The organism is Agromyces sp. Y782 (assembly GCF_059445405.1).
The window spans coordinates 910,070-1,020,273 of record NZ_JCAIUG010000001.1 but is presented as its reverse complement, the minus strand read 5'-3'; the positions used below and the strand labels follow the sequence as shown (position 1 = coordinate 1,020,273).

General features: G+C 67.4%; 112 protein-coding genes and 2 pseudogenes (2 of these 114 running past the window's edge). 56 read left to right on the top strand and 58 right to left on the bottom strand.

Annotated elements, in window-relative coordinates; all coding sequences use genetic code 11:
* Both nrdE and nrdF read left to right on the top strand, forming a co-directional pair.
* Window positions 1-1,331 carry the 3' portion of a class 1b ribonucleoside-diphosphate reductase subunit alpha gene (gene nrdE / locus AC1C2S_RS04750; RefSeq protein WP_495353190.1) on the top strand. 775 nt of this gene lie to the left of the window's left edge, so only the last 1,331 of its 2,106 coding nucleotides appear in the window; the start codon falls outside the window, past its left edge; its stop codon occupies window positions 1,329-1,331.
* A gap of 86 nt (window positions 1,332-1,417) precedes the next feature.
* Window positions 1,418-2,440 (top strand): class 1b ribonucleoside-diphosphate reductase subunit beta, encoded by a 1,023-nt coding sequence (gene nrdF, locus AC1C2S_RS04745; protein WP_495351390.1) that lies wholly within the window; start codon window positions 1,418-1,420, stop codon window positions 2,438-2,440.
* A 281-nt stretch (window positions 2,441-2,721) separates the two neighbouring features.
* Here nrdF and AC1C2S_RS04740 read toward each other — a convergent pair whose 3' ends face one another.
* Window positions 2,722-3,306 (bottom strand): TetR/AcrR family transcriptional regulator, encoded by a 585-nt coding sequence (locus AC1C2S_RS04740; protein ID WP_495351389.1) that lies wholly within the window; start codon window positions 3,304-3,306, stop codon window positions 2,722-2,724.
* A gap of 73 nt (window positions 3,307-3,379) precedes the next feature.
* On the opposite strand from AC1C2S_RS04740, the gene AC1C2S_RS04735 reads away from it, so the two are divergent.
* Window positions 3,380-3,790: a nitroreductase/quinone reductase family protein gene (locus tag AC1C2S_RS04735; protein ID WP_495351388.1), complete on the top strand. Its 411-nt coding sequence runs from the start codon at window positions 3,380-3,382 to the stop codon at window positions 3,788-3,790.
* Between the two features lie 16 nt (window positions 3,791-3,806).
* Window positions 3,807-4,766 (top strand): aldo/keto reductase, encoded by a 960-nt coding sequence (locus AC1C2S_RS04730; RefSeq protein WP_495351387.1) that lies wholly within the window; start codon window positions 3,807-3,809, stop codon window positions 4,764-4,766.
* A 57-nt stretch (window positions 4,767-4,823) separates the two neighbouring features.
* On the opposite strand, the gene AC1C2S_RS04725 is transcribed toward AC1C2S_RS04730, so the two are convergent.
* From AC1C2S_RS04725 to AC1C2S_RS04650, 16 genes and pseudogenes are all read right to left on the bottom strand, one after another.
* On the bottom strand, window positions 4,824-5,654 hold the full coding sequence (locus tag AC1C2S_RS04725; protein WP_495351386.1) for an inositol monophosphatase family protein: 831 nt from the start codon (window positions 5,652-5,654) through the stop codon (window positions 4,824-4,826).
* Window positions 5,648-6,895 (bottom strand): alpha-D-ribose 1-methylphosphonate 5-triphosphate diphosphatase, encoded by a 1,248-nt coding sequence (locus AC1C2S_RS04720; protein WP_495351385.1) that lies wholly within the window; start codon window positions 6,893-6,895, stop codon window positions 5,648-5,650. The genes AC1C2S_RS04725 and AC1C2S_RS04720 overlap by 7 nt, the downstream gene beginning before the upstream one ends.
* On the bottom strand, window positions 6,892-7,662 hold the full coding sequence (locus tag AC1C2S_RS04715; protein WP_495351384.1) for an ATP-binding cassette domain-containing protein: 771 nt from the start codon (window positions 7,660-7,662) through the stop codon (window positions 6,892-6,894). The genes AC1C2S_RS04720 and AC1C2S_RS04715 overlap by 4 nt, the downstream gene beginning before the upstream one ends.
* An 8-nt stretch (window positions 7,663-7,670) precedes the next feature.
* On the bottom strand, window positions 7,671-9,494 hold the full coding sequence (locus AC1C2S_RS04710) for an alpha-D-ribose 1-methylphosphonate 5-phosphate C-P-lyase PhnJ (RefSeq protein ID WP_495351383.1): 1,824 nt from the start codon (window positions 9,492-9,494) through the stop codon (window positions 7,671-7,673).
* Window positions 9,494-10,651 carry a carbon-phosphorus lyase complex subunit PhnI gene (locus tag AC1C2S_RS04705; RefSeq protein ID WP_495351382.1) on the bottom strand — a complete coding sequence of 386 codons (1,158 nt, stop codon included), beginning with the start codon at window positions 10,649-10,651 and terminating at the stop codon, window positions 9,494-9,496. The genes AC1C2S_RS04710 and AC1C2S_RS04705 overlap by 1 nt, the downstream gene beginning before the upstream one ends.
* Complete coding sequence (gene phnH / locus AC1C2S_RS04700) at window positions 10,651-11,340, bottom strand: phosphonate C-P lyase system protein PhnH (protein ID WP_495351381.1); 690 nt, start codon at window positions 11,338-11,340, stop codon at window positions 10,651-10,653. The genes AC1C2S_RS04705 and phnH overlap by 1 nt, the downstream gene beginning before the upstream one ends.
* A complete protein-coding gene (locus tag AC1C2S_RS04695; protein WP_495351380.1) occupies window positions 11,337-11,771 on the bottom strand; it encodes a phosphonate C-P lyase system protein PhnG in 435 nt (144 codons plus the stop codon). The genes phnH and AC1C2S_RS04695 overlap by 4 nt, the downstream gene beginning before the upstream one ends.
* Window positions 11,772-11,811: 40 nt before the next feature.
* Window positions 11,812-13,548, bottom strand: a complete 1,737-nt coding sequence (gene phnE, locus AC1C2S_RS04690; RefSeq protein ID WP_495351379.1) for a phosphonate ABC transporter, permease protein PhnE — start codon at window positions 13,546-13,548, stop codon at window positions 11,812-11,814.
* A gap of 2 nt (window positions 13,549-13,550) precedes the next feature.
* On the bottom strand, window positions 13,551-14,384 hold the full coding sequence (gene phnC, locus AC1C2S_RS04685; RefSeq protein WP_495351378.1) for a phosphonate ABC transporter ATP-binding protein: 834 nt from the start codon (window positions 14,382-14,384) through the stop codon (window positions 13,551-13,553).
* A 44-nt stretch (window positions 14,385-14,428) separates the two neighbouring features.
* Window positions 14,429-15,385, bottom strand: a complete 957-nt coding sequence (locus AC1C2S_RS04680) for a phosphate/phosphite/phosphonate ABC transporter substrate-binding protein (RefSeq protein WP_495351377.1) — start codon at window positions 15,383-15,385, stop codon at window positions 14,429-14,431.
* Window positions 15,385-16,242 (bottom strand): MurR/RpiR family transcriptional regulator, encoded by an 858-nt coding sequence (locus tag AC1C2S_RS04675; protein WP_495351376.1) that lies wholly within the window; start codon window positions 16,240-16,242, stop codon window positions 15,385-15,387. Before AC1C2S_RS04675 ends, AC1C2S_RS04680 begins: the two co-directional genes overlap by 1 nt.
* Before the next feature lie 87 nt (window positions 16,243-16,329).
* Window positions 16,330-16,565, bottom strand: a pseudogene (locus AC1C2S_RS04670) (DDE-type integrase/transposase/recombinase); the annotation flags it as partial.
* 536 nt (window positions 16,566-17,101) lie between these two features.
* A complete protein-coding gene (locus AC1C2S_RS04665) occupies window positions 17,102-17,560 on the bottom strand; it encodes an RNA polymerase sigma factor (RefSeq protein WP_495351375.1) in 459 nt (152 codons plus the stop codon).
* Between the two features lie 38 nt (window positions 17,561-17,598).
* Complete coding sequence (locus AC1C2S_RS04660; RefSeq protein ID WP_495351374.1) at window positions 17,599-18,312, bottom strand: hypothetical protein; 714 nt, start codon at window positions 18,310-18,312, stop codon at window positions 17,599-17,601.
* Between the two features lie 339 nt (window positions 18,313-18,651).
* Window positions 18,652-19,407: an MBL fold metallo-hydrolase gene (locus AC1C2S_RS04655; RefSeq protein WP_495351373.1), complete on the bottom strand. Its 756-nt coding sequence runs from the start codon at window positions 19,405-19,407 to the stop codon at window positions 18,652-18,654.
* 21 nt (window positions 19,408-19,428) lie between these two features.
* A complete protein-coding gene (locus tag AC1C2S_RS04650; protein WP_495351372.1) occupies window positions 19,429-19,812 on the bottom strand; it encodes a hypothetical protein in 384 nt (127 codons plus the stop codon).
* Window positions 19,813-19,968: 156 nt separating this feature from the next.
* Between AC1C2S_RS04650 and AC1C2S_RS04645 the strand changes: the two genes are divergently transcribed.
* Window positions 19,969-20,562, top strand: coding sequence for a TetR/AcrR family transcriptional regulator (locus tag AC1C2S_RS04645; protein ID WP_495351371.1), 594 nt, complete (start codon window positions 19,969-19,971; stop codon window positions 20,560-20,562).
* 140 nt (window positions 20,563-20,702) lie between these two features.
* On the opposite strand, the pseudogene AC1C2S_RS04640 reads toward AC1C2S_RS04645, so the two are convergent.
* From AC1C2S_RS04640 to AC1C2S_RS04630, 3 genes and pseudogenes are all read right to left on the bottom strand, one after another.
* Window positions 20,703-21,307 (bottom strand): annotated as a pseudogene (locus AC1C2S_RS04640) (IS30 family transposase); the annotation flags it as partial.
* A gap of 309 nt (window positions 21,308-21,616) precedes the next feature.
* Window positions 21,617-22,567, bottom strand: coding sequence for a matrixin family metalloprotease (locus AC1C2S_RS04635; RefSeq protein ID WP_495351370.1), 951 nt, complete (start codon window positions 22,565-22,567; stop codon window positions 21,617-21,619).
* Between the two features lie 224 nt (window positions 22,568-22,791).
* Entirely contained in the window at window positions 22,792-23,943 is a 1,152-nt protein-coding gene (locus AC1C2S_RS04630) for a hypothetical protein (RefSeq protein ID WP_495351369.1), read from the bottom strand.
* Window positions 23,944-24,732: 789 nt separating this feature from the next.
* Between AC1C2S_RS04630 and AC1C2S_RS04625 the strand changes: the two genes are divergently transcribed.
* The 3 genes from AC1C2S_RS04625 (at window position 24,733) to AC1C2S_RS04615 (ending at window position 26,923) form a co-directional block, all read left to right on the top strand.
* On the top strand, window positions 24,733-25,512 hold the full coding sequence (locus AC1C2S_RS04625; RefSeq protein ID WP_495351368.1) for a hypothetical protein: 780 nt from the start codon (window positions 24,733-24,735) through the stop codon (window positions 25,510-25,512).
* A gap of 167 nt (window positions 25,513-25,679) precedes the next feature.
* Complete coding sequence (locus AC1C2S_RS04620) at window positions 25,680-26,153, top strand: DNA alkylation repair protein (RefSeq protein ID WP_495351367.1); 474 nt, start codon at window positions 25,680-25,682, stop codon at window positions 26,151-26,153.
* Window positions 26,154-26,179: 26 nt separating this feature from the next.
* Window positions 26,180-26,923 carry a formylglycine-generating enzyme family protein gene (locus tag AC1C2S_RS04615; RefSeq protein ID WP_495351366.1) on the top strand — a complete coding sequence of 248 codons (744 nt, stop codon included), beginning with the start codon at window positions 26,180-26,182 and terminating at the stop codon, window positions 26,921-26,923.
* 30 nt (window positions 26,924-26,953) lie between these two features.
* Here AC1C2S_RS04615 and AC1C2S_RS04610 read toward each other — a convergent pair whose 3' ends face one another.
* Window positions 26,954-27,571: a TetR/AcrR family transcriptional regulator gene (locus tag AC1C2S_RS04610; protein ID WP_495351365.1), complete on the bottom strand. Its 618-nt coding sequence runs from the start codon at window positions 27,569-27,571 to the stop codon at window positions 26,954-26,956.
* A gap of 138 nt (window positions 27,572-27,709) precedes the next feature.
* Between AC1C2S_RS04610 and AC1C2S_RS04605 the strand changes: the two genes are divergently transcribed.
* Entirely contained in the window at window positions 27,710-28,153 is a 444-nt protein-coding gene (locus tag AC1C2S_RS04605) for a DUF1048 domain-containing protein (protein ID WP_495351364.1), read from the top strand.
* On the opposite strand, the gene AC1C2S_RS04600 is transcribed toward AC1C2S_RS04605, so the two are convergent.
* From AC1C2S_RS04600 to AC1C2S_RS04590, 3 genes are all read right to left on the bottom strand, one after another.
* The gene (locus AC1C2S_RS04600; RefSeq protein ID WP_495351363.1) at window positions 28,135-28,860 is read right to left on the bottom strand and encodes a CPBP family intramembrane glutamic endopeptidase; all 726 of its coding nucleotides are present in this window, start codon (window positions 28,858-28,860) and stop codon (window positions 28,135-28,137) included. The genes AC1C2S_RS04605 and AC1C2S_RS04600 overlap by 19 nt on opposite strands.
* Window positions 28,861-29,093: 233 nt before the next feature.
* Window positions 29,094-30,095: an MBL fold metallo-hydrolase gene (locus AC1C2S_RS04595; protein ID WP_495351362.1), complete on the bottom strand. Its 1,002-nt coding sequence runs from the start codon at window positions 30,093-30,095 to the stop codon at window positions 29,094-29,096.
* Entirely contained in the window at window positions 30,092-30,808 is a 717-nt protein-coding gene (locus AC1C2S_RS04590) for a TetR/AcrR family transcriptional regulator (RefSeq protein ID WP_495351361.1), read from the bottom strand. Before AC1C2S_RS04590 ends, AC1C2S_RS04595 begins: the two co-directional genes overlap by 4 nt.
* 266 nt (window positions 30,809-31,074) lie before the next feature.
* Here AC1C2S_RS04590 and AC1C2S_RS04585 point away from each other — a divergent pair, with 266 nt between their 5' ends.
* Window positions 31,075-31,614 (top strand): hypothetical protein, encoded by a 540-nt coding sequence (locus AC1C2S_RS04585; RefSeq protein ID WP_495351360.1) that lies wholly within the window; start codon window positions 31,075-31,077, stop codon window positions 31,612-31,614.
* 17 nt (window positions 31,615-31,631) lie between these two features.
* Here AC1C2S_RS04585 and AC1C2S_RS04580 read toward each other — a convergent pair whose 3' ends face one another.
* From AC1C2S_RS04580 to AC1C2S_RS04570, 3 genes are all read right to left on the bottom strand, one after another.
* Window positions 31,632-32,039: a VOC family protein gene (locus AC1C2S_RS04580; RefSeq protein ID WP_495351359.1), complete on the bottom strand. Its 408-nt coding sequence runs from the start codon at window positions 32,037-32,039 to the stop codon at window positions 31,632-31,634.
* A 103-nt stretch (window positions 32,040-32,142) separates the two neighbouring features.
* Window positions 32,143-32,808, bottom strand: coding sequence for an SRPBCC domain-containing protein (locus AC1C2S_RS04575; RefSeq protein ID WP_495351358.1), 666 nt, complete (start codon window positions 32,806-32,808; stop codon window positions 32,143-32,145).
* A gap of 22 nt (window positions 32,809-32,830) precedes the next feature.
* Window positions 32,831-33,232, bottom strand: a complete 402-nt coding sequence (locus tag AC1C2S_RS04570; protein WP_495351357.1) for an ArsR/SmtB family transcription factor — start codon at window positions 33,230-33,232, stop codon at window positions 32,831-32,833.
* Window positions 33,233-33,358: 126 nt separating this feature from the next.
* Between AC1C2S_RS04570 and AC1C2S_RS04565 the strand changes: the two genes are divergently transcribed.
* Window positions 33,359-34,510, top strand: a complete 1,152-nt coding sequence (locus tag AC1C2S_RS04565) for an enoyl-CoA hydratase/isomerase family protein (RefSeq protein WP_495351356.1) — start codon at window positions 33,359-33,361, stop codon at window positions 34,508-34,510.
* A 29-nt stretch (window positions 34,511-34,539) separates the two neighbouring features.
* Here AC1C2S_RS04565 and AC1C2S_RS04560 read toward each other — a convergent pair whose 3' ends face one another.
* A complete protein-coding gene (locus AC1C2S_RS04560; protein ID WP_495351355.1) occupies window positions 34,540-34,965 on the bottom strand; it encodes an MmcQ/YjbR family DNA-binding protein in 426 nt (141 codons plus the stop codon).
* Window positions 34,966-35,194: 229 nt separating this feature from the next.
* On the opposite strand from AC1C2S_RS04560, the gene AC1C2S_RS04555 reads away from it, so the two are divergent.
* The 6 genes from AC1C2S_RS04555 to AC1C2S_RS04530 all read left to right on the top strand — a co-directional run bounded on the left by AC1C2S_RS04555 (window position 35,195) and on the right by AC1C2S_RS04530 (window position 42,836).
* Window positions 35,195-36,223 (top strand): LacI family DNA-binding transcriptional regulator, encoded by a 1,029-nt coding sequence (locus tag AC1C2S_RS04555; protein ID WP_495351354.1) that lies wholly within the window; start codon window positions 35,195-35,197, stop codon window positions 36,221-36,223.
* On the top strand, window positions 36,220-37,761 hold the full coding sequence (locus AC1C2S_RS04550) for a sugar ABC transporter ATP-binding protein (protein WP_495351353.1): 1,542 nt from the start codon (window positions 36,220-36,222) through the stop codon (window positions 37,759-37,761). Before AC1C2S_RS04555 ends, AC1C2S_RS04550 begins: the two co-directional genes overlap by 4 nt.
* 182 nt (window positions 37,762-37,943) lie before the next feature.
* Window positions 37,944-38,939, top strand: a complete 996-nt coding sequence (locus tag AC1C2S_RS04545; protein WP_495351352.1) for an ABC transporter substrate-binding protein — start codon at window positions 37,944-37,946, stop codon at window positions 38,937-38,939.
* A 131-nt stretch (window positions 38,940-39,070) separates the two neighbouring features.
* Window positions 39,071-40,702, top strand: coding sequence for a sugar ABC transporter ATP-binding protein (locus AC1C2S_RS04540; protein WP_495351351.1), 1,632 nt, complete (start codon window positions 39,071-39,073; stop codon window positions 40,700-40,702).
* Window positions 40,699-41,784, top strand: coding sequence for an ABC transporter permease (locus tag AC1C2S_RS04535; RefSeq protein ID WP_495351350.1), 1,086 nt, complete (start codon window positions 40,699-40,701; stop codon window positions 41,782-41,784). Before AC1C2S_RS04540 ends, AC1C2S_RS04535 begins: the two co-directional genes overlap by 4 nt.
* The gene (locus AC1C2S_RS04530; RefSeq protein ID WP_495351349.1) at window positions 41,781-42,836 is read left to right on the top strand and encodes an ABC transporter permease; all 1,056 of its coding nucleotides are present in this window, start codon (window positions 41,781-41,783) and stop codon (window positions 42,834-42,836) included. Before AC1C2S_RS04535 ends, AC1C2S_RS04530 begins: the two co-directional genes overlap by 4 nt.
* Window positions 42,837-42,880: 44 nt before the next feature.
* Here AC1C2S_RS04530 and AC1C2S_RS04525 read toward each other — a convergent pair whose 3' ends face one another.
* Window positions 42,881-44,617, bottom strand: coding sequence for an L-aspartate oxidase (locus AC1C2S_RS04525; protein WP_495351348.1), 1,737 nt, complete (start codon window positions 44,615-44,617; stop codon window positions 42,881-42,883).
* Between the two features lie 77 nt (window positions 44,618-44,694).
* Between AC1C2S_RS04525 and AC1C2S_RS04520 the strand changes: the two genes are divergently transcribed.
* Together AC1C2S_RS04520 and AC1C2S_RS04515 are read left to right on the top strand one after the other, a co-directional pair.
* Window positions 44,695-45,630: a LysR family transcriptional regulator gene (locus AC1C2S_RS04520; RefSeq protein ID WP_495351347.1), complete on the top strand. Its 936-nt coding sequence runs from the start codon at window positions 44,695-44,697 to the stop codon at window positions 45,628-45,630.
* A gap of 15 nt (window positions 45,631-45,645) precedes the next feature.
* On the top strand, window positions 45,646-46,131 hold the full coding sequence (locus AC1C2S_RS04515) for a nucleoside deaminase (protein ID WP_495351346.1): 486 nt from the start codon (window positions 45,646-45,648) through the stop codon (window positions 46,129-46,131).
* An 81-nt stretch (window positions 46,132-46,212) separates the two neighbouring features.
* Here the strand turns inward: AC1C2S_RS04515 and AC1C2S_RS04510 are convergent, their stop codons facing one another.
* Both AC1C2S_RS04510 and AC1C2S_RS04505 read right to left on the bottom strand, forming a co-directional pair.
* Complete coding sequence (locus AC1C2S_RS04510) at window positions 46,213-46,635, bottom strand: VOC family protein (protein WP_495351345.1); 423 nt, start codon at window positions 46,633-46,635, stop codon at window positions 46,213-46,215.
* Between the two features lie 85 nt (window positions 46,636-46,720).
* Window positions 46,721-47,419 carry a helix-turn-helix transcriptional regulator gene (locus AC1C2S_RS04505; RefSeq protein WP_495351344.1) on the bottom strand — a complete coding sequence of 233 codons (699 nt, stop codon included), beginning with the start codon at window positions 47,417-47,419 and terminating at the stop codon, window positions 46,721-46,723.
* A gap of 448 nt (window positions 47,420-47,867) precedes the next feature.
* On the opposite strand from AC1C2S_RS04505, the gene AC1C2S_RS04500 reads away from it, so the two are divergent.
* From AC1C2S_RS04500 to AC1C2S_RS04485, 4 genes are all read left to right on the top strand, one after another.
* Window positions 47,868-52,145 carry a S8 family serine peptidase gene (locus tag AC1C2S_RS04500; RefSeq protein ID WP_495351343.1) on the top strand — a complete coding sequence of 1,426 codons (4,278 nt, stop codon included), beginning with the start codon at window positions 47,868-47,870 and terminating at the stop codon, window positions 52,143-52,145.
* Window positions 52,146-52,262: 117 nt separating this feature from the next.
* Entirely contained in the window at window positions 52,263-52,520 is a 258-nt protein-coding gene (locus tag AC1C2S_RS04495) for a BatC protein (RefSeq protein ID WP_495351342.1), read from the top strand.
* Window positions 52,520-53,755: a cupin domain-containing protein gene (locus AC1C2S_RS04490; RefSeq protein ID WP_495351341.1), complete on the top strand. Its 1,236-nt coding sequence runs from the start codon at window positions 52,520-52,522 to the stop codon at window positions 53,753-53,755. The genes AC1C2S_RS04495 and AC1C2S_RS04490 overlap by 1 nt, the downstream gene beginning before the upstream one ends.
* Complete coding sequence (locus AC1C2S_RS04485; RefSeq protein WP_495351340.1) at window positions 53,752-54,660, top strand: ferredoxin family protein; 909 nt, start codon at window positions 53,752-53,754, stop codon at window positions 54,658-54,660. Before AC1C2S_RS04490 ends, AC1C2S_RS04485 begins: the two co-directional genes overlap by 4 nt.
* Window positions 54,661-54,785: 125 nt before the next feature.
* Here the strand turns inward: AC1C2S_RS04485 and AC1C2S_RS04480 are convergent, their stop codons facing one another.
* Window positions 54,786-55,196, bottom strand: a complete 411-nt coding sequence (locus AC1C2S_RS04480) for a MarR family winged helix-turn-helix transcriptional regulator (protein WP_495351339.1) — start codon at window positions 55,194-55,196, stop codon at window positions 54,786-54,788.
* A 57-nt stretch (window positions 55,197-55,253) separates the two neighbouring features.
* On the opposite strand from AC1C2S_RS04480, the gene AC1C2S_RS04475 reads away from it, so the two are divergent.
* Window positions 55,254-56,075 carry an alpha/beta fold hydrolase gene (locus tag AC1C2S_RS04475; protein ID WP_495351338.1) on the top strand — a complete coding sequence of 274 codons (822 nt, stop codon included), beginning with the start codon at window positions 55,254-55,256 and terminating at the stop codon, window positions 56,073-56,075.
* A gap of 124 nt (window positions 56,076-56,199) precedes the next feature.
* On the opposite strand, the gene AC1C2S_RS04470 is transcribed toward AC1C2S_RS04475, so the two are convergent.
* Window positions 56,200-56,877 (bottom strand): YdeI/OmpD-associated family protein, encoded by a 678-nt coding sequence (locus AC1C2S_RS04470; protein ID WP_495351337.1) that lies wholly within the window; start codon window positions 56,875-56,877, stop codon window positions 56,200-56,202.
* Between the two features lie 177 nt (window positions 56,878-57,054).
* Between AC1C2S_RS04470 and AC1C2S_RS04465 the strand changes: the two genes are divergently transcribed.
* The 3 genes from AC1C2S_RS04465 to AC1C2S_RS04455 all read left to right on the top strand — a co-directional run bounded on the left by AC1C2S_RS04465 (window position 57,055) and on the right by AC1C2S_RS04455 (window position 59,417).
* Window positions 57,055-57,930, top strand: coding sequence for a lytic transglycosylase domain-containing protein (locus AC1C2S_RS04465; RefSeq protein ID WP_495351336.1), 876 nt, complete (start codon window positions 57,055-57,057; stop codon window positions 57,928-57,930).
* 57 nt (window positions 57,931-57,987) lie between these two features.
* Complete coding sequence (locus AC1C2S_RS04460) at window positions 57,988-58,533, top strand: bifunctional nuclease family protein (protein WP_495351335.1); 546 nt, start codon at window positions 57,988-57,990, stop codon at window positions 58,531-58,533.
* A gap of 80 nt (window positions 58,534-58,613) precedes the next feature.
* Entirely contained in the window at window positions 58,614-59,417 is an 804-nt protein-coding gene (locus AC1C2S_RS04455; RefSeq protein WP_495351334.1) for a GNAT family N-acetyltransferase, read from the top strand.
* A 27-nt stretch (window positions 59,418-59,444) separates the two neighbouring features.
* Here the strand turns inward: AC1C2S_RS04455 and AC1C2S_RS04450 are convergent, their stop codons facing one another.
* Window positions 59,445-60,695 carry an FAD-binding oxidoreductase gene (locus AC1C2S_RS04450; protein ID WP_495351333.1) on the bottom strand — a complete coding sequence of 417 codons (1,251 nt, stop codon included), beginning with the start codon at window positions 60,693-60,695 and terminating at the stop codon, window positions 59,445-59,447.
* Between the two features lie 336 nt (window positions 60,696-61,031).
* Between AC1C2S_RS04450 and AC1C2S_RS04445 the strand changes: the two genes are divergently transcribed.
* On the top strand, window positions 61,032-61,916 hold the full coding sequence (locus AC1C2S_RS04445; RefSeq protein ID WP_495353189.1) for an RNA polymerase sigma-70 factor: 885 nt from the start codon (window positions 61,032-61,034) through the stop codon (window positions 61,914-61,916).
* Between the two features lie 25 nt (window positions 61,917-61,941).
* Here AC1C2S_RS04445 and AC1C2S_RS04440 read toward each other — a convergent pair whose 3' ends face one another.
* From AC1C2S_RS04440 to AC1C2S_RS04430, 3 genes are all read right to left on the bottom strand, one after another.
* The gene (locus AC1C2S_RS04440) at window positions 61,942-62,952 is read right to left on the bottom strand and encodes a DUF2804 domain-containing protein (protein WP_495351332.1); all 1,011 of its coding nucleotides are present in this window, start codon (window positions 62,950-62,952) and stop codon (window positions 61,942-61,944) included.
* On the bottom strand, window positions 62,949-63,152 hold the full coding sequence (locus tag AC1C2S_RS04435; RefSeq protein ID WP_495351331.1) for a LacI family DNA-binding transcriptional regulator: 204 nt from the start codon (window positions 63,150-63,152) through the stop codon (window positions 62,949-62,951). The genes AC1C2S_RS04440 and AC1C2S_RS04435 overlap by 4 nt, the downstream gene beginning before the upstream one ends.
* A gap of 169 nt (window positions 63,153-63,321) precedes the next feature.
* On the bottom strand, window positions 63,322-64,101 hold the full coding sequence (locus AC1C2S_RS04430; RefSeq protein WP_495351330.1) for an SDR family oxidoreductase: 780 nt from the start codon (window positions 64,099-64,101) through the stop codon (window positions 63,322-63,324).
* A gap of 78 nt (window positions 64,102-64,179) precedes the next feature.
* Between AC1C2S_RS04430 and AC1C2S_RS04425 the strand changes: the two genes are divergently transcribed.
* Both AC1C2S_RS04425 and AC1C2S_RS04420 read left to right on the top strand, forming a co-directional pair.
* Window positions 64,180-65,061: a sigma-70 family RNA polymerase sigma factor gene (locus AC1C2S_RS04425; protein WP_495351329.1), complete on the top strand. Its 882-nt coding sequence runs from the start codon at window positions 64,180-64,182 to the stop codon at window positions 65,059-65,061.
* Window positions 65,062-65,254: 193 nt separating this feature from the next.
* Window positions 65,255-67,252 carry a subtype B tannase gene (locus tag AC1C2S_RS04420; protein ID WP_495351328.1) on the top strand — a complete coding sequence of 666 codons (1,998 nt, stop codon included), beginning with the start codon at window positions 65,255-65,257 and terminating at the stop codon, window positions 67,250-67,252.
* 50 nt (window positions 67,253-67,302) lie between these two features.
* Here the strand turns inward: AC1C2S_RS04420 and AC1C2S_RS04415 are convergent, their stop codons facing one another.
* The 5 genes from AC1C2S_RS04415 to AC1C2S_RS04395 all read right to left on the bottom strand — a co-directional run bounded on the left by AC1C2S_RS04415 (window position 67,303) and on the right by AC1C2S_RS04395 (window position 71,526).
* Entirely contained in the window at window positions 67,303-68,142 is an 840-nt protein-coding gene (locus AC1C2S_RS04415) for an ABC transporter ATP-binding protein (RefSeq protein ID WP_495351327.1), read from the bottom strand.
* Window positions 68,132-68,905, bottom strand: coding sequence for an ABC transporter permease (locus tag AC1C2S_RS04410; protein ID WP_495351326.1), 774 nt, complete (start codon window positions 68,903-68,905; stop codon window positions 68,132-68,134). The genes AC1C2S_RS04415 and AC1C2S_RS04410 overlap by 11 nt, the downstream gene beginning before the upstream one ends.
* Window positions 68,902-69,741: an ABC transporter permease gene (locus AC1C2S_RS04405; RefSeq protein ID WP_495353188.1), complete on the bottom strand. Its 840-nt coding sequence runs from the start codon at window positions 69,739-69,741 to the stop codon at window positions 68,902-68,904. Before AC1C2S_RS04405 ends, AC1C2S_RS04410 begins: the two co-directional genes overlap by 4 nt.
* 2 nt (window positions 69,742-69,743) lie before the next feature.
* Window positions 69,744-70,718: an ABC transporter substrate-binding protein gene (locus AC1C2S_RS04400; protein WP_495351325.1), complete on the bottom strand. Its 975-nt coding sequence runs from the start codon at window positions 70,716-70,718 to the stop codon at window positions 69,744-69,746.
* A 151-nt stretch (window positions 70,719-70,869) separates the two neighbouring features.
* Window positions 70,870-71,526, bottom strand: coding sequence for a GntR family transcriptional regulator (locus tag AC1C2S_RS04395; RefSeq protein ID WP_495351324.1), 657 nt, complete (start codon window positions 71,524-71,526; stop codon window positions 70,870-70,872).
* A gap of 173 nt (window positions 71,527-71,699) precedes the next feature.
* On the opposite strand from AC1C2S_RS04395, the gene AC1C2S_RS04390 reads away from it, so the two are divergent.
* From AC1C2S_RS04390 to AC1C2S_RS04355, 8 genes are all read left to right on the top strand, one after another.
* A complete protein-coding gene (locus tag AC1C2S_RS04390; protein WP_495351323.1) occupies window positions 71,700-72,431 on the top strand; it encodes a PIG-L deacetylase family protein in 732 nt (243 codons plus the stop codon).
* Window positions 72,432-72,433: 2 nt separating this feature from the next.
* Window positions 72,434-73,138 carry a 4-carboxy-4-hydroxy-2-oxoadipate aldolase/oxaloacetate decarboxylase gene (locus AC1C2S_RS04385; RefSeq protein ID WP_495351322.1) on the top strand — a complete coding sequence of 235 codons (705 nt, stop codon included), beginning with the start codon at window positions 72,434-72,436 and terminating at the stop codon, window positions 73,136-73,138.
* Window positions 73,135-73,932, top strand: coding sequence for a DUF1932 domain-containing protein (locus AC1C2S_RS04380; RefSeq protein WP_495351321.1), 798 nt, complete (start codon window positions 73,135-73,137; stop codon window positions 73,930-73,932). The genes AC1C2S_RS04385 and AC1C2S_RS04380 overlap by 4 nt, the downstream gene beginning before the upstream one ends.
* Window positions 73,929-75,044 carry a 4-oxalomesaconate tautomerase gene (locus AC1C2S_RS04375; protein ID WP_495351320.1) on the top strand — a complete coding sequence of 372 codons (1,116 nt, stop codon included), beginning with the start codon at window positions 73,929-73,931 and terminating at the stop codon, window positions 75,042-75,044. The genes AC1C2S_RS04380 and AC1C2S_RS04375 overlap by 4 nt, the downstream gene beginning before the upstream one ends.
* On the top strand, window positions 75,041-76,021 hold the full coding sequence (locus AC1C2S_RS04370) for a VOC family protein (protein WP_495351319.1): 981 nt from the start codon (window positions 75,041-75,043) through the stop codon (window positions 76,019-76,021). The genes AC1C2S_RS04375 and AC1C2S_RS04370 overlap by 4 nt, the downstream gene beginning before the upstream one ends.
* 28 nt (window positions 76,022-76,049) lie before the next feature.
* Window positions 76,050-76,859, top strand: a complete 810-nt coding sequence (locus tag AC1C2S_RS04365; RefSeq protein ID WP_495351318.1) for an alpha/beta fold hydrolase — start codon at window positions 76,050-76,052, stop codon at window positions 76,857-76,859.
* Between the two features lie 73 nt (window positions 76,860-76,932).
* Window positions 76,933-78,312: an FAD-binding oxidoreductase gene (locus AC1C2S_RS04360; RefSeq protein ID WP_495351317.1), complete on the top strand. Its 1,380-nt coding sequence runs from the start codon at window positions 76,933-76,935 to the stop codon at window positions 78,310-78,312.
* On the top strand, window positions 78,309-79,667 hold the full coding sequence (locus AC1C2S_RS04355; protein ID WP_495351316.1) for a class I SAM-dependent methyltransferase: 1,359 nt from the start codon (window positions 78,309-78,311) through the stop codon (window positions 79,665-79,667). Before AC1C2S_RS04360 ends, AC1C2S_RS04355 begins: the two co-directional genes overlap by 4 nt.
* 284 nt (window positions 79,668-79,951) lie before the next feature.
* Here the strand turns inward: AC1C2S_RS04355 and AC1C2S_RS04350 are convergent, their stop codons facing one another.
* Window positions 79,952-80,395, bottom strand: coding sequence for a MarR family winged helix-turn-helix transcriptional regulator (locus AC1C2S_RS04350; RefSeq protein ID WP_495351315.1), 444 nt, complete (start codon window positions 80,393-80,395; stop codon window positions 79,952-79,954).
* Between the two features lie 90 nt (window positions 80,396-80,485).
* Between AC1C2S_RS04350 and AC1C2S_RS04345 the strand changes: the two genes are divergently transcribed.
* Complete coding sequence (locus AC1C2S_RS04345; RefSeq protein WP_495351314.1) at window positions 80,486-81,145, top strand: NAD(P)H-dependent oxidoreductase; 660 nt, start codon at window positions 80,486-80,488, stop codon at window positions 81,143-81,145.
* A 57-nt stretch (window positions 81,146-81,202) separates the two neighbouring features.
* Here AC1C2S_RS04345 and sufU read toward each other — a convergent pair whose 3' ends face one another.
* Window positions 81,203-81,682 carry a Fe-S cluster assembly sulfur transfer protein SufU gene (gene sufU / locus AC1C2S_RS04340; protein ID WP_495351313.1) on the bottom strand — a complete coding sequence of 160 codons (480 nt, stop codon included), beginning with the start codon at window positions 81,680-81,682 and terminating at the stop codon, window positions 81,203-81,205.
* Complete coding sequence (locus AC1C2S_RS04335; RefSeq protein ID WP_495351312.1) at window positions 81,679-82,989, bottom strand: SufS family cysteine desulfurase; 1,311 nt, start codon at window positions 82,987-82,989, stop codon at window positions 81,679-81,681. The genes sufU and AC1C2S_RS04335 overlap by 4 nt, the downstream gene beginning before the upstream one ends.
* Before the next feature lie 148 nt (window positions 82,990-83,137).
* Here AC1C2S_RS04335 and AC1C2S_RS04330 point away from each other — a divergent pair, with 148 nt between their 5' ends.
* On the top strand, window positions 83,138-83,662 hold the full coding sequence (locus AC1C2S_RS04330) for a MarR family winged helix-turn-helix transcriptional regulator (RefSeq protein WP_495351311.1): 525 nt from the start codon (window positions 83,138-83,140) through the stop codon (window positions 83,660-83,662).
* A 120-nt stretch (window positions 83,663-83,782) separates the two neighbouring features.
* Here AC1C2S_RS04330 and AC1C2S_RS04325 read toward each other — a convergent pair whose 3' ends face one another.
* Entirely contained in the window at window positions 83,783-84,466 is a 684-nt protein-coding gene (locus AC1C2S_RS04325; RefSeq protein ID WP_495351310.1) for an SDR family NAD(P)-dependent oxidoreductase, read from the bottom strand.
* 141 nt (window positions 84,467-84,607) lie between these two features.
* Here AC1C2S_RS04325 and AC1C2S_RS04320 point away from each other — a divergent pair, with 141 nt between their 5' ends.
* The 3 genes from AC1C2S_RS04320 to AC1C2S_RS04310 all read left to right on the top strand — a co-directional run bounded on the left by AC1C2S_RS04320 (window position 84,608) and on the right by AC1C2S_RS04310 (window position 87,382).
* Window positions 84,608-85,480 (top strand): helix-turn-helix transcriptional regulator, encoded by an 873-nt coding sequence (locus AC1C2S_RS04320; protein WP_495351309.1) that lies wholly within the window; start codon window positions 84,608-84,610, stop codon window positions 85,478-85,480.
* 3 nt (window positions 85,481-85,483) lie between these two features.
* A complete protein-coding gene (locus AC1C2S_RS04315; protein ID WP_495351308.1) occupies window positions 85,484-85,996 on the top strand; it encodes a GNAT family N-acetyltransferase in 513 nt (170 codons plus the stop codon).
* Window positions 85,997-86,080: 84 nt separating this feature from the next.
* Window positions 86,081-87,382 carry an MFS transporter gene (locus AC1C2S_RS04310; RefSeq protein WP_495351307.1) on the top strand — a complete coding sequence of 434 codons (1,302 nt, stop codon included), beginning with the start codon at window positions 86,081-86,083 and terminating at the stop codon, window positions 87,380-87,382.
* A 20-nt stretch (window positions 87,383-87,402) separates the two neighbouring features.
* Here the strand turns inward: AC1C2S_RS04310 and AC1C2S_RS04305 are convergent, their stop codons facing one another.
* On the bottom strand, window positions 87,403-87,702 hold the full coding sequence (locus AC1C2S_RS04305) for a transcriptional regulator (protein ID WP_495351306.1): 300 nt from the start codon (window positions 87,700-87,702) through the stop codon (window positions 87,403-87,405).
* Window positions 87,703-87,952: 250 nt separating this feature from the next.
* The gene (locus AC1C2S_RS04300; RefSeq protein ID WP_495351305.1) at window positions 87,953-88,939 is read right to left on the bottom strand and encodes a helix-turn-helix transcriptional regulator; all 987 of its coding nucleotides are present in this window, start codon (window positions 88,937-88,939) and stop codon (window positions 87,953-87,955) included.
* Between the two features lie 133 nt (window positions 88,940-89,072).
* Between AC1C2S_RS04300 and AC1C2S_RS04295 the strand changes: the two genes are divergently transcribed.
* Window positions 89,073-89,468, top strand: coding sequence for a RidA family protein (locus AC1C2S_RS04295; protein WP_495351304.1), 396 nt, complete (start codon window positions 89,073-89,075; stop codon window positions 89,466-89,468).
* 178 nt (window positions 89,469-89,646) lie between these two features.
* Here the strand turns inward: AC1C2S_RS04295 and AC1C2S_RS04290 are convergent, their stop codons facing one another.
* Complete coding sequence (locus tag AC1C2S_RS04290) at window positions 89,647-90,198, bottom strand: TetR/AcrR family transcriptional regulator (RefSeq protein ID WP_495353187.1); 552 nt, start codon at window positions 90,196-90,198, stop codon at window positions 89,647-89,649.
* A 168-nt stretch (window positions 90,199-90,366) separates the two neighbouring features.
* Between AC1C2S_RS04290 and AC1C2S_RS04285 the strand changes: the two genes are divergently transcribed.
* The gene (locus tag AC1C2S_RS04285) at window positions 90,367-91,296 is read left to right on the top strand and encodes an NADP-dependent oxidoreductase (protein ID WP_495351303.1); all 930 of its coding nucleotides are present in this window, start codon (window positions 90,367-90,369) and stop codon (window positions 91,294-91,296) included.
* Between the two features lie 257 nt (window positions 91,297-91,553).
* Here the strand turns inward: AC1C2S_RS04285 and AC1C2S_RS04280 are convergent, their stop codons facing one another.
* From AC1C2S_RS04280 to AC1C2S_RS04270, 3 genes are read right to left on the bottom strand one after another with little or no spacing between them, the layout of a single operon-like run.
* Window positions 91,554-91,991 (bottom strand): VOC family protein, encoded by a 438-nt coding sequence (locus AC1C2S_RS04280; protein ID WP_495351302.1) that lies wholly within the window; start codon window positions 91,989-91,991, stop codon window positions 91,554-91,556.
* Between the two features lie 10 nt (window positions 91,992-92,001).
* Window positions 92,002-92,679 carry a Pr6Pr family membrane protein gene (locus tag AC1C2S_RS04275; protein WP_495351301.1) on the bottom strand — a complete coding sequence of 226 codons (678 nt, stop codon included), beginning with the start codon at window positions 92,677-92,679 and terminating at the stop codon, window positions 92,002-92,004.
* A gap of 10 nt (window positions 92,680-92,689) precedes the next feature.
* Window positions 92,690-93,100 carry a winged helix-turn-helix transcriptional regulator gene (locus tag AC1C2S_RS04270; RefSeq protein WP_495351300.1) on the bottom strand — a complete coding sequence of 137 codons (411 nt, stop codon included), beginning with the start codon at window positions 93,098-93,100 and terminating at the stop codon, window positions 92,690-92,692.
* Window positions 93,101-93,250: 150 nt separating this feature from the next.
* Between AC1C2S_RS04270 and AC1C2S_RS04265 the strand changes: the two genes are divergently transcribed.
* A complete protein-coding gene (locus AC1C2S_RS04265; RefSeq protein ID WP_495351299.1) occupies window positions 93,251-93,871 on the top strand; it encodes an NADPH-dependent FMN reductase in 621 nt (206 codons plus the stop codon).
* 100 nt (window positions 93,872-93,971) lie between these two features.
* On the opposite strand, the gene msuE is transcribed toward AC1C2S_RS04265, so the two are convergent.
* The 3 genes from msuE to AC1C2S_RS04250 all read right to left on the bottom strand — a co-directional run bounded on the left by msuE (window position 93,972) and on the right by AC1C2S_RS04250 (window position 96,150).
* Window positions 93,972-94,559 carry an FMN reductase gene (gene msuE / locus AC1C2S_RS04260; RefSeq protein ID WP_495351298.1) on the bottom strand — a complete coding sequence of 196 codons (588 nt, stop codon included), beginning with the start codon at window positions 94,557-94,559 and terminating at the stop codon, window positions 93,972-93,974.
* A gap of 107 nt (window positions 94,560-94,666) precedes the next feature.
* The gene (locus tag AC1C2S_RS04255; protein WP_495351297.1) at window positions 94,667-95,593 is read right to left on the bottom strand and encodes a prenyltransferase/squalene oxidase repeat-containing protein; all 927 of its coding nucleotides are present in this window, start codon (window positions 95,591-95,593) and stop codon (window positions 94,667-94,669) included.
* A 56-nt stretch (window positions 95,594-95,649) separates the two neighbouring features.
* Window positions 95,650-96,150, bottom strand: a complete 501-nt coding sequence (locus AC1C2S_RS04250; RefSeq protein ID WP_495351296.1) for a CGNR zinc finger domain-containing protein — start codon at window positions 96,148-96,150, stop codon at window positions 95,650-95,652.
* Between the two features lie 138 nt (window positions 96,151-96,288).
* Here AC1C2S_RS04250 and AC1C2S_RS04245 point away from each other — a divergent pair, with 138 nt between their 5' ends.
* Window positions 96,289-97,122: an alpha/beta fold hydrolase gene (locus tag AC1C2S_RS04245; RefSeq protein ID WP_495351295.1), complete on the top strand. Its 834-nt coding sequence runs from the start codon at window positions 96,289-96,291 to the stop codon at window positions 97,120-97,122.
* Here AC1C2S_RS04245 and AC1C2S_RS04240 read toward each other — a convergent pair.
* Window positions 97,103-98,305 carry a DNA glycosylase AlkZ-like family protein gene (locus AC1C2S_RS04240; protein WP_495351294.1) on the bottom strand — a complete coding sequence of 401 codons (1,203 nt, stop codon included), beginning with the start codon at window positions 98,303-98,305 and terminating at the stop codon, window positions 97,103-97,105. The two genes, AC1C2S_RS04245 and AC1C2S_RS04240, sit on opposite strands and share 20 nt — an antisense overlap.
* 109 nt (window positions 98,306-98,414) lie before the next feature.
* Between AC1C2S_RS04240 and AC1C2S_RS04235 the strand changes: the two genes are divergently transcribed.
* The 6 genes from AC1C2S_RS04235 to AC1C2S_RS04210 are packed head-to-tail and all read left to right on the top strand — an operon-like array spanning window position 98,415 to window position 101,739.
* A complete protein-coding gene (locus AC1C2S_RS04235; protein WP_495351293.1) occupies window positions 98,415-98,819 on the top strand; it encodes an NIPSNAP family protein in 405 nt (134 codons plus the stop codon).
* A 49-nt stretch (window positions 98,820-98,868) separates the two neighbouring features.
* Window positions 98,869-99,480: a TetR/AcrR family transcriptional regulator gene (locus AC1C2S_RS04230; RefSeq protein WP_495351292.1), complete on the top strand. Its 612-nt coding sequence runs from the start codon at window positions 98,869-98,871 to the stop codon at window positions 99,478-99,480.
* Between the two features lie 58 nt (window positions 99,481-99,538).
* A complete protein-coding gene (locus tag AC1C2S_RS04225) occupies window positions 99,539-99,868 on the top strand; it encodes a nuclear transport factor 2 family protein (protein WP_495351291.1) in 330 nt (109 codons plus the stop codon).
* A 34-nt stretch (window positions 99,869-99,902) separates the two neighbouring features.
* On the top strand, window positions 99,903-100,064 hold the full coding sequence (locus AC1C2S_RS04220; RefSeq protein ID WP_495351290.1) for an MmcQ/YjbR family DNA-binding protein: 162 nt from the start codon (window positions 99,903-99,905) through the stop codon (window positions 100,062-100,064).
* Window positions 100,061-100,420 (top strand): MmcQ/YjbR family DNA-binding protein, encoded by a 360-nt coding sequence (locus tag AC1C2S_RS04215; protein WP_495351289.1) that lies wholly within the window; start codon window positions 100,061-100,063, stop codon window positions 100,418-100,420. The genes AC1C2S_RS04220 and AC1C2S_RS04215 overlap by 4 nt, the downstream gene beginning before the upstream one ends.
* Window positions 100,417-101,739, top strand: a complete 1,323-nt coding sequence (locus tag AC1C2S_RS04210; protein WP_495351288.1) for a replication-associated recombination protein A — start codon at window positions 100,417-100,419, stop codon at window positions 101,737-101,739. Before AC1C2S_RS04215 ends, AC1C2S_RS04210 begins: the two co-directional genes overlap by 4 nt.
* Window positions 101,740-101,807: 68 nt before the next feature.
* Here AC1C2S_RS04210 and AC1C2S_RS04205 read toward each other — a convergent pair whose 3' ends face one another.
* Complete coding sequence (locus AC1C2S_RS04205; protein WP_495351287.1) at window positions 101,808-103,169, bottom strand: FAD-binding oxidoreductase; 1,362 nt, start codon at window positions 103,167-103,169, stop codon at window positions 101,808-101,810.
* Between the two features lie 154 nt (window positions 103,170-103,323).
* Window positions 103,324-103,899, bottom strand: a complete 576-nt coding sequence (locus tag AC1C2S_RS04200; protein WP_495351286.1) for a GNAT family N-acetyltransferase — start codon at window positions 103,897-103,899, stop codon at window positions 103,324-103,326.
* A 391-nt stretch (window positions 103,900-104,290) separates the two neighbouring features.
* On the opposite strand from AC1C2S_RS04200, the gene AC1C2S_RS04195 reads away from it, so the two are divergent.
* The 3 genes from AC1C2S_RS04195 to AC1C2S_RS04185 form a co-directional block, all read left to right on the top strand.
* Window positions 104,291-108,004: a phosphodiester glycosidase family protein gene (locus AC1C2S_RS04195; protein ID WP_495351285.1), complete on the top strand. Its 3,714-nt coding sequence runs from the start codon at window positions 104,291-104,293 to the stop codon at window positions 108,002-108,004.
* Window positions 108,005-108,172: 168 nt separating this feature from the next.
* A complete protein-coding gene (locus AC1C2S_RS04190) occupies window positions 108,173-109,345 on the top strand; it encodes an ABC transporter substrate-binding protein (protein WP_495351284.1) in 1,173 nt (390 codons plus the stop codon).
* A 121-nt stretch (window positions 109,346-109,466) separates the two neighbouring features.
* Window positions 109,467-110,204: the 5' portion of a branched-chain amino acid ABC transporter permease gene (locus AC1C2S_RS04185; protein WP_495351283.1), read on the top strand. It continues 138 nt past the right edge of the window; only the first 738 of its 876 coding nucleotides appear in the window; the start codon lies at window positions 109,467-109,469; the stop codon falls past the right edge of the window.

The window sequence follows — 110,204 nt, the reverse complement described above, 5'->3', positions numbered from 1 at the left end:
CGAAGCGTGAGAACGCCGACGAGAAGATCCGCATCAAGACGCTCTCGCTCGGCGTCGTCGTGCCCGACATCACGTTCGAGCTCGCCAAGAACGGCGAAGACATGTACCTCTTCTCGCCGTACGACGTCGAGCGCGTCTACGGCAAGCCGTTCGGCGACATCTCGGTCACCGAGAAGTACCGCGAGATGGTCGACGACCCCCGCATCAAGAAGACGAAGATCAACGCGCGCGAGTTCTTCCAGACCCTCGCCGAGATCCAGTTCGAGAGCGGCTACCCCTACATCGTGTTCGAAGACACGGTGAACAAGGCGAACCCCATCAAGGGCCGCATCAACATGTCGAACCTGTGCAGCGAGATTCTGCAGGTGAACACGCCGACGACGTACAACGAAGACCTGAGCTACAACGAGATCGGCAAAGACATCTCGTGCAACCTCGGTTCGCTCAACATCGCGCTCACGATGGACTCGCCCGACTTCGGCAAGACCGTCGACACCGCCATCCGCGGCCTCACCGCCGTGTCGAACATGAGCCACATCACCTCGGTGCGTTCGATCGAAGACGGCAACGACAAGTCGCACGCCATCGGCCTCGGCCAGATGAACCTGCACGGCTACCTCGCCCGCGAGCGCATCTTCTACGGCAGCGAAGAGGGCATCGACTTCACGAATATCTACTTCTACACGGTGCTGTTCCACGCGCTGCAGGCGTCGAACAACATCGCGAAGGAGCGCGGCGTGACCTTCGACGGCTTCGCAGACTCCAAGTACGCGTCGGGTGAGTTCTTCGACAAGTACACGGATGCCGCGTGGGTGCCCGAGACCGCGAAGGTCACGCAGCTCTTCGCGGACTCGAACGTGCACATTCCGACGCAGGAGGACTGGAAGGCGCTGAAGGCGTCTGTCGCCGAGTTCGGCATCTACAACCAGAACCTGCAGGCCGTGCCGCCGACCGGTTCGATCTCGTACATCAACAACTCGACGGCGTCGATCCACCCGATCGCGTCGAAGATCGAGATCCGCAAAGAGGGCAAGCTCGGTCGTGTCTACTACCCGGCGGCGTTCATGACGAACGACAACCTCGAGTACTACCAGGACGCGTACGAGATCGGCTACGAGAAGGTCATCGACACCTACGCCGCGGCGACGCAGCACGTCGACCAGGGCCTCTCGCTCACGCTCTTCTTCAAGGACACCGCGACGACCCGCGACATCAACAAGGCGCAGATCTACGCATGGAAGAAGGGGATCAAGACGATCTACTACATCCGCCTGCGTCAGATGGCCCTCGAGGGCACGAATTTGGAGGAGTGCGTCTCGTGCATGCTCTGACGCTGGTCGAGTAGGCGCGCCAGCGCCGTATCGAGACCCCGCACAGAGACATCCACCACGAGACATCCGCTCAGAAGGAATATGACATGACTCTCACAGACCCGGTGAATTCGGCCAACAACGATCCCGCCCACACGGGCGGCAAGTTGAAGCTGGTCAGCCACGTCAATGCGATCAACTGGAACCGCATTCAAGACGAGAAGGACCTCGAGGTCTGGAACCGTCTGGTCAACAACTTCTGGCTGCCCGAGAAGATTCCGCTGTCGAACGACATCCAGTCGTGGAACACGCTGACGCGCGACGAGCAGATCTTGACGATGCGCGTGTTCACCGGGCTGACCCTGCTCGACACGATTCAGGGCACCGTCGGCGCGGTCTCGCTCATCCCCGATGCGATCACCCCGCACGAAGAAGCTGTCTACACGAACATCGCGTTCATGGAGTCGGTGCACGCGAAGAGCTACTCGTCGATCTTCTCGACGCTGTGCTCGACGAAAGACATCGACGATGCCTTCCGCTGGTCGGTCGAGAACGAGAACCTTCAGAAGAAGGCCGCGATCGTCATGGAGTACTACCAGGGCGACTCCCCGCTGAAGCGCAAGGTCGCCTCGACGCTGCTCGAGTCGTTCCTCTTCTACTCGGGCTTCTACCTGCCCATGTACTGGTCGTCGCGGGCGAAGCTCACCAACACGGCCGACATGATCCGCCTCATCATTCGCGACGAGGCCGTGCACGGGTACTACATCGGCTACAAGTTCCAGAAGGGGCTCGAGCAGCTCTCGCAGGCTGAGCGCGATGACCTGAAGGACTACACGTTCTCGCTGCTCTACGAGCTCTACGACAACGAGGTGCAGTACACGCAAGACCTCTACGACGGTGTCGGCCTGACCGAAGACGTCAAGAAGTTCCTGCACTACAACGCCAACAAGGCCCTCATGAACCTCGGCTACGAGCCGATGTTCCCGAAGACCGTCACCGACGTGAACCCGGCGATCCTCTCGGCGCTCTCACCGAACGCTGACGAGAACCACGACTTCTTCTCGGGGAGTGGCTCCTCGTATGTCATCGGCAAGGCCGTTGTGACCGAGGATGAGGACTGGGACTTCTAGGGGCTTGTTGTGAGACGTCACGATAGGTGATCAAACGTGGCATTCAAGTTGATCCAGTTCAAGGTGCTTGATCCAGCTAGGGGTAGTTGATCCATGAAAACTCTGGGATCGGCATTGGACTGCTGTGAGGCGGCCTGAGATGGCGGCCTGAAGTTCTAACGGGACACCGCGGCGAGATTGTGGGCCGCGATCAACCTCGGGCCGCACTCGTCATCGCCTGGCGCTTTCTCTTCAGGGTGGCGCCGACACAACGCCGGGCTCCCCGGCCGGTGATGGATCCCTCAGCGGGCGTTTCGTTCGCCGAGGCTTGTGACGTTGGTCAGAGCGGTGGCCGCTGTGACGAGAGCCAGTCGGTGGTCCCGAGTGCGGGTGTGGCTGAGTGGATCGCTGCCATCCGCTGCCCGCAGCCCGACCGGGGTGAAGAACCAGGCTTGCGCCATGCCGTAAAGAAGTACGAGCAGGTCTATTGCGGATCCTCGGTCACCCATCGTCGTCGCCATGGTTTCGACCTTCTCTGCGTAGATGAGCGCATCGTCCGGCCCGAGATCGGGCCGCTCGAGCTCCCGCCACAGGCTGATCCGCACACCGAACGGATGCTCGTGGTGATAGTCGAACAGCCTGCCAACCCATCCAGGAAGGTCATCTACATCGACGGGGACCGCCTTTGCCATCGCCGTCAACTCGCGGTCGAGAGTCAGTGCGAACAGGTTCTCCTTGCTGCCGAAATGCGCGTAGATGAGACGGACGTTGGATGTCGCGCCTGCAGCGATTCGGTCGATCCGAGCGCCCGCAAGCCCGCGATCGGCGAACTCGACGGACGCGGCGGCCAGGATGCGCTCCTTGGTTGCCTCGGCGTCTCGCTTCATCTCCCCATCGTAGCGAAACGTCTACTTACTTACGTTAGTCTCAAAGTAAGAGAACACTTACTTAGGAGTATCGATGGACGAACGAACCATGCACGCCCTCGCTATCACCCCGAGATCCTCGTCCATTAGCCGGACTATCGATATTTCAACCAAGGGTGCCCGCACGGGCCGCGTCAGACGTATCGAGATCTGGTTCTACCGCGTGGATGGCGAGATCTACCTCACGACGCAGCCGGCGAAACGGAGCTGGTACGCCAATCTCTTGGCCAACCCCGAGTTCACCTTCCACCTCAAGCACGGCATCCGTGCCGACCTGGCAGCGACGGCGGAGCCAGTGCTGGACCCCGACGAACGTCGTCACATCTTCAGTGCCATCGTCGACGATCTCAATCAACCGCTCCATCGCGGATACCTGGCCCAGCCCGTTGAACCAGTCCCGAGCTGGCTTGCCGGCAGCCCACTCATACACGTCCTCTTCCATTAACCAAAGGATCACAGTTATGCAAAGACGAACTCTCGGCACCCAAGGCCTGACGACCTCCGCTCTCGGCTACGGCTCCATGGGCATCTCCATGGCTTACGGTACTAGCGACGGGCTCGGCACCGCAGCTATCGCAGCCGCCTTCGACGCCGGAATCACCTTCTTCGATACGGCTGAACTCTATGGCTGGGGGGAGAATGAGGAAATCCTCGGCAAGGCGGTCGCGCCATTCCGCGACGAAGTGATGATCGCGACGAAGTTCGGGTTCACTCGCGACTACGGCTTCGACAGCCGACCCGACCACATCCGGCAGGTCGTACAAAACAGTCTCAGGTTTCTCGGCACTGATCACATCGACGTGCTGTACCAGCACCGATTCGACCCCACCGTGCCCATCGAGGATGTAGCCGGCACCGTGAAGGAACTCATCGATGCCGGCGATGTCACCTATTTCGGCCTCAGCGAAGTCGGCGAGGACACCATCCGACGCGCGCACGCCGTCCACCCCGTCTCCGTATTGCAGACCGAGTACTCCCTCTTCGAGCGAGATATCGAAGAGCTGCTCCCTCTTCTCACCGAATTGGGAATCGGCGTGGTTCCGTACTCTCCCCTTGGCCGGGGCTTCCTCACGGGAACAGCGAAGCCCGCCGGGCAGTACGACGAGAACGACATGCGCAACACAGACCCCCGCTGGCAGCCCGGCAACTTCGAAAAGAACCTCGCCGCAACCGAGCAACTCCAGCACCTGGCCGCTTCCATGAATGCCACAGTCGGGCAACTCGCCCTCGCCTGGCTACTGACGCGAGGAGAACATGTCGTCCCGATCCCGGGAAGCCGGAATCCTCAACGCGTGGCGGAGAACGCAGCCGCCGCCGAACTCCACCTGACACCGGCACATCTTGACCGAATCGCCGAGATTCTCCCGTCTGGGGGTTTCGGAGCCCGCTACACACCGGAGAACATGCCCAGCTGGCAGTAACACCCGCATGCGCCACGGGACAAATCTGGCTCGCGCAACGCCATGCTGACGGGGGATCTAGGCCCGGGCAGCGATCACCTCGCTGATCTCGTCCGCCAGCTCACGGGATGCTGCCACCACGCCGGAGTAGCGCAGCGTCAGATCGGTCGAAATCTCCAGCTCACGGCCGAACGCATCCTGCACCCATCCGCCGGCGGCGGGGACGAGCACCATCGCCGCGACCAGGTCGACGATGCGATGCGTGTCCGAACCGGGATCCGCGAAGGCATCGATCGACCCGTCGGCGACAAGCATCGCCTCCAGGCAGCTCGTCGACAGCACACGGATGCGACCGGCACCCCGGCACAGGTCGAGCCAGGCAGACGTGCTGTCACCGAGCGGCCCGAGCTTCGGGCGCAGCATCGACAGCGCAGACCCGTTCAGGCTCGTGCGGCGTGAGGTGCGGAAGTCCGGCTCCTCTCCCTGTCGGGCCCAGGTCACCGCGCCACCCTCCAACCAGAAGCTCAGCGCCTCGACCGGGACGCCGTCCTCGACAATGGCCGCCGAGAAACACGACAGCGGAACACCGGCGGCGGCGTTCGCTGAGCCGTCAAGGGGATCGACCACGAGCGTGCGCGCGCTGCCGTGGTCGATGAACCCGACTTCTTCACTGAGCAGATTCACGCGGTGCCGATCGGTCTCCGCGCGGATGGCATCCTCGACGAGCTGATCGATCATCATCGTCGGGGTGCCGTCGGCGCCCATCCGCACCTCGCGCGCCCGCTCCTCGCGACTCATGCCCGTCCATGCGCTGGCGGCGGCCTGCGCCGCCGCCCGACAGGTGTCGACGAGGATCTGATCCACGCCATTCGGCAGACGCACCTCGGCGCCCATCACCGGGGTCAGCATTCGATGCCCCTCGGTGCGGTGAGTGTCGTCACGACGGTCGGCCAGGGCCCACGGTCATCGACCAGCACGAAGTCCGCTCTCGCACCCACCGTGATCGCGCCTCGGTCGGAGAGCCCAGCCGCTCTGGCAGCCCCCGAGGTGACCAGTGCAACAGCCGCAGGAAGGTCGAGCAGACCGTCTCGGGCGATCAGCACCGCGCTGGTGAGCAGGCTGCTCGGCAGATAGTCGGATGCCAAGGCGTCGACGAGTCCCTCGGCGATGAGTTCGGTCGCCGAGACGTTGCCCGAGTGCGAGCCGCCTCTCAGCACGTTGGGGGCGCCGGCGACCGTGATCAGTCCCTGATCGCGTGCGCGCCGCGCAGCATCCATCGTCGTGGGGAACTCGGCGACCGAGCCCCCGCGCGCGACGAGCGCATCGATCTCCGCGGCCGAGTCGGAATCATGCCCGACGAGCCGGACGCGCCCAAGGCGCGCCTGCTCGCCCGCCCATGCCAGGTTCTCGTCGCGGACCAAATCGGTGAGCTCGGCGTCACGGATGCGCTGGGCCACGTTCTCCCTCACGACGTCGCGGTCTTCTCCGCCGGCGACGAGCATCTCGATGAAGTGCTCGACATCGGCGTACTGCCCCTGGCCGGGTGTGTGATCCTCGTGCGAGAGAAGGATCGGTTCGGCATCCGCTGGCAGTGCGTCCAGGCGAGCGCGCAGCAGCTCCGCTCCCTCGGCCGCGCGCACGTCGAAGCGGTGCAGCACGCGGTGGTCGACGCGGTCGCTGACGTAGGCGTCGATCGCCACGCACACCTCGAGCGCCGTGACCGGGGTGCGCGTCACGCCGTCGGCGACCTTGCGGTGGAAGCCCGCACCGTGGAACACCGTGGTGATGCCCGCCGCCGCCACCTTCGCATCGAAGGAGCGCATCGCGAAGTCCAGGGGCAGCGGCGCCGCCGGACGCGGCACCCGCTCCTTCTCGAGGGCGTCGCTGTGCACGTCGATGAGCCCGGGCATCAGCAGCAGCCCGGAGCCCGCGACATCCGCCCGCAGCGCGCCGCCCGCGCCGACCTCGACGACCTCGACGATGCGACCGCCCTCGACCACGACGCTCGCCGGAGCGGTGACCCTGTTCGGCAGCACGACGCGGACATCGCCGAGGACGTAGCTCGCCGGGTTCGCGCCCAGCGTCCAGCGCGCATTTCCGGTCGCGCGCTCCGTCGGCTCGGGCCGCGCTTCGGCGAGGACGCCGCTCATGCGTAGACCTCCTCGAGCACGCGGTGCCTGGCGTCCAAGACCTCGTCGACCCCGCCGTCCGCGGTGATCGCGCCGTCCTCCATGTAGAGCACTCGGTTGGCCACCCGGCGGATGATGTTCATGTCGTGGTACACCGCCAGCACGCTGACGTCCCGGTGCCGGAGCTCCTCGATCACCTCGAGAGCGAGCACGCGGTTGGCCGGGTCGAGTGCGGACACCGGCTCGTCGAGCAGCAGTAGGCGCGGCGGGCTGACAGTGCCCGCCGCCAGGTTCACGCGTTGACGTTCTCCACCGGAGAGCACGCTGCAGTCGACATCCCACAATCGCTCCTCGATCCCGAGCTTGCGCAGCGAGTCGACCGCGGCATCCCTGGCATCCGCATCATCCAGACCGCGCCGACGGGCGGCCGCCGCGACGAGCTTGAGCGGCCCTTGCCGTGGCGGGGCATTCAGGAACTGCGACACGTAACCGAAGTCACGTCCGCGGATCCGCGCCATTGCACGGTCATCGAGCGATGTGAGCTCGATGTCTCGCTCACCGTCGTGCAGCACGACGGTGCCAGAGTCGGGAAGGTAGTTGCGGTAGATGCAGCGCAGCAGGCTGGACTTGCCCGCGCCACTGGCACCGGCGAGCGCGAGGTGCTCGCCGGGCATGAGGTCGAACGACACCGATCGCAGCGAAGCGACCGTGCGGTCGATCGCGTGCAGGGTGAATGACTTGGTCAGCTCTCGAACCGAAAGGATCGGCCTCTGGATGCTCGTGTTCATGATTCCTCTCAGCTCTGCGCGGCAGCGACGAGCTGCTGGGTGTAGGGGTGGTGCGGGTCGGCGAGGAGCTGGTCGGTGAGACCCTGCTCGATCACGTGCCCCTGACGCATCACGACGGCACGGTCGGTGAGCGCTTTGATCACCGAGAAGTCGTGGCTGACGACGACGACGGCGAGCTCGCGCTCGTTCAGCAGTTCGCGCAGCAGATCGAGGACTCCGGCGGCGACCGAGGCGTCCAGTCCTGTGGTCGGCTCGTCGAGCAGCAGCACCTGCGGATCGGTGGCCAGCGCCTTGGCGATCTGCACGCGCTGGCGCATGCCACCGGAGAACTGGCCGACCACGTCATCCATGCGCTCCAGCGGAACGTCGACACGGGTGAGCAGCTCGGCGGCCCTGGCCCGGATCGCGTGGTACGAGCGCCATCCGGCCGCGATCAGGGCGTCGGCGATGTTGCCGCCCGCCGAGATGTTCAGGTCGAGCCCCATGGCGGGGTCCTGGTAGACGACGCTGAGCGTGTTGGTGCGAAGACGGCGGCGCGCAGAGCTGTCGAGGTCGAGAAGGTTGATCTTTCCCTCGCCCACTGCTCCGATACGCACCGACCCGGTGGCATCCGCTTCGTCGCCGATGATGCACTTCATCACCGTCGACTTGCCTGAACCGGACTCGCCGATCACGCCGAGCGCCTCGCCGGGGGCGACGTCGAAGGAGACGTCAGCCGCAGCGATGACCTCGCTGGACGCGCGGCTGCCGGCGAAGACCTTCCCGAGGCGCTCCACCTTCAGCGACCAATCCTCTCCCGGGGCAGTCTGACCCTTCGCGGGCGCGATCGGCATGCCGACCTCGACGCTCGCCCTGGCACGCACGCGCAGCGCGGGATCGGGGTAGTACTGACGGGGGATGATCCGCTCGTGGGCGGCGAGGTCGGCGACCCCGGCACGCACCTTGAGGCAGAACTGCACGTCGGAGCAGATGAACTCGTTGGTCTTCGTCTCGACCATGAACGATTCCTCAGTGCCGCATTTCGCGCAGCGCACTCCGTCGGTGTGCTCCACTTCGAAGGGGACGTCGTCGAAGCTCAGCGGCTCGACGTCGGTGTACGGCGGCACGGCGTAGATCTTCTTGTCGCGGCCGTGACTGAGGAGCGTCAGATGATCGCTCTGGTGCAGACGCGGAATATCCCAGCGCGGGATCGGGCTCGGCGACATCAGGTGCCGGTGATGCACGAGCACCGGGTGACCCGCCCCGGCGCCCATGACACCGGTCAGCGCGAGCCGCTCGTAGAGCGCGACCCACATCTTGGCGTAGTCCGCTTCCGCGTGGCGACGCTTGCATTCGAAGACGGACTTCTCAACGGCGCGCAGCGGCTCTGACTGGGGCACCTGCAGCACCAGCGTCTGGTGCGCGTCCATATGTTCCTCTGGGATGCGGTGCCTGGACTGCACGATGGTGGATTCGTCGGTGTCCGCGGTCGACCCGCTGCCGAGCGTGCCGACGATCAGGCGGCGCAGGTTCACCGCGTTGACGCCTTCCTCATCTCCCTGGTCGATGACCTTGACGTTGTCGTCACTGCCGCCGATGGCGAGCGTGACCTGCAGCCCACCAGAGCCCCAGCCGCGGGCGACGGGCATCTCGCGTGAGCCGAACGGAACGATGTACCCGGGTACACAGATGCCAGCGATGACAGCGCGGCGCGATTCGCGCTTGGCCTGCTCGTCCATCACGATGGGGCGTCCGACATGCGGGTCAGGTGGCAGCAGCGCGGTCAGCATGGCAGCGGATGCCTCGGCCTCGGACTCCACGTCGCCTGCCGGTGATTCGATCAGCATGGTCATCAGCTGTTTCCTTCCTGGTGGTTCTCGCAGTCGCAATCGGATGCGTGGTCGTCGCCGTTCGCGGCGAAGAGTCGTTCGAGGGCAGCTCCCTGTTCGTCGCGAGCAGCGATCGAGGCATCCAGCATCGACTGGAAGGTGACGTAGTGCGGCAGCTTCAGGTGTTCGAGGAATCCGCTGGCGGCAAGGCCGTCGGTGGTGAAGAGCATGATCTGTTCGAGGCGCCGGCCGGCCTCCATTCCCGAGTAGCGCACGATGGAGACGTCGAGGCTCGCGGCGGCAATGACCTTGCGCTCGTTGTGCCCGAACGCCATCGCGTAACCGATGTCGTAGGTGGTCGGGTCCTCACCGCGAATCGAACCGAGATGCGAGACCGCCTCGCACTCGGAGACCCGCACCTCGCCGATCTGCACCAGTTCGCCGGTGTGCGGATCGGCGACCCGCAGCGGCAGCCGGCCGTGGCGCACCTCGCCGAGTGTCACGTGCTCGGCGGCGTAGTCATCGGGGCCGAGCACCGACTGGTACCAGATGTTGATCAGCGCACCGCTGTCGGCTTGGGCGGAGGCCGACAGTACGGCCGACCGCTTCGCGGGCAGTCGCGCGGCGACCATCTGGATGTCGAACGGCTCTTCGTCGGATTCGAGTGTGCGATCCACCAGCACGCCCATGTCGAAGAGGTAGTCGCGGAAGCGCCGGAACGGCTCATCGGCCGGGTACTCCAGCGGCGTATCGCCCGGGGGCTCGATGATCGGCAGCGGGAGGTCGGGGCCGTCGTGCAGGATGCGGGCGGTGTAGTCGACCGTCTCACCGAGCAGGATCGGGCCGTCGGGCTGACGCTGCGTCGAGACGACCCGGCGGAGCAGCTTCATCTCGCGCGGCCGTAGCGGATCGCTGTGCGCGAGGCGGGGGAGCGTCGAGCGGTGTGCGCGGATCAGATGGACGGCCTCGGAAATGTCGCCACTGGCCTGCAGGAAGGCTGCGGCCGCGGTGGAAGGGTCCCAGAGCCCGCCCTCGCCCATGATGCGGTCGATCGCCATCGGGAAACTCGCGATGACGGACTCTGCGGTCAGCCCGGAGTCGAGCTGCGCGCGGCGCTCGAGCACGAGACGCTCGGCGGCGATGATCGCCTCTGTGCCACCCTTGTTCGTTCCTGCATACATCAGATCTCCTCGATTCGAGTGGTGCGCGACAGGGCGATGAGCGTTCCGTCGTCGGTGACGAGGATGCTGTCGATGCCAGCCGGGTAGTCGGAGACGAGCTCGGCGCGGGCGGCGACGAACTGCGCGCTGAGCCCGGCGACGGCGATCTCGACGGGTGCGTGCGGTGGGATGCCGGGGCCGGTGAGGCGCCAGCCGGAGGTGACACCTTCGGTGCGGATCGCTTCGGTGCGGATCGCGTCGACGCGCTGCACGAGCGTGGCCGCCGTCTCCGGCGACCAGTGCGTGCCGGGGGACAGCACGCTCATCTCGGTTGATTCGGTGAGTGCAAGCGCATAACGTGCGGTGGATGCCGCGGTCAGCGGGGCGCCGACGATGCGAGCGATCGCGGCCACAGCATCCGTTGCTGCGTCGGACGCGGAGCCGCGTTCGGACCGTGTGCCAGAGCCGGCCTCGGTCGCGCGCAGCGCGCTCACCGGGGTCATGATGTCGGCGAGGGCGAGCATCGGCAGGATCGCGGCCGAGACGCCGGCCGGCAGCTCACCAGCCGGAAGGCGGTGCACCGTCCCTGGACGGGCGAAGGCGTTCATGATGCCGCGGAACACCTGCTGCGAAGAAGTGGGGGTGAGCTCTCGCAGCTGCTGCCATTCGTCTGCAGCAACCGGGGCGAGAGAGGTGTCGATGTTGGTCACGGGATCTCCTCGAACTCGACGATGGATGGGGAAAGCCGCTCCCACTCGGCGGCACGGGCGGCGATGCGGCGAGCCCTGGTGCTCTCGCACAGCGCGACGACGTCCTCCCGGCGCGGGCCGTCGGCGTGGAACTCGGTCGCGCAGATGGCGGCGGCGAGCGCGGCGAGCCGGTCAGAGCCCATCCGCATCGTCCAGCCATCGACGCCGCGACGGCGCACCTCGGACTGGGTGACCATCACATCACCGAGAATGAAGCGCTCCTCGGCGATCGGCTCACGCACCTGCGTGACGACAGTGCCGACGATCGGCGGTCGGGTGACCACGACGTCGGAATCGTCTTCGAGACAGAGGTGCGAGAGCGAGATCACCTCGGCGGCATCCGCCATGTTGAGCTCGGAGACGATCTCCGACCTCGTGAGTGTGTCTGTCATTGTTGGCCTTTCTTCTCCGTGAGGAGTGTTGAGCAGGGGGTTAGTGGATTTCGCGCCGCGCCCACACCGCGAGCGCTTCGGAGAGCAGCACCGCGATCACGACAAGAAGGAGGCACGTGGTGACGACGCCGTAGTCGAGTACGCGGGAGGCGTTCATCATGTAGAAGCCGATGCCGCCGGCGCCGATCACACCGAGGGTGGTTGCGGCTCGCAGGTTGGAGTCCAGCTGGTGCAGCGTGTGGGCCGACAACGCCGGTGCGACCTGGCGCAGCGTGGCGGCGAAGAAGGTCTGAGAGCTGCTGGCACCGGAAGAGCGGATGGCGTGCGCCACACGTACGTCGACCTCCTCGAGCGAGTCGGCGATCACCTTGCTGAAGAATCCGATAGCGCCCACCGCGAGCGCGAGGGCGCCGGCGGTGGCACCGAGGCCGGTGATCACCACGAAGAAGATGCCGACGATGATGCCGGGAATGGCGCGGATCGTGACGACGATTCCACGGAATATCGCTGCCACCGTGTCGTTCGGCGCGATCGTGCGTGCGGAGAGCAGACCGAATGGGATCGCGATGACGAGGCCGATGACGGTGCCGGCCAGCCCCATCTGCACGGTTTCGACCATGGCGTTCAGGAGCTTGAGGGGAATGCCACCGTCGGACGGCGGGAAGTACAGCCCGATGGTCTCGAGCGCCTTGGCGAAGCCGCCGGTGAGCTGATCGACGGTGATGCCGGATGCCATCGCCGAGCCGAGGACGAGCAGCACGGTGAGGACCGCCCACAGGGTGCGGTTGATGCGCTGGCGATTCCATGGCGGCGAGATGCGCCCCGCCGTCGCCGCGCGGCGCTCGGCAGGCGTTGACCTGCCTTTCGCCCAGCCCTTCTCCGGCAGATGCGGCAGGAAGACGGCGAGCCAGCGCCGCGACTTCGGCGACGACGATGACTCGTGTCCGAGTTGGGCCTTGCGCACGAGACCGGAGACGAGTTCGGCGAGCAGACACAGGATCAGCAGGATCAGGGTCAGCCCGAGGCCGAGCTGATAGTTCATCGTGTCGAGGGCCGCCGAGATGTACATTCCGATGCCGGCGACACCGACGAAGCCGAGAATCACCGAGCCGCGCAGATTGATGTCGAAGGCGTGCAGCGTCGTGGCGACGAGCGTGGGGCGAAGCCCCGGCAGGACCCCGCCGACGATCTGCTGGAAGGTACCGGCGCCGGCGGCGCGCAGCGCCTCGCGGGGGCCGGGGTCGACCTCTTCGATGGCATCCGCGAAGAGCTTCGCCATGAAGCCGATCGACCCGATGCCGAGGGCGAGGACGCCGGGGAGAGCTCCGAGGCCGAACACTCGCACGAAGAAGATGGCGATGATGAAGTCGGGCACGGCGCGCTCGAGCACGATCAGCGACCGGGCGATGGCGCGCACCGTCGGGTTGACGGTGGTGTTCTTCGCAGCGAGGAAGGCGATCGGCAGGCTGAGCACGAGCCCGAGAACGGTGGCGAGCACGACGATCGCAATCGTCTGGCCGATCATCTCGACGATCCGCATCGGCTCGGGGAACGTCAGCGGCACTGTGCGGCTGAGGAAGTCGACGGCGTTGTCCCAACCGTCGATGAAGGTGGCGATGTTGATGCGCAGCTCGACGGTCGACCAGATTCCCAGGCCGAGCACGCCGAGCATCACGACGATGAGGCCGCGCTTGCTCCACGACATCGGCGGCTTCTTCGGCATCGGAGGCTGTGCACCGGTCGAACCGACCGGGGTGCGCTCAAGGAGTGTGCTCATGGTCAGATCGCTGCTGCCGCACTGGGCTGCGCCACCTGCGTGATCTGCGCCGTGGTGGGAAGACCTTCGGCGCTCATCGGCTCGCGATAGATCGTCATCGCCTCTTCGCGGCTCAACCCCGCAGTGTTCTTGTCGAACACGACCCGACCGTCTTTGAGGCCGATGATCCGTTCGCCGAATGCGAGCGCGTATTCGACCTGGTGCAGGCTGCAGACCACCGTCAGCTGATCCTCGTCGCTGATGCGGGTGAGCAGGTCGAGAACAGCCGCACTCGAATCGGGGTCCAAAGATGCCACGGGTTCGTCAGCAAGGAGGATCACGGGGCTCTGCGCCAGCGCGCGGGCGATCGCGACGCGTTGCTGCTGCCCGCCAGAGAGAGTGTCGGTGCGCTGGAATGCGCGGTCGGCGAGGCCCACGCGATCCAGGAGTTCGAGGGCCGTGCGCCGATCCGACTTCGGGTACATCCAGAGTCCGGAACGGGGCCCGGTGAGCCCACCGAGGAACCCGGTGCAGACGTTCTCGAGTGCGGAGATGCTGCCAACGAGATGGAAGTTCTGAAAGATGAAGCCGATCTCCCTGCGGGTGCGACGCAGGTCGCGCCGACTGGCGGCGTTGATGTCGCGCCCATTGATCTCGACGACTCCGGTAGTCGGCTGCTGCAGCCGGTTCATGGTGCGCAGCATCGTCGACTTGCCAGAACCGGATTTGCCGAGCAGCACCAGTCGCTGCCCCTTGGGTACTTCGAAGGAGACATCATCGAGGCCGCGGACGTCCTCGTTGAACTGCTTCGTCACGTTGCGGAGCCGAATGGCGGTCTTGCCAGGCGTATGCGTCATGTCTGTTCTCCTCTGGTGCTGCTCGGCCGGGTGATCGTTCGTGCTTACTGGTTGGTGATCTCGCAAGCGTCGGACTTCGTGACCTCGCACACCGTGCGCACGCCGTCGTACGCCACATCGTCGATGGCGACATAGCCCCAGCCCCCGATGCCGCAGAAGCCGTCCTCCGCGGTCTCGTCGCAGTCGCCGCTGGCCTTCAGTGCGTCGACGTTGAGTTGCTCGAGGTAGACCGTCTTGATCTGCTCACGCAGGGCGGCGGGCAGACTCGTGCTGACCGTGACAGGCGAGGGGGTGATCAGCTCTGACTCCCAGATCTGAGTGAGCTGCCCCTCTGCGATCTGCCCGGATTCGATCAGTTGCTTGGTGGCCATTCCCTCCGTGCTGAACGCCACGTCGCACTGCCCATCGGCCAAAGCAAGCACCGAAGCGTCGTGGCCGCCAGCGAACACCGGGGTGATGTCGGTCTCGGGGTCGATGCCGACGTCGAGCAGGCCGGCGGAGGGGAACAGATAGCCGGAGGTGGATGCAGGATCGACGAAGCAGACGGTCTTGCCGGCAACATCCTCGAGCGATGTGATGTCGGAGCCGGCGACCACGCTGGCGACCGAGTAGTAGCCGAGTTCAGCTTCGGGGTCAGAGATCAGCGCTCCGATGATGTCGACATCCACTCCGCTGTCCGCGGCGAGGATGTACGAGAAGGGACCGTACGACGCGATCTGGACCTTGTCGGCACGCTGCGCCTCGATGGTCGCGGCATAGCTGGTGGCCTCGTGGAACTCGACCGGGATTCCCAACTCGCGCGCAAGCACCTCGAACGTCACCGAGCTCGAAATGTCGAGGGCCGTCTGATCCTCGGTCGGGATCGTGGAGATGACGATCTTGTCGGGCATCGCGCCCGCGGCGGTAGCCGTGTCGTTTGCTGCAGCGCTTGCGCCGCAGCCGGTGAGCGCCGCCGTGGCGAGCAGGAGGGCGGCAGCGGTTGGCAGAATTCGCTTGAACATCAGTTGCTCCTTGGTGGAAGTGGAACGTGGTGGATGGTGGAGGAAGGGGAGACAAGAGATCGGATGACCTGCAGCACTGCGTGGTGAACCATGCGGCTGGTCATGTCCTCGCCACGGATGCCGTCACCCGCGGCGCCGGCGACGACGGCCGTGTCCACGAGGCGCGCGAGTGGCGCACCGGAGTAGCTCGTCAGGGCGGCGGTCGACGCGCCCCGATCTGCGGCGATCCGCACCGGACGCATCGTGGCGGCAGTGGTCCCGGAATGGCTGATCGCGAAGCAGAAGTCGCCCGCACCGAGCTGCTGAGCGACGGCCTCCTGCGTCCCACCGTCGGTCGGGTAGGAGACGGCGCGGCCTGCCGAACTCAGCCAGTTGCCGAACTCGATTGCCAGCGGCTGCGAGGTTCCGCTGGAGACGATCAATACGCGATCTGCGTCGCGCAACGAAGCGGCGACGCGTTCGATCGCAGCATGGTCGACGGCGAGAGCGGTGCGACGGATGTCCTCGAGGATGTGCGCGAGGATCGCCGTTCCCACACGGTCGTCGGTCAATGCGTCGGCAACGCGGCCGTGACCGAGTTGGGCGGCGAGGCGCAGCTTGAGCGCCTGGATACCTGGCAGCCCGATCTGGTGGCAAAGACGCACCACAGTGCCGACCGAAGTGCCGGTCTCGGCGGCCAGGCGGGCGGCGGACATCTCGACGACGCGATCGGGGTACTCGAGGACGAACTGCGCACTCTGGCGGCTACGGGTCGAGAGGTTCGGCAGTGCCGCCCGAAGTACCTCGAGAACGTCGATGGAGATGGCGGCACGGCCGACGGCCCCGGTGGTCGCGGCCTGCTTGATCGTGCTCTGCATGGTTGCCAAGCTACGAATCGATGGTTACCACGGGGGGCCCTGCTGGCGAAATGGAACAGACGTTCCGCTGGCCATTGAGAACTGGAAGATTATTCCGCTGGTGCGCATGTTCGTCGAGGTCTGCCAGCCGACCACGCGCCGCGAGTACACGTCGATGATGAACGCTGCGTACACCCAGCCGGAGTGCGTGCGGATGTAGGTGAAGTCCGCCACCCACAACTGGTTGGGCGCGGACGTTCGACCGTGCACCGGGCCACGCTCACGCCTTCACGGTTCAGCCCGGCGTGGATCTTCCTCGCGCCGTACACGCCGAGGTTCGCTTTGTGCGCGGTGGTGATGTCCACGATCAGTGCCGCATGGCGCACTGCCCGCGCGGACGGCGGACGAGCTCTCGCCGCGTAGTAGTTGCTCGGGCGATCTGCATGCCGGCGTCCTTCAAGACGCTGCAGATCGGCTCGACCCCGAAGCGGTCGCGGTGCCTGTCGATGTACTCGACGAGCACCGCAGCTCGACCGCAAACTCAAGTAGCACGCGAGGTGCCGACTGCTGGGATCAGAGCCTCCACCGAACCCGGGGCAATACATGAATCAGGAACCGTGGCGGCTCACACTTGTGAGAGCTTTTGACCGCCAGGCCAAGGAGACGGCGGAGAGCGCGTCGAGGCTGTAGCGATTGAGGTAGCTTCACCGCGCCCGTTTCGCGGGCGGGTTCTACGAGATTGGGCAACCAGCGGATCATCGGCGGTGACCCATTCCGCGGGGCACTCGCTAAGCCGTGCGCTGACCGACCGGCTATCGGCACAGCGCCCACTCGACCACGGCGCTGCCCATGTGCAATGAGGTGCGGACTTGGGCGACGATCACGCTCTGCTTCGCTGCTCCTTCAGGGCTTCCCGTAAGGCTTCTTTTGCTCGCTGATAGCGGCCTCGTGCGGTCGAAGCCGGGACGCCCTGGAGTTGGCCGGCTTCTGCGATAGTGAGTCCTTCCCAGTGAACGAGAGTGACGATTTCAGCAAGGTCTGGGTCGAGACGTTGCACCGCGTCTCGGATCGCGAGTTGCTCGGCTGGGTCCGGGCCGTTGCTGGGGATGGAGTCTCGGAGAGCATTTGTGAGGCGCGCTTGGCGGACGTTCGATCGAGTGTTGTTGCGGAGTAGGTTCCGGGCGATTCCGAACAGCCACATACGGGCTTGCTCGTGATCGGTGGGGAGGTCGGAGTTGCGCCGCCAGGCGGTGGTCATGAGCTCCGAGAGGAGATCGGCGCCGCCGTCTCCGACGCGGCGTTCGAAGTAGTTCAGCAATTCCGGGCCGACTTCGATCATTAGGTCGGTGAAGCGGGCTTCCGTGCGGCCGCGCCGCCTCACTGCGTCATTCCGGTGCAGCGCTCCTGGCTCTGATAGCCGAGTCCCGTCGATGGAATGCCAAGCGTGTCGAGATGGGCGGTGATCGCCTCCTGCACGGCTTCACTCACCGCCAGGTTGTACTCGACATCGGCGTTGTAGTTGTCGGTGCCGTAGCCGAAGGGCACGGGGTTGCCGGTGCCGTCGTCGGCCCAGTTTTCATCGGAGCGGTTTTCCTGGATCACGCCGTCGACGTCAGAGTCGGCGAGCACATCGGCGCTGTGGAGATAGTTGAGAGCGGCGTCGATCGACCGCGGGTCTGCCGCGACGTCGGCAGGCCGGTTCGGGTCAGGGCTGTACTGGAACTGCCCCAGCCGCAGTTCGCAGGAGCCACCGCCCGGGAGGGTGTAGCTGATTGTCGCGTCAGGATGCTCCGCCCAATCCGCCCACTCCGTCGTCGTGCTGATTCCCCAGAACGACGACCAGTCGATCGTGGTTACAGCGAAAGCTGCCCCTGCCCCACCCAGGAGCAAGACGGGAGCGAGGATCGCGGCCGCGATCCCTTGCTTGCGCCGTGAGCGGTTCCGTTGCTCGCGTGTCGTGGCGGCAGCCATCGCGGCCAAGTGCGCGGCCAGCACATCGTCGTCCAGAGTGACCCGCGGGGCTGCCTGGTGCAACCACTTCGCGATCTGCGGGTCAGGCTCTATCGCGTGCTCTTCAACGTCGGTGCTCATGCGTTCCTTCTCTGTTCGAACGATCCTTCACCAATGTCATGTCCGCTTGGGCAGGCATCGTCCACGAAGAACGAAGAATCGTCCTGAACGAGCCGATTGACTCACGAGGCGCCGACCTCTCGATGCCTGAGCCCGCTGGCGGATCCGTTTGAGGTCGCTGTCCCGGTGAACGTTCCGATTCGGACACGTCCGCGGCCGTGTCTCGCGTGCACTCGGTTGGCGGCGAAGACAACGACGCCGAACACCATCCTGGCGAGTGCCCGACTGTGGCTCCCGTCCATCGGGCCACGTTACCGAGATCAGTCACACGCTTGGTTCGGCGAGCATCTCTCCGCTACTTCATGCTGGAACGACCAGACGCTGTCCTGGTTTGATCACTGTGACGGGAACGTCTGGGGCGAGACGGCGGGCGGCATCGACGTAGAGCGTCGGGTCTTTGTCGCTTTTGAGGATGAGGCGGTCGCCGATGGGGCCGGCCGTGAAAGCGTAGTGCTGCGGGATTGCCAGCTTCGGTTTCAGGACGGAAGTGAGTTCGGCGGCTTCCTCGGCGTTCATGACGACCTGTTTGTTGTGGTCCATGCGGATGTGCAGGCCGTTGACGGGGAGCAGGGTCACGTCGAGTGGGCCGAAACGGTCTGTCAAGGTGCGCAGTTCTGGGATGAGGAGGGTGTCGCCGGCGAAGTAGACGCTACGGCCGCCACCGCTGATCACATAGGTGACTTCGTAGACGCCGTGCTTGCCCGGCGCCGCATTGAAGGTTAGGTCACCAACCTTCGTCGTCTCCCACGCCTCAAGCGGGGTGACGTTGGTGAATCCGACCTTCTTCGCCATCTGGACAACGGGACCGGCGACGATCATCGGCACATCCTTGTCCGGGTAACGCTTGAACGCCTCGAGGTCAGCGTGATCGTAGTGCTCGTGGCTGATCACGACCGCATCGAGGTGCGGCAGTTCTTCCGGCTGGAACGCGATGGGTTCGCCGGGGTGATAGAAGGTCTTGTGTGAGAACCACGGGTCCGTGAGTACGGTCAGTCCTCCGATCTCGATCAGGTGGGAGCTGTGGGTGACGCGGGTGATGGCGAGCGACTCAGTCATGATTGTTCCTTTGCGTAGCAGTTAGCGGATGTTGGCGGCGACCACGTCACGGGGGCCCGCGGCGACGGGAGCACCGAGAGGGGTGATGACCCGGCGACTGATGCGCCACACTCCGTGACGTCGTTGCAAACGTCGGCGTGGGACACGGCGCGGAGCGAGCCATCCGCCATGATCATCAGCCCTCTGGACTGGACCGTCGCCGCGTCGTTCCCAGTGCTCGTCGCGAAGATATTCGTCACGAAGTGCGCGAGCGGAGCGTGACCGCTTGCGGCCAGGCGTCTCGCCGCGACGCGGACCGCGTCGATTCCCTGAAATGCTCCCAAGACCGCTCGCTGTGGCTGACATGTCGAAAACCGCATCCGGTGCGATCAGATCATCCAACCGGTCCAACTGGTTCGTGTCCACGATGTAGGCGTGGAGCGCCAGAGTCTCGTTGATATCGAGGCGGTCCTGGACGGTGAGCAGGAGTAGTCCTTCGTTCGTGAATTGTTTATGGCCCTCAGTACCATAACAGACTGAGTCTCACATGGTACTAAATACCCCTGCGTGTAGGCTCGAGCCATGTCGCAAACCATCCCCGCTGTTGAGTCCCTCAGGGAGCGCAAACGTCGTGTCGTCCGGCAGCGCATCATCGAAGCCGCGGACGAGCTCTTCGCCGCGAAAGGCTTCGACAACGTCTCCGTGACGGACATCGCTGCCCGAGCAGATGTCGGACGCACCACGTTCTTTCGATATTTCGGCGACAAGGCCGAGGTTGTGTTCGCCCACGAGGAGGAGATGCTTGAACAGATCACCCAATCCGCGGCGAGCGAGTCTATGGGGCTCGCCCGCACCGCTGCGGAGGCCGTCGAGCAGCTGCGAACTGTCGTCGTCGCCCTTTGTGATTACGCAAGCGACAACATCGACGGGTATGCACTCCACTACGAGCTGGTTGAGAAGCACCTTGAATTACGCGCACACGATGCCCTAAAGACGCAGCTGATCGCCGATCGATTTACTCAACTGCTCGTAGGGCGCGGCACGAGTGAGCCGACGGCGGTGTTCGCCAGCCAGGTCGCGCTGGCCTGCTATCAGATAGCCCGACGTCGGGCAACGAGTCCCACCCAGCTTGGCGCCGAAACACAAACCGCGTTCGACCAGCTAGCAGCGCTCTGAACGATCGTCGGGAATTGCGTCGACGAGCCACAGCCGCTGCCCACGTAGCTTCCTGCGACGCAGATACGTATGCGACGCCAGATCAGATGTCACCTATCCGTGCGACGCCCTCAGCTCTGTCTCATAGCCCGAGGGCGGTTTCAAACGGTGGAAGCAACAGGGGCTATTTCCTTCTTCGAGGTTAGCTTGCTGAGCAGGTCGGCTGGGGTGCTGCGTTGGAGGGTTTTGCGGGGCCGCTCGTTGAGTTCAGGGCGACTTCGAGGAGGCGTAGAGCACTGTGGGCGTTCAGGTCGGTGCCTTTCGGGAAGTACTGGCGCAGCAGGCCGTTGGTGTTCTCGTTCGAGCCGCGCTGCCAGGGCGAGGCTGCGTCACAGAAGAAGATAGGGACCCGGGTCGCGTTGCTGATGTCCACGTGCCGGGCCAGCTCGGTTCCCTGATCCCAGGTCAGCGACCGCCGTAGCGGCACGGGCAGAGCGTCCAGTGCGGCGATGAGTCCATCGTGGAGTTCAGCGGAGCTGTGGCCGTTGGGCAGGTGCACCAAGAGGACGAACCGGGTCGTGCGTTCCACGAGAGTCGCGATCGCTGAGCCTGATGCGGATCCGACGATCAAATCGCCCTCCCAGTGGCCGGCGACCAGCCGGTCGTTGGCCTCCTCGGGCCGTTCGCTCAGCATCACCTTGTCGCGGATCTTGCCTGCCACTTTCAGCTGCGTTCCCCGTGGTTTCCGGGCGGAACGGCCCCGTCGCCCATGCACACCCCGCCCACCCGAGCTGCAGGAGAGCCGTCTGGGGTCGGACAGGCTCCCAGGTGGTATTGAATCAAGCCGTCCGCATGACCTACCTGTGGGCGCACTCTGGGTCGTTGAAAGTGGAACTAGGCCGGTTTTCCCGGTTGCACGGTTGCCGCTGGTTTACCGCGCGGTCAAGGTTGGAGTCAGGCCACAGCCCTGTTGCCGAGGAGCCCAAGGTAGTACATGACGATCAGTGCGGCAACGATGAGCACCGCCACGATCAATACGACCCATGCTCGTCTCGTCATGTTTACCTCACTCTCATCAGGGGTACAGGAACTTCATCCCGGCGAGGTCGCCGTTACCGAGCAGTCTCATACTCGTCTCGCAAACACCTGATGTCGGCTTCATGACCTGACCGGTGGTACCGGCGACGTGGGTTAGTCCGAAGAGATGGCCAGCCTCATGAGTCATAACTCCTTGCAGGTCATACACGGTCCCGCTGCAGCCAGTGACTGACGAGCCTGTGTACCAGGTGAAGGCTGTGTTGATTCGAATGTCGGAGGCAACAATGTCCGTCGCCGTCATGTACGTGCAGGTCTGAGCGAGCGTACCCGCGCTGGCGAGGGGAGTCCCGCTGTCCACGACGTTTTGGTAGTTGCCTGCCAGACATGATCCTCCGCTCATAGTCGCCGATGACGTCGTGGTTCCCATGTACGAATGCGCTGCGCTGTTGGGCAGGTTGGCTCCGCAGGCGCCATATCCGCTCGCCATTGCATGCATGGCGTTGAACACGGCCGCGGTCCCCCCGAAAGCGGGTGCCTTGTAGTACCAGGCCACAGTGGCGAGCCATTTCGGCCCGTACGTCGCGTATGCATAGCTGTCGCACTTCGGGACGGTGGCAAGCGCTCCGGCCCCGTTCGCCGAAGGCGCCTGGAATTCTGCGATGACGGCCGGCCGGCCGTGCACGACCTCTGATCGAGAAGACTCAGGCCGTGTCGCCACTTCCCCTGAGGCTGACCGGTAGACGGTGAAGTCGGGCACCTCCGCGGACCCTTCCGCCGTGATCGCTGAGAACTCCACGGCGAAGCCTGGCCCGGGGAGCACTACACTCCCCGGGCCTTCCGTGTCGCTGATGACCACCGATCCTTCCCGACAGGCGGTCAGCTTTGACGCGTCCGCCGCCTTGACCTGTGCGACGCCGGTTGGAGCACACTGTGGTGATGAAGCCATCGCAACCCCGGCAGGAGTCGTTGTGACCAGAAGCAGCGCCACTACGGCACCGAGCATAAACTTTCGCATTTGTTCGCCCCAGAATTGTGCGGCGCTCCAAAACTAGGGTGGCGCGCGGCCCACGGTCAAGGAACCGGATGAAATCCTCACTCCAGCCGCAGGAGCGACACCTAGCACTGTAGAAATGCCGCTACTTTGAGTTGCGTTTCACAGATTGGTCGCGTTCGTTAGGCGATCGTCAAACGGACACCGGCAGCGGGCTGCTGTCAGACCCCGAGACCCGTGAGCGTGCTTTCCACGAGGTTGATCGCCTCAGTGCTCTTCTTCGCAGACGCGGACAGGTCGTCCCACGCCTTCTGGGCAGCACCGGCGTCGGCGTCGACAGCAGAAAGCGGCGGGATGATGACCCCCTCGAGGTCGGACTCGTAGAGGGCATCGACAACGGAGCCGCAGGCAAGCGAAGCGATCTGCTGCTGGACGATGTCTGACGCCATCGACGCCCAGATCCAGCCGGTGTGACCTTCGTCCTTGGGGATCGCACGACCCACGTGACCGGATGCGAACCACTCGGCGCGCTCCTCAAGAACAACTGCCGGGTAACCCAGGGACTCCTCAGCTCGGCCGTCAGCCTGGAACACGATCCAGCCCTTCCCGAGGCCGTAGCCGGAGTCCTTGTCCATCGAGCGTGCGGCGATCTCCTTGGCGCCGACGACGTCGAGCTGCAGGATCTGCCGGCCCGAGAGGAGGGGCGTTCCCTCGCCAGGGTCGACGTAGTAGAGCTTGGGTCGTCCGCCCGGCGTGTCGATGTCGGCCACCCCGCCGAGTTCGACGCCGCCCTCCGACCTGAGGAGCTGGCGGATGCCGGCGACGTGCTGCGAGTGGAACGCAGCATCCAGACGGGTTCCGAGCTTGCCGGCCTTCACTGTCCACCCGTCTCGGAACCGCTTGCTCGGCTCGACCGGGTACTTCTCGTTGATGCGCTCGACGACCTTGCGCAGCGTGGTCCGGGCGGCTTGGCGGGTCTCGACCGCCTCGCGCATCAGGCGGGCGACCTCATCCCGGATCGAGTCGATGAACGGAATCTGGACAGCCGAGACCTGTTCTGTCGTGATGTGGTCGATGACCGAGCCGTTCAGGTCGCCGCGGAGCAGGGCTTGACGTGCTCCGACGCTCACAGGGAGCGCCTTGACCGGGCGCCGAAGGACGTCGCCTCGCGCGCTCGGAACTGCGATAAAGACAACCCATCTGGCGTTGTAGATGGTGAGGTCGAGTGCGACGACGTCGTTGGTCCAGGCGCGCACCACCAGACCGTCTGAGTTGTAGTCGGACGGGATGACCTCGGCACGGATCTCTGGCCAGTAGCTCCGAAGGCGATTAGATATCTCAGCCGCGATCTTCTTCTCAAAGATGCTTGGCATCTTCGCCTCCCTGGGTTCTCACCAGCACGGTAGCCCCGACGAGCACGAGCGACTAACCCCGGAACGGGGGTGCTCGCTCAGCCCCGATACCTCGTGCAGCGCTTCGCGCCTCGCCTGCACGAGATGCGAATGGCCCCAGAGCGAACCCGCAGAAGAGCCGCCCTACCGAGCGCCGCGACATCTCTGTGACCGAGCTCGTCGCCAAGAGCGATCGCGTATTCGGCATCGAACCACTTGCCGTTCGTCGGCAGAGGGGTTGTGTTCTCCGCGGTGGGCATGGGTGCACGATAGCGGCGCGCGCCGACAGCGTGTTGTCCGGAAGCGGATCCGTTTGCGGGCGCCCGGCGAGCGACCGGCCAACGGATTGAAGGACCGCATGGAGAACGCGCAGTCCGTCGCCTACGGCTGCATCGTCGTATTGAGTTCCACAGGAGCCACTGGCCCCATACGATGGCGGGCATGCGAAATGGTGGGCGATGGATCGCCACGGTCGGAGCAGTCGGCCTTCTCACGTTGGTCTTGACCAGTTGCTCGGCCGCGACGCCTTTGCCCCTACTTGTAGCCACTCCACCGGTCTCTGCAACGCCGGCGCCGATCGTTGCCCAGCCGCTCTCGTGTGACGACCTGCTCAGCATCGACGATGTCGCTCGAACGCTGACCGCTGCAGACGGCACTGTCTCCGCACCGGTGCCAGCAGTGCAGCCGTCCACGGATCTCGCAGATCTCGTCACCTCGGCGGCAGGTGGACTGTCGTGCTCATGGCGCATCGGAGAACCTCAGAGCGGCCCGATGACCGCGACCGAGGGTGAAGACTGGGTTTACCTGGCCGTCAAGGTGTTCCCCAGTTCGGGGGACGCATGGAAGGCTTGGGCGCTTGCCGATGGTGGTCACGAAGACCTGACCACGATAGACGGTGTCGATGCGATATCTCAGTGTTCCGACCCGGGATGCAATATCGAAGCCGCCGCGGGCGACGCATCGATCAGCGTCACGATGCGGGCTGCGGGGTGGGGCACTGGCCAATCGCGATTCGAAGGTTTCTATGACACCGTCGCCGGGCAGCTTGAGGCCGCCGCGGGAGCAGTGATCAGCACGGTCCAGAATGCCGGCGGGGAGCAACTTGTCTGGCCTCGCCTGGACACCAGTGCGGGAAGCCACGAATGCGACGGCGCGCTCAATCCAGTCGGCATCGCTGCAGCCATGGGCGTGGATACCATCAGCTACGAACGGCAAGCATCCAATCGTGCGGGTACCCCGGCTGACTTGGTCGGCCTGTACTCCTGCCGCGTGATCACGGCTGGGGAAGACCCCGCCCTATTCACCCTGATCAAGGTCGGACGCGGACTGGCCCCAATGCTCGCGGACCTTGAAGCGGAGCCCGACACTTCGACTGCGCTTGAATCGGTCGCGCTCGAGGGCGCGGTCGATGGCGAACGCACGCTCATCGCATGTGCCGGCACAAGTGACTACTGCTCGCTTCTGTTCTCGATCGGAGACACCGCATACCAAGTACAGAGCCGCGGTAATGCGAGCGCCGTCGCGGAGGCAATGATCGCCCAAGCTCGATGAGCGCAAACGACCCGCTGCGGACGGCAGGTGACCGATCCGCTTGCGGGACTCACACTGGCTCAACGGCAGACGGTAGTCGTCGGTATTCGGCTGCGACCAAGATCAGCGTTCGGAAGAAGGACGTTCGTGTCGCGTCCACCGGTGTCGTCAAAGAGGAGAATCGAACCATGACGACGCCGGCCGAGTTCATCGACCGCACGCTCCAAGCAGAGGGGTCCGCAATGCGAGCGCAGGCGGAAGCTGACCGCATCGGTGAAGGCCTCAGGTTCTACGGCGCATCGGTCGGCGCGGTGCGCGGCACGGTGAGGGACGCCGATCGGCGATATCCCGGGATGTCGCACGATGAGGTCACCGCGCTCGCCGCAGAACTTTGGGCGGAGCCGGTGTTCGAGCGCCGGCTCGCGGCGATCGTCCTGCTGCAGCGCTCACTGCCGATGCTGCGGGGGACCGATCTCACCCGCATTGAGCAGTTCGTCCGTGAGGCGCGCGTCCCCGAGCTCGTCGACCCTCTGGCCAACGACGTGGTTCGTCCGTTGCTCGAACGTTTGCAGGATCCGGATGCCACGCGCGCACGTCGCATCATTGATCGCTGGTCGGGGTCGCGCGAGCCGAGCCTGCGCCGCGCCGCCGGCTTGCTCTGAGTCTGCATGAAGGCGAGACTGCACCGGTGACGGATATCGAGCTCGCGCGCATCGGGGCCGGCACGGTCACCCTCCACGACGCCCGCCGCAAGGTGCGGTGGAGCGTCGAGCTCGAGCCGTTCGAGATCGGGGTGTACCCGGTGACGCAGGAGCAGCTCGCCGAGGTGATCGGTGAGACCGCGACGCATTCCCGGCGGCCTGCCACGGATGTGAGTTGGCTGCGTGCGATCCGGTTCTGCAATGCGGCATCCGAGTGGGAGGGGCTCGACCCCGTCTACACCTTCGATGGCGAGGATGTCTCGTGGCACGTCGACGCCGACGGGTACCGTCTGCCGACCGAGGCGGAGTGGGAGTTCGCGTGCCGGGCGGGGTCGACGCGCCCGCAGTACGGCCCGCTCGATGAGGTCGCCTGGACGAGCGCCGACGGCGTGACCGCGCCGCAAGACGTCGGCGGGAAGCATCCGAATCTCAACGGGCTCTTCGACACCCTCGGCAACGTGTGGGAGTGGTGCTGGGACCTGCTCGACCCTGCCCGCTACGACACCTACCGCGTGTTCCGCGGCGGGGGGTTCGCCGACGACGAATGGAGCGTGAGAGCGTCGGTGCGCCGGGGCGGCGCACCGCGCATGCACCACGAAGACGTCGGGTTCCGTGTCGCGCGCGGCGGGTTCGATGCGACGGATGCCGCGCAGGGATGGTCCGCGGAGGCGGACGAGGAGCGCGCAGCGATCGACGGCCCGCTGCCATTCGGATGGACGCCTCGCGGCTGACCGAACGACCGACGCCGCGAGCGGCGTGTGTCAGCCGGCCGTGTCGCCGACGTGGCGCAGGCCTGCGAGCACATGGGCGATGCGGGTGCGGAGTTCGTCGGCGTCGGGCATGCCGAGGTGGAAGGCCAGGCGGTGGTAGATGGGGCCGTAGAGCAGGTCGAGGGCGACGCCGAGGTCGGCATCCTCAGGAATCTCGCCTGCGCGCTGCGCCGACCGCAAGCGATCTTCGAAGAGCACGATGTTCGGCCGGATGATCTGCTCGCGGAGCTGAATCGCGAGTGCCGGATCGCGCTGCGCCGCGGCGATGATCGCGGCGACCGGCGACGTGTCCTGCGGCATGTAGAGCGCCACGACCGCGGTCAACTGCGTGTGCAGGTCGCGCGCGAGGTCACCGGTGTCGGCGTGGCTCGCCGTGCTCGCGGTCAGGTCGGAGACTGCCTCGAGCAGGACCGCGCCCTTCGAAGGCCACCATCGGTAGATCGTCTTCTTGCTGACCTCGGCACGCTTCGCGATCGCCTCGATCGTCAACTGGGCGAATCCGGTCTCGCGGCAGAGTGCCATCGCGGCTTCGAGGACCGCGACGCGAGCACGCTCGCTGCGTCTGCTGGGATCGGGCGGCGTGGTCACCGAATTCTGCGGCGTGGTCACTCGATCAGAGTACACGCTACGTGTCGTGTTGTTTTCGCGCCCGGCCATCTGCTACCTTCTGAGCAACACGACACGTAGCGTGTCGTTACGGAAGCAGCGGTGGCGCCGGGCGGCGTCGCGCCGGAGCAGAGGAGCATCATGAGCGTGGCAACTGGATGGCCCGGCGTGAGGGCCGACGCATCCGCCGACGTGGCGAACACCGAACAGCCCGAGGCCCGCAGGCGTCAGCTGCCGGCCCAGTACCGCGCAGCCTTCGATGCGGTCGAGCGGTACCTGGTGCGCCGGGGCGACTTTACCAACGGCGACATCCTCGAACGCCTGCTCGACGACCTGGCCGACCTATTCGAGCAGAGCGCGGCCGACGGCGTCGCGGTGCGCTCGATCGTGGGGGAGGACCCGGTGGAGTTCGCCGATCTGTTCCTCGGCAACTACGCCGAGGGTGAGGCGATCGACGCCGAGCGGAGCCGACTCCGCGAGACGATCGATGCGATCGTCAGCGGGCGGTCGGCCTCACGGTCGACAACCGCTCCGCCAGGCGGAGCGACTCCGCCCGCTGCTGAGAGTCAGCCCACGAGCCCGTAGGCGCCGGCGGTCGCGAAGAGGTTCATCGCTGCGTGCACGACGATCGACGGCGCCGTGCGGTGCGTCGCCATCGCCAGGGCGCCGAAGACGATGCCGGAGAACAGGGTGGCCGCGGCCAGGCTGACGCCGTTGACGCCGCCGAGCACCTGCGGCAGGTGGAGTGAGGCGAAGATCACCGCGGTGATGAGCACGGCGGCGTTCGTCGCCCGGAAGCTGCGGTCTTGGTCTGGCGCGTATCCGTCGAACCAGCGCTTCAGCGAGGGCTGCAGCATCCCGCGAAAGACGATCTCTTCGATGAACGGCGCACTGACGACGGAGAGGACGAGCATCGGCACCCAGATCGTCGGGTCTGGGGTGACGATCACGTTCGTGTCGAGGCCGCCAGGGTCGCCGAAGATCAGTAAGGCGAGGTAGACGAAGAACGGTTCCACGAACCAGATCACCGCGAATGCCACGGGGATCGCGAGAAGGTCGATCCACCGGAACGACAGACCGTAGTCGCGGATGAGGCTGCCGGTGCCCCACCTTCGCGAGACGAACACGATCCAGGCGACGACGAGCACCGGCATGGCGAAGCTCATTGCCAGCCAGACCGGATAGCTCACCCACTCGATCGGAATGATCGATGGCCCGATGATGCAGGCGACGAAGATGGCGACGCCGCCGAGGGCATGAAGAAGACCCCATCGGTGGGCTGACGGGGTCACGGTTATGAACGGTGTTGATGTGTCTACGTCGATGACCGTACCGGAAGCATCGCAGTCAGCAGAATCCCTCGTTCTGGGGGGCCGCCTGACGATGTCGTGCGCGGGCTCACTTCGGCGAAGCGTGGACATCGAACCACCCGGATGAAGACCACTTACTGCCGGGTTACGGGATCGGTCTCACCAACGATCCCGCAGCTGGATGTCGCCCTGGGCGCCGAGACGCGCCGCGCAGACTACTCGAAGCCAACCGTGCCCACGGGTTCGCCCTGAGGGTCGGTCAGATAGACGGCGTGTGACGGCTCGCGAAGACGTCCGTCGTGGTCGATGATCCGCTCGGCGTAATCCCGAAGTTCCGCGAGTTGGGCAACGCGTGGTGTGCCCTGGAATGTGCGCTCGAGCTTTGCGCCGTAGTCGGTGTGGTCGTGACCGGGCGCGACGATGAGCCCAGGCATCGCCGCGCGCAGCGCGCGGATCCGGTCAATTGAGTCGAGCTGATTCGACTGCGCCTTCTTGCCCAGCATGATCGGTCGCAACTGGCCGCTCGCGAGGTGCCGCAGCGTGTACAAGGTGTCGCCCGCACAGAGCAGCTGCCAGTCGCCCCCGTCGATGAACACCGCCAGGTGGCCCGCCGAGTGACCCGGGGTCGGAAGCAGCACCACGCTGCCGTCACCGAACACGTCTTGGCTCGACTCGAATGAGTGGAATGGGCCGTCTGTGAATCGCACACGCTCTGGGTCGGTCAGCACGCCCTTGAGAGACGGGGTACGGCGGAACAAGAAGATGCCGAGGTTGCGTGAGGTCCAGTCCGCATCGGATACGAGAAATCGCGCGCCGAGTACGTCGCGCACTCCGCCGAGGTGGTCTTCATGCAAGTGCGTGAGCGCGACCGTCTTGATGTCGTGCGCGTCAAGGCCGCGCTCGCGCAGTTGCACGAGCAACTGCTGGCTCTCGTCGAGGGAGTACTCGTCTTCGTCGAAGGCGGCGCGAAGCAGCGGCCCGTTGTAATAGTCGTGGTGATCGTGCGCCTGACGCCAATTGATACCGGTATCGACCAGCATCGCCCCGTGTTGTGGGTGCTCGACCAGAAACGCGTACAAGGGCACCATGATGTAGTGGCTCTTGTCGGTCAAGAACTTCGAGATCGCCCGCAGCCCGAGCCACTCGCCGTTGGAACCGCCGTAGAACTGACCGAACGGCACCTTGGTGTCGCCGACGTGCAGCACGCTCACTTTCATGTAGTGCTCTCCTTTGACGGTGATGTGCGGGCCGCGTTGGTCCAGCTCGCGAGGTCCTGGTCGTCGATGAAGTCGATGGCGCCTGGTGCGGCGCCGAGCGCAGCGTGGATCGCATCGACGTACGCGCGAGTGATCGAGGTGAGGATGTCGCGGCTCGCTCGCCCCTCGCTCATGTCGAGCAGTGTCATCCCGATGCTGTCTGCGCATTCTTGGAGCAGAGAGACGACGACGCGCGCGGTGCTTGGCGGGTCATCCACCCGGAATTCGCCGGACTCGACGCCGGCTTCGATCACCTTTGCGATGAGGGGCGTGAAACGGGTGGCGGCGCCCACACGGGTTCGGCGCTGGACGAGGACGTTTTCGTCGGAGTAGAGGGCGCGCAGCGAGTCGACCAGGAACTCTCGGTCTCGCAGCTTGGCGACGCCGATCGCCTGCAGCATGCCGCGCATCCGATCCGTTGCCGGTGCGTCGGACTCCGCGATCGGCCCGATGAGCCCCTGCCATTGGTCGAGCCGTCGCTCGAGGAGTGCTTCGAGCACGTCGGCTTTCGACGGGTAGTAGTGATAGAAGGCGCCCTTTGACATCCCGGCGGCAGTGACCAGGTCGAGGATCGTGAGATTCTCATATCCGCTCGATGCGATCAAGCGGTCGACTGCGTCGAGGATCGAGTCCCGCTTCGCCGCATGCGCCTCGGCGTTGAGAGTTCGCGCCATACATGCCTCCAAATAATAAACCGACCGACGGTCTATTAATGCACGTTCGGTCTGCTCCCGCAACCGATCGAACGGCTTTTCGGAGGAGCCGAGGGGGTGGAGGGCGCCGATGCGGCGCGGGCTCGACGGATCGTCGGTCGGTGGGCGCGCGAGGCCGTGGTGGACGGACGTCGGCATCGCTGACGACGCGTCCGCACAGCTCTCCAGCCCCAACGAAGTTCGCCGCCTGCTCGCCAGAAGGCGCCGCGGCGTGGGAATCTGTGTGCATGGGCGAAGAGGCTGCGCGTTCTCGTGACACCGGTGCGGAGACGGCAGCACGCCCCGTGAGGTTCGTGCTCGACGCCTACACCACCGAGCATGCGGTGTACGGGTTCGTGGTCGTCACGGCCCTCGTCGCCGTGGGGTGGAAGTTCGACACCGATCTCGAAGTGCTGCTCTTCATCGTTGGTGCGGTCGTGGTGTTCTGGCTGACGCATGTCTACGCCGTCGTCGTCGCGAGCCGGCGCACGGCGCAGGGGCGTGCGGTTCCGATCGGCCGGGCCGTCGCCGGCTCCGCCTCGCAATCCGTTGGGATGCTGCTGGCGATGCTCTTGCCCGCCTTGGCACTTGCGCTCGCAACGCTGGGTTGGGTCGACGAGTACGTCGCGTACTACCTCGCGCTGTGGATCGGGATCGTCAGTCTCGCCGTCATCGGCTGGGTCAATTCGGAGCGCAACCGCAGCCCCTGGTACGTGCGGCTGCTGAGCTCGGTGACCACGATGGTGCTGGGACTCGCGGTCATCTGGTTGAGCTCGCTGGTGCACTGAGCTCGGGCTTCGGGAATTCAGACCACGACGGCCTCTCGCGGTGGGTTGTACATGAACTCGATGCGGATGCCGTTGTCGTCTTCGACGAAGGACGCGTAGTAGCGGTCGCTGAACCTCGTGAACACCTTCGGATCCCGCACGGCCGTCCAGCCGGCGGCGACCGCGATCTCGTGCAGACGGTCGACCTCCGCGCGTGAATCGACGGGGAAGGCGAGGTGCTGCCATCCGACCCGGCCGTGCTGGTGCGGTCCACTGCCCGCATCGCGGGCGGGGAAGAGGATCAGCTCCTCTTCGCCCTTGTTCCAGGACACGCTGTCGTCAGCATCGCGCCGAGTGCAGCCGAGCGCCACCATCACCGGATCGAACTGCGCGATCGAGCGGGGCAGGTCGTCAACGGTGATGCCGAGATGGTCGAAGAGAGGCATCCGGTCATCTTATAGGGGAGCATTTCAGGGTGACCGCGGCCGCGTGTGAAGCGCGATGTCGATGATCAGCGAGCCGGGCCTCGCGGTGTCGCTGATGACGGGTTCAGCTCTGTGCCTCGCCGGTGTACATGCCGTAGGTGCGGTCGGCGGCGGCCTTCGCGACATCCGGTGCGGTGCCGTCGTGCTGCTGCGCCGCCGCCCAGGAGTCGGCCGAGCGTCGCATGAACGACTTGCCCTCGTCGGTCACCACCCACGCCGCCGCCTCCTCAGGGGCGATGCCTCCGGCGCCTCCGGCGAAGTGCAGTGCGAGGCCGAGCAGGCCCTGGTCCCAGCCGATGCCGGTCGCCGACGGGCCGAACTGCTCCCACATACCTTCGGGCAGGCTCGCCGCGGAGGCGATGTTCTCGAGCTCCAGACGAGTGGACGAGGCATCCACCTCGACGAGTCGGACGTTCACGATCGCGGGCTCGCCGGCGCCCATGCCCCAGGTGACGGTGTAGCCGGCCACGCCGCCGTTCGGCGGGTCGCAGCGCCGGATCTCGCCGCCCGCGTTGCCCTCGAACTGGTAGCTGCCGCCGAGCCGAAGGTCGCCGCCGATCGGCAGGAACCAGCGCGGAATTCGCTCGGGGGAGGTCACGGCGTCCCAGACGTCGTCGATGGGGGAGGGGTAGGTCTGGGCGAGCGTCTGCACGTAGGCGAGCGCGTCGTCGACCTCTTTCGTCTCGATGCCGCGTGCGACGGCGTCGATCTGTGCGTTCACGTCAACCATTTCGGTGCTCCTTCGGTCACGGTCACGGCGGGTCGACGGGTGTCGTCGGGCCGCCGTTCGGGGGTGGGTCGTTGTGCTCGTGCTCGGTCTCGGCCGCCTTCCGTTGCGCCAGCCGGCCCCGAGCGAGCTCGGTGCCGAGGGCGTCGAGCTTCGGCTGCCAGAAGCTTCGGAAGGTGTCGAACCAAGCGTCGGCTTCGGCCAGCGGCTCGGGGTCGACGGCGTACAGCCTTCTCGCCCCATCGGGCCGCACAGTGACGAAGCCCGACTCGCGCAGCACACGGAGGTGCTGCGAGACCGCGGGCTGCGAGATACCGAACTCGGCCTGGATGACGCGGCCGACGTCGCCGGCGGGCGCCTCTCCATCGGCGATCAGCTCGAGGATGCGACGCCGTACCGGATCTCCGAGAACATCGAGCGCGTGCATACGAGCATAGTTGCACGATGTCTTATATAAGTCAAGACTTATTGAAGCACAGGAGTGACGCGGCGTTCGGGGCGACATCCTGAGCTGGGTCATCACCACGGGCCAGGTTCCCGTACCGTTGTGCGAGTGAATTCGCCAGTCAGCGCCGTCGCGGTCGGCACCCTCGGCCACCTGAGTCTCAACCGTCCGGAGTCGATCAACGCGATCGACCTCGAGATGATGCATGCCTTGACCGAAGCCCTCGACAGGTGGGCGGTCGATCCCGCCATCTCGGCGATCTTGCTGGACGGCGTCGGCGACTACGGGTTCTGCGCGGGCGGAGACCTCCGTGAGGTCTTGGCAGGTGCAGCCGCGGGTATGACGATCGGCGCGGTCTTCTTCCGCGACGAGTACCGCTTGATCGCGAAGCTCGCCGAATACCCGAAGCCGGTCGTGTCGATCATGCACGGGATGACGATGGGTGGCGGCATCTCGCTTGCCGGTCACGTTTCAACACGGGTCGTGACCGATCAGGTGAAACTGGGGCAAGCGGAAACCGGCTACGGCTTCGCTCCCGACGGCGGAGCGACCTGGCGGCTCGCGCGTGTTCCCGGCGAGATCGGCACGTATCTGGCCATGAACTCGGTCGACATGACCGCCGCAGACGCGATCGCCTTCGGCTTCGCCGACGTGATGGTGCCGATCGGGCGGATCGCGGAGCTGACCGCGGCGCTCAAAGACGGCGACGATACGACTGCACCTGACGAAAAGGTTCGGCGGTTCGCGGCCGACCCCGGTCGTTCGACGTTGCTCGATCGGCGTGACTGGATCGACGCGTGCTATTCGGCTGACACCGTCGAGGCGATCCTCACGCGGCTCTGGGCATTCTCGAACGGAGAGGCGGTCGCGGGACTCCGCGCCGCCGATTCGAGTGACTCCGGGGCCGCAGCGAACGCGGCCGATGCCGCCGATACGCTGCTCCGATTGTCACCGACGGCTCTCGTCGCGACCCTGCGGTCGGTGCGCGCCGCGCGCAACGGCGAGACGCTGCGCGACGCGCTGGAGCGTGAACTCCGCCTCGCCCGCTGGTTCACGATGCAGCCCGACCTGTTCACCGGAGTGCAGGCGCTGGTAGCGCAGAAGACCGACACGCTCCACCAGGGGTCCGTGCTTGAATGGCGACCCGCAGATCTCGCGGCCGTCAAGAGCTCCGAAATCACCGCGGCCATGGAGACCCCACTCCGCCACAGTGTGTTCCGCCGCGACCTCGCCATCCCCGAAGAGGCACCAGAGTCCTGATGTAGTGCGTCGTGACCTTGCACCATGGTTCAGACACCGTCGACGCCTCCGAGGATCTGCTGGAGATGGAGTGAGCTGTCGTCGAACTCCCGCCGCAGATACTTCGGAGCCTGTACGCGCCACGCTTCAGTCACGAGCTCGGCGAGATGGTCGTCAGCGATGTCAGCCATGCGGAATGCGACCTTCGGCTCGCCCCAACGGGTCGTGGTGGGCAAGAACACCTTGGGCGCCATCTCGCGAAGGGCGAGCGCGTCGACAGGGTCGGCGACCTTCACCCCGACGACGAGCTCGGCCGCGATGATCTCGCGCATGTCTTCGGGGATGCTCGGCCACGGATGGCACTCCCACGCGTACAACTTGCCGCGAACGAACCACGCGGCCCCGCCAGTGGTCGCGCGTTCGTCGCTATCGGGTAGCCCGACGGCGGTATGGCGCAGGTCATCGAGGGTGGCCACGGTGCGAGCCTATGCCGCGCTACCGACAGGGAGTTTCCACAAGGGCGTCGCCGGCAGAAGGAGGCCGAGGGCATGCGAGGCACGGTCGTGTTGAGCGCGATCGGATCGACACGTGTTCGGAGGCCCTGAACGAATAGGCTGTTCCCCGTCGGGCGGTCCTCGGGCGAGGTCGCCGGTTCGGCATCCGGGCACCTGAGCGGCGACGACTCTGCGAGACAGGAGACCGGTGGTGAGTGAGGTCGAGAGCGGGGACCGCCCCGAGAAGCTCGGCATCCGCGAGGTCGCCGTGCTCGCCGGCGTCTCGCACATGACCGTCTCCCGCGTGCTCAACGGGCACCCGAACATCCGCCCGGCCACGCGCCAGCGGGTGATGGACGTCATCGAGCAGCTCGACTTCAAGCCGAACAACGCGGCGCGCGCGCTCGCGACCCAGCGCACCCAGCGCATCGGCGTCATCGTCGACAGCTCGGTCGAGTTCGGTCCGACGAGTACGCTGCGCGGGTTCGAACTCGCGGCGCGCTCGAGCGGCTACTCGGTGGCGTCGGTGGCGATGCAGGATGACGCGAGCCTCACGCCAGAGGGTGCCGTGAGCCACCTCATCGCCGAGGGCGTCGACGCACTGTGCATCGTCGCACCGCGCTCGTCGTCGGTGTCGGCGCTGCGACGGATCTCGATCGACGTGCCGGTCCTCGTGGTGAAGGCCGCGAAGGATCCGAACTTCCTGACCGTCAGCGTCGACCAGCAGCTCGGGACCACCGTCGCCGTCGATCATCTGGTGTCCCTGGGGCACCGCGACATCTTGCACTTGGCTGGTCCGCTCGACTGGCTCGACGCTCGCGGTCGCGAGCGCGCCTTCCACGCGCGCATCGAGCAGTGGGGGCTGAAGGTCCGGCCGATCGTGGTCGGCGACTGGACCGCGGACTTCGGCTACGACTATGCGGTGAACCTTGCGGGGGTGCCCGAGTACACGGCCATATTCGTCGCGAACGACGAGATGGCATTCGGGGTCCTGCACGGGTTCCACGATCGGGGCATCCGAGTGCCCGAAGACGTGAGCGTCGTCGGGTTCGACGACCTGCCGCTCTCACGGCACTTCATCCCGCCCCTCACCACGGTCAGGCAGGACTTCCATGCACTCGGGGTCAAGGCCATGGAAGTGTTGCGCGCCGCGCTCGAAGGGCGTGAGATCCCGCAGCGCTCGAAGATCCCGAGCGAGTTGGTCGTCCGCTCGTCGACCGCGCCGCCGAGGGCATCATGAGCGCGGATGCCTCGAAGCAACCGGTGGTGGACATGACGGGCATCACCGTGGTGATCGACGGCACGACGGTGCTGCACGACGTGGATCTCCGGTTGTTCCCCGGTGAGGTCCACGCGCTCATGGGTGGCAACGGCGCGGGCAAGTCGTCGCTCGTCAAGGCGCTCACCGGCGCGTACCGCATCGATGCCGGTGAGGTGCGGATCTCCGGAGAGCAGGTCGTGCTGTCGGGCCCGGCCGCTGCCGAGGCGGCGGGAGTCGCGGCCGCGTTCCAGGACGTCGACCTGTGCGGCAATCTCTCGATCGCCGAGAACGTGATGATCGGCCACGAGGAGCGCCGTTGGTACGGCATCTCGTGGGGTTCGACCCGGCGCATGGCCGTCGCCGTGCTCGACGAGCTCGGCCTGGGCGATCTCGATCCCCGGCGTGCCGTGTCGACACTGGCGCCCCCGGTCCAGCAGCTCGTCGCCGTCGCACGCGCGATGGTCACCCACCCGAAGGTGCTCGTCCTCGACGAACCGACGTCGAGCCTCGACGCCGACGAGGTGGCGACCCTCTTCCGGGCGCTGCGGAGGCTTCGCGACCACGGCGTGGCGATCCTCTTCGTCTCGCACTTCCTCGAACAGGTCTACGCGATCAGCGATCGAATCACCGTGCTGCGCGACGGGGTCTGCCAGGGCGAGTACCCGACGCGGGAACTCGATCGCGCCGTGCTCATCTCGAAGATGATCGGCAAGGACCTCATCGAGCTGCGCCGCATCGGCTCCGACCGTCGCGCGCACCGGGCCGATCCGACCGGCACACCGGTCTTCCGGGCGGTCGGCGTCGGCAAGCGCGGCGAGTTCGACTCCACCGACTTCGAGGTGTACCGAGGCGAGGTGGTCGGCCTGGGCGGCCTGCGTGGTTCGGGCCGGACTGAGCTCGGCCAACTGCTCGCCGGCGTCGTGCGCAGCGACTCCGGCACGTTTCAGATCGACGGCCGCACCGTCGGGCTGCCGAATCCGGCGACGGCACTGCGACGGCGCGTCGCGTACGCGAGCGAGGATCGGCGTGACGGCGGCATCATCGAGCAACTGAGCGTGCGCGAGAACATCGTGCTCGCGCTTCAGGCGATCCGTGGCTGGTCGAGGCCGATCTCGCACGCCGAGCGCGACGCGCTCGTCGAGCGGTTCGTGGAGGAGTTCGGCATCGTCGCGCCGGGGCTGGATGCACCGGCGGGCCTGCTCTCGGGCGGCAACCAGCAGAAGGTGCTGCTCGCGCGGTGGCTCGCGACCCGCCCGCACGTGCTCGTGCTCGATGAGCCCACCCGAGGCATCGACATCGCGGCGAAGGTCGAGATCCAGGCGCGCGTAGCTGAGATGGCCAGGGACGGCATGGCGGTGGTCTTCATCTCCTCCGAGCTCGACGAGGTCGTTCGACTGAGCGACCGCATCGCGATCCTCAAGGACCGTCGCAAGATCGGCGAGGTGAGCAACGGCCCGGGGCTCAGCGTCGACACGATCATCGAGATGATCGCGGCAGACGACGAAGACGACGCCTAGCCTCCAGCGGGGGTCGCGCCCGCTGTTCCCAGAATGTTATGTTTCCGGGAACATAGCGCTTGTGACGGCCCCTTGTTCCCGGTAACATCCGGTGTGGGACGCGCCAAGCGCCGCCGCAATCACTCGGAATCCGCACAGCGGAAACACCGGCGCAATGCGCCGGGTCTCAAGGAGGAGATCACATGTCAGTTCAGAGGCGATTCACGAAGATCCTGGGCCTGGCGGCCGTCGGTGCGCTCAGCATCGGCCTCGCCGCGTGCTCGAGCGGTGGCGACAGCGGCTCGGACGCCGATGCCGGCGACCTCACCACGGTCGGTTTCGTGGCAGTCGGCCCCGAGGGGGCCTGGCGCGAGGCCAACGAGACGAACATCCAGGACACCTTCACGAAGGAAGCCGGGTTCGACCTCAAGTACGCGCCCGCGACCAACCTCGACCAGAAGTCGCAGATCGACGCGTTCACGTCGTTCGTCGACGAGGGCGTCGACGTGATCCTGCTGTCGGCGACCGAGGCATCCGGTTGGGAGGACTCGCTCGAGCGCGCACAGGAGGCGGAGATCCCCGTGATCCTCCTCGACCGCGGCATCGAGCCTGACGACACGAGCCTCTACGTCACCCGAATCGCCCCCGACAACGTCGAGGTCGCGAAGGAGGTCGGCGCCTGGGCCGTCGAGCAGTTCCCCGACGGCGGCAACTACATCACGCTCGAGGGCCCCGCCGGCGTCGGCGTGGTGAACGAGCGCAATGAGGGCTGGAACGAGGCGGTCGACGGCTCGAAGCTCGTCCAGGTCGCCGCGCAGACCGCGAACTGGTCGGCAGAAGAGGGCAAGAGCGTCACCGAGACGCTCCTCAAGGCGAACGGCAACGACGTCCAGCTGATCTTCGCCCAGAACGACGAGATGGGCCTCGGCGCAGCGCAGGCGGTCGAAGAGGCCGGCCTCACGCCGGGTGTCGACGTCAAGATCACGACGATCGACGGCACGAAGGCCGCCATCCAGGCGCTCGCCGACGGACAGCTCAGCTTCGTGCACGAGTACAACCCGCTCTTCGGGGAGACCGCGATGGACGTCGTCAACAAGACCCTCGACGGAGAGTCGGTCGAGTCGTACATCATCGTTCCGAGCGAGGCGTTCGACTCGGCCGAGGCCGCTCAGGCCGTGCTCGCCGACCGCAAGTACTGATCGGTTGACCACGCCGCGGTTCGCGGCGTGGCGCGTACGCGGTGCGGGGACTGCTGCTTCAAGCGGCCCCGCACCGCTCCGTTTGGAAGGCCGGCCGCGTGCACGCGGCCGAAGCACAGGATGCGAATGCCATGAGTGAAGCACTGCCCATCGTGGAGATGCGCGACATCTCCATCGAGTTCCCAGGCGTCAAAGCGCTGGACGGCGTGGATTTCCGCCTCCTCCAGGGCGAGGTCCACGCGCTGATGGGCGAGAACGGCGCCGGGAAGTCGACGCTGATCAAGGCCCTCACCGGGGTCTACAAGATCGATGGCGGGTCGATCATCGTCGCGGGCCAGGAACGGCAGTTCCACGGGACCCGCGATGCGCAGAGCGCCGGCATCTCGACCGTGTACCAGGAGGTCAACCTGGTCACGAACCTCTCGATCGGTGAGAACGTCATGCTCGGCCACGAGATCCGCGGGGCGCTCGGCGTCAACTGGCGTGCAACGCACGCCGCCGCGACGGAAGCGCTCGCCAAGCTCGGGCTGGAGTATCTCGACACCCACAAGCCGCTGTCGGCGCTGTCGATCGCGATGCAGCAGCTCGTCGCGATCAGCCGTGCGATGGCCATCAAGGCGAAGGTGCTCATCCTCGACGAACCGACGTCGAGCCTCGACGCGGCCGAGGTCGAGGGGCTCTTCGGAGTGATGCGGACGCTCCGCGACCAGGGCGTCGCGATCCTGTTCGTCTCGCACTTCCTCGACCAGATCTACGCCATCAGCGACCGGGTGACGATCCTGCGGAACGGTCGCTACGAAGGCGAGTACCTCACCCGCGACCTCGACCGTCACGCCCTGATCTCGAAGATGATCGGCAAGGACCTCCGCGCGCTCTCGTCGCTCGGTGGCAATCGCCGCGTCGAGGAGCGCGACTACGCCGCCGAGGCGCCGCTGCTTTCGGCGAAGGGACTGGGGCGTCCCGGCTCGATCGAGCCCACCGACCTCGACATCCACCCCGGTGAGGTCGTCGGCTTCGCCGGTCTCCTCGGCTCAGGTCGAACCGAACTCGCTCGCCTCCTCTACGGCGCGGATCGCGCAGGCGAGGGCGAGGTGACGCTGCACGGCGAGCGGGTCGACCTCAAGAGCCCCGCCGACGGGCTCGGCAAGCGCATCGCCTTCTCGACCGAGAACCGTCGCGACGAGGGCATCGTCGCCGATCTCACCGTTCGCGAGAACATGATCCTCGCGATCCAGGCAGAGCGGGGCTGGGCACGGCCGATCCCGCGCAAGGAGCAGGACGAGCTCGTCGAGAAGTACATCACCGCGCTGAACGTGCGGCCGGCCGACCCCAATCGGCTGGTCAAGAACCTCTCCGGCGGCAACCAGCAGAAGGTGCTGCTCGGCCGCTGGCTCGCGACGAAGCCCGAACTTCTGATCCTCGACGAGCCGACGCGTGGCATCGACGTCGGGGCGAAGGCCGAGATCCAGGAGGCCGTCGCGCAACTCGCGGAAGACGGCGTGTCCGTCGTGTTCATCTCCTCCGAGCTGGCGGAGGTCGTGCGTCTCAGCGAGCGCATCATCGTCCTGAAGGACCACCAGAAGATCGGCGAGATCGTCAATGGCCCGGGCGTCACGGCGCAACAGATCGTCGACGTGATCGCGGCGCATGGTGTCGCGGCGGCGGCGGGGAGTGACATCATCGATGCCGAGGCCGATGTAGAGCCGCTCGACGCCCTGTACGTGACCGTGCATACACCCGCTCCGGCGGAGGAGGAATCATGAGCACCGCTGCTCGGACGACTTGGCTACGCGAGCTCATCCGCAAGCCGTTCTTCTGGGGAGTGATCGCGATCTTCGCGCTCCTCGCCCTGAACTTCATCAAAGACCCGAACTACCTCGCGTTGTCGGTCAACCCGGTCAACGGCAACCTCGTCGGCAACCTCGTCGACATCCTGAGAGCTTCGGCTCCGATCCTGATGATCGCCGTCGGCATGTCGCTCGTCATCGCCACCGGTGGAATCGACCTCTCGGTCGGCTCGGTGATGGCGGTGTCGGGCGCCGTCGCGATGGTGTTCATGAAAGACGCCGGAGCGTCGGGCTCCCTCGGCGTCGCACTCGGCGCCATCGGACTCGCGCTCCTGGTGAGCGCGATCCTCGGCGCGATCAATGGCGTACTGGTCGCCTACATCGGCCTGCAACCATTCATCAGCACCCTGATCATGATGCTCGCAGGCCGCGGCATCGCGAAGGTGATCACCGAGGGGCAGAACACCTCCGCTACGAACGATCCGTTCCGGTGGATCGCGAACGGCTTCGTCATCGGCCTCCCCGTGGTGTTCCTCTTCGCGATCGTGATCGTGATCATCGTCGGCCTCGTCGTGCGCCGCAGCGCCCTCGGTCTCATGATCGAGGCGATCGGCATCAACCCGAAGGCGAGCCGCATGGCGGGCATCAAGCCGAGCGGCCTGCTGCTGACCGTCTACATCCTGAGCGCCGTGCTCGCCGGCATCGCCGGCATCATGTCGGTCGGCACCGTGATGACGGTCGATGTCTCGCGCACGGGCTATCAGATGGAGCTCGACGCGATCCTCGCGGTCGTCATCGGCGGCACCTCGCTTTCGGGCGGCAAATTCTCGATCGGCGGTGCGGTCGTCGGAGGCCTGCTCATCGCGACCCTCGACAAGACCATCGTGTTCCTCGGCATCTCGTCTTCAGCCACCCCGGCCTTCAAGGCGATCGTGATCGTCGTGCTCTGCCTGCTGCAGTCCGATCGGGTGCGCAGTTGGTTCGTCCAACGGCGCAAGCCCCCGCAGCCGCGCGCCGAGTCGCTCCCCGCCCAGCCGAAGCAGGAGGTTTCAGCATGACCATCGTGCAGACCCCCCAGGTCGACGCTCCCGCCCAGGAGTCCGGAGTCGCGAAGCTCGTGGCCCGGGTGAGGCGGGTCGTCGCATCCAACCCGTCGGTGCTGCCGACCGTCGCCGCCATCGTCATCTTCATCGGCATGGTGATCTACGGCGAGGTGGCCTACGGCCGCATCGTGCAGTACAACACGCTGTCGAACCTGTTCATCAACAACGCGCACCTGATCATCCTCGCGGTGGCGATGACGTTCGTCATCCTCACCGGTGGCATCGACCTGTCGGTCGGCTCGGTCATCGCGCTCTCGAGCGTGGCCGGCGTGATGCTCGCGAACGCCGGATGGAACCCGTGGCTCGTGATCGTCCTGATGATCCTCATCGGCACGGTGATCGGCCTCGCCAGCGGCATCCTGATCCAGTACTTCAACGTGCAGCCGTTCATCGCGACACTGGCCATGATGTTCCTCGGGCGGGGTCTCGCCTCGCTGCTCAGCACGCAGCCCGAACGCCTCGCCGATGACTCGCCGATTCTCTGGCTCGGTGAGCAGTTCAAGGTGATCGATGGCGAGAAGGTCAACGACGTCGTCATCACGCCCGGCGTGATCATCGCGCTGCTGGTCGTGCTCATCGCGTTCTTCGTGCTGCACCGCACCCGCACGGGCCGCACGGTCTACGCCATCGGCGGTTCCGAGAGCTCGTCGGCACTCATGGGTCTCGCGGTGCCGCGCACCAAAGTGCTCGTGTACGTCATCAGCGGCACGCTCTCGGGCATCGCGGCCGTGGTCTACACCTCGCGCCTCGGCATCGCGCAGAACATCACGGGCATCGGCTGGGAGCTCGACGCCATCGCGGCGACCGTCATCGGCGGCACGCTGCTCACGGGCGGGTACGGCTACGTGCTCGGGTCGGTGGTCGGCGCTCTGGTGCTCGGACTGATGAACGTGCTGATCACGCGTGACGGCGGCATCCCGCCAGAGATGACGACGATCATCACCGGCGGCATCCTGCTGGTCTTCGTCCTGCTGCAGCGCGCGGTGACGTCGAAGCGCCATACCTAGCGGTCTCGCTCCGGCCCTTCGTCGTCGCGGTCGTTCGGCCGCGGCTACTCAGCGAGCTTGCCCGCCACCGAGACCTCCTCGCGCATGAGGGCTGCGATCTCCTCTGAGATGGGCGGGATCTCTTCACGTGTCACCCCGGTCGACGGCGACCACACGAGGTTCACCTGCAGCGAGGCATCCGTCTCGGGGTAGTCGCTGCGGTTGTGGCATCCGCGGGTCTCGCGTCGCTCGAGCGCTGCCGCCAGCGTCGCACGGGCGGCGAGGGCCGCCGACTTGAGGTCGAACGCGTGCGCCAGATCCTGGTAGCCGGCGATGTCGGGGTGCACGCCGACATCGCCCATGCGGGCCTCGATCGCGTCGAGCTCTGCGAGCCCGGCGAGCAGGCCTCCCTCGTCGCGCACGACTCCGGCGTGCTCGGTCATGGTGTCGCGGATGGCGCGCTGCAGGGCGCGCAAGTTCTCCGAGCCGTCCGATGCGAGCAGCCCTGCGATCTCGTCGCGCGCGGTCTGCACTGCGGCCGCCGAGCGCTGCTGCGCCGCGAGCGAGGCCGAGTACGCGGCTGCGGCCTGCCCGACGATGCGTCCGAAGACGAGCAGCTCGATGAGCGAGTTGCCGCCCAGCCGGTTGGCTCCATGAAGACCACTGGATGCCTCGCCGATGGCGTAGAGGCCCGGGACATCCGTGCCGTGGTCGTCGGGTCGCACCCAGACGCCGCCCATCGAGTAGTGCGCGGTGGGCGCGATCTCGATCGGCTCCTTCGTGATGTCGAGCATCTGCAGCTCGAGCATGGTCTGGTAGACGCGGGGCAGGCGCGTCATGATCGTCTCGCGGGGCAAGTGCGAGACATCCAGCCAGACACCGCCGTTCGGAGTGCCGCGCCCTTCTTTGATCTCGGTGTAGCAGGCGAGGGCGACGCGGTCGCGCGTGGAGAGCTCGAGACGCTCGGGGTCGTACTTGTGCATGAAGCGCTCGCCGAGGCCGTTGGTGAGGATGCCGCCTTCGCCGCGCGCCGCTTCGCTGATGAGGGTGCCGGCCGCGTTCTCGGGCTCGATGATGCCCGAGGGGTGGAACTGCACGAGCTCGGGGTCGCGGAGCCGCCCGCCCGCTTCGACGGCGAGCCGCCACGAGTCGCCCGTGTTCTCGTCGCGCCGCGACGAGGTGCGCCGCCAGATGCGGTTGTGACCGCCGGCGGCGAGGATGACCGCGTCGGCGTGGATGAGGTAGCGCGTGCCGTCTTCGAGGTCGAAGCCGTAGGCGCCGAAGACCGCGCCGTCGTCGCCCACGAGGATGCGCGTGATGTAGACCGTGTCGAGGATCGGCACGTTCAGCTGCGCGGCCCGGTTGATCAGCGTGCGCTGGATCTCGAGCCCCGTGTAGTCGCCCGCGAACGCCGTGCGGCGGTAGGTGTGAGCGCCGAAGAAGCGCTGCGAGATGCGGCCGTCGTCTTCGCGGGCGAAGGGCATGCCGTAGCGCTCGAGGTCTTCGATGCCGCGGGCCGCGCCCGAGGTGACGATCTCGACCGTGTGCGGGTTGGCGAGCAGGTAGCTCTCCTTCAGCGTGTCGGCGGCGTGCTGCTGCCAGCTGTCGTCGGGGTCCATGGTCGAGAGGGCGGCGTTGATGCCGCCGGCCGCGAGCGAGGTGTGGGCGTCGGACTTCGGGCGCTTGCCGAGAGCCAGCACGTCGACGCCGGCCTCGGCGAGCTCGATGGCGGCGCGCAGGCCTGATCCTCCGGTGCCGATCACGAGCACGGTGGTGGAGATCTGACGTTCTGGAGCGGTCATGCGTTCAACGCTAGGTTCGGCCGCTCGATTACTCCAATGCATATATAACGTGGCAACGATGCGCGTACGCTATCGACATGAACCTCGAGCAATTGCGCAGCTTCGTCGAGGTGGCCCGGTTCGGCAACTTCACTCGCGCCGCTGAAGAGCTCTACCTCGCCCAGCCCTCACTGAGCCGGCAGATCGCCGCGCTCGAGCACGATCTCGGCGCCGAGCTGTTCCATCGCGCCCGCGGGGGCAGCACGCTGACGGCTGCGGGGGAGTCGCTGCTGCCGCTCGCACGCCGCATGCTCGCCGACGCCGAATCGGTCAGGCGCGAACTCGCCGAACTCGCCGGACTCGAGCGCGGCCGGGTGCGCCTCGGAGCAACGCCGACCCTGTGCATCAGCCTCGTCGCCGAGGTGCTCAGCGCGTTCCACGCGGAGCATCCGGCCATCGAACTGCACCTCTCGGAACAGGGGTCGCGTCGCCTCCTCGACGAACTCGCCGGCGGCGAGCTCGACCTGGCATTGATCACGACGACGGATGCCTCGTCGGCCGAGCGGTTCACGGTGTCGCCTCTGCTCGTGGAAGAACTCGTGCTCGTCTCGTCGGCCGGCGCACCGCCCGTCACGTCCCGCGACACCATCGAACTTGCGGATGTCGCAGCGCTGCCGCAGATCGTCTTCAGCTCGAGCTACGACCTGCGCAGCGCGACGGATGCCGCCTTCGCCGCCGCTGATCTCACACCCGACGTGGTGCTCGAGGGAGCCGAGATGGATGCCGTGCTGCGGTTCGTCGAGCGCGGGCTCGGGGTCGCGATCGTGCCGGCGATGGTGCTCATCGATCGCCCCGGACTGCGCTCGGTGCGGCTCGGCGGGCCGCCGCTCGAGCGCACGATCAGCGTCGCCCGCCCCGGCGACGTCGCGCCGACCACGGCGGTCGAGGTCATGCGGCGCACGATCACCGCGAGTGCCACGGCGTTCGCGGCTCGCGCGGGGGCGACCATGCGACTCGCGAACCCGAGCTCGTGAAGCCAGACTTGAGGAATGTCGATCTCGGAAGCTGACCTCATCCACTTGCGCCGCGCGGTCGAGCTCGCGCGTGAAGCAGTCGACTCGGGCGACGGCCCGTTCGGATCGGTGCTCGTCGATTCCGCCGGCGTCGAACGGTTCGCGGATCGCAACCGTGAAGACAGCACCGGCGACCCGACGCGGCATCCGGAGTTCGAGATCGTGCGCTGGGCCGTTGCGAACCTGACCCCCGAAGAGCGAGCGGCGGCGACCGTCTACACCTCGGGGGAGCATTGCGCGATGTGCTCGGCGGCGCATGCGTGGGCGGGCCTCGGCCGTATCGCCTACGTCGCGTCGGCGGAGCAGATCGCCGGGTGGCGCCGGGCCGCAGGCAGAGGGCCGTCGGCGGTCGCAGTGCTGCCGATCACGACAGTCGCCCCGGCCTTGGTGGTGGACGGACCCGTCGATGAGCTCGTGCCCGAGGTGCACGCGCTCATCGTGCGTGCTGCTCAGCCGCACTGAACGAGGCGCACGCGACGGCCTCGCCGTCGGAGGACGGCGCTTTTGCGTCCGGTCTTCACCCTGCAGCGCTCAGTCATGCGGTCATCGGGCGTACGACGAGAACCTCTCGATCGCCGCGGCGTTGACCGGAGTGAAGAGGTTGACGAGATTGCCATCGGGGTCGCGGAGAAGCAGCGACCGGTTGCCCCACGGCATCGTCGTCGGTTCGTTCACGAACGTGGTGATCCAGCCTTGCAGCTTCTCGTATTCCAGGTCGACATCGGCCACCAGGAACTCGATGATCGCGGTGTGGTTGTCTGCCGGCCGCGCTGAACCAGGCCCGAAGAGATCGACGGTGGCGGTACTCCCGATCGCGAGTGTTCCGCATGGAGTGCGCACCTCGGCGAAGTGTTCGTTCAGGTGCACGGCCGCGCCGCCCGTGACGTGCTCGTAGAAGCCGGCGAGTGCGGCGACGTTGTCGGTGATGATGCGGGTCGAGACGAGGTTCATTGGTGTTCCGTTCATTGCCGAGGCGATCCCGGCCATCTCCAATGCTGGCGGACGGCGACGACAACCCCCTGTCGGTGTTTCGACCGCGAAATCGGGAGGCTCACATCGTCGTCAATTGCCGGGCATCGCCGTACGGGGTATTGAGATCCTCCGGCCGAAGCGCCCTGGGCGCTGGAGTTTCCGCCGTCACGACGCTCGACACGATTCGGTCGGTCCGAAAGGCGCGGACTGCGCCGCGAAGGCGGCACCACCCGACGAGATACCAGTTCGTCGGCGTTCCGATGTAGCCGAGGGGCTCGAGCTCGCGCGACGTCATCCCTCCGTCCCGGTCTTCGTAGGTGATGCGGAGTACGCGCCCTGAGGTCAGCGCATCCGCGATCACGGAGGGCACCGGCGGAAGCGCCGCTGGTGGTCCGAGTAAACGCACGCGTGCTGCCAGGTCTCTCGCGGCATCCGCGTCGCTGCCGCGCATTGCAGCGACCAACTTCCGCACCGCCGTCTGCGCGGCCTGCTGGAACGGGCTGCCTGCCATGCCTTCCAGCGCGACCGCCATCGCGACGGCTTCCGGCGGGGTGAAGTTGACCGGTGGGAGCGTTCTCAGCGGGTCGAGGCAATATCCCCCGGTTCGGCCGGGCTCCGCCCAGATCGGTGTGCCCGCCTGTTGCAGTGCGCTGATGTCCCGCTCGACGGTCCGCACACTCACCTCGAACCGGTCCGCCAGCCACCGACCGCTGCGCGGGCGAGGGGCGACGACACGCAACTCCTCCACGAGGGCGTACAAGCGGTCCGTTCGGTTCATGGAACGACTCTAGGTCGCACCCGCTGAGCATTCGATCGTTGCGAGATGGGGCCCACGGCCTATGGGGAGGCGGGCGCGAGCCGGGCGGGGCCGGCGGACGCCCGTGAAGATCTTGTTACGTTCTTGCAGCGCGGAGCCGTTCGCTCATGGGTCGTAAGCCGGAGAATCCCTGATCAGCCCAGCGGACTTCATGAATTCGGCGCCAGGGAGCGCTCCCACGCAAGTTTCGATACTCGGAAACCCCTTGCCGAGACGATTGTGTACGTGGTTGCATCGTTCCAATCGAGTTGGCAGGGATGCCGACGTTGTTGCGCGGCGTTCCCCGATCCTCTGCTTCTCCTCCTGGAGCACCGGGACTCCGCCCCACGTCGTGCGTCGTGGAACGAAGGTGGGAACCGGCGTGATGATAGGCAGAGTACTGGGCAGTGCGTTTGTCGGCGGAGTGTGCGTGGCGGTTCTCGCCGGCGGCCTCCCTGCGCTCGCCGCCGCGGCCGAGCCCGATGTGGCGCCAGCGACCACGGAGCAGTCGGGAGAATCGGTCACCCTGATCACGGGTGACCGTGTGCAGCTGCTCGAGGGCGCGGACGGCGAACCCACCGTGGCATTCGAGGCGGCCCCGCGCGACGATGGCCGGCCGATCGGCTACTCGAGCTTCGGCGCCGACGGGCACTTCTACGTGATCCCGACTGATGTGGCGGCGCTCGTGCCCGATCAGCTGGACCTGGGCCTGTTCGACGTACTCGCGCTGCAAGACCTGGCTGACGACGAGACCGGCGGCGGCGTACCGGTCATCGTGCAGACCGAGGGCGCGCCGGATGCCCCGGCCAGGAACGACCTGAGCGCGCTCGGCGTCGAACCCGAGCAGACCCTCGAGTCGATCTCCTCCATTGCGGGCGAGGTGGCGCCTGAGGGGGCTCCAGAGCTCGTCGAGGCCGTCGAGTCGGCCGACAACACCGTCAGCAAGGTCTGGCTCGACGCGCCCGTGCGGGTTCTCGACGCGGACTCGAACCCCCAGATCGGTGCGCCCGCGGCTTGGGAGAGTGGGTACGACGGCACTGGCGCGACCGTCGCGGTGCTGGACTCGGGGATCGACACGACCCACCCCGACCTCGATGACGGTGTCGTCACGCTCGAGCAGGACTTCACCGGCAGCGGCAGCGCGGTCGACGTACTGGGGCACGGCACCCACGTGTCCTCGATCATCGCGGGCACCGGCGAGGCATCCGACGGCGAGAACCGGGGCATCGCGCCCGGAGCCCGCATTCTCAACGGACGCGTGCTCAACGACGAGGGCATGGGCGAAACGTCGTGGGTCATCGACGCGATGGAATGGGCGGCCGTGAACGGTGCCGACGTCATCAACCTGAGCCTCGGCGAGCGGGGGCAGTACACCGACGGAACCGATCCGGGTGCAATGGCCGTGAACTCCATCTCCGAGCGCTACGACACGCTCGTCGTGGTCGCGGCCGGCAACGACGGCAACTACGGCACAGCCACCACGGTGACCACGCCTGGCACGGCGGATCTGGCGCTGACCGTCGGCGCGGTCGACGACTCGGACGGACTCGCATGGTTCTCGTCGATGGGACCCCGGTTCGGCGACTGGGCCATCAAGCCCGATATCGTCGCGCCCGGTGATGGGATCGTGGCTGCGCGGGCTGCCGGCGCGGTGATCGGGTCGCCGGTCGACGAGTACTACATGTCGGAATCCGGCACCTCGATGGCGGCTCCGGCAGTCGCGGGTGCCGCGGCGATCCTCGCGGCCGCGCGGCCCGACCTCGACGCGCAATCGCTCAAGGCGGTACTGATGGGCTCGGCCGAGCAGACCGGGAATCACGTGTTCGCGCAGGGGGCGGGGCGCGTCTGGATCCCGGGGGCGCTCGGGCAGACCGTGTACGCCACGCCGGCTTCGCTGTCGTTCGGCCAGTTCGTCTCCCCCAGGGCAGACCAGACGCCTCGCACGAAGACCGTCACCTACACCAACACGTCCGACGCGGACGTCGAGCTCCAGTTCCAGACGACGGTCGTGCCGTCCGACCGCAGTGACGTGCCTGAGGATCTGCTCACGCTCTCGGCGGACTCGGTGACGGTCCCCGCGCACGGCGCCGCATCGGTCGATGTGACCGTCGATCCCAAAGCGGACGACCCCGATGTCTACCAAGGCGAGCTACTGGCTACCGGCGCAGGGTCCCCGCCGGTGCGTTCGGTACTGGCGTTCGGGTCCGAGCCCGACATGCACACGCTCCGGCTCGAGGGGATCCAGCGAAGCGGAGCCCCAGCTGCCAACCCGAGCGCGGCGACGATCTACGGCATCGACGACGCCAGGTTCTACCGGTGGTTCGACTTCAAGGACGGTTCTGCGGAAGTACGCCTGCCCGCAGGACGGTACGCGCTGCTCGGGCAGCTCTTCAGTGCCGACTCGCCCGAGGCTCAGTTCTTCGACGGCATCACGAACTTCACTCGCGACGTCGACCTCCAGGAGGACATGACCCTCGTGCTCGACGCCGGCACAGCGACGCCGGTCGAAGTCGAGACCGAGAAGAAGTCGAAGCAGTACGCGCTGGACGGTTCGATCTCCCGCATGCTGCCGGATCGTGAATACCCGGCCTCGATCTCGGCGACCACCGCGATCGGCGGGCCGGTCGGCGGCTTGGACCTCGACCTCTCGGTGCTGCCCACGACGGAACCCCTGGTCGGCGAAGTGAGCGTGAACAGCCGGTTCATGCAGCACCAGCCGTTGCTCGACGTCGTGGCCATTGCCGGGCGATCGAAGCTGGACGTGTCGAGAGAGCTGAGCTATGGCGTGCGCTCGCCGAAGTACGTGGGTGCACTCTCGGCACCGCTCGTCGATGGCGGGAGCGGTACGCCCGAAGAACTGGCGGCCGCAGGCGCCGCGGGCGCCGTGGTGCTGATCGAGGATCGCCGCGATCCCACGCTCAACGATCAGGCCCAGGCAGCATTCGACGCGGGTGCAGTGGCCGCCGTCGTCTACGGCGACGGGCCGGGCCCGTTCTTCGAGAACGTCGACAGCCGTGTGGTCATGTTCATGGAGGAGAAGGCGTTGCCGACGCTCACCCTCGCGCGCGACATCGGGCTGCAGCTCGTCGAGCTCGCGCGGGCCGGCGGGGCCCGCCTCAAGGGCACCGGCATCGAAACCCCCTCCTATCAATACGCCCTCGCGTACCTCGAGGAAGGCGGTATCCCGTCTGACCTGTCGTACGTCGCCGACGACCGCAACACGGCCGAAGTCGACGTCGACGTGAAGGCGTTCACGCCGGGCATGCCGATGGTCGAGTACGTCGTGTCACAGGGCGGCGGCAGCTTCACCGGATTCGGCTTCCTCTTCACGGGTCCGCTGACCGGCCGCACCGTGTACTACTCCACCGACGACGGCATCACCTTCTCGCGCACGGTCAAGCCCGCACAACTCGCCAACGCGTACCCGTCCGACTTCGTGAGCGCGGAGGCCACCTATCGACCGGGTCAGCGCGCGAGCGAGACCTTCGTCGAGCAGGTGCACCACGGCGGATTCTGGCCGGCGCCGTTGTCGCCGCAGGCCGCCTCGGTCTCGCGCGACGGGGACTCCCTCGCCGTCGACCTGCCGTACCGCGTGGACGGTGATGGGCACGGCCAGCAGTACGGGCCCGACCAGGAGTCGACGGGGAGATTCCAGCTGTGGATGGAGGACCAGCAGCTTGTCGACAGCGAATACAGCGACGCCGCCCCGACCGTTCCCGCCGAGGATCACGACTACCGCATCCGGCTCGACACCCATCGAGACGTCGACTGGTGGCCGATGTCCACCGACGTATCCACGGAGTGGAGCTTCCGGTCCTCCACGACGGATGAGGCGAGCATCCTGCCGCTCCTGCAGCTGGACTACGGCGTGACCGGGCTGAACGACCTCAATACCGCGGGCGGCAAGACCAAGCTGAAGCTCGAAGTCTCGCATCAGGACGGCTCTGAGGGCGGCGGTAAGGTCGCAGGCCTGAAACTGTGGTCGTCAGCCGATGGCGGAGTCGCTTGGACTCCAGTGCGCGTCACCAAGGGCTCGCATGCCGGGGAGTACTCGGCGACGATCACGGCGCCGAAGGGTGCGACGTCGATCTCGTTGCGCTCCGAGGCGTGGGACGCTGCCGGCGCGAAGTTCTCGGAGACCGTGATCGATGCCTACGCGGTCGACACCGTCGCGCCGGCGGTCACGGTCACGACGCCCGGCACGGGGCACCCGGTGCCGACGAGGTCGACCACCGTTGCAGGCACCGGCGAGCCGGGCGCGATCGTGACGGCGAAGGCCGGGCGCGAGACGTGCGAGGCCACGGTCGGGGCGGATGGCGCGTGGGCGTGCGAGCTGCCCGTTCGCAACGGCCTGCACCTCGTCGCGGTGAGTGCCGTCGACGCGGTCGGGAACACCTCGGACGTGGTGCGCCGCGCGCTCCTGCTCGATACGAAGGCCCCGGCGTCGCCGCGGATCGCGTCGCCGACGGGCACGGTGCGCACCGACCTTCCGGTGATCAAGGGCTCGGCGGAGTCGCGTGCGACGATCTCGGTGACCGAGGGCGATGAGGCGGTGTGCACCGCGACCGCAGGTCTCGCCGGCTCCTGGTCGTGCACCCCGGGTGTGGCGTTCGCTGTGGGCAAGCACACCATCGCGGTGACGGCGACGGACCGGGCGGGCAACACCTCCGAGACCCGAACGCAGAAGTTCACGGTCTCGGGTCGGTGATCGGTTCGAACGTTCGGGCCCGGAGCGCCACGTCACCGCGAGACGTATCCAGTCAACCTATTTCGGCGACGGGGTGCTCTCGCTACGCTGAGCGAGCACGCAACGAGAGGACATCTCATGACGATCAACGATGACGACATCACCCTCGAGCCGGGCGCTGAGGGCGAGGGCACTGCCGACGGGGGTGCCAACCCCAAGGGCCACGATGGTGGCGCCGACGGATCCGCCGCCGAGGGCGAGGGCACTGCCGATGGCGGCGCGAACCCAGGTGGCCACGATGGTGGCGCTGACGGATCCGCGGCTGCGGGGGAGGGCACAGCCGATGGCGGCGCCAATCCCGGTGGCCACGATGGCGGCGCCGACGGTTCGGCGTAGTGACGCGCCCCGAGCGCGGGTCGAGCAGTCGGCCCGCGCTTTCGCGCTGCATCCGAGTCTCGGCTGACGAGTTCGCAGGCCGCTATTGGGGCCGCGAACCGCTGCTCTCCACGGCCGACGACCTCGACGGCGGCTTCGACGAGCTGTTCTCGGCGGCAGCCGTCGACGAGCTCGTCACCCGGCGCGGGGTGCGCACCCCGTTCATCCGCATGGCGAACGAAGGCTCGGTGCTCGCGGCATCCGACTACACCGCCTCAGGTGGTTTCGGCGCTGAGATCGCCGACCAGGTCTCGAGCGACAAAGTGCTCGCCGAGTTCGCGGGCGGCGCGACGATCGTGCTGCAGGGGCTGCACCGGCTCTGGCCGCCGATCATCGACTTCACGCGCGCGCTCATCGACGACATCGGCCACCCGGTGCAAGTGAACGCCTACGTCACCCCGCCGTCGTCGCAGGGCTTCGACCCGCACTACGACACCCATGATGTCTTCGTGCTGCAGATCTCGGGCGAGAAGCACTGGCGCATCCATGCGCCCGTGCTCGTCGATCCGTTGCGCACCCAGCCGTGGCAGCAGCACCAGGCAGCCGTCGCCCGGGAGGCCACGCACGAACCCGTGATCGACGCGGTACTGCGACCGGGCGAAGCGCTCTACCTCCCGCGCGGGTGGATCCATTCGGCGACCGCGCTCGGCGCGACATCCGTGCACCTGACCATCGGCATGGCGGCCTACACGCGAGCCGATCTCGTCGACGCGCTGCTGCGTCAGGTCGGCGACAACGCCGAGTTGCGCGCGTCGCTGCCGCTCGGCGTCGACGTGCGCGACGCCGCGGCACTCGCGCCGATCGTCGAGCAGACGGTGCAGGCACTCGTCGAGACACTGCAGCAGACGGATGCCTCGCGGCCGGCCGCCATCCTCAGTGCGCGCTTCGACGCCGAGACCCGTGCGGAGCCGGTCTCACCGCTCGCGACACTCGAAGCACTCGCGGTGCTCGACGCGTCGACCCCGGTGCGGTGGCGCGGCTCGCTTCCCGTGCGCATCACGACGGTCGACGACCGGGTGCGCATCGTGGCGCGCACGAAGACGGTGTCGCTCCCGGCCGAAGCCGAGCAGGCCGTGCGCCGGCTCGCCACAGGCGACGCCGTCACGGCGGCTCAGTTGCCGGGCCTCGACACCGACAGTGCGGTCGTCGTCGTGCGCAGGCTCGTGCGCGAGGGATTCGTGGTGGCGCCAGCGTGACCCTGGCCGCCGAGCACTGGGCGCCGTGCAGCGATCGCGCTCGAGAGCGGAGCGATCCGCTCGTCGGCACCGGGCCGCGCGGGCTGCGCTGGTTCCTCGTCGAGGTCGCGGCGAGCTGGGGGCAGAACGCCCTGCTCGACGAACCGTTCGATCGCGCGCTCGGCCGTGCGCTCGTGAAACGCATCGAGGGTGACGGCATGCGACCGCTCGCGATTCGTCGCACCGGCCGGCGGGCTGCCCCGACGGCGCAGCGCTGGGCGATCGTCGACTCGCGGCCGGGTCACGAGAGTGTCGTGTGGGGTGAGGTGGCGGATGCCGCGGCCCTGCTCGAGGTGCCGCTCGACGGGTCCACCGGCATCCCCTCGTCGCAGCCCGTCTACTGCGTCTGCACGCACGCCCGGCACGACCAGTGCTGTGCGGTGCGCGGCCGCCGGGTGGTCACCGCGCTCGCCGAAGCGCGCCCCGAAGAGACGTGGGAGTGCTCGCATCTCGGGGGAGACCGGTTCGCAGGAACCATGGTGGTCTTTCCGCACGGGCTCTACTACGGGTACGCCGACGACGGTGACCCGGTGCGCATCGCCGAGGCATTCGACGAAGGCAACATCGTGCCCGAGCGGTATCGGGGGCGCAGCTCGCTGACGCATCCGGTGCAGGCCGCTCAGCACTTCGCGCGCGAGACGTTCGGCGACGAGCGCATCGGGTCGTATGCGCCGATCGCCGAGGAGGCCGCCGACACCGGCTGGCGCGTGCGGCTCGAAGGCACTGAAGGCCCTGAAGGCCCGAACGGTGCTGTCGTCGTGGAGCTGGAGGAGACTCGTTCCGAACCCCTGCTGTCGACGTGTGCAGCCACCCGGTTCGTGCGCGTGCGGCAATACGAGCTTCGTTCGATCACGACCTGCAGCTGAGCAACTGAACGATCTCGAGCACATGATCCTCCACGCGCTCATTCCGATCGGCGTGATCTTCTCGTTCATCTCCGCAGGGACGTTGTGACCGCGGCTCGCCGCGGCATCCGCTCACGTGTCGCGGGTCAGGCGCCGCCGGCCTTCGTGAGCAGACGCATGAGCTCGGTGCGCTCCGAGGCGGTGAGCGCGCCGACCGTCTCGTCCAGCACGTCGTCGAGCACGCCGGCCCCCGCGGTTCGCGCCTGCTCGCCGTTGTCGGTGAGCCGGTGCCGCACGATCCGCCCTGGGCCGGCCTCCCGCCGGAGCAGTCCGCGGTCGACCATGCGCTTCGCGAGCTCGCCCATCGCCTGGTCGGTCTGGAACGTCAGCTCTGCGAGCCGGTGCAGCGATGCGTCGGGCTCGAACGAGAGATGGCGCAGCACGTCCCACTGCACGAGAGAGAGACCGACCGGCGCCAGTCGTCGATTGCCCTCCCGGTGATGCCGCCACTGTAGCCGCTTCACCGCGAGACCGATGTCCTTGAGTGAAGCCGTCATGTATCGAACATATCAGGAACCTTGCATTTCTACGCGCCCTTGTATAAGGTTCCTGATATGACGAGTGTCAACAGTCCTTCACCCTCCGAACAGCGCATCACCACCGTCGACGTCGGCGGCGTCCCCATCACAGTGAGCCGAGTCGGCGCTGGGCGTCCCCTCCTTCTCCTGCACGGCGGAGGGGGGCCCGCGACTGTGCTGCCGTGGGGAGCTGGATTCGCCGCAACGCGGAACGCCGAGGTGATCGTGCCCGTGCATCCGGGATTCAACGGCACACGCCGGCCCGAGTCGCTCCGCACGCCCCGTGGCCTGGCCGAGCTCTACGTTCGGATGTTCGACGCGCTCGATCTCGAGGCAGTCACCGTGGTCGGCAATTCGATCGGAGGGTGGATCGCGGCGGAGATCGCCGCGCTCGGGTCACCCCGGGTGTCGGCAGTGGTGCTCGTCGACGCCGTCGGTCTCTTGGTTCCCGGCCACCCCTACGTCGATTTCTTCTCGTTGACGCCCGCCGAGGTGGCCGCGCGGAGTTACCACGACCCGGAGCGGTTCGGTGTGGACCCGTCGAAGCTCCCGCCCGAGGTCCGGGCCGCGATGGCGGGCAATCGGGCGACCCTCGCGGTATACGGCGGTGACATGACCGACCCGACGCTTGCGAGCCGGCTGCCGCGCATCGACGTCCCCGTGCTCGTCGTGTGGGGTGCCGCCGACCGCATCGGCGACCCCGGGGTCGGCGAGGCGTACGCAGAGCTGGTCCCGGGCGCGCGTCTCGAGATCATCTCCGACGCCGGCCACCTCCCGCAGATCGAGACCCCGTCTCGCCTCAGCGAGCTCGTCGGTTCCTTCGCCGACCTCGGTGGCCGCCTCGAGGACGCGCTGTAGTGCCACCACCATGCTCGACGAACGGCCCCGCCGACGCCCTCGCGCACGCCCTGCTCGCCGTTCGATGGGGCCAATCGGCTCTACGGTGTAGATCCGGCCTCGACCTCGAGCAGGTCACCGACCCTCAGCCGTTCGCCGTGGCCGCCGCCGCGCGTGCCGCCTCAGCGGCACGCTCCACCCACTTCGGCGTCTCGCCATAACGCTGGAAGGACACCAGCCGGCCTGCCGCGCTGTCTTCGATGACCTGCCCGAGCCTCCGCTCGCGCGTGGCCTCTTGCTTCGCGGTCAGCACCCAGTGCGTGACCTGGCGCCGGTAGGTCGGAGTGGCCGCCTGCCAGAATGCGGATGCCGCGGCATCCGCCGCCAGTCGCGCCGCGGCCTCGGGCGGCAACTCGGTGTCGGGGTTCTCGTGGGAGTACACGCCCGAGCGGTCTTCGCGTCGCCGCTCGAATGCCGCGACGCCGGTGGGATGCATGCGCCCCTCGGCGCTGAGCTTCTCGACGAGGGCGATGTTCACGCTCGACCAGATGCTCGCCGGCTTGCGCGGTGTCCAGCGCTGGCGACGCGCGTCTTCGTCGATGCGCTGGGACACCGAGTCGATCCACCCGAAGCACAACGCTTCGGGCACCGCCTGTTCCCACGTGAGTCCGCGAACGGGCACGTGCATCTTGGAGAGGCCCATCCAGAGTTCGGTCTCGGTGGCGTGGTTCGCCTCGAGCCACGCGCGGAACTCCTCGGGCCCGGAGAAGAAGAGTGCCGGCCGCTCGGGGGTGCCGCCCGGAGTGCCGATGCCGATGGTCATGACCCGAGTCTGGCAGCAGCCACCGTCGGAGCGCCGTCGGAGGGAATCTCCCCGTGCGGTGTTGCCGATGCGTGAGTATTCTGAAGGGACCGGTCGACGGCGCGGATCTCGGATGGGACGGCGGCGATCGACCCGGTGGGCGGCTTGAGAACCAACGCCCGAACGGAGCGGCGCACCATGTCCTGGGATGACGATACCGACGTCGACGAATACGGCGAGCGTCGACCGGCACGGGCGTCGGCCTCGAAACGGCAGCTCGTCGCCCGGGCGTCGGGATATGCGGGCCTCGTGGCCGCGGCCCTCGCATTGACCGTCGGTGCGGTCTTCGCGGTGAACGCCATCGGGCTGGCGGCCAAGCCCGGCGGATTCGCGGCACCCGCGGCGAGCGGCGGGCGCGTGGCCCTGCCTCCCGTGATCGCGAGCGAGCAGGAAGACCGCCCGCTCGAAACGACCGAAGAACCCGCGGCAGTCACTGGCTCGGAGGTCGCGCCGATCTCCCAGGTCGACCCCGAATGGATGTCGCAGATCAGCGCTGCCACGGGGATTCCCGAGCGAGCCCTCGAGGCATATGCACTCGCGCACGTCTCGATCGCCGAGGAGGAGCCGGAGTGCGGCCTCGATTGGACCACGATCGCCGCCATCGGTGCGATCGAGTCTGGTCATGGGAGCCACGGAGGGGCGCAACTCGACGAGAACGGCTCCGCCCAGCCTGCGATCATCGGTCCGGCACTCGACGGCGACGGCGTTGCCAAGATCGCCGACACCGACGGCGGGGAGTTCGACGGTGATGCCACATGGGACCGCGCGGTCGGACCCATGCAGTTCATTCCGTCGACCTGGGCGAAGTGGGGGAGCGACGCGAACGACGACGGCGTCGCGGACCCGAACCAGATCGACGACGCCGCTCAGGCTGCCGCACGGTACCTGTGCGCTTCGGAGCCGATGACCAACGCCGTAGGCTGGCGCGCCGCGGTGTTCTCGTACAACCACGACAACGACTACGTCGACAACGTCGCAACGGTTGCGAACGAGTACGCCGCTGCGGTCGAATAGAGCGCCGACCGCCGAAACGGCGGCCGTGTCACGCCCGATCGACTGACGGGAGGCGCCATGATCCAGGTTCGCGTGCTCGGGATCGCTCTCGACGGCAGCCGGCAGCACCTCGTGCTCTTGAAACCGCAGCTCGAGGAGCCGGGGGCCGGCTTGGTGCTGCCCATCTGGATCGGCGTGCAGGAGGCGACATCCATTCTCATCGCCATCTCGGGCGAGCAGGCGCCGCGTCCGCTGTCGCACGACCTCATGAAGCTGCTGCTCGACACCTTGGGTGCCACGGTCGAGCGCATCGACGTGACCCGCATCGAGGACGGCACCTTCTACGCCGAGATCACCCTCGACTCGATGACGGGACCATACGTCGTCGACGCGCGGCCATCGGACGCGATCGCGCTCGCCGTGCGCGCTGATGCGCCGATCTTCGTCGCTGAGGCGGTGCTGGATGATGCGGGAATCCCCGCCGAGATGGCCGAGACGGCTGAGACGGCCGAAATGGCCGAGACGGCCGAGACGGCTGAGCGACTCGATGACGAGGCGGATGCGAAACTCGACGAGTTCAAGCGGTTCCTCGACGAGGTGGACCCGGAGGATTTCCAGGGCTGAGTTCCCGGTACGAGCAGCGCGAGGAGCGCGAGGAGCGCGAGGAGGCATCCGGGTGCCGAGCCCTCGGTCAGAATGGACTGATGACACACGACGAATCAGCTCGGGTCGCGCGGCTCCTCGAGGCCTACGACGAGCAATTGCGTACCGACGCCGAAACACCGAGCGCGATCTCCGTGGCCCGCCTCGGCCCGTTGCGCCTGGTCACCTTTGAGGGCGGGCGCGGATTCGTCACCTACCAGAACCTCGATGGTGCAGATGCGGGCGCGATCCGCGGCCTCGTGACCGAGGCGCTGAGCCACTACGAGCCCGACCCCGAGATCAGCCGGGTCGAGTGGAAGACCCGTGGGCACGATCACGCCCCAGGGCTGCACGACGCACTGCTCGAGCATGGTTTCGTTCCGGATGAAACCGAGTCGATCATGATCGGAGAGGCGATCGGGCTGGCCGTCGACGTTCAACTGCCCGAGGGCGTGACGGTGCGCCGAGTCACCGAGGAGTCCGACGTGCGCGCGATGAGCGCGGCGGCCGACGAGGCCTTCGGCGAGCCCGTCTCGGACGAGATGGCGAATGCCCTGCTGCGCCGGCTCGCGCTCGATGACGGCATGGAACTGTGGGTCGGCGAGTTCGAAAGCCAGGTCGTGACGACCGGGCGTCTGGAGCCGGTGCCGGGCACGAGCTTCGCCGGCATCTGGGGCGGAACAACCCGTGAGGATTGGCGCGGGCGCGGCATCTACCGTGCGGTGACGGCAGCCCGGGCCCGCTCGGCGCTCGCCATGGGAAAGACGCTCATCAACAGCGACTCCACCGAGTTCTCACGTCCGATCCTCGAGCGCTCCGGATTCATGAAGGTGTCGACGACGACGCCGTACCTGTGGAGGCGTTGAGCGCCTCCCACCGGTCGGCTTCGGTTGCTACTGCGGTCGGACGTTGTGGTTCAAGGCGAAGAGGTTGCCGGGGTCGTACCGGCGCTTGATCGCCGCGAGTCGCTGATACGTCTCGGGCGGGTAGATCGCCGCGACATCCGCCTCGGTGGCTGAAGCAAGGAAGTTCGCGTACGCGCCGCTGGCGTGAGATTCGAGCCGTTCCCAGATCGCTTCCAGAGCGGGCCGAACGGCCTCGACGACCGGCTCCGGACCGGCAACGGCCGTCACGAACATCAACTCCGCCTGGCGATGCGCATACGCCGTGGCGTCGTCGGGAACTCGGGCGACCGCGCCTCCGACGCTTCGAATGGAGATGGACGGCGACCACTCCGCCGCCGCGATCTCTGCAAGCAAGTGCAGCACCTCCGGCACGGACTCCCCGTCGACGAATGCGCTTCGAGTGACGAATCGGATGCCGGGCGGTGGCACCGCGCCGTCGACGAGCGTGTCCGAGTACGGCGTCAATGCGACCGTGTCGTCGATCACCGTGCCGAGCTTGCGAATCGGTTCGATCGCTCGAGCGGCACGCTCGGGGTCGTCGCTGTCGAACGCGACCTGTATCTCGACGGGTGCTTCGGGTCCGCCGGCGAATGGATTGGCAAGACTCGCATGGGAGGTGAGCTCTTCGGGAGCGGAGCGCAAATAGTCTGCCCAGCCCTGCAGCACGCCAGCGGCCTCCGATGCCGGAAAGCTGATCTTGCCGTAGAACAGGTCGGTCGTCGGATGCGCCTCGAACTCGAAGGCGGTCACGATGCCGAAGTTGCCGCCGGCACCACGAATCGCCCAGAACAGCTCGGGGTTCTCCGTCGCGCTCGCATGCACGAGCTCGCCGTCGGCGGTGACGACATCGACGGCGACCAGGTTGTCCAATGCCAGACCGTACTTCCTGACCTTCCAGCCGATGCCGCCGGTCAAGGTCAATCCGCCGACTCCGACGCTCTTGGTGTCGCCCGAGGAGATCGCCAGACCGTGCGGCGCCAGGGACTTCGCAACGTGACCCCAGGTGGCACCGCCGCCGATCCGAACGAGGTGGCGAACCTCGTCGATGACTTCCACGTTCGCAAGTCGCCCGAGGTCGATCACGATGCCGTCGTCGTTCGTGCTGAAGCCCGGGAATCCGTGGCCGCCTCCGCGCACGGACAACGGGAGGCCTGCACTGGCGGCGAATCTGACGCCCGCTTGCACGTCGCCGACGCCATCGGGCCGCAGTACAACGGCCGGGCTCCCGGGTGCGAACATCGAATGACGCGTCGATTCGTATTCCGCTTCGCCTGGTTGAATGAGGTCGCCGATGGCCTCACGGCGAAGAGTTTCAAGTGCTGAGCTCAATGGAGCTTCCTTTCGTGTCGAGAATGTTCTCCTCGCGTTCCGTGATGATCAGGCCGTTGCGAGGTGCGTACGTCGCGCTGATGAACATGAGACGCCGCCGACCCGATCCTTGTGACACACTTCGGCTTCATGGCCTCCGATGTCACAGAACGGCGTGGCCCGGCGTCTGATGAGTGACACGTGAAAGCGAAGAGGAGCATCATGGGCGAGACATCCGAGACGGCTGACGAAGACTTCCCGCGTGAGATGAGCATTCACCGGCGTTCAGATGCCGCCACCGAGGTGTTTCTCGCCCACCGCAATCTGCTGTTCACCGTCGCCTACGAGATGCTCGGGTCGGCCGACGACGCTGAAGACGTCGTGCAGGAGACCTGGCTGCGTTGGGCCCGCGTCGACCACGACAGCGTGCAGAATCAGCGTGCCTACCTCGTGCGGATCGCCACCCGCCAAGCGCTCAGCAGACTGCGATCACTCGGTCGCCGCAGGGAGACATACATCGGTCAGTGGTTGCCGGAGCCCCTGCTGACCGCGCCTGACGTGGCCGACGACGTCGAGTTGGCCGACAGCGTCTCGACGGCGATGATGCTCGTGCTGGAGACGCTCACCCCGACCGAGCGGGCGGTGTTCGTGCTGCGAGAGGTGTTCGACGTCGAGTACGACGAGATCGCCGGCACCGTCGACAAGAGCCCCGCCGCTGTCCGTCAGATCGCGCACCGGGCGCGGGCGCACGTCGCAGCGCGTCGACCCCGTGTCGTCGTCTCCGCTGCTGAGACTCGAGACGTACTCGATGCGTTCCAACAGGCGATCGAAGCCGGCGAGTTGCGGCGTCTCCTCGACATCCTCGCCCCGGATGTCGTGCTCGTGGGCGACGGCGGTGGAGTCGTGCAGGCTTCCCTCTCGCCCATCGTCGGCGTCGACGGAGTCCTGTCCGTGATGGGGAGGATTTCGGCTGCAGCGTCGCTGCAACAGGCGCAGGTCAACGGCCGACCGGCGCTGATCATCCGGCTCGACGGCGAGATCGACACCGTGATCACGCTCCACATCGAAGACGCCCGCGTCGTCGGGCTCTATGCGGTGCGCAATCCCGAGAAGCTGTCCCGTCTCGACGAGGAGACCACGCTGCGCCGCTGAGTGCACGCCGATGGTGCCGGCGGGCTCACCACCGGTTCCTGACGTCTTCGGCCCACCCGAGCAGCCCGCTCACCTCGAGCGGCCCGGCAACCGTGGGCACCGTGCCGCTGTAGTGCCCGAAGCACTGGTGGCCGGCGGTGGAGAGGATGCCGAGCTTCGTCGAGCTGATGTGATCCCAGAACGGCGTGAAGGTCAGGTCGAGGTTCGTGCCGCGGATGCGCCACGGGCGCAGCCAGTGCTGTTCGTCGTAGTCCCAGTCGAGTTCTTCGCTGATCTTGTGGAGGCGGCCGTCGAGCACCGTGGCGTTCTCGGTGATGCCGGTGCCGTCGGTCCAGCGGCCACCGAGCTGAAGCCCCACGGTTCGTCCTTCGACGGTGCCCGATGCAGCGCCCCAGTTCCAATGGACGCGATACGGCCAGCGGCCCCGACCGTGGTCGACGACGGCCCAGCTCTCACCGGCGGGCAGCGCGATGGTCTCGCCCTTCACTGTGAGCGTGCCGCCCGCGGGGCGGGCGACGTCTTTCACCGTGTACTGGAAGCGGCGCCGTGACCACGGCACGACGAGCGCGAGTCGCTCGTGACCCGCCGGCAGGGCGGCGAGGATCTCGAACGAGACATCCGCGGTCTCGCCGCTGAGCAGCGTGCCTTCGGCGGTCTCTTCGATGTCGATGCGCAGGCCGCGAGCGACGGCATGCGCGGGGCCGGAGGCGAACGACGCAGGAAGCGTGGCGCCCCGACCGAACGGAACCACGGCGCCGTGTTCGATCGTCTCGCCGCTCCGCCGGTCGTGCACCATGATCGAGTGCACGGCCGCGTAGTCGAGAGACGACACGGTCGCGGCGATCAGGTGAGCGGGCGAGGTCACCGCCCAGTACTCCCAGCGCTTGTTCCGACCCCACCCCGACCGGCCACCGATGCCGGCGGTGTCGTGCAGCGGAGTACGTGTCCAGCCGACTGCGCGTGGGTTGAGGTCGCCGTTCGGCAGGCAGAGGGCGACGGGATCGGTCAACTCGGTTTCATCGATCGGCTTGCTCATAGCCGCCCCGCGAGTTGGGGGCGATACCCGAGCTCTCGGATCGCCGCCTCCACTTTCGTTCGCGTGGTGTCGCTGAGGTATTCGTGCCCGTTGACGACGTTCGAGACCGTGCGATACGAGACGCCGGCGACCGCCGCGACGTCTTTGAGCGTCGGCAAGCCGGCCCTCTTCGGCGAGGGGGTGTCAGGACTCCGCTCCACGATCACATCGTAGTGAACGGTGTTGCAACGTTGACAGAGATCGGTATTGCCACGATGCAGTATGCCATTTCTTCTGCTTGCGTGTCTCTGCGGCGCACTGACCACGAGACGTACGTGGCAGGCAATTCCTCGACGAGGTGGAGCCCGAAGATCGCCAGGGCTGACCCGCTCACGACCTGACGGCCCGGACCTCGAGTTCCGTCAGGAAGCTCTGCCAGGTCCGCGTGCCGCGGTGCGCTTCCTCGCCCGCGAGGTTCTCACCCGCGCGGTAGGCGCGTCCGACGGCGCCGGGAAGGCGGATCGGGAGGTGGCCGCGCCGTTGCCGAGCACCCGTCACCTCGGTGAACGTCGCCACGAGCTGTGCCACATCGAGCACCTCCGGCCCGGCCAGGTCGGCGACCCGGCCGGCCGGCGCGCCGAGTGCGAGCTCCGCGAGCCGCGCCGCGACCTCGTCGCCGTCGACCGGCTCGAAGCGCAGGCCGCCGGGTACCGGGAGCAGCGGCATCCGCGCCATGCCTCGCGCGACCGGGAGAACGAACTCATGCAGTTGTGCGGCACGCAGTACGGTCCACGGCACACCCGATTCGGCGATCACCCGCTCGGCTTCCGCCTTGGCCCGGAAATAGCCGATCGGCATTCGGTCGGCGCCGATGACCGAGATGAGCACGAGGTGACGCACCCCGGCCTCGCGCGCCGCGACAGCGAGGTTTCGCGCGGCGACCTCGTCGCCCTTCGCCCCGCCCGCGAGGTGCAGCACGACGTCGACGCCGTCGAGCGCGGCGAGTCCATGCCCGGCGACGGTGTCGCCTGCGACATGCTGGATGCCGGGCTCGGCACCACGCGGATGCCGCGACAGAATTCGGATGTCGCGGCCGGCCTCGCGCAGCAGCGGCACCACGCGGCTGCCGATGTTGCCGGTACCGCCGGTCACGAGCAGGGGTGCGTTCATTGGTCGAGTTCCTCCCATGTCACATTCGAGGGCGTTCCCTCGTCGATATCCCGACGATCGAACTCGAGGAGATGTGACATGACCGATCGAAGAATCCTGGCGCGGCGGTTCGAAACCGAGCGGCCGAGGCTGCGGGCGATCGCCACGCAGCTGCTCGGCTCGGCCGCCGATGCCGATGACGCCGTGCAGGAGACCTGGCTTCGCCTCGAACGAGTGGATGCCGCGGGCATCGACAATCTCGAGGCGTGGCTGACGACGGTGGTCTCGCGGGTCAGCCTCGACCTGTTGCGCGCGCCGCGCCGCAAGCGGGAGCATTCGTGGCAGGTCGAGCCCTGGCGGGACGAACCCGTCGCGACGGAGGCCGACCCCGCCGAGCTGGCCGCCCAGAGCGATCGCGTGAGCGTCGCGCTGCTCGTGCTGCTCGAGATGCTGAGCCCCGCGGAGCGCATCGCACTCGTGCTGCACGACGTCTTCGGCCAGTCGTTCGACGAGGTCGCGGTCGTGCTCGATCGTTCGCCCGAGGCGGCGCGGCAGCTCGCCTCTCGGGCGCGCCGGCGTGTGCGCGGCGCCGAAGAGCCGGCGCGGCCGGATCGGGAACGTGGCCGGCGCATCGTGAATGCGTGGCTCGCCGCCGCTCAGCACGGAGACATCGGCGCGCTGCTGGAGCTGCTCGACGACGGCGCGGTGCTGCGCGCTGACTACGGCACGTCGATGCAGCTCGTCGAGGGTTCGCGGGCGATCGCCGAGCAGGCGGTGCTCTCGGGCCGTCTCGCCGCGCACTCGACGCCGATCCTGATCGACGGTCGACCGGGTGTCGCCGCCGTGATGAACGGACGCGTCGTGTCGATCATGGCGTTCGACCTCGACGGCGACCGGATCGTCGCCCTGGAGGTGCTCGCAGATCCGAGACGGCTCGAGGCGCTCGGCGTCGACCGGATCGTGGGCGGCGGCGCAAGCTGATCACGGCTGCGCTTGCGTCTTCGTCTTCGTCTGCGCTTGCGCTTGCGCCTGCGAATGGTTGCGAACGCCGGTGAACATCACTTGCGGACGATGTTGTTCACGAAATTGCTTGCCATAATGTCAACAATCTGAGTATGGTGCGTGCAAGCGCGGCGTTTCCCGCCGGGCATTTTCCCCAATGGAGAGGAAGATCGTGGCAGGCAACCAACCCCGAAGAGATTCGGCGATACAGCGTCCTCAATCCGCTCGTCGAGCGGCACGCACACTCGGCCGGGCGGCGACCGCCCTCGGCACGGCTGCGCTCATGGTCATGCTCGGTGCGGCGCCGATGGCGACCGCCGCGGCATCCGCACATCGCTCTGCACCCGACACGGAAGACGCGAAGCTCGCCTTCGACGACTCCGCCTACACGACCCTGACGGTCGCCATCGACGGCACCCCCACGCAGGTGCGCTGGTACAAAGAGGTCTGCTATGTCGCGGACCCGATCCTGATGTCGAGCACGCAGGGTCAGAACACGATCGCCAACCCCGCCTGCGGCTATCAGAGCATGAACGTCTTCGTGCCCGAGAGCGCCGCCGCCGACCAGGACGCGGCGATCTACTTCGCCGTCAACAACAGCGGATGGTTCGCGAGCTACATCCGGGCGTCGGTGGCCGACGGTGCCCAGTTCGACAGCACCAAGAGCAATGTCGGTGCTGCGCTCAAGGCCGGATTCGTGTTCGTCGACGTCGCTTCGCGTTCGCGCGGCGTCGTAGCCGCCGATGCGAGTTACGCCGGCAAGGCCCCGGCGCCCGTCGTCGACGCGAAGGCCGCCGTTCGGTATCTGCGCCTCAACGACGGCGCCATGCCCGGCAGCGCCGAGCGCATCGTCATCAACGGAACGAGCGGGGGCGGGGCGCTCGTCTCGATCCTCGGCGCCTCCGGCAACAGCCCGGACTACGAGCCCTACCTCGCCGAGATCGGCGCAGCGGGAATCTCGTCGAGAGGCAAGAGCACGATCGACGACGACGTGTTCGCCGTGGCCGCGTACTGCCCGATCACCGACCTCGGCCACGCCGACATCTCGTACGAATGGCTGTTCTCGACGCTCGGCACACGGGCAACCGTCGGATCCGCCGCCGACCCGGCGACGAGTGCCGCGCTCGCCGCTGACTTCCCGGACTACGAGAAGTCCCTTCGCCTGACGGCAGCCGACGGCACCCGGCTCACCGCCGACAACATGCTCGACGAGATCGAGGGTGAGGTCATCGACGCGGCAGTCACGTACATGCAAGCCGATCCCGCCAATGTCGTCCCCGACCTCGGCGAGGACATCGTCTACACGAGCCCGGGGTCGCCGGGGTCGCCGCCGAAGTCGGGCACCTACACGAACGACTGGATCGACGTCGACAACGACGCGAACACCGTGCTCTCGATGGACATGGAGCGCTATCTCGCGTTCCTCGGGACGCAGGCGACGCTCAAGCCAGCACCCTCGTTCGACCAGACCGGGGTGAACAACCTCACGGCGGGGGAGTCGAGCCTGTTCGGCACCTCGGCGCAGGTCTACTCGAACTTCACCGAGTACAGCTGGGAGCACAACGCCATCGCGGGCGATGGGGTCGGCCTCGACGACACGGGGCTCACATGGGCGCGGTTCATCCGTCAGCGCAGCACCGTCGTCGATGAGCAGGTCGACCTCGTCGATCCCATGCGCTTCATCGGCACGAGCGCCGACACGGCGCCGTACTGGTACGTGCGCCACGGCACGCGCGACCGCGATACTGCGCTCACGATCTCGCTCAACCTCGACCGGGCGCTCGAGTCCGATCGAGACGTGCGCGACGTGAACTACCGTCTCGCCTGGGATCGCCCGCACTCCGGCAACTACGACGTGCCCGAGGCCATGCAGTGGATCGAGAATGCGCTCGCCGCGGCCGATGCGCGACTCGCGACCGTGACGGTGTCGAGCGGTTCGTGGTCGCAGACGGTCGTGGTGACCGGCAGCGAAGTGGAGGTGACGGTGCCGAAGGGAGTCAGCCGGGTCTCCGTCGCCGCGACCGCGAGATCAGCGGATGCCTCGGTGAAGGCGCCGAAGTCGGTGCAGGTGTCATCGCACCACCGGAAGGCGAACGCGGAGATCGTCGTCACCGCTGCCGATGGAAGTGATCGACGCAGCTACACCCTCAGTGTGAAGCCCGGTCGCTGACATGACTCGAAGCCCCCTTCGCCGCGCGGCGGAGGGGGCTTCGTGCGGTCTCAGCGGTCGGATGCGATGCCGGTCATCGCCCCCGTCATGGTCTTCGCGCGCTGGATCTCCTCCCAGATGCGCGTGCGCAGCACACCGAAGCGCTCCGCCGACCGCGTGGTGATCTGATCGCGATCGGCGGGAAGGTCGATCGTCACGTCGTCGAGCACGACGGTCGGTGAACTGGTGAGCACGATGACCCGCTCGGCGAGATAGACCGACTCGTCGATGTCATGGGTGACGAAGAGGATCGTGACGCCGAGCGTCTTCCAGATGCGCCGGATGAGGTCTTCGAGGTCGGCGCGCGTCTGCGCGTCGACCGCCGCGAACGGTTCGTCCATGAGGAGCACCTGCGGCCGATACGCCACTGCGCGTGCGATCGCGACGCGCTGCTGCATGCCACCCGACAACTGCCAGGGGTATTTGGTCGCCGCATCTGAGAGCCCGACCGCCTCGAGTGCCTCGGCGACGCGTTGGCGGCGCTCGGCCTTCGGCATCCGGGCGGACTTCAACGGCAGCTCGACGTTCGCCTCGACGCTCATCCACGGGAAGAGGCTTCGCCCGTACTCCTGGAAGACGACCGCCATCGTCTTGGGCGGGCCGACGATGGGCGAGCCCTCGAGCTCCAGCCGGCCGCTGGTCGCCGGGAGCAACCCCGCGATGCACTTCAGCAGCGTCGTCTTGCCGGCGCCTGATGGCCCGACGATGCAGACGAGCTGACCGGCAGGCACGGTGAAGGTCAGGTTGCGCACCGCCTCCACGTCGTCGCCGGTCGGCGAGGAGTACACCTTCCGCAGCCCGTCGACGACGAGCATCGGCGCCGCGTCGGCGCGCGAGGGTTCAGGATTCACGCTGGACCTCCCTGAGTCCGTGGTACCAGCGGAGGATCCGCCGTTCGATGAGTCGGAACACGGCGCTCAAACCCAGGCCGATGAGGCCGAGCAGCAGGATGCCGCTCCACATCTCGGGCACGGCGAAATTGCGCTGGAATTGCACGATGGTGAACCCCAGCCCCGACGATGAGGCGAACATCTCGGAGATGACCATGAGGATCAGGCCGATCGACAGCGACTGCCGTACGCCCGTGAGAATCTGCGGGGCCGCTGCCGGCAGCACGAGATGGCTCAGCCGGAAACGTCCTTCGATGTGGAAACTGCGGCTGGTCTCGCGCATGACCTCGTCGGTCGCGCGAACGCCCTCGACGGTGTTGAGGAGGACCGGCCAGATCGCCCCCGAGATGATCACCGCGACCTTCATCTGATCGTTCACCCCGATGATGAGCATGAGGAGCGGCACGAGCACCGGCGGTGGGATCGCCCGGAAGAACTCGAGCAGCGGCTCGAGCAGCCGGCGGATCGTGCGGGCGGATCCGATGATGACGCCGATCACGATGCCGAGCACGATCGCACATGCGAGGCCGGTGAACAGGCGGCCGAGACTCGGCAGCACGTCCTCCCAGAAGCGCGGTCCGAACCAGGTCGTGACGAAGGTCTCGAGCAACTGACCGGGCGTCGGTACGAAGAACGAAGCGCCACCCACGGTCGCCGCCCACCAGGCAGCGATGAGGACCAGCGGAAGGCCGATGACGTACGCGAACGACTTTAGAGCGCTCATGCCTCGAGCTCCGATCGCACCGAGGTGTGCCAGGCGAGGGCCCGCCGCTCGACCAGGCGTGCGAGAAGGTTGATGGCGACGCCGATGAGGCCCGTCGCGAGCACGAGCGCGTACATCTCCACGACGGCGCCGCCGGACTGGGCGAGGGCGATCTGCTTGCCGAGGCCGTCGGTGCCGATGATGAGCTCCGACGTGATGGCGAGGATGAGCGCGATGGTCGCGGCGAGTCGCACCCCGGTCATGAGATACGGCAGTGTGGTGGGCCAGACGACGTGACGGATGCGGCTGAGTCGTCGCAGTCCATAGCTTCGCGCGGTGGCGTCGGCCACCGGGTCGACATCCTGGGTGCCGTAGATCACTTGGAGCAGCACCTGCCAGAACGCGGCGTACACGATGAGGAGCAGGCTCGACTGGATCTTCGTTCCGAAGAGGAGGACGGCGAGGGGGATGAGGGCGACGGAGGGGATCGGCCGCAGGAACTCGATCGTCGACCGCGTGGCCCGCTCGAGGAAGCGGCTCGACCCGATGAGGAACCCGAGGAGCGTTCCGGCGACGACGGCGATCGCGAGGCCGATGGCCCAGCTCGTCATCGTGGCGCCGACACTGCGCCAGAATGCCCGGTCGGCGAGGTCGCCGGCGAGCTGGAGGAGCACTTCTCCGGCGGGAGGGAGGAACCGGGGGTCGACGAGGCCGAGACGGGACACCGCCTCCCAGAGGAGGAGGAACCCGATGATGCCGGCCGAACCGAGCAGCGCGGTGCGGCCCCGCCCGGGACGGCGGGCGCGCCGCCGTCCTGGGGAGGCCGCCGTTGTGGTGGTTGGCTCCGAACTCGTCAGGGTCACGGAAGCAGTGCGTCGAGATCGGGCGCCTGGGTCAGCACCCCGTAGGACTGCGCCGCCTCGGCGAGCTTCTCCATGGCGCCGCGATCGATCTCGAGAGGCCAGGTCGGCAGCACGATCTTTTCGAGCGTCTCGGGCGGCGTCTTGGTGTACGTCGCGATGATCTCGCGCACGGCGTCGGGGTTCTCCTGCGCGTACTCGAGCGACTTCTGCATCGCCGACTGGAACTTCTCGACGACCTCGGGGTCGCTCTCGATGAAATCGGTCGTCGTGAAGTACGACGCGATGTCGAGCTTCGGGTCGAACTCGGCGTAGGCGTAGGAGACGACCCGGTCGCCGGCCTCGATCGCCGACGTGACGAACGGCTCGACGACGAACGCCGCGTCGACCTGGCTGTTCTCGACCGCCGCGATGGCGTCGGGGAAGGGCACCTCGACGAAGGAGATCGTCGAAGAATCCGCTCCGGCATCGTCGACGAGGGTGCGCACGATCGTGTCATTGATGTTGCCGAGGCTGTTGCTCGAGACGGTCTTGCCGGCGAGGTCGGTCACGGACTGGATCGGCGAGTCGCCCTTGACGATGATCGCGCCGAAGTCGGACTCGGTGTCGCCCGTCGTCGCCACCGCAGAGCTCACCGCCTTGAGGGGCAGCCCCTTCTCGGCCGCCACCATGAGCGAGAGCATGTTGCTGAAGCCGAATTGGTAGTCGCCGGCGACGACGGCCGGCACGATGGCGGCACCGCCGGTGGCGGTCTCGATGGTGAGATCGAGTCCGGCCTCCTCGAAGAAGCCCTGCGCGTCGCCGAGATAGAGCGGCGCCGTGTCGGCGATCGGAATCACGCCGACGGTGACGGGGGTGAGCTCGGCCGCACTGGCGCTCGCGGCGGGGGTCTCGTTACCGGCTTCGGAGTCGGTGCATCCGGAAAGGGCCAACAGGGCCACCGCGGCGACCCCGATCATGCTGATGCGATTCATGTCACTCCGTTGTGAGGGAAGGCGGCCCCGCCAGGACACTTCGTCCGGCCGGGCTGGTTGCCGTGTCTGCCGCGACCCTACGGCTGTTCAAGAATCGGTGTCAATAACGCAACCAAAATTGTTAGCAATCGGATGCACGACCCATCGCTGTTCACCTGAGCTGCGGTATCGACTGTCCGTGGTCGTCGAGCGTGCGCAGGGTGGTGATGACGCTGCCGATGTGGTCGGCCATGAGTCGACCGGCCCGCTCTGCGTCGTGGTCGCAGACGGCGTCGATGATCGCCAGGTGTTCGGGCAGCGAGACACTCGGGCGGCCGGGCACGAGGGAGAGCCGGAACTGATGTCGCACCATCTGGCCGTTCAGCTGCTCGATGATGCGGGCCGCGGTGGCGTGGTGCGCGATTTCTCGCAGACGGGAGTGGAGCGTGGCGTTCAGGTCGGAGTAGCGCATGAGCTCGCCCTGCTCGACGGCGACGCGCATGCTCTCGCCGAGAGCGCGGAGCTCGTCGATCTCGGCATCGCCGACCTGCTCGGCGGCCCGCGCCGCGACCAGCGCTTCGACGGCTTGCCGGATCTCGGTGATCTCGACCGCTTCGTCGACCGAGATCTCGCGCACGCGAGCGCCCCGATTCGGCTGGAGCTCGACGAGGCCGTCGGCGGCGAGCTGCAGCAGCGCGTTGCGGATGACGAATCTGCCGGCGCCGTAGCGCTCGGCGAGTTCGGCCTCGATGAGCCGCTGGCGCGGTGCGAAGTCCCCGCGGAGGATCGCACTCCGCAACTGGGCATGGACATCTTGGAGGTCGCTCACCGACCGCCCCCTTCTCTGCATCGACATCGATGATCTGCGATTCTCGGTCACTCCGAGACATCCGCCACGCAGCTCGCTCGACTCATTCTGTCGCCCGACGGGTCGTCAGCAAAATTGTTGACAATAGTTGCGACACTCGGCAGAGTGGTGTCGCACATCGATCTGGAGGTTCAATGTCGAATCAGTCCCCGCTTCTCGTGGTCACCGCACACCCCGGCGACTTCGTCTGGCGAGCCGGCGGTGCGATCGCGCTCGCGGCCTCGCGCGGGCAGCGCGCGGTCATCGCCTGCCTGTCTTTCGGCGAACGGGGTGAATCGGCCAGTGCCTGGCGCGCGGGGAAGAGCCTCGACGAGATCAAGGCGCTCCGCCGCGAAGAGGGCCAGACCGCAGCCGATGCGCTCGGTGCCGAGGTGCGGTTCTTCGACGCCGGCGACTATCCGCTCCGCGAGAGCGACGAACTCATGACGAGCCTCATCGACCTCTGTCGCGAGGTGCAGCCGGCGGTCGTGCTCACGCACGCGGCGGCCGACCCCTACAACATGGACCACCCGAAGGCCGCCGAGATCGCGCTCCACGCTCGCGTGCTCGCGCAGGCGCCCGGCGTCTCCGGCCCCGGAGAGGTGATCGGCGCGCCGCCCGTGTTCGCGTTCGAGCCCCACCAGAGCGAGGTGTGCGGCTTCGTTCCGAACGTGCTGCTCGACATCAGCGAAGTCTGGGAGAAGAAGGTCGCCGCCATGAATGCGCTCGGCGCGCAGGGGCACCTCGTCGAGTACTACACCGACCTCGGCAAGCGCCGTGGCGTGCAGGCCAAGCGCAACAGTGGGCCGAATCTCGGCTTGCCGGTGCACGCCTACGCCGAGGCGTTCCAGCGGTACTACCCGCAGGTCGCATCGGAACTGGCCTGACCATGAGCCGACACTACGTCGTCCGCGACATCGACCGTGCACCGGCGGAGGTGATCGAACGCCTCGCCGACGCCGGAGTCGCGAGCGTCCACGAGGCGGCGGGCCGCGTCGGCCTCGTCGGGCCGCGGATCACGGCGCGGCTTCCGGGCGCGTCGGTCGGCGGCTCGGCCGTCACCGTGCTCAGTCACCCCGGCGACAACCTCATGATCCACGCTGCCGTCGAGGTGTGCCGGCCCGGTGACGTGCTGGTCGTCGCGACGACGAGCGGGTCGACCGACGGCATGTTCGGCGATCTGCTCGCCACCTCGCTGCGTTCCCGCGGCGTGGTCGGCCTCGTGATCGACGCCGGCGTGCGCGACATCGCGACCCTGCGCGAGATGGGCTTCCCGGTGTGGTCGCGCGCCGTGCACGCCCAGGGCACGGTCAAGGCGAGCCCGGGATCGGTCAACGTGCCCGTCGTGATCGCGGGCCAGGCCGTACACCCCGGCGACATCATCGTGGCTGACGACGACGGCGTGGTCGCGTTGCCGATCCGACGTGGCGTCGAGGTGGCGGATGCCGCGGACCGCCGCCGAGCGAACGAGGAGGCCAAGCGAGCCACGCTCGCGTCGGGAACCCTCGGGGTCGACCTGTACGAGCTGCGACCCCTCTTGGCCGAACTCGGCGTCGCCTACGTGGACCGTCTTCCGGAAGGCACCGATCGATGAGCAGCCGAATCACGGTGCTCGGCCTCGGCGAGGCGGGTCGTGCGTTCGCGAACTCGCTCTCGGCCCAGGCCGTGGTGACCGGGTGGGACCCGTTCGCGACGGACGCGGTCGACGGTGTGCGAATCGCGGCGTCCGGCGAGGAGGCCGTCGCAGACGCAGACGCCGTGCTCGCCTTCACGACCGCCGCGCACAGCGCGGACGCACTCGCGACCACCATCGCCGCAGCGCCGCGATCCGCCGTGCACGCCGACTTCGCCACCGCCGGGCCGCGCGCGAAGGCGGAGCTCGCGGCACGTGCGGCGGCCGCCGGCATCCGGTTCGCCGACGCGGCGATCATGGCGCCGGTCCGTCGCGGTGCCGACCGCACGCCGGTGCTCGTCTCCGGCGAACCGGTCGCGACCGAGGCGCTGCGTGCCATCCTCGGCGAAGCGGGCTACCCGGTCGAGGTGCTCGACGGCCCCGCCGGGACATCCGCTGCTCGAAAGCTGCTGCGCAGCCTCCTCGTCAAGGGACTCACGGGTGTGATGATCGAATCGCTCCGCGCGGCCGAGGCGCAGGGGCTCTCCGACTGGTTCGGCGAGCATCTCGTCGAGACCCTCGAGCGGCTGGATCGGCCGACGCTCGCGGGCCTGCTCGACGGCACCCGGCTGCACAGCGGGCGGCGCGTCGAGGAGATGACGGCGGCGGCCGAGATGGTCGAGGCGGAGGGCGGCCGTGCCGACATCGCGCGCGCCGTGGCCGAGGTGCTCCGCTCCGTCGCGAGCGACGGGGTTCCGAACGGAGGGCACCTGTGACCGACGGCATCCGGTGCATGCTGATGCGCGGCGGCACCTCGAAGGGCGCCTACTTCCTCGCCTCGGACCTTCCCGACGACGACGCCGAGCGTGATGACCTACTGCTCCGGGTGATGGGTTCGCCCGACCCGCGCCAGATCGACGGGCTCGGCGGGGCGCACCCGCTGACGAGCAAGGTCGCCGTGGTCGGCCCGTCGACGCATCCCGACGCGGATGTCGACTACCTCTTCCTCCAGGTGGTGCCCGACCGGCCGATCATCAGCGATCGGCAGACCTGCGGCAACCTCCTCGCGGGCGTGGGGCCGTTCGCGATCGAGCGCGGGCTCGTGGCGGCAGGCGGCGAGGAGACCGAGGTGCGCATCCGCATCGTGAACCCGACTCCGAGCATCGTCGTGGCCCGTGTGGCGACCCCGGGCGGCGCGGTGCGCTACGACGGCGACACCGAGATGGCGGGCGCGCCGTTCCCCGCGGCCGCGATTCCGCTCGACTTCCCGGGCGACGGCCGGCCCGCGTTCCCGACCGGGCGGCTCGTCGACCGTTTCGACGGCATCGACGTGACGTGCGTCGACGCCGGCATGCCGGTCGTGCTCCTCCGCGCATCCGACCTGGGCCTCGACGGCGACGAGTCGCCCGCTGAACTCGAAGCGAACGACGACCTCCGCCGCCGCCTCGAGCGGATCCGGCTCGCCGCCGGCCGAGCCATGGGTCTCGGCGAAGTGCGCGACTCGACGGTGCCGAAGCTCACGATCGTCTCGCCCGCACGCCACGGCGGCCTCGTGACCACGCGCACCTTCATTCCGCATCGCGTGCACGAGGCGATCGGCGTTCTCGGCGCCGTCTCGGTCGCCGTCGGATGCCTCGCCGAAGGCACGATCGCGACCGTCGACGCACCCGCTTCGGGCCCGTGCCGAGTGGAGCATCCGACTGGCGCGCTCGAGGTCGATGTCGAACTGGCGGGCGCCGGAGCGGCGACGTCCGTCGCCCGCAGTACGCTCGTGCGCACCGCCCGCAAGATCATGGACGGGCAGGTTTGGCCCCGCCCACAGCAAACGACAGCCGTCGCCCCGCGCGCCGACGCCGACGCTGACGCGCCCGACGAAGGAGCCACGTGAACGAGCATGCAACCCCGCGCCTGACGCACGATCCCGAAATGCGTCGCGACATCGCCCACATCGGCCCCATCGAGCTCTACACGCCCGTGCTCGAAGCGAGCCGCGACTTCTTCGTCGATCTCATGGCGATGCGCGAGGTGGCCCGCGACGAGACATCCGTGTACCTGCATGCGTGGGACGACTACCAGTCGTACACCGTGCGGCTCATCGAGCGGGAGCAGCCGGGCATCGGGCGCACCTACCTCCGCGGCGCGAGCCCGCAGGCGGTCGAGCGTGTGTGGGAACGCATTGCGTCCGCCGGGCTCGCGCGCGGCACGGACGACTCGGTGCGGGGCGTCGGCGAAGTGCTGCTGTTCGACGACCCCGACGGGCACCCGATGGGGCTGTACTGGGATGTCGACTGGTACGAGGCCGACGAGACCGACACGCCTGCGCTGAAGAACCAGGCGGCCGCCTTCCCCGGCCGGGGCGCGAACGTGCGCCGCATCGACCACGTGAACTACCTGACCGGGAACGTGCCCGAGACGGCCGAGTTCCTCGGCGGCGTGCTCGGCGCCCGCTGTACCGAGCGCATCGTGACCGACGACGGCGAACCCAGCGCCGTCTGGTTCAATCTCGGCAACAAGACCTACGACCTCGTGTACACCGACGATTGGACCGGGTCGCACGGGCGACTGCACCACGTGGCCTTCGCGACCGACACCCGCGAAGACATCCTCCGCGCTGCCGACGTGTTCCTCGAGGCGGGCATCCACATCGAGACCGGGCCGCACAAGCACGCCATCCAGCAGACCTTCTTCCTCTACGTCTGGGAGCCCGGCGGCAACCGGATCGAGTTGTGCAACGCCGGCGCCCGCGTCATCCTCGCCCCCGACTGGAAGACCATCAGCTGGACCGCCGCCGAACGCGCCAAGGGCCAGGCCTGGGGTCTGCAGACGATCGAGACGTTTCACACGCACGGCACGCCCATCGTGTGACGCCTCGAAGACGGCGAGAATGGCTGACATGGATGCAGCGATACCGCCCCTGACCGAGATGCCGTCGCCGAAGTACGTCTTGTCGGCCGACGGCATCCGCATCGCCACCTACCTCTGGGGTGACGACGATGCGCCGACGGTGCTGTGCGTGCACGGGTTCGCCTCGAGCTGCCGCGACAACTGGGTGAACACGGGGTGGGTGCGCGATCTCACGCGTGCCGGGTTCCGCGTGCTCGGCATCGACCAGCGCGGCCACGGGGCGAGCGCCAAGCCGCAGCAGGCATCCGCCTACGGCATGGACGCGTTCGTGAACGACATCGCGGTCGTGCTCGACACCTACCTGCTCGACACGGTGCTCTTCGCCGGCTATTCGCTCGGGGCGCGGGTCGGTTGGCAGGTTGCGGTGCAGCTGCCCCAACATGTCGAGCGTGCGGTGCTCGGCGGCATTCCCGACGGGCGCCCGCTCGCTCGGTTGCAGATCGAGCAGGCGCGCGCCTACGCCGAGCACGGCACGCCGGTCGAAGACCCGGTCACCCGCAACTACATCACGCTCGCCGAACGGGTCGCGGGCAACGACCTCGGGGCGCTCATCGCGCTCGCCGAGGGCATGCGCTTCGGCGACGCCGACCCCGACGTGGCGCATCCGCCGATGCAGCCGATCCTGTTCGCGACCGGCAGCGACGACGCGATCTTCGAGCAGTCGAAGCAACTGGCGGCGTCCACACCCGACGGCACCTTCGTCGAACTGCCCCGGCGTCACCACTTCAATGCACCGGGGTCACGCGTGTTCAAAAAGGCCGCGCTCGAATTCTTCACGCGTGCGGCGGCCGGTGCCTGAGCAGCGTGCCGATGCCGATGGAGCACACCCGATGCACGATGCGGCGAATCCGCGCGCGGACTAACGTGGAGACGTGTCCGCTCCTGCGACCGATGCACGCGCCACTCACGCCGACGGCGTCGAGCGCCTGCTCGAGAGCTACCGGGCGGTGCCGCCGGGGGCACCGGTACGACTCGCGAAGCGCACGTCGAACCTCTTCCGGTCGAGGGCGGCGACGGATGCCCCGGGCCTCGACACCTCCGGACTGACGCACGTCATCGCGGTCGACCCCGAAACGCGTACGGCCGACGTGGCGGGCATGTGCACCTACGAAGACCTCGTGGCCGCGACGCTGCCGCACGGACTGGCACCACTCGTCGTGCCGCAGCTGAAGACGATCACCCTCGGCGGAGCGGTGACGGGTCTCGGCATCGAGTCGACGTCGTTCCGCAACGGCCTGCCGCACGAGTCGGTGCTCGAAATGGACATCCTCACGGGCGGCGGAGAGGTGCTGACGGCGTCACCGCTCGAGCACGCCGAGCTGTTCCGCGCCTTCCCGAACTCATACGGCACGCTCGGCTACGCGGTGCGCCTGCGCATCGAACTCGAGCCGATCGAACCGTTCGTCGCGCTCACGCACCTGCGATTCCACGCCCTCGCCGAGCTCGTCGCGGCGATGGACCGCATCATCGAAACCGGTCGCCTCGACGGGGTTCCCGTCGACTACCTCGACGGCGTCGTGTTCAGCGCCGAGGAGAGCTACCTGTGCGTCGGCACGCAGACCGCGACATCCGGCCCCGTCAGCGACTACACCCGCCAGCAGATCTACTATCGCTCCATCCAGCACGACGACGGAGCGAAGCACGATCGCCTCACCGTTCACGACTACCTGTGGCGCTGGGACGCCGACTGGTTCTGGTGCTCGCAGGCGTTCGGCGCGCAGCATCCGCTGATTCGCCCATTCTGGCCTCGGCGGTACCGGCGCAGCAGGTCGTACGCGAAGCTCATGCGCCTCGAACGACGATTCGACCTCGGCGATCGCCTCGAGAAACTCAAGGGGCGCCCAGCGCGCGAACGCGTGATCCAAGACGTCGAGGTACCGATCGGGCGCACCGTCGAGTTCTTGGAGTGGTTCCTCGCGAAGGTGCCGATCGAGCCGATCTGGCTGTGCCCGCTGCGGCTGCGGGGCGACCGCGACTGGCCGCTCTACCCGCTTCGACCGCAGCAGAGCTACGTCAACGTCGGCTTCTGGTCTACGGTGCCCGTCGGCTCCGTCGACGGGGAGACGAATCGCCTGATCGAGCGTGAGGTGAGCGCGCTCGACGGACACAAGTCGTTGTACTCCGACTCGTACTATTCGCCGGAAGAGTTCGACGAGCTCTACGGCGGCGATGACTATTCGGCCGTGAAGCGGCGGTACGACCCCGACTCACGTCTGCTCGATCTCTATGCGAAGGCGGTGCAACGACGATGACCACGACCAAAGGACAGGCGCCGGTGAAGCAGGCTGAAACGCCGGCGATATCGGATGCCGCGAACGCGCCGGACCCGTCGGCGAAGCTCACCCTCGCCGAGATCCTCGAGATCGTCGTCGCAGGTCGGCTCCCGCTGAGGTTCACCGCCTACGACGGGAGTTCGGCAGGGCCGCCCGACGCCGAACTCGGGCTCGAGCTGAAGACGCCGCGGGGCACGACGTATCTCGCGACCGGGCGCGGCGACCTCGGCCTCGCCCGCGCCTACATCGCGGGCGATCTCGAAGTGCACGGCGTGCACCCCGGCGACCCGTATGTGCTGCTCAAGGCGCTGGCCGACGAGCTGGTCTTCAAGCTTCCGCCACCGCGGATGATGGCCCGCATCGTCCGCTCCATCGGCGTCGAACACCTGCGGCCGATCGCGCCGCCGCCGCAAGAGGTGCCGCCCCGATGGCGACGTGTCGCCGAGGGGCTTCGGCACAGCAAGAGCCGCGATGCCGAGGCGATCCACCACCACTACGACGTGTCGAACACCTTCTACGAGTGGGTGCTCGGCCCCTCGATGACGTACACGTGCGCGTGCTATCCGCAGCCCGACGCATCGCTCGACGAGGCGCAAGAGAACAAGTACCGACTCGTGTTCGAGAAGCTGCGGCTGAAGCCGGGCGACCGGCTGCTCGACGTCGGCTGCGGGTGGGGCGGCATGGTGCGCTACGCCGCGCGGCGCGGAGTGCGGGCCACCGGAGTGACCCTGTCGCGAGAGCAGACGGCATGGGCGCAGCAGGCCATCGCCGCGGAGGGGCTCTCCGAGCTCGCCGAGGTTCGCTACGGCGACTACCGTGACATCGCCGAGACCGGCTTCGACGCGGTGTCGTCGATCGGGCTGCTCGAGCACATCGGCGTGCGCAACTACGCCTCGTACTTCGGCTTTCTGCAGTCGAGGCTGCGTGACGGCGGGCTGCTGCTCAACCACTGCATCACTCGTCCTGACAACCAGTCCGAACCGTCGACCCGCGGCTTCATCGACAGGTACGTCTTCCCCGACGGCGAACTCACCGGCTCGGGCCGCATCATCACCGAGGCTCAGGATGTCGGCTTCGAGGTGTTGCACGAGGAGAACCTGCGCCCCCACTACGCGCTGACGCTGCGCGACTGGTGCGCCAACCTCGTCGCCCACTGGGACGAAGCTGTGGCCGAGGTCGGGCTGCCGACAGCGAAGGTGTGGGGCCTGTACATGGCCGGTTCCCGACTCGCCTTCGAGAGCGGCGGCATCCAGCTGCACCAGGTGCTCGCGGTCAACCCCGACGAGCGCGGCGGCAACGGCGATCTGCCGCTGCGACCGTGGTGGACTCCGTAGGGCTTCCGGACTGGCGGAGGAGCACAGTGTCGCTTCAACCCTGGAGCATCGAACGTTCGAGTCGGGTCGTCGACGACCGATGGATGAAGGTTCGGGCGGATTACTGTCGGAGGTCTACGGCGTTGCACCTCAGGCCTTGGACGAGAACGACGAGATCGAGATCTCTCTCGTACCCCTGGATGATTTCTCGCCGACGCTGCTGCAGCAGTCGTTCCACCTGTCGAACGCGTTGCTCGCCGTCGAGCAGCTCAGACGTGACCTCGTGAGGGCGCGAGCGCCGGTCGTCAGCTCAGGGCCTCGTTCAGTTGATTCAGGATCCGCAGTGCGGCCCGCAGGTCGGACGGGTCGGGAGCGGGCAGGTTGTCGCGACGCGTCTGCTCGAAGAGCGCATCGCCGCGACGCATCAGCGCGGTGCCTTCAGCGGTGAGGCTCAGGATGTTCTCCCGCCGATTGTGCGCGCTGGTCTCCACGTTCATGAGCCCTGCCGCAACGGCTTGCTCGATCTGACGGCTGACCGTGCCCTTCGTGAGGCCGAGTCGATCGGCGATGGCCTGCTGGTTGAGCGGACCGGGATGCGCATCCACGACGCTCAGAACGAGGAACTGCGCCATCGTCACGTCGAGTTCCCGACGGAACAGCGCGTCGCCGCTTCGATCGAGTAGCCCCGCAACTCGACGGATGAGGTACGCGAGCTGCGCCTGCTCGTCGGGCAGATCCACCTTGTCCATGGCATGCATCCTACCTAATCGTTTGACAAGCGACCGTTGCCTATGCAACGGTTGAGTGAGAAACCAACGATGTGGAAGAAGGCGCTCCCCATGCGGATCATGTTCGTTCTGGACCACCCGTACACGATCGAGTCCGCCGAAAACGTGCCGCATCGGCGCAGCTTCACGGCGGCCGTGGCGGAGGCAGCGATGCGCGGCGCACGCAGGGCCGGGCACGAGGTCGACCTCGTCGACCTGGCAGCCGACGGATTCGACCCCGTCATGAGCCGCGACGATCTCGTGGCCTGGCGCCTGAAGCAGGTCGTCGACCCAGTCGTCGCCGACTACCAGGAGCGGCTGATGCTGGCCGACCACCTGGTCTTCGCCTTCCCCGTGTGGTGGGAGGCGATGCCGGCGTCGACCAAAGGCTTTCTCGACCGAGTGCTGACCAAGGGGATCGTCTTCGAGGAACTCCCCGATGCGAAGGGGAATCCGTTCCGCAACCTGATGACCAGGCTGGGCGGCGTGACGGTGCTCTCGATCATGACCACTCCCGACAAGGCCTATCGCTGGTGGTACCGTGACCCCCTCACGAAGATCCTGTTCAAAGGGACCTTCGGAAAGATCGGCGTCAAGAACCTGCGCTGGGTCAACTACGCCTCGATCACCGAGAATACCGCCGAGGAGCGTGAGCGCCTGCTGCAGCAGACAAAGGAACGGTTCGCAGCCCTGAGTCCCGTCGCCGATGCCGTTGGCGCGCTGTCACGCTGAGTCGCCGAGTCATCAGCGCCGCCGCATCCGTTCGCTGATCGCTGAGTTCGCCCCTCGCTATGCGCGGTGTTCAGTCTGCGCTGCGGGTGTCGCGCTCGCGGCCGCCGCCGCGACGGCGGCCTCGAGCGCGACCCACGCGAGCATCGCGCACTTCACGCGCATGACGTACTTCGAGACGCCGTGGAAGGCGATCGCGTCGCCGAGCAGCTCTTCGTCGGGCTCGCCGGCGCCCTGCGAGCGCATCATCGAGCGGAACCCGTCGATGAGCTGCCGCGCCCGGTCGAGGTCGGCGCCTGCCGCGAGCTCGGTCATGGCCGACGCCGAGGCCATCGAGATGCTGCATCCGTCGCCGGTCCAGCCGATCTCTTCGAGCACGGTACCGGATGCATCGAGGCGGATGCCGACGGTGATCTCATCGCCGCACGTGGGGTTGAGCTCGTGGTGGGTGGCGTGCGGCTCGGCCAGCTCGCCGTCGCCCAGCCGGCGACGTGAGTGGTCGAGGATGAGCTCTTGATACAGGCCCGACAGGTCGCTCATGCGCCCACCCCGAAGAATCCGGGCACCTCACCGAGCGCCGCGGCGAAGCGGTGGATCTCGTCGGTCGTCGTGTAGACATAGGTGCTCGCACGCGTCGTCGCGCGCAGGCCGAGACGCCGATGCAGCGGCTGGGCGCAGTGGTGGCCGACACGCACGGCGATGCCCTGCGAATCGAGGAATTGGCCGACGTCGTGCGCGTGCACGCCTGGCACGTCGACGCTCGCCAAGGCCGCGCGCTCGATGCCGGGCGCCGGCCCGACGAGCCGCACGCCGGCGATCCGCGCCGTCTCCTCGACGAGAAGCTCGGCGAGCGACGTCTCGTGTGCGTGCACCCGCTGCATGCCGAGCGCGTCGAGGTAGCGCACCGCCTCGGCCAGCGCGACCGCCTGCGACACCGGCTGCGTGCCGGCCTCGAAGCGCTGCGGCGAGGGCAGGAAGGATGCCGACTCCATCGTCACGGTCGTGATCGTCGATCCGCCGGTGCGGGCCGGCGGCAGCGCGTCGAGCAGGTGCTCGCGGCCGTAGAGCACACCGATGCCCGTCGGGCCGAGCATCTTGTGGCCCGAGAACGCCGCGAAGTCGACTCCGAGCTCGGCGAAGTCGGTCGGGCGATGCGGCACCGACTGGCACGCGTCGAGCATGACGAGCGCGCCGTGGCGGTGGGCGAGCTCGACGACCTCGGCGACGGGCGCGATGAAGCCCGTGACATTGGAGACGTGCGCGAAGGCGACGAGCCGCGTGCGCGGTCCGATGACGGATGCCGCGTCGTCGATCGACCACGTCCCGTCATCCGCGACGGGGATCCAGCGCAGCTTCGCGCCGGTCTTCGCCGCGAGCCGCTGCCATGGGATGAGGTCGGCGTGGTGCTCTGCCTCGGTGACCACGATCTCGTCGTCGGTGCCGAGCATGAAGAGGTCGGCTTCGGGCCCGCCGAGGCCGGCCGCGGCATCCGCCATGCCGAGCGCGACCATGTTGATCGCATCGGTCGCGTTCAGGGCCCAGACGATCTCTCGCGCGCCTGCGCCCACGAACCGGGCCACCGTCTCGCGGGCGTCCTCGAACGCGGTCGTCGAGGTGCCGACGAGGGTGCTCGCGCCACGGTGCACCGCAGCGTTCGAGTGCTCGAGATAATTGCGTTCGGCATCGAGCACCGCGAGCGGTCGCTGCGCGGTCGCGCCCGAGTCGAGGTACGCGAGCGGATGCCCGTTGAGCTCCTGCGCGAGGTAGGGGAAATCCTGCCGGAGTTCTGCAGGCAGCAGACCGTCGATGGTCGTCGTTCGATCGAGGGTCACGGTTCCTCCCGGCATGCCGACGCGGGCGGATCCACGTGGCGGCTACCTTCCAGTCTGACGCAGTTTTCGGCGGTCATCGCCGTGAACCCGAATAGACCGGACTCGAACGGACGGACCGGCAGGGGAGTGGGCTCGCGAGACCTCGGCGGGATACCGTGAAACCATGCCCCGGAGCGTGAGTGAGCGCGATGACCGTGATGATCGCGACGACGAGGTCGATCTGCTCATCGACGCGTGGTCGCGCCGATTGCCCGGCGTCGACCTGACTCCGCTCGATGTGATGTCGCGCCTGCGTCGCGTGGCGAACCGCCTCGGCCGTCTGCGAGCCAGTGCCTTCAGCGGTGCGGGGCTCGCGGCGTGGGAGTTCGACGTCCTCGCCGCGCTTCGCCGCACCGAGCCCCCGCACGAGTTCAGCCCGGCGCAGCTCATCGAGGCGACCATGATCGGCAGCGCGGCGATGACGAACCGACTCGACAACCTCTCCCGGCGCGGTCTCGTCGAGCGACGGCCCAACCCGCGCGACGGGCGCAGCGTGCTCGTTCGCCTCACGCCCGACGGGGCGACGCGCGTGGATGATGCCATGCGGCTGCTCGCCGAGCGGGAGGCCGAGGAATTGCGCGGGCTCAGTCGTGAAGAGCAGGCGACCCTGGCCGCGCTGCTGCGACGCCTCGGGCACGAACGCGACTGAGGCGGGACCGCCGCGCTGCTCGTGACTGCCGGGCGGTTTCGTCGAGGCCGCGTCGATGCCCGCCTCGGCTGAGCCCCCGCCGGCCCGTCGTTCAGTACCGGTTCGACGAAGTCGGTGTACTCACCACCTCAGTTCGCCCGCTTCGTCCTGGAAGGTTCCGGTCGGGCCGTCCACGCGCAGGGTCGCCCACCGCGCGACGACCCGCGCGGTCTCCTCGACCGATCGACCGATGCCGAACGCAGCGGTCATGTCGGTGGCGGTGGTGCCGGGCTCGATGGCGTTGAACTTGATGCCTGGCTGCGCCTTCGCGTAGTGGACGGTGAGCATGGTCGCTGCGGTCTTGGACGCTGAGTACAGCGCGAGCGGCAGCTGGAATTCGGGCCGTTCCGGGTTGGTGACCGCCCAGAACGATCCAGCACTGCTCGAGATGGTGACGACGTTCGGGTTCGACGAGCGGCGGAGCAGGGGCAGGGCGGCCTCCGTGACACGCACGATGCCCACTGCGTTCGTGTCGAACGAGCGCAGGGCAGACGGGCCGTCGAGTGCGGTGTCCAGCACACCGGCGTTGTGCACGAGGACGTCGAGGTGCCCCTCCGCCGCGTCGATCACCGCCAGCGCACTCGACACGGATGCATCGTCGGTGACGTCGAGTTGTACGAAACGTGCTCCGAGCGTTGCCGCGGCGCGCTCGCCTCGTTCGGCATCACGAGCGCCGAGGTAAACGGTGTGACCCATCTCCAGCAGCTGCTTCGCGGTCTCGAAGCCGATGCCTCTGTTGGCCCCTGTGATCAATGCGACGGTCATGTCTGTCCTCTCGAATGGTGCGGGCCCGAAGAGCCCCTTCCGGCAGCGTAGAAGCGGCCGTGGCGCTCACCCAGAGCCCCCTCGAGACCGGGGCCTGGCAGGGCCCTCCCTCCGGCCACCAGGCCGACCTAGAGTTGTCGCATGGACAAGTCGGTGAACGCTCTCGGGGTATTCCTTCGAGCACGACGCGAGCTGGTGACACCGCAGCTGGTCGGTATCCCCGACGGTGGTGCACGGCGGGTGCCGGGGCTGCGGCGGGAGGAAGTCGCCATGCTCGCGGGCATCAGCGCGGACTACTATCTGCGGTTGGAACGTGGCCGCGACCGAAACCCATCCCCGCAAGTGCTCGAATCGATCGCCCGCGTTCTTCACCTCGACGACGACCACTTCGCTCACCTCCTCACCCTCGTCGCAGAGATTCCTCGGCAGCGCAGACGCCGACCGCGCAAGCAGACCGCGCCAGCGGGCGCCCTGAAGCTGCTGGCGGCTCTCGCCCAACCCGCGTTCATCGAGGACCGCTACTTCGACGTCCTGGCTTCCAACCCGCTGGCCCGCGCAGTCGACCCCCGCCTGGCCGTCGGCGGCAACCAGCTGCGGGACATGTTCCTCGACCCAGCAGGCCAAGCGCTGTACCCGGAGTGGACGAACGTCACGGAATGCCTCATCGCCAACCTCCGGCAGGCCGTCGGGAACGACGTCGACGACCCCCGCTTCATCGAACTCACCGGCGAGCTCACGCTGGCAAGCCCTCGGTTCCGCCAGCTTTGGGCACGACACGAAGTGCGGGGACAGACCGGAGGCATCATGCAGTTCGACCACCCGCAGGTCGGCGAACTGACCCTCAACCGAGAGCGAATGAGCATCGCCGGTGCCGACGGGCTGATGCTCGTCGTATTCCACCCGGATCTCGGATCCAGCGATGCGGACAAGCTGGCTCTCCTCGCTTCTGCAGCTCTGCCCACCCCAGTGATCCCGCACGAGATCAGGAAGAGCGTGGGCGGTCAGTACCGTTGAGCAATGACGATCGATTTCGCCGTGCGTCGCGCCGAACCGGCCGACGCACCGAGCATGGCGAAAGTTCATGTGGAGACCTGGCGCGAAACGTACCGGGGCGTGATGAGCGACGCCGTGCTCGACGACCCCGGCCTCTTGAGCTGGCGCGAGAGATTCTGGGCTGCGGCCCTGACCGATCCGCGGTACGGCCAGAACACGACAGCCGTTGCTTCGCATGAAGGCGAGCTGATCGGCATTGCGATGTCGGGCCCCTCGCTCGACGGCGCCGACGGGCCGCAGCAGTTGTACGTCCTCTACGTTTATGCCGCGTTCCACGGGTCTGGGGTGGGCTCGGCGCTCCTCGACGAAGTCATCGATCGCACCGCGCCAGCCTCCCTCTGGGTCGCCGACCCCAACCCGCGCGCGCAAACCTTCTACCGAAAGCACGGCTTCGTCGCCGACGGGGCGGTCAAGGCCGAAGACGACGTGCAGGCGATTCGGATGGTGCGAGCGAACGGCGCGACCGACGCCCGTTGAGGTGCCGGCTTGCGGGCACTCCGGGGCACAACCCGGATCGAGCCCGCTCATTCGGGTCGACGGCAGCCGTCGTACACTGGGCGAGTGCGCGACGTGGCAGCTCAGACGGGTTCTGGCGCCGTGAATCGATCGCGCGAGGTTCTCCGTCTCCCAGCCTTCGCTCTCTTCTGGAGCGCCACGACGATCCGTGCTTTCGGCGGCACGTTCGCCGCGGTCGCCTTCCAGGTTCTGATCGTCACGGTTCTGAACGCCACGCCGGTCGAGATCAGCATCCTGAGTGCGCTCGGCGTCGTCCCGTATCTCTTCTTCGGCTTGATCGTCGGCGCGCTCATGGACCGATGGCGGCGCCAACGGGCTCTCGTCGTCACGAGCGTCGGACGCGCGATCGTTCTCGGGTCGATCCCCGTGCTCCTCCTCACCGACGCACTCACCTTCTGGTCGCTCGCAACCGTCATCCTGATGCTCGGCACCCTGACGCTCTTCGCGGACTCCGCCGCCCAACCGTTCCTTCCTCACATCGTTCCGCGAAGCTCACTCGTGATGGCCAACGCGAGGCTCGGACAGAGCGAGACCGTCGCCGGCACGGCCGGCCCTGCGCTCGGGGGAGCTCTGCTCAACCTGCTCGGTGCGCCGATCCTCTTCGCCTTCGACGCGGTGCTCAACGCAGTGTCGGCGGTGCTCCAGTCCCGCATCCACGTCGAGGAGACTGCACCACCCCGCCGCGCTCGAGGACACCACATCGGGCACGACATCGTCGAAGGAATGCGCTACACCTATCGGCACCGGACCCTCCGTCCGCTCGCGCTCTCCATCCACGTCTGGTTCCTCGCGAACAGCATCGTGTCGACCGTGTTCGCAGTGTTCGTCTTGCGGGAGCTGGAACTTTCACCCTGGGCATTCGGCGTCGCACTCGCATTCGGGGGAGTCGGCGGCTTTCTCGGTGCCCTCTTCGCGCCTCGTATCGGCGTGAGACTCGGCGCGGGGCGAGCGATCCTCCTGGGTCGCGCGCTCGTCATCGTGCCCTGGCTCGTGCTCGCCGTCATGCCGATCGATGCCTCGAGCGACCTCGGCGTGCTCTTGCCCGTCATCTCAGCTGCGCAATTCGTCTACGGCCTTTCGATGGGCATCGAGGATGCGAATGACACCGGCTACCGGCAGGCCGTTGCACCCGACGCGATACAGGGCCGAATGAACTCGACCATTCGAACAGTGAACCGAGTCGTCTTCTTCTTCGGCGCATTGCTGACGGGACTTCTCGCCACCTTCCTGGGCTACCAACTGACGATCGGAGTCGCGGCGATCATCTTCGCAGTCGCGGCCCTGGTCGTCGCGTTCTCGCCGCTGCGCAGTGCTCGTCATGAGGATGCCGCGGATATGCGTTCCTGAGGCTGGAGCGTCTGACGGCCTCAGATTTTGGTGAGTCGGCGCAGCGCCCGGATATGGGACGCGTATGCCGCGCGGCCTTCTTTCGTGAGGGCGAGCCAGGTTCGGAGGCGGCCGTCTTCGGCGAGCCTGTAGACGTCCACGTACCCGGCCTCCCGCAAGGTCGACACATGTTTGCTCAGCGAGGAGTCGCTGATGTGGAGCGAGTCGCGGACAGCGGCGAATTCGGCTTCCGCCACCTCGGACAAGAACGCACAGATCGCGAGACGCCAAGTGGGATGGATGATCTCGTTCAGTTCGAACGGTAGCGCGCGAGCTGCCATCTCGCAGGTCTATCGGCGCGTACGTGTTGGGCGTTCGGAGAGCCACCCGGGCCATATCTCGCGCGTGAGCAGCAGTGTGACACAGGTCAGCCCCAGCACGACACCTTGGGCCGGGTAGAACCACCAGGGCGACCGCAAGCGTTCGACCGCTGCACGCCGTGCTCCGCCGGCGATCGCCAGCGACTCCGCGGCCGTCGGTGCGTTTTCCATGTTGGAAAGTCAACCCTCCGATTGCTCGAAAGTCAACGTCTCAGCGCAGGACTGAGGGCGAGTCTTCGTAACGGGTGGCGATCGCGGCGGCGCGGTCGTGCAGGGCGGTGCGCAACGATTGGGGGGCGAGGGCTTCCGCGTCCGTGCTGAGCTGCCACAGTGCCCATTCGGCGTGTCTCAAGTCTTGGAAGGTCACCTCCAGCCGTAGGCGGCCGTCTGCGTCGGATGCCTCGGCGAAGACGGTCAGGGCGGTGCCCACCAGTTCCTCTCGACGCGCGGGGTCTACGCTGACCAGCGCTGTGACGTGGTCGCCACCCGTGCGGAACCGTGTGCTGCGCTCCTGCCAGACCTGGTGCAGATCGACCTTGTCCGGCCGCTGTGCGGGTTCGGCGAGTTCTTCGGCGGCCAAGATGCGGGACAGCCGGTATGTGCGATCCGCGCCCGAGGTCGTGGCGAGCAGGTATCCCTTCTCGCGCACGGTGACGAGGCCGATCGGGTCAACCGTGCGCCACTTCGGAGTGCGGTCCGCCGCCGCGTAGTGGATGCGCAGCCGGTGCCCGGCGAGCACTGCCCGTCGGACCTCGCTCATAATCGTGTCGGGGATCTGGTCGGCGTCGAGCCGGCGTGAGAGCAGATCGGCCTCGGGGTCGACGAGCAACCGCTGGGCAGCGTCGCTCGCGGTGGCCAGGTGGCCGTCGGGCATGGCGTCGACCACCTTGCGCACAGCCGAAGCCAGCGCCGAGCCGAGGCCGAAGACCTGCTCGCCACGCCGCGATGCGGCGGTCAGCACGGCGAGTGCCTCGTCGTGGTTCAGCCCGGTGAGCTCGGTACGGAACCCGGGCAGCAGGGTGAACCCGCCGTGCCGGCCACGGTCGGCGTAGACCGGCACGCCGGCTGCCGACAGCGCCTCGATGTCGCGCAGCACGGTGCGGGTGGAGACCTCGAGCTCGCGGGCCAGCGTGGTCGCAGACAACCGACCACGCTGTCGCAGCAGGAGCACGAGCGAGACCAGGCGATCGGCGCGCATGCGGAAAGGCTATCGAATACATGACACAAGGTGTCGTGAATTGTTGGAAGGCTCGTGAGTACGGCGTCGAAGGTGGCGGCTGCAGAGCCGGCGGGCGGTCGTATCCGATGAATCGAATGGAGCTGATGTGGCAATGGAACGAACGGCAGTGAACCCGGTGACGTGGTCGGTGGAGATGGGATTCAACCAGGGGGAGATCGTCTCCGGGCACACCCGAACCCTGTACATCTCGGGGCAGACCGCGATGAGCGGTGACGGCGCGCCTCAGCATGACGGCGACATGGCGGCACAGCTCGCCCTGAGCCTCGACAACCTGGAGGCCGTGCTCGGCGCGGCCGGCATGTCCCTCGCGAACCTCGTGCGGCTCAACGTCTACACGACCGACGTCGATCTGCTCTTCCAGCACTACGGGGCACTGGCGTCGCGATTGGGTGCCGCGCGGGTGGCGCCGACCACCACGATGCTCGGGGTGACACGGCTGGCGGTGCCCGGCCAGATGGTCGAGCTCGAGGGCACCGCCGTGGCGTGATGCCTACGCGCTCCTGATGCTTCTCGTGCCGGCCCAACCGGCACGAGGAGCGGGGCGGATGGTGATGCACGTCTTCTCTCTGGCAGATCCACACCGCGTCGGGACCGGCTGGGTGCAGCTCGAGCTCGCCGAACCCGCCGCGATTTCGACCGTGGTGCTCGAATGGTCCAACGCCGTGCTACGCGGTGGTGGTGGGCAGCGGCTCGATGCTGACGGCGGGTTGGGCGCGCATGCCCTGCAGCAGCAGAGCGGCGAGTCGACGGGCCTCGACTCGCGCCCGCTCGGGATCGAGTGCGGAGAGGTGAGGTGTTGCCGTCGCGGCCAAGACGAGTCGGAGATCTCCGACGGTCAGGTCTGGACGCACCGCACCGTCACGGTGCGCTCGCTCCATCAGTCGAGCCAGGGCGCGCACGCTCTGGGCGCGTTCCACGGCGAAGACTCTCCCGGTCGTTGCCGATCCCAGCAATGCGGCGATGAAGCCTCGGTCCTGTACCTGTCGGGTGCAGACCTCGTGGACGACCGTGGTGATTCCTCGCCATGCGTCTGAATCCCTCGCGGCATCCGCGACCGCTTCCGTACACTCGCGGACCTGATCGGCAAGGGCAGCGACGATGAGGTCTTCCCGGGTCGGAAAGTGGCGGTAGAGCGTAGCGGCTCCGAGCGCAGAACGCCGGGCCAGTTCGCGCATCGTCACGTCGAGCCCCTCGGTAGCGAACGTCTCGCGCGCCACCGTCAGGATGTGAGAACGATTGTGCCGGGCGTCGGAACGAGGCTTCCGAGTCAAAGTGCTGTCCACCCGTCTCAGTACAGCACGAAAACGAACGCCGAGTTCCACATCAGCGTTAGGTTCCAGGTGCGGTGCAGTCGCGCCCGATCCAATATCTGAGAGGACGACCCCATGTTCGCTGTGCAGTACTCCACCTTCGGTTCGCCGGACGTCTTGACCATCGGGACTGCCGCGGAGCCGCACGCGGGCCCGGGTCAGGTGCGTATCGCCGTCCGGACGGCGGGGGTGGCTCCGACAGACACGCTGCTGCGCGCCGGCCAGCTACGGCCACCGTTGACGTGGCCGCACATCCCGGGAGTCGACGCAGCAGGAGTCGTGGACGAGGTCGGCGAGGGGGTCACTGTTGTCGAATCCGGAGACGAAGTCTTCGGAACCGTGGACCTGACGTTGCTGGGCGGCGCCTCCGCGGAGTACGCGGTGCTCCAGTTCTGGGCGCGCAGACCCGCAGCGCTCACGTGGGAACAGGCTGCCGTACTCGGTACGAGTGCAGAGACGGCGACCCGGGCGCTCGACCTGCTCGATGTCCACGACGGAACGACGTTGCTCGTCGACGGTGCCGCCGGCGGTGTGGGCAGCATCGTCGTTCAGCTCGCGATCGCCCGAGGCGCCCAAGTGATCGGAACCGGATCGGCCCACAATCACGACTTCCTCCGTGGGATCGGAGCACTTCCCACCACCTACGGCCCCGGCTTGCGCGACCGGGTGGCGAAGCTCGCTCCGAACGGCGTCGATGCGGCCTTGGATGTCGCGGGGCGAGGATCGCTTTCGGATCTGGTGGCCATCACCGACGATCCGGACCGTGTCGTGACCATCGCCGACTTCTCGGCGAAAGAGCACGGCGTCCACTTGTCGTACACCGGCTCGGGTGACCCCGACGGACGCCGCGGACTCGCCGTCGCGGCCGACCTCGCCGACACCGGCCGGCTGCACGTTCCCGTTCGCGCCGCGTTCGCCCTCGATGATGCTGCCCGAGCCCACGAACTCGCCGCATCGGGCCATGGCCGCGGCAAGGTCGTACTTCAGATCAGCGGGCAGCCATGACCGATCCTCATGGGCCGCGCCCTCGTCGCCCCCGGCGACGACGGCGTCGATCGCGTCCAGGATGTCGGAGGTGAGTGCGGTGTCGTCCGCGGCGAGTTGGCTGTGCAAGTGGTCCATGGTGCGGGGGCCGATGATCGCGCTCGTCACGGCCGGGTGCAACCTCTGCATCGGCGCGGGTGCGGATTCCCGCTCCAACGCGCGTCGGATGGTCCAACTCCTCATCGCGGGGCTGCGCCCCGAATCGAGCTGATCGGCGGTCAGCTCTTCTTCAGTTCCTCGGCGAGCATCACGAGGATGCCGCTGGGACCGTGGAGGTACGTGAGCTTGTAAATGTCTTGATACGTCGCCACGCCGCGAAGCGGATGGCAGCCGTGCCTCGCGGCTATCTCGAGGGCTTCGTCGATGTCGTCGACTGAGAAGGCGACGCGGTGCATGCCGATCTCGTTGGGACGAGTGGGCTTGGTCTCGATCGCTTCGGGGTGGATGTACTCGAAGAGCTCGATGCGACCATGACCGTCTGGCGTCTGGAGCATCGCGATGTTGGCGTGGTTGCCATCGAGACCGACGGCAGTGTCGGTCCACTCGCCACTGACCGTGTCACGGCCGACGACCGTGAGACCGAGGTCGGTGAAGAAGGAGATCGTCGCTTCGAGGTCGCGAACAGCGATGCCGACGTTCTCAAGTCTGATGGCCATGCATTGCATGCTACCGAGCCGGCCCGGAATCTTGGGTGCTCAAGTCAAGCCGGCCCGGCGGGTGAACCAACGGGAATACGGTCAGTCTGCTGGCGGCCCAGACGAGGGCGCCGGCTGCGAGCACGGCGCCGAGGAGCCCGACGACGTGTGCGGTGAGCGAGGGGAGTCCTCGTTCAGGAAGGAGGAACCCGTACGGGACCCATCCGTCGGTTGTGCCGCGAACGAGGACGACTCCCACCCAGAGCAACGGGTATGGGAGGACGAGCCAGAGTTGCCGCCAGGGAAGACGCGGGCGGTCTCCGACGAGCATCCAGTCGAGGGCGACTGCGGCGGGGAACACCATGTGCAGGATGACGCTCACCCAGAGTGGTGCGGACCCGGTGCCGGGAACGAGGACGTTGTAGACGACCGCGACGATGAGCAGGCACGCGGTGGCGATTCCTCGCAGGGTGGACAGCCATCTCGGAACGTGTCGTCCGAGCAGGGAGACCGCGCCCGTGATGATCAGCACGACGCTCGTGAGCACGGTGGTCAGGTTGGTGAAGTATCCGAAGTAGTCGAAGGGGTTGTTGTCACCGATTGCAATGCGCAGACCGTAGGCATAACTGAGAACCGCAATGCACAGCACACCTTCGACAACCCGGACCACTGCGACCGCGGCGGCGGGGGCCGGGCGGCGCTGGGTCATGCCGGTCAGCCTAGTCAGCCCCGATATGGGCACGACCGTCTGGGGCAGGGGAACCCGCGAACTCGGCCCGGCTCTGCCGGATCGGCTCGCTGTGCTCGTCCATCCACTCGGCGAAGTCCTTCACGGAGTCGACGAAGCCCAGGCCGAGCAGGGTCAGCGCGTACTCGACCCTCGGCGGCGACTCCGCATACGCGGTTCGGGAGACGAAGCCCTCGCGTTCGAGGCCGCGAAGGGTTCGCGTGAGCATTCGATGCGATACACCGGGCATGGCGGCGAGCAATTGCGTGAACCGGTGAGCGCCCGTGGTCAATCGCGCGACCGTGAGCAGCGACCACTTGTCGCCGACGAGGGTCAGCAGTTCCCGGGTCGGCCGCGCGTTCTGCTCATTGGCGCAGACGCCGAGCGAGTGTTCCGCATTCATGTGCGTTTGTTCCCTTCATGTTCCCGAGGCACTTCGAAGTGCGTATGCGATCAACGGCATATACCGCATCGACCAGATGTTGGCGGAAGAGACAACACGTGACGGCTGCGGGCTGTTCCCGTTGCCGGCACACCACGAAACGGAGAGAACATGACCATACGTATCGCAATCATCGTCGGCTCGACCAGGCCGGGCCGCCAGGGGGAGCAGGTCGGCCGTTGGGTGCTCGAGCGCGCTCGAGCGCGAACGGACGCCGAATACGAACTCGTCGACCTGATCGATCACGAGCTGCCGCACCTCGATGAGGCAATTCCCGCGTCCGCGGGGCAATACGGGCAGGAGCACACCCGCCGGTGGTCGGCCCTCATCGACGGGTTCGACGGCTTCGTCTTCGTCACCCCCGAGTACAACCACTCGACGAGCGGTGTGCTGAAGAACGCGATCGACTACCTCTACCAGGAGTGGAACAACAAAGCGGCCGGTTTCGTCGGCTACGGCGTCGTCGGAGCCGCCCGCGCAGTCGAGCACCTCCGGCTCATCGCCGCCGAACTGCAGCTGGCGACGGTGCGCTCGCAGGTCGCGCTGGGCTTCTATACCGATTTCAAGGACTTCACCGTGCTCGAGCCCGAGCAGCGCCAGGTCGACGCGCTCGACACCCTGTTCGATCAGTTGGTCGACTGGTCGGGTGCGCTCGCAGAACTTCGTGCTCGCCAGGCGGTCGACGCGACGGCAGCGGTCGACGCGGCTGAAGCGACTGAATCGGCGGCATGAGTTGTGCGGGCCGCAACGGGTGAACCGGCGTGGCCCGCACCTCGAAGTCGCGCCTCGGGCTCCGGCCGCGATCGGTTCGCGCCCCCCGAGCCCGTGCTCGTCACCAGGTGGAGACGTACTCCGAGACGGCGTCGGGCAGCCGGCCGCGCACGACGGGCACGCCTCGCTGCACTGCCTGGCCGATGCGGTCCCGCAGAGCGTCGGACTCGACCCGGTAGTCGACGAAATCGGCATCGATCGCGTAGACGCCGATCGGCAGGGTGAGCGCCTGGAAGAAGGAGAACAGCGGACGGAACTGGTGCTCGATGATGAGGGCGTGCCGGTCGCTGCCCCCGGTCGCGGCGAGTTGCACCGGCTTGTCGATGAGCGAATACTGCCCCACGAAGTCGAACACGTGCTTGAAGAGCCCGGTGAAGCTCGCACGGTAGACCGGGCTCGCGACGATGAGAAGTGTCGCCGACTCGATGCGCCGAATCGCCTCTTCGGCGATGGGGCTCAGCTCGGCGCGGGTGAGCGCGCCCGAGAACTCGCGCCCGATCTCGCTGAGTTCGATCAGGTGAGTCTCGACCTCGACGTGGCCGGCGAGCGCGGTCGTGAATGCGTCGAGGATCTCTTGTGTCAGCGCGGTGGTCTTCGACGGCGAATGCAGGCTGCCGGAGACGGCGACGATCGAAACTGAAGCGGTCATGTCACGACGGTAGGTTCACCGGCCGCCGTGCACGACCTCGCGCGACGCGTGGGGTAAGACGGCGCAACACGACGCCATGCGACCTCGAAGGCGACCGTGTGAAACGGTCATCGAGCGTCGTACCAGCGCAGCACTCGCAAGGCGCGGAGGGTGTTCCACCGACTGGGCTCGCCCTGCGGTGCGTCGACGGCGAAGTGCACCTCACCGTGCCAGGGCACGCCGGCCGGCCAGCGTCCGTCGTCGCCGCGCCCGACGAGGAGCAACTCGATCGCGTCGGCGATACGGGGGTCGGGCGGGTCGTCCGTGATGCGGAAGTAGTCGAGCGAGCGCAGCACGTCGTAGAGCCAGTAGGGCGGGAACATGAAGTTCGCATACCGGGGGCGCACGATCTCGCCCGTCGAGCGGCGACGGAAGAGGTTTCGCTCGAGCAGGTATTCCTCACCACGGCGACGGGCGTTCGCGACGTCGGCCGGGGCATCCGGCACCGCCTGTTCGTAGGCGAGCAGTCCCTCGAGCACGCAGAGTGTCGAGTCGAACGACGACCGGTCCGACTCCTCGCGCGGTTCGCAGTTCCACCCGCCGTCTGCGAGCTGCTCGCTCAGCAGCAGCGCGAGTATGCGGTCGCTCCCCACGCCGAGCTCGCCGAAGTATGTGCCCAGGGCGAGCACACCGCCGTTGATGCACTCCTCGACTTCGCCGTGGAAGTACGGCAGCTCGTCCCAGTTTCTCCAGACCACCCCGTCGCGCACGCGCGCCACGGCCGAGCGAGTCTGCGGGGCATCCGGATCGATGCCGAATCGGCGCAGCAGGTGCAGGGTCCAGGTGACGCTCGTGCGCTCACCGTTCGGGCCGTATTCGTCGCCGCCCCAGTAGCCGTCGTCGGGCTGCAGAGCGAGGAGCCTCGCGCCCCAGCCTTCGGTCGTGATGCGCGAGCGCTCCTCGGCCGTCGCACCCGGCGGTGCGTCGAGCAGGTCTCGCATGACCTGCCAGCGGATCGCTGGATCGGAGTCGAGCAGCCACTGTGTGACATCCATGCGCCCATGCTGTCGAACTTCGCGCGGCGCGGCCAGCGACGGAAACTCAGCCCTGCTCAGCCCTGCTTTGCGCGGGCGTAGTGCCGGCGAGCCTTCTCGCGATTGCCGCAGATCTCCATCGAGTGCCACCTGCGGGCGTTCGACCGGCTCTGGTCGATGAGGAAGTGCTGGCAGTCGGATGCCGCGCACGGGCGGATGCGCGACCCGGTCGGCCCCTGAAGTGCCGCCCACTCCTCGATCGCGCGGGCGCCGATCGCACGATCGGCGGGCACGTCATCGCACCAGTGCACACCGTGGTCGGTGAGCTCGGCGCGGCGACGCATGGCTTCGACCCACGGTGAGAGCACGGCGACGGATGCCTCGTCGCGAAGCAGTTCGACGAGAGCCGTGCGCACGGCGCGGGCGTCGGCGATCTCGCCGGGGCTGCCGGTGGCTCCGCGCTCACGCAGCCAGGCCGCTGCGGCCCGATCGTCGCCGATCTCATCGGCGACGTGGTCGTCGTAGACGAGCCTCGAGTTCACGAGGTCGAGCAGCAACGGTTGCTGGCGGGTGGGCATGGCGGCGTCCTTCATCTTTCGTCCGATTCTAACCCCACAAGTTCACTTGACAGGTTGGAACAACGGTGGTTCCATGTGGTTGTAACCAGTACAACAACCAAGGCCGGTTAGATACTCCGGTCAGATCGAAGGGGAACCATGTCGTACATCACCGTCGGAACCGAGAACTCCACGAACATCGACCTCTACTACGAAGACCACGGCGCCGGTCAGCCGGTCGTGCTCATCCACGGCTACCCGCTCGACGGTCACTCGTGGGAGCTGCAGTCGGCCGCACTGCTCGAGGCCGGCTACCGCGTCATCACCTACGACCGCCGCGGGTTCGGGCAGTCGAGCCAGCCGACCGTCGGCTACGACTACGACACCTTCGCCGCCGACCTCAACACCGTGCTCGAGACCCTCGACCTGCGCGAGGTCGTGCTCGTGGGCTTCTCGATGGGCACCGGTGAGGTCGGTCGTTACCTCGGCACCTACGGCAGCGAGCGCATCGCCAAGGCCGCGTTCCTCGCCTCGCTCGAGCCCTACCTGCTGCAGGCCGACGGCAACCCCACCGGCGTGCCGGCCGAGGTGTTCACCGGCATCGAGCAAGCCGCAACGGCCGACCGCTACGCCTGGTTCGACGACTTCTTCCAGAACTTCTACAACCTCGACGAGAACCTCGGCAGCCGCATCAGTGAAGCCGCCGTACGCGGCAGCTGGGCGATCGCGGCCGCGTCGTCATGGTTCACCGCAGCGGGTGTCGTGCAGAGCTGGCTCACCGACTTCCGCACCGACATCGAGAAGATCGACGTGCCCGCACTCATCCTGCACGGCACCGCCGACCGCATCCTTCCGATCGACGCCACCGCGCGCGAGTTCACGAAGCGACTGCCGAGCGCCGACTACGTCGAGATCGAGGGCGCGCCGCACGGCCTGCTCTGGACCCACTCCGCAGAGGTCAACGAAGCGCTGCTCACCTTCCTGCGCAAGTAGAGCCCTGCGCAAGTAGAGCCCGCAGAGGTCGGTCTGCACCCCTTGCAGACCGTGATGCCCCGGAGCCCCGGCTCCGGGGCATCGCTGCGCCGCGATGCTCACTGCGCAGTTCGACTCCGAGCCATTCGGCGAGGTCGCGCACCTCATCATCGACGGCGCGGCGGATGTCGCGGGTGAACGGCACATCCTCGTGAATCGCGTTCACGGTGAGCATGCCGGCCTTGCGGTCGACCTTGGCGTCGAGCTTGCCGACGAGTCGGTCGCCGTGCAGGATCGGCAGCGCGAAGTAGCCCCAGCGACGCTTCGCGGCCGGCTTGTACATCTCGAGCACGTACTCGAAGTCGAACAGTTGCTGCGCTCGCACGCGGTCGTAGGTCAGACGGTCGAACGGGGAGAGCAGCGCGGTGCGGCCCGTGAACGGCCGGCCGAGCGCGGTGGGGTCGACGCGCCAGATTCCGGGCACACCGTCGACGACGGCGGGTTCACCCGCCTGTCCGACGTCGACGGGTTCGAGTGGCATGGTCGTGCTCTTCTCGCGCGCGATGCCGAGCGCGGCGAGGCGACGTTCGTTGCGCACCCGGAGCGCCTCCTCGGCCGGGAGCGCGGGCGGGTGCAGCGGGTAGACGCGTTCGGCGAGGTCCCACAGCCGCTCGCGTCCGCGCCGTGCGGCGATCGCGATCTCGCCGCGCATCATGAGGAGCTCGAGCATCTGCCCGACATTGCGGTTGTGCGTCCAGCCGGTGGACTTCCACGGCACGACGCTCGTATCGGGGATGTCGCGGGAGAGCAGCGGCGCAGGCGAATCGCCGAGCCTCGCCAGGATGTCGCGGCGGAAGGTCGCGTTCTGTTCGAGCCATTCGCGAGAGCGCGGCCAGGTCGGCCACGTCGCCATGTCAGCCCGATAGAACGCGAGATCCTCGATCGGGCGGATGAGCGCGTCGACCTCGAACAGACTGCGCTCGACTTCGAGCGCGTGCACGAGATCGGCCGGCCGGTACGCCGAGCCGAGGCGGCTCCAGGCCACCAGATCGGCGTTCGGGGCGATCGCGGCGGTCGGATCGATCTGCAGCAGCGTGAGTCGCCGCACGACGTCGATCAGCTCCGTCGGGCGCGAGGCGTCGAGCAGCTGCGCGCGGATGGCGATGCGCCGCGCCTGGGTGCGGTCGAGGCGGTGAGGCTCCATACGGTCACGGTACTCGTCGGGCATCTGCGGGTCGCGTCACCCGGGCCGTGGCAGCGGATGTCTCAACGGGGGGTTGTCGTGAACGATCGTTCACAGTAACATCGTGAACATGAGTTCACAGAAACCAGCCACAGACGTCCCACTCGCTTTCTCAGCCGTCTACCGGGTCAATCCCGGAGCGCACGACGAGCTGGCCGACCTCGTCACCGAGTTCGTGGAATCCGTTCGCGCTGAAGGGCCAGGCGCCCTCGCGCTGTCGGTCGGCCTGAGCGACGCGAGCTTCGCCGTCTCCGCGCTGCACGCAGACACGAATGCGATGGAGGAGCATCTCGCCACTATCGCTCCGTTCATCGAACGAACCTTCCAGCTGGCAGCCGTCGAGACGATCACCGTGGTCGGTGCTCCCGGCCCTCGACTCACCGCTGCCCTCGACGCGAACCGCTCAGCGGGCGCGAGCGTGACGGTCGTCGAGTGTCGAGAGGGCTTCGCCAGCCTCGGCGCCTCCGCCCGCTGATACCCTGAACACGCCATGAATCCGCCCGTGACGATCGTCGATTCACTCTGTGCCCCGCCGCACGCCTGAGGCGACCGAACGTCTCCGGGCGGACCTCATCGATCAAGCGCGGGCCCTCGTGCGACGCGAAGGTGCATCGGCATTGACGATGCGCGGGCTCGCAAGCGAGGCGGGCTGCGCCGTCGGCCTGCCCTACAAAGTCTTCGCCGATCGCGAGGAGCTCGTGATCGAAGTCGCCGTGTCGGAACTCGGCGACCTGGGCCGCCGTATGGCCGCCTGGGTCTCCGAGGCCGGCGCTCGCTCCCTGAGCGAGAACCTCGACCACTACGCGAGCATCCTGCTCGACGCCGAAACCCCGGCTCTCGTCCACGCGGAGTCACTCGACGGAGCGCGGCTGACGGCTCGGCTCTCCGAATCTGCCGAGGCTTCGATGTTCTTCGACTCGCTGGGTGTCGCCGTCGCCGACTACCTCATCGGTGAGCAGCGAGCCGGGCGCGTGCGCGATGATGTCGACACCGCGGCGTTCGGGTTCGCGATCACCGGGGCAGTCCACAACCTCGCGGCATCAGGTCCGGGTTTTCCTCGACCCTCCCGAGCCGAGCTCACGGGATACCTGCGCTCGATTGCGACGACGATCGCGACGGAGCCGCACCACGCGTGAGCAGCGCTCGCGCGGCACGCGCGGTACTGTTCGAACGTCGAATCAGAAAAGGGCCATTATGACGGAGCAGCAACTGCCGGCGGCGATCCAGGCGTTCGTCGACACGACGAACCGCGGCGATTCGGCGGGCTTCGTGGCCGCCTTCGCGGCCGATGCCTATCTGAAGGACATGTCGCGGGAGTTCCACGGCCACGACGGCGTCGCGAGCTGGAACGAGACCGACAACATCGGCCGACAGGAGCATTTCGAGGTCGACGGCGTGCTGCCGGGAGACGCTCCCGATGAGTACGTGTTGACAGTGACCGTCTCGGGCAACGGATACAACGGGCCCGCCGAGTTCACCTTCCAGCTCGCCGGCGGGCTGATCTCGCGATTCGTCATTGCCTGAACCGGCGCGTTCACGCATCACACCGGGGTACCACATGAACAAGCAGCACTGGATTACGTCGAACCCCGGCGGGGACCTGCAAAAACCTCTCGTCGATGACCTCGTCACCGAGTCCTACCTGGTCGTGGTCGAGAAGCTGCCCCGCGCGAAACGCCCAGTCGATCCCGATTTCTTCGGCAAGAGGAGGGGTCTATGACACTGTCGGGCAAGCAGCTGCAGCAGCACGCCCGTGAGGTCGCCGGATCGCTCGATGACGTCACCCGTGGGCGGCCGTTCACCCCGCACCTTGACGTGTGGAAGGTGCATGACAAGGTTTTCCTCATCGTCACCGACGATGATCCCGACCTGCAGATCATCACTGTGAAGGTTGATCCTCCCCAGGGAGACGCGCTCCGCCGTGATATCGAATCCATCACGAGCGGCCGCTATTTCGACAAGAGGCACTGGATCTCCATCGGGCCCGGTACCGGCATCACGAAACAGCTCATCGAGCACCTGGTGCACGCGTCCTACGACCTCGCAGACGGCCGCGGGCCGAGGGGGCAATCATGAGCGAGACGCCGTCGCTGTTCGACGTCGACGATGCCTCCCGGCCGCTGGCCGATCGGCTCCGACCCCGCACCCTCCAGGATGTCGTCGGGCAGGGCCATGTTCTCGGGGCAGACGCGCCGATCGGGCGCATGGTCGACGCCCAGAGACTCGTATCGATGGTGCTGTGGGGGCCGCCCGGGTGCGGGAAGACCACGATCGCGCGGCTCCTCGCCGAGCAGACCGACCTGGCGTTCGAACCGCTTTCCGCCACGTTCTCCGGCGTCGCCGACCTTCGTAGGGTGTTCCAGGTCGCGCAGCGTCGGCGCGAAGTCGGTCAAGGCACGCTGCTCTTCGTCGACGAGATCCACCGCTTCAACCGCGCCCAGCAGGACTCGTTCCTGCCCTACGTCGAAGACGGCACCGTCATCCTCGTCGGCGCGACAACAGAGAACCCCAGCTTCGAACTCAACGGCGCGCTGTTATCCCGCACACAGGTCTTCGTTCTGAAGCGCCTCGACGACGTCGCGCTCAGCACCCTCATCACCCGGGCCGAAGCGCTCATCGGTCACCCGCTACCGCTGACCGATGATGCTCGCCAGGCGCTGATTGCGATGGCGGACGGTGACGGCCGTTACCTGCTGAACATGATTGAACAGGTCCACACCCTGCCCGGACCCGTCGACCCGGCCGCCCTCGCCGCCGCCGTGCAGAAACGGGCACCGCTCTACGACAAAGCGCAGGAAGGCCACTACAACCTCATCTCCGCCCTCCACAAGTCGATGCGTGGCTCCGACCCTGACGCAGCCCTGTACTGGTTGGCCCGGATGCTCGACGGTGGTGAAGACCCCCTGTTCATCGCCCGCCGCATCACCCGGTTCGCGACCGAAGACATCGGCATGGCCGACCCGAACGCCGTCCAACAGGCACTCGCCGCGTGGGATGTCTACGAGCGTCTCGGCTCCCCTGAGGGAGAACTCGCGATCGCGCAGGCGGTTCTCTACCTGGCGACTGCGCCGAAGTCCATCGGCGTCTACCGCGGGTTCAACAAGGCGCGCGCCGCTGCGAAACGCACCGGATCGCTGATGCCGCCTGCGCACATCCTCAACGCTCCGACACGGCTCATGAAAGACCTGGGCTACGGCGACGGCTACCAGTACGACCCCGACACCGAGACCGGGTTCTCCGGCGCGAACTACTTCCCCGACGGCATGCCCCGGCAGACCTTCTACGAACCCACCACCGGTGGATACGAGCGGGCTATCACCGAACGGTTGCGCCACTGGGCGCAGCTCCGGGACGGCGAAACCCGCAACGACACTCCCGAATCCGACGTGGACTAACCCGCCGGCATCGAAGACGACCCCGAGCAGCTTCTGAACCTTGACGCAACGTCAGGCGGTCGTTCGAATCAGCCGAGCGATCGGTTGCTGCGGATGACGCCTTCGGGATCGACGCGTTGCTTCACCGCCGCGAGCCGGTCGAGCACCTCGCGGTCGTAGGCATCGGCGAGCGGCGCGCCTGCCCCGAGGAAGGTCGGCACGGTGCCGCCACCCGGATACTTCGCCACGAGATCGCGAAGCGGCGCGAACGCTGCCGCGACATCGGTCGACGGGTCGAACAGGAGTACTCCGGAGCTGAGCAGGCCCTCGGCGTGGATCGCGCCGACCGCAGAGAACTCCGCGCCGAGCTCGTCGGCGATCGCCCCGCCCATTGCACGGATGCTGCAGCGCATGAGTCCGTGGTCTGCGCCACGAAGGAACGCCTCGACGAACTCGTGGGCGAACGCATCGTCGAGCCCGCCGAGCGCACCCCCGAAATCGGCCGACGGCATCGGGTCGACGGGCTCGGCGGCCACGGCGGCGAGCGATCCGATCGTGAACGGCACGAGCGTGTTCGCGATCGGCTCGGCGACGGCGAGGAGCCGGTCGGCGTACGCGCGCCCCGTCTGTTCGTCGCCGACGTGCACGAGACCGACTGTGGCGACCGTGCGGCCACGCAGGTGCGGAGGCAGCATCGGCGCATCGGGGAAGCGCATCATGCCGATGTCGAGCCCGAGTTCGGGCTCGTCGCCTGCGAGTGCGAAGGCGGCGGCGACGACCGCTTCAGCGGACTCGGCCGGGAAGGTGAGGCCGCCCCCGAAGATGGCGTCGCCGGGATAGAGGGCGAGCTCGATCGCGGTGATGACGCCGAACAGCCCGCCGCCGCCGCGCAGCGCCCAGATGAGCTCGGCATCGTCGACATCGCTCACCCGGCGAACCTCGCCGGCTGCGTCGACGAGCTCGACCGCGATGATCGAGCGCGCTGTGATGCCGTAACGACGGCTGAACATGGAGTGTCCGCCCGCGATCGCGAGCGCGACGACGTTGACCTCGGGGTTCGACCCCGCGAGCGCGATGAGCCCGGTGCCGTCGAGGCGCTCGAGCGCCCGGCCCCAATTGACGCCGGCGCCCACCCGCAGCACGCGTGCCTGCTCGTCGACCACGATCTCGTCGAACCGTGAGGGACGGATCACGATGACTCCCGCCAGGTCGTCGTAGGCTCCGTGGCCGTTGGGCTGGGTCGTGACGCCGAGCCCGGCCGCTGACGCCGTGCGGACGATCGCACTGATGTCAGCGACATCCGCCGGCTCGACGATCGCCGCCGGACGCTGGTCGACACTGAGGTTCCACGCCATGCGTGCCGTCTCGTAGGCGGTGTCGCCGGGGAGGATGAGCGACCCGCTGAGCGCTGAGCGAAGGTCGAGCAGGTCTGAGCCGGATGAGGAGGTCATCGAGGTCCTTTCGTCGTGTGCCACGGTAGCGATGGCCTCCGACATCCGCAGCCCGAACTGGACCGATTTCTGCGGCCCCGATCGGACCAGGCATGCGTCCGGCACCGTCCGTAGCGTTGAACCACGTTCGGGCGAGCGACCGTGGCGGACGCGGTCAGGGCAGCTCGAGGCGCATGAGCACCCGCGGAAACCCGCTCAGCACCGAGCCGGTGTCGGCCGCCTTCGTGAACCCCGCCTGCTCGAAGAGCGCGCGGGTGCCGACGTAGGCCATGGTCAAGTCGACCTTCTCGCCCCGGTTGTCGACCGGATAGCCCTCGATCGCCGGCGCGCCGTGCTCGCGGGCGAAGTCGACCGCACCGGCGAGCAGATGGTGCGAGATGCCGCTCTTCCGGTGCCCGGGCCGCACCCGGAAGCACCACACCGACCACGCATCGAGGTCGTCGACATGCGGGATCAGCCGGTTCTTCGCGAAGCTCGTGTCGGCGCGCGGATGCACCGCAGCCCAGCCCACCACCTCGTCGCCGTCGTAGGCGAGCACACCGGGCGGCGGGTCGAGCTCGCACAGCCCTCGCACGCGCTCGGCCCGCTCGGGCCCGCGCAACGCCTGGTTCTCTTTCGACGAGAGCAATCGATAGCTCAGGCAGAAGCACACGTTCGACGTGGGATTCTTCGGCCCGACCATCGTCTGCACATCGTCGAACTCCGTGGCCGCGCGCACCTCGATCGTCATGTCGTCAGCCTCCCATCGCCCGCCGACAGTTCGTCGGCGCTCTCGGGCTCTCGAGCTCGCGGTACCGAGCGGCATCCGACTCCTCCCACAACTGCAGCGTGAGGCGCTCAGTCTGCAGCGTCACGGCAGGGGTGAGTACGACATCGCTTCACCCTGCCACCGGCTCGCGGTCGGGCAACCGGCGGCGGTCGACGGGCGAGCGGATGCCCCGGTGCATCCGGTGTCGTAGCTCTGGCGTCATCCCCGCGACATGCGCCGCCGCTCCTCGTTCATGTGCCGGTCACCTCCCGGTCGCACGAGGGCCGTGTCGGCGACCGCCGGCCTCCGTAGTTTGCCCGAGGCCGCGTCCGTGGCACGAACCTCGATCCGACTCGCAAGAAGGTATGCGCCCATGCCCCCGCTCAGCACCAGCACCAAGCAGACCCGGTCGCGCACCGAACGGTATGTCGCGCTGATCCTTGCCACAGCACTCGCCGCCGCCGGCCTGACCATCGCGGGTATCGCAGCCCCCTCGCCCGCCGAGGCCGCGCCCGACACCGGTGGTCTCGACCTGTCGGGCGGCGGCTCCAGCCTGCTCACCGCCGAGACGGAGGCACTCGCCCCCGGGCTCGAGCTGACGGACTTCCGTCGGCTGCAGCCCGCCGGATGGGTGACCGGCCACGTCATGCGCGCCGACCTCACGACGCCCACCCTGTCGCTCGACGTGCTCGACGTCGGCGCAGTCACCGGTGGCGGCACGGTGTCGCAGCAGCTCGACGGCACCGACGCCATCGCCGCCGTCAACGGCGACTACTTCGACATGAACGCCTCGGTCGCGCCCGTCGGCGTGAACGTCTCGCCGAACACCGGCCTGCGCACCGCGAGCGGCGGTGCCCGCCAGGCATTCACGATCACCGACGGCATCGCCGCCGTGCAGCAGCTCATGGTGCAGGGCGCTCTCGAGGTCGGCGGCGTCGAGACGCCGCTCGGCGGCGTGAACACCCCGGGCCTCGGCACCGGCGCCATCGGCTGGTACACCGCCGCTTGGGGTGCGCACCCGCTCAGTCGCCCGCTCGGCGGACCGGGTGAGCTCGCGGCATCCGTCGCCATGGTCGTCGTCACCGACGGCGTCGTGCAATCGGTGACCACCGACCCCACAGTGCTCAGCGCGCCTGCGAACATCGCCGACGGCTCTGGCGTGCTCATCGGCCGCGAGGCCGGCGCCGCGACGCTCGCCGCGCTCGTGGTCGGCCAGCAGGTCGACGTCACCGTCGGTACCGACCACGACGTCGATCTCGCGGTGAGCGGTTCGCAGCGCATGATCGTCGACGGCGTGCAGACCGCCGCCGACCAGGTCGAGGCCGCGCGCACCGCCGTGGGCGTCAATCCCGACGGCACCGAGATCACCGTCGTCTCCATCGACGGTCGCGCCGGCGACGGCCGTGGCATGACGATCCAGGAACTCGGCGACCTCATGCTCGACCTCGGCGTGCACAACGCCGTGAACCTCGACGGCGGCGGATCCACCACGATGCTCGCCCGTCGCGCCGGCACGACCGAGACGCAGGTGATCAACCGTCCGTCAGACGGCAGCGAGCGCGTCGTCGCCAACAGCCTCGCGTTCTTCTCGAGCGCACCGGCAGGCACGCTGACGGATGTCGCGGTGGCGCCCGCCGCGCAACTGGCCGACGCCGATGCGGTGTTCCCCCGACTCGGTCGCACGATCGCCGCGACGGGACTCGACGAGAACCTCGGGGGCGTGCCTGTCAGCGGCGAGTACAGTGCCGATGCCGGAGTAGCGGTCGAACCGGTCGACGGCGCCACCGCCCGAGTCGTCGGGGTGTCGAGCGGTCGCAGCAGCGTGGCCTTCACGGCCGATGGCAAGACCGCGACGACGGAACTTCGAGTGCTCGGCGAGCTGCAGCGCATCCGCCCGAGCAGCACGGTCGTGGCGCTGCCCGACCCCGGCCAGACGGCCAGCGTGAGGCTGACCGGCCTGGACGCCGACGGTTTCACCGCTCCACTCGAGACGGCGGATGTCGCGGTGGAGAGCGGCGCCGACGTCACCGTGACCGCCGACGGTCGCGACGCGTTCCTCATCACTCCGAACACCGAGAGCGGCTCGGCGACGGTGACGTTCACCGCCGACGGTCGCAGCGTCGACGTCGCTGTGACGATCGGATACCGCAGCGAGTCGATCGCCGACTTCGCCGACGGGGCGACCTGGGGCAAGGCCTCCGACCGGGCGAGCGGCACGACCACGCTCAGTGTGGGACCCGCGGGCGAGCCGGCGCTCGCGCTCGACTACGACTTCACGCAGAGCACCGGCACCCGCGGGTACTACGCCATCGCGCCGGAGATGTCGACGCCGGGCAGCCTCGGCCGTGAGGTCGCCGGGCAGCCGCAGGCCCTCACCCTCTGGATCAACGGCGACGGCAGCGGGATCTGGCCGCGAATCCAGATGAAGAACGGCGCCGGCACCACGATCAACCTCGATGGGCCCGTGGTCGACTGGACCGGCTGGCGGCAGGTGCGATTCAACGTGCCCGCTGGCACGCCCTACCCGCTGCACCTGCAGCGCATCCGAATGCTCGAGACCCGCTCGGCAGTGCAGTACCGAGGTCATGTCGAGATCGCCGGCCTCGAGGCGATCGTCGCCCCCGACGTCGACCAGCCCGTCGCGCCGGTGGTGCACGACCCGGTGATCGTGACGAACGGGACCGTCGACGAGCGGCCGCAGCGCATCGCGGTCATGAGCGACGCGCAGTTCGTGGCTCGCACCCCCGAGAGCGGTGCCGTCGAGGGCGCGCGCCGCACGCTGCGCGAGATCCTCGCCGCCGAACCCGACTACCTCGTCATCAACGGCGACTTCGTCGACGAGGCGAGCGTGGCCGACATCGCCTTCGCAAAGCAGATCCTCGAAGAGGAGGTGGGCGACCGGTTGCCGTACGTGTACGTGCCCGGCAACCACGAGGTGATGGGCGGCCCGATCTCGAACTTCGAGGCCGTCTTCGGTGAGACCAGCACTGCGATCACGCTCGGAAAGACGAGGCTCGTGACGCTCAACACGTCGGCCGGCTCGTTCCGTGCGTCGGATCGCGAGCAGCTCGGCCTCCTCGATCGCGAACTGGCGGATGCCTCGGAGGATTCGTCGATCACGGGCGTGCTCGTCTTCGCGCACCACCCCGCCGACGACCCGCAACCCGCGAAGGCGAGCCAGCTCAGCGACCGGTACGAGGCGTCGGCGTTCACCGCCGCGCTCGGCGAGTTCCGTGCGGATTCGGGCAAGTCGATCGCCGTGGTCAACGCGCATGTCGGGGCGTTCCACGCGACCTCGGCGGACGGCGTCTCGCAGCTCATCAACGGCAACTCGGGCAAGGGCCCGTCGGGCACCCCCGAGACGGGCGGATTCACCGGCTGGACGATGCTCGGCGTCAACCCGTCGGCGGGCGTCGTGGGGCACGACCCCGAGACCGTCGTCGATCGCACGCGATGGATGCGTGCGGAGGTGAAGGCCCGTGTCGACGCCCTCGCTCTCGACGCGCCGACCGTGCTCACCGAGGGTGAGACGGTGACGGTGTCCGCCACGATCGAGCAGGACGGTGGGCGCACCGTGCCGGTCGCATGGCCGATGAGCGCTCGGTGGGGCGGCGACGGGGTCACGGTCGACGGCGGCCAGGGCGCCGGTCTCGAGCGGGCGGTCGCGGCCACGGGGGTGTTGCGACTCAACCCGGCGACCGGTGAGCTCACGGCGCTCGCCGCGGGCGACGGCGCCGTCGAGGTCAGCGTCAACGGCGTCACCTCGCGCGTCGAGGTGCACGTCGCAGTGGTCGACCCGGGGACTGATCCCGGCCCGGGAACCGACCCGGGAACCGACCCCGGGACCGGCTCCGGCGCAGGGTCGGGCAGCGACTCGGGTGCCCAGCCCGGTGGGGCCGACGGTGCTCCCGACGGCCTCGCCTCGACGGGCTTCACGGGCGCATGGCTCGGCGGACTCGCTCTCGCGCTGCTCGCAGCGGGCGGAGTTGCGATGGTGGTGCGGCTCCGACTCAAGCGCAAGCGTGCGCTCGCCGCTCCGACCCCGGTGGAGGCATTCCCGCGAGACGGCAGCATGCCTCCGATGTAACGATTGACCCTCGTTCGGGGGATACCCTGAGGCCGACGCCCCGAGCGGGCAATAGCATGGCGCACGAATCGGCGTCGCGCGTGCGCTTCCCACGCTTTCGGTGTGCACTGTTCGCGCGCGACGCAACGTACGTCACGTTTTCGAATCAGGCCAGGGAGGCCCTCAACGATGAGAACGAAACTACTGTCCGCCGCTGCAGGCGGCTCTCTCCTGCTGCTCGCGCTCGCGGCATGTTCGTCTGCGCCCGAGAGCGGATCGGATGCCGGCGGCCTCGTCGGCACCGGAACCGGCGCCGAGTGCACGATCGACGCCGAGATCCCCGTCGCCGCCGCGTTCAGTCTGACGGGTGCCGCCGCGCAATACGGCGCGAGCCAGAAGAACGCCCTCGAGATGGCCGTCGACGACCTCAACGAAGTCGGCGGGGTCACCTACGCGCTCACGGTCGAAGACGACGAGACCGACCCCAAGCAGGCGATCCAGGTGTTCGACGGTTTCATCGCCGACGGCGCGAGCGTCATCATCGGCCCGACGCTCTCGAACACGGCGATGCAGACGGATCCGGTCGCGCAGGACGCGGGTGTGCCCGTGCTCGGCGTTTCGAACACCGCCGCCGGCATCACCGAGATCGGCGACCACATCTTCCGCGACTCGCTCACGGAGGATGCCGTGATCCCGCAGACCGTGCAGGCCGCGGTCGAGAAGTTCGGACTCGAGAAGGTCGTCGTGATGTACAGCAACGACGACGCCTTCACCGAGTCGGGCTACCAGGCGTTCGCCGCAGCTCTCGAGGAGGAGGGGGTCGAGATCGCCGAGACTTTGACGTTCCTCAAGGCCGACACCGACTTCCGTGCACTGCTCGACAAGGCGAAGCAATCCGATCCGGATGCGATCGTGGTGTCGGCGCTCATCGATGCGGCGGTGCCTCTCGTGACCCAGGCTCGCGAGATCGGACTCGACGTGCCGATCATCGGCGGCAACGGGTTCAACTCGCCCGCGCTCATCTCAGGCGCCGGCGAAGCCGCTGAGGGCGTCGTGGTCGGTGCTGCGTGGAACTCGGCCTCCGACAACGAGCAGAACGTCGCGTTCATCGACGCGTACACCGAGCGATTCGACGCTGCGCCCGACCAGTTCTCGGCACAGGCGTATGCGGGCATGCAGATCATCGACGAGGCGGTTCGTGCGAACTGCTCCGGCGAGCGCGAAGACATCACGGCGGGGCTCGCCGAGATCACCGACGTTCCCACGGTGCTCGGCAACGTGTCGATCGACGAGAACCGGGATGCCGTGCACGAGGCACTCGTGCAGATCGTCGAGGGCGGCGAGTTCGTCATCCTCGAGTAATGCTCGTCACTGCGGCACGCAACCGTTAGCGTGAGCCGTGCGTCGTCCGGATGCCTCGGATGACGCACGGCTCGGATGACGCACGGCTCGATCTGACGCACGGCTCGATCTAGGGACACAAATGCAGCTCTTCGTCGATGGGATCTTCCTCGGCTCGATCTATGCCTTGTTCGCCATCGGGTTCACGCTCGTCTTCGGCATTCTGGACCGGTTGAACCTCGCGCATGCCGCGGTGTTCTCTGCCGGCGCCCTCGTGGGCATCGAGGTCGTCACCCGCTTCGGTGTCTCGATCTGGGTCGCGATCCCGATCGTCTTCGTGCTCGGAGCCGTGCTCGGGGTGCTCATCGAGCGCATCGCGTTCCGACCGCTCGCGGGTCGGCACGACGCGCATTTCGCCGGTCTGATCTCCTCGATCGCGTTCGGTGCGATCATCCTCTCCGTGCTGCTGGCGCTCTACGGGGCCGACACGGTGCGGTTCCCGGCGGACGCCTTCCCCACGACCAGGCTCGACTTCCTGGGCGCATCGTTCTCACTCCTGCAACTCGTGATCCTCGTCGTCAGCGTGTCGCTCATGGTCGTGCTGACGTGGGTCGTCGCGAAGTCCAAACTCGGACGAGGGATGCGCACGATCGCCGAGAACCCCCATGCGGCCGCCGTCCTGGGGCTGAACGTGGGCCGGATCAGCAGCATCACCTTCGCCATCTCCTCAGCCCTCGGGGCGGTGGCAGGCGTGCTCTTCGCCCTCAACGTGAATGCCGCCAACCTCGGCATCGGGCATGCGGTCGAACTCAAGGCACTCGCCGTGATCATCGTGGGCGGTCTGGGGTCACTGCCCGGCGCCCTCGTCGGCGGACTCATC

Excerpts from the sequence above, each read along its gene's own strand:
- nrdF (WP_495351390.1), top strand. The coding sequence starts at position 1,418 with ATGACTCTCACAGACCCGGTGAATTCGGCCAACAACGATCCCGCCCAC.
- AC1C2S_RS04740 (WP_495351389.1), bottom strand. The coding sequence starts at position 3,306 with ATGAAGCGAGACGCCGAGGCAACCAAGGAGCGCATCCTGGCCGCCGCG.
- AC1C2S_RS04735 (WP_495351388.1), top strand. The coding sequence starts at position 3,380 with ATGGACGAACGAACCATGCACGCCCTCGCTATCACCCCGAGATCCTCG.
- AC1C2S_RS04730 (WP_495351387.1), top strand. The coding sequence starts at position 3,807 with ATGCAAAGACGAACTCTCGGCACCCAAGGCCTGACGACCTCCGCTCTC.
- AC1C2S_RS04725 (WP_495351386.1), bottom strand. The coding sequence starts at position 5,654 with ATGCTGACCCCGGTGATGGGCGCCGAGGTGCGTCTGCCGAATGGCGTG.
- AC1C2S_RS04720 (WP_495351385.1), bottom strand. The coding sequence starts at position 6,895 with ATGAGCGGCGTCCTCGCCGAAGCGCGGCCCGAGCCGACGGAGCGCGCG.
- AC1C2S_RS04715 (WP_495351384.1), bottom strand. The coding sequence starts at position 7,662 with ATGAACACGAGCATCCAGAGGCCGATCCTTTCGGTTCGAGAGCTGACC.
- AC1C2S_RS04710 (WP_495351383.1), bottom strand. The coding sequence starts at position 9,494 with ATGACCATGCTGATCGAATCACCGGCAGGCGACGTGGAGTCCGAGGCC.
- AC1C2S_RS04705 (WP_495351382.1), bottom strand. The coding sequence starts at position 10,651 with ATGTATGCAGGAACGAACAAGGGTGGCACAGAGGCGATCATCGCCGCC.
- AC1C2S_RS04695 (WP_495351380.1), bottom strand. The coding sequence starts at position 11,771 with ATGACAGACACACTCACGAGGTCGGAGATCGTCTCCGAGCTCAACATG.
- phnE (WP_495351379.1), bottom strand. The coding sequence starts at position 13,548 with ATGAGCACACTCCTTGAGCGCACCCCGGTCGGTTCGACCGGTGCACAG.
- phnC (WP_495351378.1), bottom strand. The coding sequence starts at position 14,384 with ATGACGCATACGCCTGGCAAGACCGCCATTCGGCTCCGCAACGTGACG.
- AC1C2S_RS04680 (WP_495351377.1), bottom strand. The coding sequence starts at position 15,385 with ATGTTCAAGCGAATTCTGCCAACCGCTGCCGCCCTCCTGCTCGCCACG.
- AC1C2S_RS04675 (WP_495351376.1), bottom strand. The coding sequence starts at position 16,242 with ATGCAGAGCACGATCAAGCAGGCCGCGACCACCGGGGCCGTCGGCCGT.
- AC1C2S_RS04665 (WP_495351375.1), bottom strand. The coding sequence starts at position 17,560 with ATGATCGAAGTCGGCCCGGAATTGCTGAACTACTTCGAACGCCGCGTC.
- AC1C2S_RS04660 (WP_495351374.1), bottom strand. The coding sequence starts at position 18,312 with ATGAGCACCGACGTTGAAGAGCACGCGATAGAGCCTGACCCGCAGATC.
- AC1C2S_RS04655 (WP_495351373.1), bottom strand. The coding sequence starts at position 19,407 with ATGACTGAGTCGCTCGCCATCACCCGCGTCACCCACAGCTCCCACCTG.
- AC1C2S_RS04645 (WP_495351371.1), top strand. The coding sequence starts at position 19,969 with ATGTCGCAAACCATCCCCGCTGTTGAGTCCCTCAGGGAGCGCAAACGT.
- AC1C2S_RS04630 (WP_495351369.1), bottom strand. The coding sequence starts at position 23,943 with ATGCCAAGCATCTTTGAGAAGAAGATCGCGGCTGAGATATCTAATCGC.
- AC1C2S_RS04625 (WP_495351368.1), top strand. The coding sequence starts at position 24,733 with ATGACCGCGACCGAGGGTGAAGACTGGGTTTACCTGGCCGTCAAGGTG.
- AC1C2S_RS04620 (WP_495351367.1), top strand. The coding sequence starts at position 25,680 with ATGACGACGCCGGCCGAGTTCATCGACCGCACGCTCCAAGCAGAGGGG.
- AC1C2S_RS04605 (WP_495351364.1), top strand. The coding sequence starts at position 27,710 with ATGAGCGTGGCAACTGGATGGCCCGGCGTGAGGGCCGACGCATCCGCC.
- AC1C2S_RS04595 (WP_495351362.1), bottom strand. The coding sequence starts at position 30,095 with ATGAAAGTGAGCGTGCTGCACGTCGGCGACACCAAGGTGCCGTTCGGT.
- AC1C2S_RS04590 (WP_495351361.1), bottom strand. The coding sequence starts at position 30,808 with ATGGCGCGAACTCTCAACGCCGAGGCGCATGCGGCGAAGCGGGACTCG.
- AC1C2S_RS04585 (WP_495351360.1), top strand. The coding sequence starts at position 31,075 with ATGGGCGAAGAGGCTGCGCGTTCTCGTGACACCGGTGCGGAGACGGCA.
- AC1C2S_RS04580 (WP_495351359.1), bottom strand. The coding sequence starts at position 32,039 with ATGCCTCTCTTCGACCATCTCGGCATCACCGTTGACGACCTGCCCCGC.
- AC1C2S_RS04575 (WP_495351358.1), bottom strand. The coding sequence starts at position 32,808 with ATGGTTGACGTGAACGCACAGATCGACGCCGTCGCACGCGGCATCGAG.
- AC1C2S_RS04570 (WP_495351357.1), bottom strand. The coding sequence starts at position 33,232 with ATGCACGCGCTCGATGTTCTCGGAGATCCGGTACGGCGTCGCATCCTC.
- AC1C2S_RS04550 (WP_495351353.1), top strand. The coding sequence starts at position 36,220 with ATGAGCGCGGATGCCTCGAAGCAACCGGTGGTGGACATGACGGGCATC.
- AC1C2S_RS04545 (WP_495351352.1), top strand. The coding sequence starts at position 37,944 with ATGTCAGTTCAGAGGCGATTCACGAAGATCCTGGGCCTGGCGGCCGTC.
- AC1C2S_RS04540 (WP_495351351.1), top strand. The coding sequence starts at position 39,071 with ATGAGTGAAGCACTGCCCATCGTGGAGATGCGCGACATCTCCATCGAG.
- AC1C2S_RS04535 (WP_495351350.1), top strand. The coding sequence starts at position 40,699 with ATGAGCACCGCTGCTCGGACGACTTGGCTACGCGAGCTCATCCGCAAG.
- AC1C2S_RS04530 (WP_495351349.1), top strand. The coding sequence starts at position 41,781 with ATGACCATCGTGCAGACCCCCCAGGTCGACGCTCCCGCCCAGGAGTCC.
- AC1C2S_RS04525 (WP_495351348.1), bottom strand. The coding sequence starts at position 44,617 with ATGACCGCTCCAGAACGTCAGATCTCCACCACCGTGCTCGTGATCGGC.
- AC1C2S_RS04520 (WP_495351347.1), top strand. The coding sequence starts at position 44,695 with ATGAACCTCGAGCAATTGCGCAGCTTCGTCGAGGTGGCCCGGTTCGGC.
- AC1C2S_RS04515 (WP_495351346.1), top strand. The coding sequence starts at position 45,646 with ATGTCGATCTCGGAAGCTGACCTCATCCACTTGCGCCGCGCGGTCGAG.
- AC1C2S_RS04510 (WP_495351345.1), bottom strand. The coding sequence starts at position 46,635 with ATGAACGGAACACCAATGAACCTCGTCTCGACCCGCATCATCACCGAC.
- AC1C2S_RS04505 (WP_495351344.1), bottom strand. The coding sequence starts at position 47,419 with ATGAACCGAACGGACCGCTTGTACGCCCTCGTGGAGGAGTTGCGTGTC.
- AC1C2S_RS04495 (WP_495351342.1), top strand. The coding sequence starts at position 52,263 with ATGACGATCAACGATGACGACATCACCCTCGAGCCGGGCGCTGAGGGC.
- AC1C2S_RS04480 (WP_495351339.1), bottom strand. The coding sequence starts at position 55,196 with ATGACGGCTTCACTCAAGGACATCGGTCTCGCGGTGAAGCGGCTACAG.
- AC1C2S_RS04475 (WP_495351338.1), top strand. The coding sequence starts at position 55,254 with ATGACGAGTGTCAACAGTCCTTCACCCTCCGAACAGCGCATCACCACC.
- AC1C2S_RS04470 (WP_495351337.1), bottom strand. The coding sequence starts at position 56,877 with ATGACCATCGGCATCGGCACTCCGGGCGGCACCCCCGAGCGGCCGGCA.
- AC1C2S_RS04465 (WP_495351336.1), top strand. The coding sequence starts at position 57,055 with ATGTCCTGGGATGACGATACCGACGTCGACGAATACGGCGAGCGTCGA.
- AC1C2S_RS04460 (WP_495351335.1), top strand. The coding sequence starts at position 57,988 with ATGATCCAGGTTCGCGTGCTCGGGATCGCTCTCGACGGCAGCCGGCAG.
- AC1C2S_RS04455 (WP_495351334.1), top strand. The coding sequence starts at position 58,614 with ATGACACACGACGAATCAGCTCGGGTCGCGCGGCTCCTCGAGGCCTAC.
- AC1C2S_RS04450 (WP_495351333.1), bottom strand. The coding sequence starts at position 60,695 with ATGTTCGCACCCGGGAGCCCGGCCGTTGTACTGCGGCCCGATGGCGTC.
- AC1C2S_RS04445 (WP_495353189.1), top strand. The coding sequence starts at position 61,032 with ATGAGCATTCACCGGCGTTCAGATGCCGCCACCGAGGTGTTTCTCGCC.
- AC1C2S_RS04440 (WP_495351332.1), bottom strand. The coding sequence starts at position 62,952 with ATGAGCAAGCCGATCGATGAAACCGAGTTGACCGATCCCGTCGCCCTC.
- AC1C2S_RS04430 (WP_495351330.1), bottom strand. The coding sequence starts at position 64,101 with ATGAACGCACCCCTGCTCGTGACCGGCGGTACCGGCAACATCGGCAGC.
- AC1C2S_RS04425 (WP_495351329.1), top strand. The coding sequence starts at position 64,180 with ATGACCGATCGAAGAATCCTGGCGCGGCGGTTCGAAACCGAGCGGCCG.
- AC1C2S_RS04410 (WP_495351326.1), bottom strand. The coding sequence starts at position 68,905 with ATGAGCGCTCTAAAGTCGTTCGCGTACGTCATCGGCCTTCCGCTGGTC.
- AC1C2S_RS04400 (WP_495351325.1), bottom strand. The coding sequence starts at position 70,718 with ATGAATCGCATCAGCATGATCGGGGTCGCCGCGGTGGCCCTGTTGGCC.
- AC1C2S_RS04390 (WP_495351323.1), top strand. The coding sequence starts at position 71,700 with ATGTCGAATCAGTCCCCGCTTCTCGTGGTCACCGCACACCCCGGCGAC.
- AC1C2S_RS04385 (WP_495351322.1), top strand. The coding sequence starts at position 72,434 with ATGAGCCGACACTACGTCGTCCGCGACATCGACCGTGCACCGGCGGAG.
- AC1C2S_RS04380 (WP_495351321.1), top strand. The coding sequence starts at position 73,135 with ATGAGCAGCCGAATCACGGTGCTCGGCCTCGGCGAGGCGGGTCGTGCG.
- AC1C2S_RS04365 (WP_495351318.1), top strand. The coding sequence starts at position 76,050 with ATGGATGCAGCGATACCGCCCCTGACCGAGATGCCGTCGCCGAAGTAC.
- AC1C2S_RS04355 (WP_495351316.1), top strand. The coding sequence starts at position 78,309 with ATGACCACGACCAAAGGACAGGCGCCGGTGAAGCAGGCTGAAACGCCG.
- AC1C2S_RS04350 (WP_495351315.1), bottom strand. The coding sequence starts at position 80,395 with ATGGACAAGGTGGATCTGCCCGACGAGCAGGCGCAGCTCGCGTACCTC.
- AC1C2S_RS04345 (WP_495351314.1), top strand. The coding sequence starts at position 80,486 with ATGCGGATCATGTTCGTTCTGGACCACCCGTACACGATCGAGTCCGCC.
- sufU (WP_495351313.1), bottom strand. The coding sequence starts at position 81,682 with ATGAGCGACCTGTCGGGCCTGTATCAAGAGCTCATCCTCGACCACTCA.
- AC1C2S_RS04335 (WP_495351312.1), bottom strand. The coding sequence starts at position 82,989 with ATGCCGGGAGGAACCGTGACCCTCGATCGAACGACGACCATCGACGGT.
- AC1C2S_RS04330 (WP_495351311.1), top strand. The coding sequence starts at position 83,138 with ATGCCCCGGAGCGTGAGTGAGCGCGATGACCGTGATGATCGCGACGAC.
- AC1C2S_RS04325 (WP_495351310.1), bottom strand. The coding sequence starts at position 84,466 with ATGACCGTCGCATTGATCACAGGGGCCAACAGAGGCATCGGCTTCGAG.
- AC1C2S_RS04320 (WP_495351309.1), top strand. The coding sequence starts at position 84,608 with ATGGACAAGTCGGTGAACGCTCTCGGGGTATTCCTTCGAGCACGACGC.
- AC1C2S_RS04315 (WP_495351308.1), top strand. The coding sequence starts at position 85,484 with ATGACGATCGATTTCGCCGTGCGTCGCGCCGAACCGGCCGACGCACCG.
- AC1C2S_RS04305 (WP_495351306.1), bottom strand. The coding sequence starts at position 87,702 with ATGGCAGCTCGCGCGCTACCGTTCGAACTGAACGAGATCATCCATCCC.
- AC1C2S_RS04300 (WP_495351305.1), bottom strand. The coding sequence starts at position 88,939 with ATGCGCGCCGATCGCCTGGTCTCGCTCGTGCTCCTGCTGCGACAGCGT.
- AC1C2S_RS04295 (WP_495351304.1), top strand. The coding sequence starts at position 89,073 with ATGGAACGAACGGCAGTGAACCCGGTGACGTGGTCGGTGGAGATGGGA.
- AC1C2S_RS04285 (WP_495351303.1), top strand. The coding sequence starts at position 90,367 with ATGTTCGCTGTGCAGTACTCCACCTTCGGTTCGCCGGACGTCTTGACC.
- AC1C2S_RS04280 (WP_495351302.1), bottom strand. The coding sequence starts at position 91,991 with ATGGCCATCAGACTTGAGAACGTCGGCATCGCTGTTCGCGACCTCGAA.
- AC1C2S_RS04275 (WP_495351301.1), bottom strand. The coding sequence starts at position 92,679 with ATGACCCAGCGCCGCCCGGCCCCCGCCGCCGCGGTCGCAGTGGTCCGG.
- AC1C2S_RS04270 (WP_495351300.1), bottom strand. The coding sequence starts at position 93,100 with ATGAATGCGGAACACTCGCTCGGCGTCTGCGCCAATGAGCAGAACGCG.
- AC1C2S_RS04265 (WP_495351299.1), top strand. The coding sequence starts at position 93,251 with ATGACCATACGTATCGCAATCATCGTCGGCTCGACCAGGCCGGGCCGC.
- msuE (WP_495351298.1), bottom strand. The coding sequence starts at position 94,559 with ATGACCGCTTCAGTTTCGATCGTCGCCGTCTCCGGCAGCCTGCATTCG.
- AC1C2S_RS04255 (WP_495351297.1), bottom strand. The coding sequence starts at position 95,593 with ATGGATGTCACACAGTGGCTGCTCGACTCCGATCCAGCGATCCGCTGG.
- AC1C2S_RS04250 (WP_495351296.1), bottom strand. The coding sequence starts at position 96,150 with ATGCCCACCCGCCAGCAACCGTTGCTGCTCGACCTCGTGAACTCGAGG.
- AC1C2S_RS04245 (WP_495351295.1), top strand. The coding sequence starts at position 96,289 with ATGTCGTACATCACCGTCGGAACCGAGAACTCCACGAACATCGACCTC.
- AC1C2S_RS04240 (WP_495351294.1), bottom strand. The coding sequence starts at position 98,305 with ATGGAGCCTCACCGCCTCGACCGCACCCAGGCGCGGCGCATCGCCATC.
- AC1C2S_RS04235 (WP_495351293.1), top strand. The coding sequence starts at position 98,415 with ATGAGTTCACAGAAACCAGCCACAGACGTCCCACTCGCTTTCTCAGCC.
- AC1C2S_RS04225 (WP_495351291.1), top strand. The coding sequence starts at position 99,539 with ATGACGGAGCAGCAACTGCCGGCGGCGATCCAGGCGTTCGTCGACACG.
- AC1C2S_RS04220 (WP_495351290.1), top strand. The coding sequence starts at position 99,903 with ATGAACAAGCAGCACTGGATTACGTCGAACCCCGGCGGGGACCTGCAA.
- AC1C2S_RS04215 (WP_495351289.1), top strand. The coding sequence starts at position 100,061 with ATGACACTGTCGGGCAAGCAGCTGCAGCAGCACGCCCGTGAGGTCGCC.
- AC1C2S_RS04210 (WP_495351288.1), top strand. The coding sequence starts at position 100,417 with ATGAGCGAGACGCCGTCGCTGTTCGACGTCGACGATGCCTCCCGGCCG.
- AC1C2S_RS04205 (WP_495351287.1), bottom strand. The coding sequence starts at position 103,169 with ATGACCTCCTCATCCGGCTCAGACCTGCTCGACCTTCGCTCAGCGCTC.
- AC1C2S_RS04200 (WP_495351286.1), bottom strand. The coding sequence starts at position 103,899 with ATGACGATCGAGGTGCGCGCGGCCACGGAGTTCGACGATGTGCAGACG.
- AC1C2S_RS04195 (WP_495351285.1), top strand. The coding sequence starts at position 104,291 with ATGCCCCCGCTCAGCACCAGCACCAAGCAGACCCGGTCGCGCACCGAA.
- AC1C2S_RS04190 (WP_495351284.1), top strand. The coding sequence starts at position 108,173 with ATGAGAACGAAACTACTGTCCGCCGCTGCAGGCGGCTCTCTCCTGCTG.